The organism is Citrobacter portucalensis (assembly GCF_002042885.1).
GTDB classification, from domain to species: Bacteria; Pseudomonadota; Gammaproteobacteria; order Enterobacterales; family Enterobacteriaceae; genus Citrobacter; species Citrobacter portucalensis.
Genome location: NZ_MVFY01000015.1, coordinates 1 through 115,343 on the forward strand (window position 1 = coordinate 1; position 115,343 = coordinate 115,343).

108 protein-coding genes and 6 tRNA genes (1 of these 114 running past the window's edge) are annotated in these 115,343 nt (G+C 52.6%); 72 read left to right on the forward strand and 42 right to left on the reverse strand.

Annotated elements, in window-relative coordinates; translation table 11 throughout:
* Window positions 1–355 precede the first annotated feature (355 nt).
* On the reverse strand, window positions 356–559 hold the full coding sequence (locus BZK40_RS19255) for a YfgG family protein (protein WP_008785446.1): 204 nt from the start codon (window positions 557–559) through the stop codon (window positions 356–358).
* A gap of 351 nt (window positions 560–910) precedes the next feature.
* Here BZK40_RS19255 and BZK40_RS19260 point away from each other — a divergent pair, with 351 nt between their 5' ends.
* Complete coding sequence (locus tag BZK40_RS19260; protein ID WP_079935142.1) at window positions 911–3,181, forward strand: bifunctional diguanylate cyclase/phosphodiesterase; 2,271 nt, start codon at window positions 911–913, stop codon at window positions 3,179–3,181.
* Here BZK40_RS19260 and ppx read toward each other — a convergent pair.
* The 4 genes from ppx to purM all read right to left on the reverse strand — a co-directional run bounded on the left by ppx (window position 3,161) and on the right by purM (window position 8,664).
* Entirely contained in the window at window positions 3,161–4,702 is a 1,542-nt protein-coding gene (gene ppx / locus BZK40_RS19265) for an exopolyphosphatase (protein WP_032944195.1), read from the reverse strand. The two genes, BZK40_RS19260 and ppx, sit on opposite strands and share 21 nt — an antisense overlap.
* A 4-nt stretch (window positions 4,703–4,706) precedes the next feature.
* The gene (ppk1, locus tag BZK40_RS19270) at window positions 4,707–6,773 is read right to left on the reverse strand and encodes a polyphosphate kinase 1 (protein ID WP_032944192.1); all 2,067 of its coding nucleotides are present in this window, start codon (window positions 6,771–6,773) and stop codon (window positions 4,707–4,709) included.
* Between the two features lie 215 nt (window positions 6,774–6,988).
* Window positions 6,989–7,630, reverse strand: a complete 642-nt coding sequence (purN, locus tag BZK40_RS19275) for a phosphoribosylglycinamide formyltransferase (RefSeq protein ID WP_079935143.1) — start codon at window positions 7,628–7,630, stop codon at window positions 6,989–6,991.
* Complete coding sequence (gene purM / locus BZK40_RS19280) at window positions 7,627–8,664, reverse strand: phosphoribosylformylglycinamidine cyclo-ligase (protein WP_020996702.1); 1,038 nt, start codon at window positions 8,662–8,664, stop codon at window positions 7,627–7,629. Before purM ends, purN begins: the two co-directional genes overlap by 4 nt.
* A gap of 295 nt (window positions 8,665–8,959) precedes the next feature.
* On the opposite strand from purM, the gene BZK40_RS19285 reads away from it, so the two are divergent.
* The 4 genes from BZK40_RS19285 to BZK40_RS19300 all read left to right on the forward strand — a co-directional run bounded on the left by BZK40_RS19285 (window position 8,960) and on the right by BZK40_RS19300 (window position 13,383).
* Window positions 8,960–10,390 carry a 6-phospho-beta-glucosidase gene (locus tag BZK40_RS19285; protein ID WP_079935144.1) on the forward strand — a complete coding sequence of 477 codons (1,431 nt, stop codon included), beginning with the start codon at window positions 8,960–8,962 and terminating at the stop codon, window positions 10,388–10,390.
* 183 nt (window positions 10,391–10,573) lie between these two features.
* Window positions 10,574–11,200, forward strand: coding sequence for a uracil phosphoribosyltransferase (gene upp / locus BZK40_RS19290; protein ID WP_003835110.1), 627 nt, complete (start codon window positions 10,574–10,576; stop codon window positions 11,198–11,200).
* A 96-nt stretch (window positions 11,201–11,296) separates the two neighbouring features.
* The gene (uraA, locus tag BZK40_RS19295) at window positions 11,297–12,586 is read left to right on the forward strand and encodes a uracil permease (protein WP_003835107.1); all 1,290 of its coding nucleotides are present in this window, start codon (window positions 11,297–11,299) and stop codon (window positions 12,584–12,586) included.
* Between the two features lie 95 nt (window positions 12,587–12,681).
* Entirely contained in the window at window positions 12,682–13,383 is a 702-nt protein-coding gene (locus BZK40_RS19300; protein ID WP_211924219.1) for a DnaA inactivator Hda, read from the forward strand.
* A gap of 35 nt (window positions 13,384–13,418) precedes the next feature.
* On the opposite strand, the gene arsC is transcribed toward BZK40_RS19300, so the two are convergent.
* Window positions 13,419–13,778: an arsenate reductase (glutaredoxin) gene (arsC, locus tag BZK40_RS19305; protein ID WP_003037937.1), complete on the reverse strand. Its 360-nt coding sequence runs from the start codon at window positions 13,776–13,778 to the stop codon at window positions 13,419–13,421.
* Between the two features lie 123 nt (window positions 13,779–13,901).
* Complete coding sequence (bepA, locus tag BZK40_RS19310) at window positions 13,902–15,365, reverse strand: beta-barrel assembly-enhancing protease (RefSeq protein WP_008785438.1); 1,464 nt, start codon at window positions 15,363–15,365, stop codon at window positions 13,902–13,904.
* 226 nt (window positions 15,366–15,591) lie between these two features.
* Between bepA and BZK40_RS19315 the strand changes: the two genes are divergently transcribed.
* The 4 genes from BZK40_RS19315 (at window position 15,592) to iadA (ending at window position 19,120) form a co-directional block, all read left to right on the forward strand.
* Window positions 15,592–16,656 (forward strand): AI-2E family transporter, encoded by a 1,065-nt coding sequence (locus BZK40_RS19315; RefSeq protein ID WP_003037941.1) that lies wholly within the window; start codon window positions 15,592–15,594, stop codon window positions 16,654–16,656.
* Between the two features lie 166 nt (window positions 16,657–16,822).
* A complete protein-coding gene (locus BZK40_RS19320; protein WP_079935145.1) occupies window positions 16,823–17,482 on the forward strand; it encodes a nucleoside recognition domain-containing protein in 660 nt (219 codons plus the stop codon).
* A 1-nt stretch (window position 17,483) separates the two neighbouring features.
* Window positions 17,484–17,945, forward strand: coding sequence for a YjiG family protein (locus tag BZK40_RS19325; RefSeq protein WP_003835099.1), 462 nt, complete (start codon window positions 17,484–17,486; stop codon window positions 17,943–17,945).
* A gap of 11 nt (window positions 17,946–17,956) precedes the next feature.
* Window positions 17,957–19,120 (forward strand): beta-aspartyl-peptidase, encoded by a 1,164-nt coding sequence (gene iadA, locus BZK40_RS19330; RefSeq protein ID WP_079935146.1) that lies wholly within the window; start codon window positions 17,957–17,959, stop codon window positions 19,118–19,120.
* Window positions 19,121–19,174: 54 nt separating this feature from the next.
* Here the strand turns inward: iadA and bcp are convergent, their stop codons facing one another.
* Window positions 19,175–19,645, reverse strand: a complete 471-nt coding sequence (bcp, locus tag BZK40_RS19335; RefSeq protein WP_003835095.1) for a thioredoxin-dependent thiol peroxidase — start codon at window positions 19,643–19,645, stop codon at window positions 19,175–19,177.
* Window positions 19,645–20,217, reverse strand: coding sequence for a glycine cleavage system transcriptional repressor (locus tag BZK40_RS19340; RefSeq protein WP_003037954.1), 573 nt, complete (start codon window positions 20,215–20,217; stop codon window positions 19,645–19,647). Before BZK40_RS19340 ends, bcp begins: the two co-directional genes overlap by 1 nt.
* Window positions 20,218–20,362: 145 nt before the next feature.
* Between BZK40_RS19340 and dapA the strand changes: the two genes are divergently transcribed.
* From dapA to ypfH, 6 genes are all read left to right on the forward strand, one after another.
* Window positions 20,363–21,241 (forward strand): 4-hydroxy-tetrahydrodipicolinate synthase, encoded by an 879-nt coding sequence (gene dapA, locus BZK40_RS19345; protein ID WP_003037957.1) that lies wholly within the window; start codon window positions 20,363–20,365, stop codon window positions 21,239–21,241.
* 16 nt (window positions 21,242–21,257) lie between these two features.
* Window positions 21,258–22,292, forward strand: a complete 1,035-nt coding sequence (bamC, locus tag BZK40_RS19350) for an outer membrane protein assembly factor BamC (protein WP_003835088.1) — start codon at window positions 21,258–21,260, stop codon at window positions 22,290–22,292.
* 111 nt (window positions 22,293–22,403) lie between these two features.
* Window positions 22,404–23,117 (forward strand): phosphoribosylaminoimidazolesuccinocarboxamide synthase, encoded by a 714-nt coding sequence (purC, locus tag BZK40_RS19355; protein WP_003835086.1) that lies wholly within the window; start codon window positions 22,404–22,406, stop codon window positions 23,115–23,117.
* A gap of 128 nt (window positions 23,118–23,245) precedes the next feature.
* Complete coding sequence (gene ypfJ / locus BZK40_RS19360) at window positions 23,246–24,109, forward strand: KPN_02809 family neutral zinc metallopeptidase (RefSeq protein ID WP_032944186.1); 864 nt, start codon at window positions 23,246–23,248, stop codon at window positions 24,107–24,109.
* Window positions 24,110–24,124: 15 nt separating this feature from the next.
* Entirely contained in the window at window positions 24,125–26,140 is a 2,016-nt protein-coding gene (locus BZK40_RS19365) for a tRNA(Met) cytidine acetyltransferase TmcA (protein ID WP_079935147.1), read from the forward strand.
* A 73-nt stretch (window positions 26,141–26,213) separates the two neighbouring features.
* A complete protein-coding gene (gene ypfH / locus BZK40_RS19370) occupies window positions 26,214–26,912 on the forward strand; it encodes an esterase (protein ID WP_079935148.1) in 699 nt (232 codons plus the stop codon).
* Between the two features lie 103 nt (window positions 26,913–27,015).
* Here ypfH and BZK40_RS19375 read toward each other — a convergent pair whose 3' ends face one another.
* Genes BZK40_RS19375 through BZK40_RS19385 form a run of 3 tightly spaced genes read right to left on the reverse strand, consistent with a single transcriptional unit; the run spans window position 27,016 to window position 28,731 of the window.
* The gene (locus BZK40_RS19375) at window positions 27,016–27,216 is read right to left on the reverse strand and encodes a YpfN family protein (protein ID WP_003835080.1); all 201 of its coding nucleotides are present in this window, start codon (window positions 27,214–27,216) and stop codon (window positions 27,016–27,018) included.
* Between the two features lie 27 nt (window positions 27,217–27,243).
* Complete coding sequence (gene dapE, locus BZK40_RS19380; protein ID WP_003037976.1) at window positions 27,244–28,371, reverse strand: succinyl-diaminopimelate desuccinylase; 1,128 nt, start codon at window positions 28,369–28,371, stop codon at window positions 27,244–27,246.
* Window positions 28,372–28,374: 3 nt separating this feature from the next.
* Window positions 28,375–28,731 (reverse strand): ArsC family reductase, encoded by a 357-nt coding sequence (locus BZK40_RS19385; protein WP_079935149.1) that lies wholly within the window; start codon window positions 28,729–28,731, stop codon window positions 28,375–28,377.
* Window positions 28,732–29,120: 389 nt separating this feature from the next.
* On the opposite strand from BZK40_RS19385, the gene ypfM reads away from it, so the two are divergent.
* Window positions 29,121–29,180: a protein YpfM gene (ypfM, locus tag BZK40_RS24490; protein ID WP_001386977.1), complete on the forward strand. Its 60-nt coding sequence runs from the start codon at window positions 29,121–29,123 to the stop codon at window positions 29,178–29,180.
* Window positions 29,181–29,255: 75 nt separating this feature from the next.
* On the opposite strand, the gene acrD is transcribed toward ypfM, so the two are convergent.
* Both acrD and narQ read right to left on the reverse strand, forming a co-directional pair.
* The gene (acrD, locus tag BZK40_RS19390; protein ID WP_079935150.1) at window positions 29,256–32,369 is read right to left on the reverse strand and encodes a multidrug efflux RND transporter permease AcrD; all 3,114 of its coding nucleotides are present in this window, start codon (window positions 32,367–32,369) and stop codon (window positions 29,256–29,258) included.
* Between the two features lie 184 nt (window positions 32,370–32,553).
* Window positions 32,554–34,251, reverse strand: coding sequence for a nitrate/nitrite two-component system sensor histidine kinase NarQ (gene narQ, locus BZK40_RS19395; protein ID WP_020996701.1), 1,698 nt, complete (start codon window positions 34,249–34,251; stop codon window positions 32,554–32,556).
* 260 nt (window positions 34,252–34,511) lie between these two features.
* Here narQ and aegA point away from each other — a divergent pair, with 260 nt between their 5' ends.
* From aegA to BZK40_RS19410, 3 genes are all read left to right on the forward strand, one after another.
* A complete protein-coding gene (aegA, locus tag BZK40_RS19400) occupies window positions 34,512–36,491 on the forward strand; it encodes a formate-dependent uric acid utilization protein AegA (protein ID WP_079935151.1) in 1,980 nt (659 codons plus the stop codon).
* A 156-nt stretch (window positions 36,492–36,647) separates the two neighbouring features.
* The gene (gene nudK / locus BZK40_RS19405; RefSeq protein ID WP_008785426.1) at window positions 36,648–37,223 is read left to right on the forward strand and encodes a GDP-mannose pyrophosphatase NudK; all 576 of its coding nucleotides are present in this window, start codon (window positions 36,648–36,650) and stop codon (window positions 37,221–37,223) included.
* Between the two features lie 123 nt (window positions 37,224–37,346).
* A complete protein-coding gene (locus BZK40_RS19410; RefSeq protein WP_079935173.1) occupies window positions 37,347–38,390 on the forward strand; it encodes a DUF1176 domain-containing protein in 1,044 nt (347 codons plus the stop codon).
* Here the strand turns inward: BZK40_RS19410 and tkt are convergent.
* A complete protein-coding gene (gene tkt / locus BZK40_RS19415; protein WP_079935152.1) occupies window positions 38,380–40,374 on the reverse strand; it encodes a transketolase in 1,995 nt (664 codons plus the stop codon). The two genes, BZK40_RS19410 and tkt, sit on opposite strands and share 11 nt — an antisense overlap.
* A 280-nt stretch (window positions 40,375–40,654) precedes the next feature.
* Here tkt and maeB point away from each other — a divergent pair, with 280 nt between their 5' ends.
* The 18 genes from maeB to eutR all read left to right on the forward strand — a co-directional run bounded on the left by maeB (window position 40,655) and on the right by eutR (window position 57,954).
* A complete protein-coding gene (maeB, locus tag BZK40_RS19425) occupies window positions 40,655–42,934 on the forward strand; it encodes an NADP-dependent oxaloacetate-decarboxylating malate dehydrogenase (RefSeq protein ID WP_071446824.1) in 2,280 nt (759 codons plus the stop codon).
* Window positions 42,935–43,094: 160 nt separating this feature from the next.
* A complete protein-coding gene (gene eutS, locus BZK40_RS19430; protein WP_003037995.1) occupies window positions 43,095–43,430 on the forward strand; it encodes an ethanolamine utilization microcompartment protein EutS in 336 nt (111 codons plus the stop codon).
* Window positions 43,431–43,442: 12 nt separating this feature from the next.
* A complete protein-coding gene (eutP, locus tag BZK40_RS19435; RefSeq protein ID WP_003037998.1) occupies window positions 43,443–43,922 on the forward strand; it encodes an ethanolamine utilization acetate kinase EutP in 480 nt (159 codons plus the stop codon).
* Window positions 43,900–44,598 carry an ethanolamine utilization acetate kinase EutQ gene (gene eutQ / locus BZK40_RS19440; protein WP_079935153.1) on the forward strand — a complete coding sequence of 233 codons (699 nt, stop codon included), beginning with the start codon at window positions 43,900–43,902 and terminating at the stop codon, window positions 44,596–44,598. Before eutP ends, eutQ begins: the two co-directional genes overlap by 23 nt.
* A 9-nt stretch (window positions 44,599–44,607) precedes the next feature.
* Complete coding sequence (eutT, locus tag BZK40_RS19445; RefSeq protein WP_003835057.1) at window positions 44,608–45,411, forward strand: ethanolamine utilization cob(I)yrinic acid a,c-diamide adenosyltransferase EutT; 804 nt, start codon at window positions 44,608–44,610, stop codon at window positions 45,409–45,411.
* Window positions 45,408–46,424: a phosphate acetyltransferase gene (gene pta / locus BZK40_RS19450; protein WP_079935154.1), complete on the forward strand. Its 1,017-nt coding sequence runs from the start codon at window positions 45,408–45,410 to the stop codon at window positions 46,422–46,424. Before eutT ends, pta begins: the two co-directional genes overlap by 4 nt.
* 36 nt (window positions 46,425–46,460) lie before the next feature.
* Window positions 46,461–46,754, forward strand: a complete 294-nt coding sequence (gene eutM, locus BZK40_RS19455) for an ethanolamine utilization microcompartment protein EutM (RefSeq protein WP_003835054.1) — start codon at window positions 46,461–46,463, stop codon at window positions 46,752–46,754.
* A 114-nt stretch (window positions 46,755–46,868) separates the two neighbouring features.
* A complete protein-coding gene (eutN, locus tag BZK40_RS19460) occupies window positions 46,869–47,156 on the forward strand; it encodes an ethanolamine utilization microcompartment protein EutN (RefSeq protein WP_003038011.1) in 288 nt (95 codons plus the stop codon).
* A gap of 11 nt (window positions 47,157–47,167) precedes the next feature.
* Window positions 47,168–48,571, forward strand: a complete 1,404-nt coding sequence (locus tag BZK40_RS19465) for an aldehyde dehydrogenase family protein (protein WP_003835050.1) — start codon at window positions 47,168–47,170, stop codon at window positions 48,569–48,571.
* A 12-nt stretch (window positions 48,572–48,583) separates the two neighbouring features.
* Window positions 48,584–49,423 (forward strand): ethanolamine utilization protein EutJ, encoded by an 840-nt coding sequence (gene eutJ, locus BZK40_RS19470; RefSeq protein ID WP_079935155.1) that lies wholly within the window; start codon window positions 48,584–48,586, stop codon window positions 49,421–49,423.
* Complete coding sequence (gene eutG / locus BZK40_RS19475) at window positions 49,413–50,600, forward strand: ethanolamine utilization ethanol dehydrogenase EutG (RefSeq protein WP_008785420.1); 1,188 nt, start codon at window positions 49,413–49,415, stop codon at window positions 50,598–50,600. Before eutJ ends, eutG begins: the two co-directional genes overlap by 11 nt.
* A 119-nt stretch (window positions 50,601–50,719) precedes the next feature.
* Window positions 50,720–51,952, forward strand: coding sequence for an ethanolamine utilization protein EutH (gene eutH, locus BZK40_RS19480; protein WP_003835043.1), 1,233 nt, complete (start codon window positions 50,720–50,722; stop codon window positions 51,950–51,952).
* Window positions 51,949–53,352, forward strand: coding sequence for an ethanolamine ammonia-lyase reactivating factor EutA (gene eutA / locus BZK40_RS19485; RefSeq protein WP_079935156.1), 1,404 nt, complete (start codon window positions 51,949–51,951; stop codon window positions 53,350–53,352). The genes eutH and eutA overlap by 4 nt, the downstream gene beginning before the upstream one ends.
* A gap of 11 nt (window positions 53,353–53,363) precedes the next feature.
* The gene (gene eutB / locus BZK40_RS19490) at window positions 53,364–54,725 is read left to right on the forward strand and encodes an ethanolamine ammonia-lyase subunit alpha (RefSeq protein WP_003038029.1); all 1,362 of its coding nucleotides are present in this window, start codon (window positions 53,364–53,366) and stop codon (window positions 54,723–54,725) included.
* A gap of 20 nt (window positions 54,726–54,745) precedes the next feature.
* Window positions 54,746–55,642, forward strand: coding sequence for an ethanolamine ammonia-lyase subunit EutC (gene eutC, locus BZK40_RS19495; RefSeq protein WP_008785418.1), 897 nt, complete (start codon window positions 54,746–54,748; stop codon window positions 55,640–55,642).
* Window positions 55,643–55,651: 9 nt separating this feature from the next.
* The gene (gene eutL / locus BZK40_RS19500) at window positions 55,652–56,311 is read left to right on the forward strand and encodes an ethanolamine utilization microcompartment protein EutL (RefSeq protein ID WP_003838537.1); all 660 of its coding nucleotides are present in this window, start codon (window positions 55,652–55,654) and stop codon (window positions 56,309–56,311) included.
* A gap of 11 nt (window positions 56,312–56,322) precedes the next feature.
* Complete coding sequence (eutK, locus tag BZK40_RS19505) at window positions 56,323–56,853, forward strand: ethanolamine utilization microcompartment protein EutK (RefSeq protein ID WP_003835033.1); 531 nt, start codon at window positions 56,323–56,325, stop codon at window positions 56,851–56,853.
* Between the two features lie 48 nt (window positions 56,854–56,901).
* Window positions 56,902–57,954, forward strand: a complete 1,053-nt coding sequence (eutR, locus tag BZK40_RS19510) for an HTH-type transcriptional regulator EutR (RefSeq protein WP_003835032.1) — start codon at window positions 56,902–56,904, stop codon at window positions 57,952–57,954.
* Window positions 57,955–58,049: 95 nt separating this feature from the next.
* Here the strand turns inward: eutR and hemF are convergent, their stop codons facing one another.
* Together hemF and amiA are read right to left on the reverse strand one after the other, a co-directional pair.
* A complete protein-coding gene (hemF, locus tag BZK40_RS19515) occupies window positions 58,050–58,949 on the reverse strand; it encodes an oxygen-dependent coproporphyrinogen oxidase (RefSeq protein WP_079935157.1) in 900 nt (299 codons plus the stop codon).
* Between the two features lie 2 nt (window positions 58,950–58,951).
* Window positions 58,952–59,821 (reverse strand): N-acetylmuramoyl-L-alanine amidase AmiA, encoded by an 870-nt coding sequence (amiA, locus tag BZK40_RS19520; protein WP_003038046.1) that lies wholly within the window; start codon window positions 59,819–59,821, stop codon window positions 58,952–58,954.
* 212 nt (window positions 59,822–60,033) lie between these two features.
* Between amiA and BZK40_RS19525 the strand changes: the two genes are divergently transcribed.
* The 10 genes from BZK40_RS19525 (at window position 60,034) to cysM (ending at window position 68,488) form a co-directional block, all read left to right on the forward strand.
* The gene (locus tag BZK40_RS19525; protein WP_003038048.1) at window positions 60,034–60,459 is read left to right on the forward strand and encodes a GNAT family acetyltransferase; all 426 of its coding nucleotides are present in this window, start codon (window positions 60,034–60,036) and stop codon (window positions 60,457–60,459) included.
* Entirely contained in the window at window positions 60,446–60,895 is a 450-nt protein-coding gene (locus tag BZK40_RS19530; protein ID WP_071446819.1) for a DUF2919 domain-containing protein, read from the forward strand. The genes BZK40_RS19525 and BZK40_RS19530 overlap by 14 nt, the downstream gene beginning before the upstream one ends.
* Window positions 60,896–60,954: 59 nt before the next feature.
* Window positions 60,955–61,530 carry an RpoE-regulated lipoprotein gene (locus BZK40_RS19535; protein WP_079935158.1) on the forward strand — a complete coding sequence of 192 codons (576 nt, stop codon included), beginning with the start codon at window positions 60,955–60,957 and terminating at the stop codon, window positions 61,528–61,530.
* 93 nt (window positions 61,531–61,623) lie between these two features.
* Window positions 61,624–62,523 carry a porphyrinogen peroxidase gene (gene yfeX / locus BZK40_RS19540; protein WP_003835022.1) on the forward strand — a complete coding sequence of 300 codons (900 nt, stop codon included), beginning with the start codon at window positions 61,624–61,626 and terminating at the stop codon, window positions 62,521–62,523.
* Between the two features lie 172 nt (window positions 62,524–62,695).
* Window positions 62,696–63,487, forward strand: coding sequence for an SDR family oxidoreductase UcpA (ucpA, locus tag BZK40_RS19545; protein ID WP_003835020.1), 792 nt, complete (start codon window positions 62,696–62,698; stop codon window positions 63,485–63,487).
* Between the two features lie 157 nt (window positions 63,488–63,644).
* The gene (gene cysP / locus BZK40_RS19550) at window positions 63,645–64,661 is read left to right on the forward strand and encodes a thiosulfate/sulfate ABC transporter substrate-binding protein CysP (RefSeq protein WP_003835019.1); all 1,017 of its coding nucleotides are present in this window, start codon (window positions 63,645–63,647) and stop codon (window positions 64,659–64,661) included.
* Complete coding sequence (cysT, locus tag BZK40_RS19555) at window positions 64,662–65,495, forward strand: sulfate/thiosulfate ABC transporter permease CysT (protein WP_003038061.1); 834 nt, start codon at window positions 64,662–64,664, stop codon at window positions 65,493–65,495.
* A complete protein-coding gene (cysW, locus tag BZK40_RS19560; protein ID WP_003038064.1) occupies window positions 65,495–66,370 on the forward strand; it encodes a sulfate/thiosulfate ABC transporter permease CysW in 876 nt (291 codons plus the stop codon). Before cysT ends, cysW begins: the two co-directional genes overlap by 1 nt.
* Window positions 66,360–67,457, forward strand: a complete 1,098-nt coding sequence (cysA, locus tag BZK40_RS19565) for a sulfate/thiosulfate ABC transporter ATP-binding protein CysA (RefSeq protein ID WP_060683459.1) — start codon at window positions 66,360–66,362, stop codon at window positions 67,455–67,457. The genes cysW and cysA overlap by 11 nt, the downstream gene beginning before the upstream one ends.
* Before the next feature lie 119 nt (window positions 67,458–67,576).
* Window positions 67,577–68,488: a cysteine synthase CysM gene (gene cysM, locus BZK40_RS19570; RefSeq protein WP_003835014.1), complete on the forward strand. Its 912-nt coding sequence runs from the start codon at window positions 67,577–67,579 to the stop codon at window positions 68,486–68,488.
* 91 nt (window positions 68,489–68,579) lie between these two features.
* Here the strand turns inward: cysM and BZK40_RS19575 are convergent, their stop codons facing one another.
* Window positions 68,580–69,296, reverse strand: coding sequence for a type 1 glutamine amidotransferase (locus tag BZK40_RS19575; protein WP_079935159.1), 717 nt, complete (start codon window positions 69,294–69,296; stop codon window positions 68,580–68,582).
* A gap of 13 nt (window positions 69,297–69,309) precedes the next feature.
* Window positions 69,310–70,602 (reverse strand): MocR-like B6 salvage transcription factor PtsJ, encoded by a 1,293-nt coding sequence (ptsJ, locus tag BZK40_RS19580; RefSeq protein ID WP_079935160.1) that lies wholly within the window; start codon window positions 70,600–70,602, stop codon window positions 69,310–69,312.
* An 82-nt stretch (window positions 70,603–70,684) separates the two neighbouring features.
* Between ptsJ and pdxK the strand changes: the two genes are divergently transcribed.
* Entirely contained in the window at window positions 70,685–71,551 is an 867-nt protein-coding gene (gene pdxK / locus BZK40_RS19585) for a pyridoxine/pyridoxal/pyridoxamine kinase (RefSeq protein ID WP_057066918.1), read from the forward strand.
* The gene (locus BZK40_RS19590; RefSeq protein ID WP_008785406.1) at window positions 71,548–71,787 is read left to right on the forward strand and encodes a hypothetical protein; all 240 of its coding nucleotides are present in this window, start codon (window positions 71,548–71,550) and stop codon (window positions 71,785–71,787) included. The genes pdxK and BZK40_RS19590 overlap by 4 nt, the downstream gene beginning before the upstream one ends.
* A 148-nt stretch (window positions 71,788–71,935) precedes the next feature.
* Here the strand turns inward: BZK40_RS19590 and crr are convergent, their stop codons facing one another.
* The 5 genes from crr to cysZ all read right to left on the reverse strand — a co-directional run bounded on the left by crr (window position 71,936) and on the right by cysZ (window position 76,796).
* Window positions 71,936–72,445, reverse strand: coding sequence for a PTS glucose transporter subunit IIA (gene crr / locus BZK40_RS19595; protein ID WP_000522253.1), 510 nt, complete (start codon window positions 72,443–72,445; stop codon window positions 71,936–71,938).
* 40 nt (window positions 72,446–72,485) lie between these two features.
* Window positions 72,486–74,213 (reverse strand): phosphoenolpyruvate-protein phosphotransferase PtsI, encoded by a 1,728-nt coding sequence (ptsI, locus tag BZK40_RS19600; protein ID WP_008785405.1) that lies wholly within the window; start codon window positions 74,211–74,213, stop codon window positions 72,486–72,488.
* 45 nt (window positions 74,214–74,258) lie between these two features.
* On the reverse strand, window positions 74,259–74,516 hold the full coding sequence (ptsH, locus tag BZK40_RS19605; protein ID WP_002913505.1) for a phosphocarrier protein Hpr: 258 nt from the start codon (window positions 74,514–74,516) through the stop codon (window positions 74,259–74,261).
* Window positions 74,517–74,899: 383 nt separating this feature from the next.
* Window positions 74,900–75,871, reverse strand: coding sequence for a cysteine synthase A (gene cysK, locus BZK40_RS19610; RefSeq protein WP_079935161.1), 972 nt, complete (start codon window positions 75,869–75,871; stop codon window positions 74,900–74,902).
* A gap of 163 nt (window positions 75,872–76,034) precedes the next feature.
* Complete coding sequence (cysZ, locus tag BZK40_RS19615) at window positions 76,035–76,796, reverse strand: sulfate transporter CysZ (RefSeq protein ID WP_095533163.1); 762 nt, start codon at window positions 76,794–76,796, stop codon at window positions 76,035–76,037.
* A gap of 230 nt (window positions 76,797–77,026) precedes the next feature.
* Between cysZ and zipA the strand changes: the two genes are divergently transcribed.
* From zipA to BZK40_RS19630, 3 genes are all read left to right on the forward strand, one after another.
* Window positions 77,027–78,079 carry a cell division protein ZipA gene (zipA, locus tag BZK40_RS19620; RefSeq protein WP_079935163.1) on the forward strand — a complete coding sequence of 351 codons (1,053 nt, stop codon included), beginning with the start codon at window positions 77,027–77,029 and terminating at the stop codon, window positions 78,077–78,079.
* Between the two features lie 71 nt (window positions 78,080–78,150).
* Window positions 78,151–80,166 (forward strand): NAD-dependent DNA ligase LigA, encoded by a 2,016-nt coding sequence (gene ligA / locus BZK40_RS19625; protein WP_079935164.1) that lies wholly within the window; start codon window positions 78,151–78,153, stop codon window positions 80,164–80,166.
* A gap of 1 nt (window position 80,167) precedes the next feature.
* Window positions 80,168–80,386 carry a DUF3820 family protein gene (locus tag BZK40_RS19630; RefSeq protein WP_048224939.1) on the forward strand — a complete coding sequence of 73 codons (219 nt, stop codon included), beginning with the start codon at window positions 80,168–80,170 and terminating at the stop codon, window positions 80,384–80,386.
* Here the strand turns inward: BZK40_RS19630 and BZK40_RS19635 are convergent.
* Entirely contained in the window at window positions 80,383–81,381 is a 999-nt protein-coding gene (locus tag BZK40_RS19635) for a bile acid:sodium symporter family protein (protein WP_079935165.1), read from the reverse strand. The genes BZK40_RS19630 and BZK40_RS19635 overlap by 4 nt on opposite strands.
* 89 nt (window positions 81,382–81,470) lie before the next feature.
* On the opposite strand from BZK40_RS19635, the gene BZK40_RS19640 reads away from it, so the two are divergent.
* The 7 genes from BZK40_RS19640 to BZK40_RS19670 all read left to right on the forward strand — a co-directional run bounded on the left by BZK40_RS19640 (window position 81,471) and on the right by BZK40_RS19670 (window position 88,344).
* Entirely contained in the window at window positions 81,471–82,397 is a 927-nt protein-coding gene (locus BZK40_RS19640) for a LysR family transcriptional regulator (protein WP_032944140.1), read from the forward strand.
* A 427-nt stretch (window positions 82,398–82,824) separates the two neighbouring features.
* Entirely contained in the window at window positions 82,825–83,916 is a 1,092-nt protein-coding gene (locus tag BZK40_RS19645) for a YVTN family beta-propeller repeat protein (protein ID WP_079935166.1), read from the forward strand.
* A gap of 77 nt (window positions 83,917–83,993) precedes the next feature.
* On the forward strand, window positions 83,994–84,389 hold the full coding sequence (locus BZK40_RS19650) for a DUF302 domain-containing protein (protein ID WP_008785397.1): 396 nt from the start codon (window positions 83,994–83,996) through the stop codon (window positions 84,387–84,389).
* A 230-nt stretch (window positions 84,390–84,619) separates the two neighbouring features.
* A complete protein-coding gene (locus BZK40_RS19655; protein WP_008785396.1) occupies window positions 84,620–84,889 on the forward strand; it encodes a YdgH/BhsA/McbA-like domain containing protein in 270 nt (89 codons plus the stop codon).
* A gap of 325 nt (window positions 84,890–85,214) precedes the next feature.
* Window positions 85,215–86,048: a xanthosine phosphorylase gene (xapA, locus tag BZK40_RS19660; RefSeq protein WP_079935167.1), complete on the forward strand. Its 834-nt coding sequence runs from the start codon at window positions 85,215–85,217 to the stop codon at window positions 86,046–86,048.
* Window positions 86,049–86,104: 56 nt separating this feature from the next.
* A complete protein-coding gene (locus BZK40_RS19665) occupies window positions 86,105–87,361 on the forward strand; it encodes a nucleoside permease (protein WP_079935168.1) in 1,257 nt (418 codons plus the stop codon).
* A gap of 98 nt (window positions 87,362–87,459) precedes the next feature.
* Window positions 87,460–88,344: a LysR family transcriptional regulator gene (locus tag BZK40_RS19670; RefSeq protein WP_048234780.1), complete on the forward strand. Its 885-nt coding sequence runs from the start codon at window positions 87,460–87,462 to the stop codon at window positions 88,342–88,344.
* A gap of 456 nt (window positions 88,345–88,800) precedes the next feature.
* On the opposite strand, the gene BZK40_RS19675 is transcribed toward BZK40_RS19670, so the two are convergent.
* From BZK40_RS19675 to BZK40_RS19690, 4 genes are all read right to left on the reverse strand, one after another.
* Window positions 88,801–88,876, reverse strand: a tRNA-Lys gene (locus tag BZK40_RS19675).
* Window positions 88,877–88,880: 4 nt separating this feature from the next.
* A tRNA-Val gene (locus BZK40_RS19680) sits at window positions 88,881–88,956 on the reverse strand.
* 47 nt (window positions 88,957–89,003) lie between these two features.
* Window positions 89,004–89,079, reverse strand: a tRNA-Val gene (locus BZK40_RS19685).
* A gap of 46 nt (window positions 89,080–89,125) precedes the next feature.
* A tRNA-Val gene (locus BZK40_RS19690) sits at window positions 89,126–89,201 on the reverse strand.
* A 258-nt stretch (window positions 89,202–89,459) separates the two neighbouring features.
* On the opposite strand from BZK40_RS19690, the gene gltX reads away from it, so the two are divergent.
* Window positions 89,460–90,875: a glutamate--tRNA ligase gene (gene gltX, locus BZK40_RS19695; RefSeq protein WP_008785393.1), complete on the forward strand. Its 1,416-nt coding sequence runs from the start codon at window positions 89,460–89,462 to the stop codon at window positions 90,873–90,875.
* Window positions 90,876–90,931: 56 nt separating this feature from the next.
* On the opposite strand, the gene BZK40_RS19700 is transcribed toward gltX, so the two are convergent.
* Window positions 90,932–91,324 carry a MerR family transcriptional regulator gene (locus BZK40_RS19700; RefSeq protein ID WP_003834896.1) on the reverse strand — a complete coding sequence of 131 codons (393 nt, stop codon included), beginning with the start codon at window positions 91,322–91,324 and terminating at the stop codon, window positions 90,932–90,934.
* Window position 91,325: 1 nt separating this feature from the next.
* Window positions 91,326–91,688 carry a YfeC-like transcriptional regulator gene (locus tag BZK40_RS19705; protein ID WP_003028277.1) on the reverse strand — a complete coding sequence of 121 codons (363 nt, stop codon included), beginning with the start codon at window positions 91,686–91,688 and terminating at the stop codon, window positions 91,326–91,328.
* 221 nt (window positions 91,689–91,909) lie between these two features.
* Here BZK40_RS19705 and BZK40_RS19715 point away from each other — a divergent pair.
* Both BZK40_RS19715 and BZK40_RS19720 read left to right on the forward strand, forming a co-directional pair.
* Window positions 91,910–91,985: transfer RNA gene (locus BZK40_RS19715), tRNA-Ala, on the forward strand.
* A gap of 42 nt (window positions 91,986–92,027) precedes the next feature.
* Window positions 92,028–92,103 (forward strand) — tRNA-Ala (locus BZK40_RS19720).
* Window positions 92,104–92,253: 150 nt separating this feature from the next.
* Here the strand turns inward: BZK40_RS19720 and nupC are convergent.
* Complete coding sequence (gene nupC / locus BZK40_RS19725) at window positions 92,254–93,456, reverse strand: nucleoside permease NupC (protein ID WP_003834893.1); 1,203 nt, start codon at window positions 93,454–93,456, stop codon at window positions 92,254–92,256.
* Between the two features lie 273 nt (window positions 93,457–93,729).
* Here nupC and BZK40_RS25035 point away from each other — a divergent pair, with 273 nt between their 5' ends.
* Both BZK40_RS25035 and BZK40_RS19730 read left to right on the forward strand, forming a co-directional pair.
* Window positions 93,730–93,804 (forward strand): hypothetical protein, encoded by a 75-nt coding sequence (locus tag BZK40_RS25035; protein WP_418219455.1) that lies wholly within the window; start codon window positions 93,730–93,732, stop codon window positions 93,802–93,804.
* A complete protein-coding gene (locus tag BZK40_RS19730; RefSeq protein ID WP_079935169.1) occupies window positions 93,801–95,039 on the forward strand; it encodes an Nramp family divalent metal transporter in 1,239 nt (412 codons plus the stop codon). The genes BZK40_RS25035 and BZK40_RS19730 overlap by 4 nt, the downstream gene beginning before the upstream one ends.
* Before the next feature lie 32 nt (window positions 95,040–95,071).
* Here the strand turns inward: BZK40_RS19730 and ypeC are convergent, their stop codons facing one another.
* Both ypeC and mgrA read right to left on the reverse strand, forming a co-directional pair.
* Window positions 95,072–95,398, reverse strand: a complete 327-nt coding sequence (gene ypeC / locus BZK40_RS19735) for a DUF2502 domain-containing protein YpeC (RefSeq protein WP_003834889.1) — start codon at window positions 95,396–95,398, stop codon at window positions 95,072–95,074.
* A gap of 137 nt (window positions 95,399–95,535) precedes the next feature.
* Window positions 95,536–96,525 (reverse strand): L-glyceraldehyde 3-phosphate reductase, encoded by a 990-nt coding sequence (gene mgrA / locus BZK40_RS19740; RefSeq protein ID WP_048234784.1) that lies wholly within the window; start codon window positions 96,523–96,525, stop codon window positions 95,536–95,538.
* Window positions 96,526–96,706: 181 nt separating this feature from the next.
* Here mgrA and BZK40_RS19745 point away from each other — a divergent pair, with 181 nt between their 5' ends.
* Window positions 96,707–98,359: an alpha-keto acid decarboxylase family protein gene (locus BZK40_RS19745; RefSeq protein WP_079935170.1), complete on the forward strand. Its 1,653-nt coding sequence runs from the start codon at window positions 96,707–96,709 to the stop codon at window positions 98,357–98,359.
* Here the strand turns inward: BZK40_RS19745 and BZK40_RS19750 are convergent, their stop codons facing one another.
* Window positions 98,360–99,595, reverse strand: coding sequence for an ion channel protein (locus tag BZK40_RS19750; protein WP_008785389.1), 1,236 nt, complete (start codon window positions 99,593–99,595; stop codon window positions 98,360–98,362).
* A 204-nt stretch (window positions 99,596–99,799) separates the two neighbouring features.
* On the opposite strand from BZK40_RS19750, the gene glk reads away from it, so the two are divergent.
* Complete coding sequence (gene glk, locus BZK40_RS19755; RefSeq protein WP_003028256.1) at window positions 99,800–100,765, forward strand: glucokinase; 966 nt, start codon at window positions 99,800–99,802, stop codon at window positions 100,763–100,765.
* Here glk and BZK40_RS19760 read toward each other — a convergent pair.
* From BZK40_RS19760 to BZK40_RS19770, 3 genes are all read right to left on the reverse strand, one after another.
* A complete protein-coding gene (locus tag BZK40_RS19760) occupies window positions 100,741–101,814 on the reverse strand; it encodes a hypothetical protein (protein ID WP_079935171.1) in 1,074 nt (357 codons plus the stop codon). The two genes, glk and BZK40_RS19760, sit on opposite strands and share 25 nt — an antisense overlap.
* A 123-nt stretch (window positions 101,815–101,937) precedes the next feature.
* Window positions 101,938–102,672, reverse strand: coding sequence for a LytR/AlgR family response regulator transcription factor (locus BZK40_RS19765; RefSeq protein WP_003834866.1), 735 nt, complete (start codon window positions 102,670–102,672; stop codon window positions 101,938–101,940).
* A 14-nt stretch (window positions 102,673–102,686) separates the two neighbouring features.
* Entirely contained in the window at window positions 102,687–104,384 is a 1,698-nt protein-coding gene (locus BZK40_RS19770; protein ID WP_008785387.1) for a sensor histidine kinase, read from the reverse strand.
* 387 nt (window positions 104,385–104,771) lie between these two features.
* Here BZK40_RS19770 and alaC point away from each other — a divergent pair, with 387 nt between their 5' ends.
* Complete coding sequence (gene alaC / locus BZK40_RS19775) at window positions 104,772–106,010, forward strand: alanine transaminase (protein ID WP_008785386.1); 1,239 nt, start codon at window positions 104,772–104,774, stop codon at window positions 106,008–106,010.
* Window positions 106,011–106,077: 67 nt separating this feature from the next.
* Here the strand turns inward: alaC and ypdK are convergent, their stop codons facing one another.
* Window positions 106,078–106,149, reverse strand: a complete 72-nt coding sequence (gene ypdK, locus BZK40_RS24500) for a membrane protein YpdK (protein WP_010723117.1) — start codon at window positions 106,147–106,149, stop codon at window positions 106,078–106,080.
* A 343-nt stretch (window positions 106,150–106,492) separates the two neighbouring features.
* On the opposite strand from ypdK, the gene BZK40_RS19780 reads away from it, so the two are divergent.
* Entirely contained in the window at window positions 106,493–107,107 is a 615-nt protein-coding gene (locus BZK40_RS19780; RefSeq protein WP_079935172.1) for a lysozyme inhibitor LprI family protein, read from the forward strand.
* Window positions 107,108–107,148: 41 nt separating this feature from the next.
* Here BZK40_RS19780 and lpxP read toward each other — a convergent pair whose 3' ends face one another.
* Window positions 107,149–108,069 carry a kdo(2)-lipid IV(A) palmitoleoyltransferase gene (lpxP, locus tag BZK40_RS19785; RefSeq protein WP_020996694.1) on the reverse strand — a complete coding sequence of 307 codons (921 nt, stop codon included), beginning with the start codon at window positions 108,067–108,069 and terminating at the stop codon, window positions 107,149–107,151.
* 440 nt (window positions 108,070–108,509) lie between these two features.
* On the opposite strand from lpxP, the gene BZK40_RS19790 reads away from it, so the two are divergent.
* Window positions 108,510–108,752, forward strand: coding sequence for a DUF2545 family protein (locus BZK40_RS19790; protein WP_008785383.1), 243 nt, complete (start codon window positions 108,510–108,512; stop codon window positions 108,750–108,752).
* Window positions 108,753–108,861: 109 nt separating this feature from the next.
* Here the strand turns inward: BZK40_RS19790 and pgtP are convergent, their stop codons facing one another.
* Window positions 108,862–110,253 (reverse strand): phosphoglycerate transporter PgtP, encoded by a 1,392-nt coding sequence (pgtP, locus tag BZK40_RS19795; protein ID WP_003834854.1) that lies wholly within the window; start codon window positions 110,251–110,253, stop codon window positions 108,862–108,864.
* Between the two features lie 415 nt (window positions 110,254–110,668).
* On the opposite strand from pgtP, the gene pgtC reads away from it, so the two are divergent.
* From pgtC to pgtA, 3 genes are read left to right on the forward strand one after another with little or no spacing between them, the layout of a single operon-like run.
* Window positions 110,669–111,868: a phosphoglycerate transport regulator PgtC gene (pgtC, locus tag BZK40_RS19805; protein ID WP_122984195.1), complete on the forward strand. Its 1,200-nt coding sequence runs from the start codon at window positions 110,669–110,671 to the stop codon at window positions 111,866–111,868.
* Window positions 111,869–111,879: 11 nt separating this feature from the next.
* Window positions 111,880–113,874 carry a two-component system sensor histidine kinase PgtB gene (gene pgtB / locus BZK40_RS19810; RefSeq protein WP_172111188.1) on the forward strand — a complete coding sequence of 665 codons (1,995 nt, stop codon included), beginning with the start codon at window positions 111,880–111,882 and terminating at the stop codon, window positions 113,872–113,874.
* On the forward strand, window positions 113,864–115,111 hold the full coding sequence (pgtA, locus tag BZK40_RS19815) for a two-component system response regulator PgtA (protein WP_032944112.1): 1,248 nt from the start codon (window positions 113,864–113,866) through the stop codon (window positions 115,109–115,111). Before pgtB ends, pgtA begins: the two co-directional genes overlap by 11 nt.
* A 105-nt stretch (window positions 115,112–115,216) precedes the next feature.
* Here pgtA and BZK40_RS19820 read toward each other — a convergent pair whose 3' ends face one another.
* On the reverse strand, window positions 115,217–115,343 hold the final stretch of the coding sequence (locus BZK40_RS19820; RefSeq protein WP_020996692.1) for a DUF2058 domain-containing protein. Its footprint extends 413 nt past the window's final position; 127 of the gene's 540 nt are visible here — the last part of the coding sequence; the start codon falls outside the window, past its right edge — the gene reads right to left on this strand; its stop codon occupies window positions 115,217–115,219.

A 115,343-nucleotide genomic window follows, 5' to 3' on the forward strand; every position in this document is an offset into this window, starting at 1 on the left:
CTGTAGTATTTAAAAATGATAACAATTCAAATAACTATTTAATTTTCATGCGAAATATAAATGCTTGCATCAGTGATATTTGCTGGTGATATTAATTAGCGTTTATTTGAGCACTGTTTGTCTTTTTATGTCCGCTAAACCGGAACTTAAAAATCAGCGCGAATGGTGCGGTGAAGTGGGATGAAAAGATTGTGCATTTGTGCGAAAAATACGGCCGATTATCTGATAATTAAGCGGGAGAGGGGGGATATGTGTAAAGTTTCGTCACTCAAATCCCTTACCGGATGGTTAAATGTCAGGCGATTAGCCATCCGGTAAGGAATCTTAATGCTGGGGGTATCACAGGCGCGAGCGATCAATGTTCGTCGGTTTGTGCAGGAGCTGTCTGTTGCGGCTGAGTGGTCTGCTGAGATTCTTTTTTGTCCTGGTGGTGATGCCACGCACCAATGGCGGAGTAGACGAAGCGTCCGAAGAAGAAGAGAAAGCTGATAAGCAGTACGATCCGGATCATGCGACTGTTAAATCGGTGTCGTTTGCGTAGGCTGGTAACCTGGCTCACAAAAGGTTCCTTGTAGTGTACCCAACTGAGGGGCGATACTCACATTAAGGCACACTGAGAGGGAATGGTCAATTCTTCCTTATGTAAAATTGCTTCAGTTGTTTTATCTTCTTATGTTATGGAAATTAATATTATTATTTGCATGAATAATGTATTAACGATAAAAAATAATGAAAAGAGTAATAATTGATGAATGAGGGGGATGTTTTTTGATATGTATCAAGCATCACAATTTGCTGACAACTAAAATCGATGAATCATTGTGATGTATTTTACTTTATCGTTTTAAAGTCAGGTGGGATGCCTGTCTGAATACCCCCTACAGGATGTGTGGGATTCTACTGAGCATCTATGAAACTCAATAAAAATTATATTGGTATTAGAGATAGATGGTGGGCATTACCTCTCATCTTACCTTCTTTGTTGTTGCCTATATTGAGCACTGCCACCACCTATGCCCATATTAGTACGGGGACCGTAATTCTTTTCTACCTGCCGTTAGCGCTGATGATTAGCCTGATGCTTTTTTTTGGCTGGACGGCATTGCCAGGTATTATCATTTCCATTATCTGGTACAAATATCCGCAGGTCGGGTTATTTGAAACACTTTCAATAATTTCGCACTTTATAGTTACAATCGTGCTTAGCTGGGGAGGATATAAAGTATTTTCTCCCCGACGAAACAACGTTTCCCACGGGGATTCTCACCTGATGTTTCAGCGTATGTTCTGGCAGGTCTTCTGCCCGGCAACGCTGTTTCTGATACTCTTCCAGTTTGCTGCATTTGTGGGTGTTTATGAAAGCAAATCCGGCATGGTGGGCGTTATGCCCTTCAATACAGGCACATTGATCAACTATCAGTCCATACTCGCGGGGAATCTTGTAGGTGTGCCGCTGTGTTATTTCATCATTCGAACAATTCGCAACCCCTTGCATCTGAGAGGCTATTTTTCTCAGTTAAAGCAGCAGTTTGATACCAAAGTGACTAAAACAGAGTTTGCGGTCTGGTTGATTATATTGACTATGCTAATGGCAATGTTGTGTATGCCGCTCAATGAACAAAGCTCAATATTTAGCACGAATTATACCTTGTCACTGTTACTTCCCGTCATGCTTTGGGGGGCAATGCGTTACGGTTATAGATTTATTTCGTTGATATGGGCGGTCGTACTTATTACCGCAATTCATTATTATCAGCGCTATATGCCATGGTATTCGGGTTACGATACGCAGCTTGCCATTACCTCATCAAGTTATCTGGTTTTTTCCTTCATCGTGAATTTCATTGCTGTCCTGGCAACGCGTCAACGTTTTGTTACCCGGCGCAACCATCGCCTGGCCTTCTTTGACCCTATGGTGCATATTCCGAATTTGCGCGCTTTGAACCGGGATTTGAAAAACGCGCCATGGTCAGTGCTTTGCTTTTTGGGTGTTCCGGGCATGGAGCTGCTGGTGAAAAATTACGGCATTATGCTGCGTATCCAGTACAAGCAAAAACTGGCTCAGTGGATAACACCGTTGCTTGAACAGGATGAGCATGTCTATCAATTGTCAGGTAATGATTTAATCCTGCGTTTTAACACTGAGCTACACCAGGAACGCATTGAAGCACTGGACAGGCATATCAAGCAGTTTCGTTTTGTTTGGGACGGAATGCCTTTGCAACCGCAGGTTGGGATCAGCTTTTGCTATGTCCGTTCTCCTGTTAACCATATCTATTTGTTGCTGGGAGAGTTAAGTACCATTGCCGAATTATCGCTGGCAACCAATTCACCAGAGAATTTGCAGCGGCGTGGTGTGATGCACCTGCAACGCGACCTGAAAGATAAAGTTGCGATGATGAACCGTATTCAGCAGGCGCTGGAGAACAATCGCTTTTTCCTCAAGGCGCAGCCGATTTTTGGCGTGCGTGGCGACGTTTATCACGAAATCCTCCTGCGGCTTGAGGGGGATGACGGTGAAACTATTGCCCCTGATAACTTCTTGCCGGTAGCCCATGAGTTTGGTTTGTCATCCCGTATCGATCTGTGGGTGATTGAAAATACGTTGAAATTTATGGCGCAGAATCGGGAAAAAATGCCCGCCCACCGGTTTGCTATCAACTTATCACCCACCTCAGTATGTCGCGCGCGACTTCCTAATGACATCAATCAGTTACTGAATAAGTACAAGGTTGAAGCATGGCAACTTATCTTTGAAGTGACGGAAAGCAATGCCTTGACCAATGCGGAACAGGCACAGGCAACGTTGCTGCAGCTGCAATCACTGGGCTGTCAGATTGCGATTGATGATTTTGGTACTGGGTATGCCAGCTATGCGCGGCTGAAAAATGTGAATGCCGATATCCTGAAAATTGACGGTAGCTTTATTCGCAATATTGTTTCGAACAGCCTCGACTACCAAATCGTGGCCTCTATTTGCCATCTGGCGCGGATGAAAAGAATGCTGGTGGTTGCGGAGTACGTCGAAAGCGAAGAAATACGCAGTGCGGTGATTTCACTGGGGATTGATTACATGCAGGGGTATCTGATTGGTGAGCCACTGCCGTTGAGTGAAACTCTGGAAAAGCAGGTGCCAGATGAACTGACACCTGCTGAGATCTTATGCGGCGATATCGGGTGAGCTCTCTTCTTCAATTTTGAGTCGCCAGCCTGTTACGGCTTCCCAGTATTGCTGCTCTTTCTCCAGATCGAGCAGCACCAGCGCATTTTGGCTAAACCAGTCATGCGGGAAGCGTAAGGTCCAGTGGCTGTCGTCGGTTATCAGGGTCAAAGTCGGCGGTGTGGTGGTCGCCTGACGCTGATTATTCAACAGCACGCCCAGGCGCAGCAGCTGAATTAACGGCAGAAACTGTTTCTTCTTAAACAGCGTAAAGCGGGGCAAGTCGTCGAGCTTAATCGCTTTGCGATGATAACGAACTAATGTTGCCATCATCAGCTGTTGTTCCTGATTGAAACCAGGTAGATCGCTGTTTTGTAAGATATACGCAGAGTGGCGATGCAAACCGCTGTGGTTGATGTTCAGCCCAACCTCATGCAGCATTGCTGCCCAACGCAGTAACGCTTCCAGTTGGGGATTGGCCAGCTTTGGCTGCTGCGTATGCCACTGGTCGTACATTTGCATCGTCGTTTCCAGCACGCGCCGGGCCTGTTCGCTGTCAATGTTGTACTGGTTCGCCAGGCTGCTGGCGGTACGGCTACGAACGTCCTGGTGGCGAAAACGGCCTTCCATCTCGTACAGCACGCCTTCACGTAACGCACCATCAGAAAGGCGAAGTTCGCGAATAGCTAACGCGTCAAAAACGCCGCACAGAATCGCGAGTCCGGGTACAAACACTGCTTTTCTTTCTTCTGACAACCCCGGCAAGCTGAGCGCATCAAATGACGCGTGCTTCAACACTTCAGATGTCAGCTTGTCCAGACGTTCGGGGGTGATAAAACCGTCTTTTTCACCCATCTCCAGCAGCACTTCATGGGCTGCTTTAATGGTGCCCGATGCGCCCAGCGCAACGTTCCAGCCCTGAATGCGAAACTGCCAGGTTAAGGTTTCGAGCTTTTGCGCAGCCGCCATGCGGGCACGCTGGAAGTTTTCGCGGTTAATTACACCGCGCGGGAAATACATCTGGGCAAAGCTGACGCAACCCATACGGCGGCTTTCGACCAGTTTAGGCTCGAAATCTTCTCCGATCACCAGTTCTGTTGAGCCGCCGCCGATATCGATAACCAGCTTGCGACCTTTTTCCGGCTGCGTATGTTCAACGCCCATAAAGATCAATCGGGCTTCTTCGTTGCCGGAAATAATCTCAATTGGGTAGGGGATGACTTTTTCCGCTCGCTTGAGAAAATCAGTCGCATTCAGTGCCTGACGCAAAGTATGGGTTCCCACGATACATACGCTTGATGGAGGAAACCCCTGCAAACGTTCGGCGAACAGTGATAAACAGCTTAGCCCGCGCTCCATGGCCTCTTCGCTCAGCTTGTTATCTTCGCCGAGGCCATCCGCCAGATGTACGCGTTGTTTCAGTCGCCCAATAATTTGCATTGCGCCATCAACCACGCGGGCAATGACCATATGGAAACTGTTTGAACCAAGGTCGACCGCAGCAAATTCCTGCGGTCGTGGAGTCTTGTCGTGTATTGGCATATCTTTAGTCAGGTTGCTCGAGTGATTTGATGTAATCGTAAATCGCCAATTGTGACTGAACCTTACGGCGGTTTCCGCGCGGTACGTAGCGATTACTCAGTTCTTTATCAATAAAGCGGGCTTTCACCGTGTCGCTGAACAGGATATCGATAATATCCAGCACGCGTTGCTTAAGGCGCGGGTCAAGAAGCGGTGTGGCAACTTCGATACGATAGTCGATGTTTCTTGTCATCCAGTCAGCGGAAGAGAGATACACCTGCTTGTCACCTCCGTTCTCGAAGATATAGACCCGGTCATGTTCAAGATAGCGATCAACGATGCTGATAACGCGAATATTGTCGCTGATACCTTCCAGATTCGGAATCAAAGAACACATACCACGAATCAACAAATTGACCGGCACACCAGAGCTTGAGGCCGCATAGAGGCGGTCAACCAGACCTTTATCGACCAGGTTATTCAGTTTTAGCGTAATGCCGGAAGGCAGTCCTTGCTGCGCGTTGGCGATTTCTTTGTCGATCATCGCGTACAGCAGACGGCGTGAATTCTGCGGGGAAACCAGCAGATAATCGAACGTCACCGGGCGATACGGGTTCTCGATGAAGTTAAACACCCGACGCACTTCGTTGGTAATGCGCGAATCGGCAGTTAGCAACGAGTAGTCGGTATACAGGCGTGCCGTTTTTTCGTTGAAGTTCCCCGTCCCGATATGCGCATAGCGCACGACTTCATCACCTTCTTTACGCGAGATAAGGAACAGTTTGGCGTGAATTTTCAGGCCTGGCGCGGAGAAGATGACGTGAACGCCTGCTTCGGTAAGACGCTTGGCCCAATGGATGTTGGCTTCTTCATCGAAGCGGGCCTGCAATTCCACCACCACGGTGACTTTCTTACCGTTGTGCGCGGCATGGATCATTGAATCTATGATGCGTGAATCTTTTGCCACACGGTAGATGTTGATCTTTATAGCCAGCACGCTCGGGTCGAAAGAGGCCTGGCGCAGCAGTTCAAGAACGTGCTCAAAGGTGTGATAGGGGTAATACAGCAGCACGTCGCGTTCACGAACGGCGTCAAAGCCGTTACGAAACTTCTCGTTGTCGAACCAGATATGGCGCAGACGCGGCAGCGGTTTGTTCACCAGGTTAGCTTTGCCAACGTTAGGGAAGTTAATAAAGTCTTTGAAGTTATGGTAACGCCCGCCGGGAACAATCGAGTCGTAGCGAGAAATCGTCAGTTTTTCACGCAGTACTTCGACCAGTGCATTGGGCATGTCACGCTGATAGACAAAACGTACAGGTTCTGCGGTCAGACGCTGTTTCAGGCTGGATGACATCAGCTCCATCAGGCTCGATTCCATCTCGTGCACCAAATCGTATTCGGCGTCACGGGTCATTTTCATCGAATAGGCGTTCAGTGCGTCGTAGTCAAAGAACCCTTTGAAAATGTCGTCAAGGCAGTAACGTAAGATGTTGTCCAGCAGGATCATCGGTTTGCGACGGCGCGGGGTTTCCGGCGGCAGATTCACAAAACGGGGAACCTTGTCGGAAGGGATTTCCAGCAGCGCGTAGCGGATCGTATCACCACGGATAATTTCTACCGCCAGATAGGTGTAGTCATCTTTCAAAAACTGGACTAAATCCGTCTCGCGGTTAATCAGGATCGGCGTGATGTGCTGGCGAAGATATTGCTTGAAGTAATGACGCAACCAGCTTTGCTGATTGACCGACAACTGGCGTTCGTTGATTAAGAAAATCTGATTGCGCGCCATTTCCAACAGCAACTCGTTGTACAGGCCGTCAAATTCCTGATCGGCTTTTAATACGCGGGCCTGGATTTTGCCTAACAAATGGCGGGAGTGAGAGTTTGAACCCTGTTCTTCGCTAATAATGATTCGGCGCTTCAGTTCGGCAAAACGAACCTTATAAAACTCGTCGAGATTATTGGAATAGATGCCTAAGAAACGCATCCGTTCGATCAACGGGTTTGACTTATCAGCAGCTTCCTGGAGTACACGTTCGTTGAACGCTAACCAACTGAGTTCTTTCTCGATGTATAGCTTTTCCTGACCCATTACCACTTTTACTCCGTTTCATTCACGGGACACTACCGATTTATTATGGCGAGCATTGCTCTCAGATGTCCAACTGTGCCAGAAAAATATGACAATAAACCGTCTGATAGCAAAGAGAAAGGGGGAGCGTAGATGAATACCGGTGGTATTAACCGGAAAAGGTAGTTATGCCTGTAAGCCGGATGGTGACATTCGGCTTACAGGTTGTTTTTTTATTATTCGTCGGCGGCGTAGCCTTGTGGAGACAAACGAACGCCATCCAGCCATGCAGCGTTATCACGCATCTTCAGGCGACCATCGATAAACCAGCTTACCACCAGCGGGTAAATGGTATGTTCCTGAGCCTGAACCCGTGCCGTGACATCATCTTCGCTGTCGCCTTCAAATACTGGAACTTTGGCCTGGAGAATGACCGGTCCGCCGTCCAACTCATCCGTCACGAAATGGACTGAGGTACCATGTTCTTCATCGCCGTTTTCCAGTACCTGGCGATGCGTATGCAGGCCGGGATACTTCGGCAATAAAGACGGGTGGATATTCAGCAATCGTTCAGCATAGTGAGCGACAAACGCCGGGCTGAGGATACGCATATAACCGGCCAGCACCACGACATCGGGTGCATAGGCGTCAATCTCTTGTATCAGTTGGCGGTCGAATGCTTCGCGACTGGCAAACTGGGCGGCTTCCAGCGAGTGTGCCGGAATATTCGCTTCGCGTGCGCGCTCAAGGCCGAACGCATCGGCCTTGTTACTGAATACTGCACGTATGGTGCCATTGATTTTTTTCTGTTCGCAGGCGTCGATTATCGCCTGCAAATTGCTTCCGTTGCCGGAAATGAGCACCACAATGTTTTTCATTCAATGACCACACGCTGTTCGGAATCAGAAGCTTTGATGATACCGATTTTCCATGCGTTTTCACCTTTCTCATTGAGCAAAGCAAGGGCTTTGTCCACTTCCGGAGCTGGCAGGGCGATAACCATACCTACACCGCAGTTAAAGGTGCGATACATCTCATGCTGGCTGACGTTACCCGCCGTTTGCAGCCAGTTGAAGACGGCTGGCCACTGCCATGAAGATTCGTCGATCACTGCCTGCGTGTTGTCTGGCAGAACGCGTGGAATATTTTCCCAGAAGCCGCCGCCGGTCAGGTGGGCAATGGCGTGCACATCAACCTTCTCGATCAGTTCCAGAATGGATTTCACGTAAATGCGGGTAGGGGCCAGTAAGTGATCGGCCAGCGGCTTGCCTTCAAGCTCGGTGGTTTCTGGGTCACAACCGCTGACTTCTACAATTTTACGCACCAGAGAGTAGCCGTTGGAGTGCGGGCCGCTTGAGCCGAGCGCAATCAGTACATCACCGTCGGCAACTTTTGAGCCGTCGATAATTTCTGATTTTTCGACGACGCCAACGCAGAAACCTGCCACGTCGTAATCTTCGCCGTGATACATCCCCGGCATTTCAGCTGTTTCCCCACCGACCAGCGCACAGCCAGACTGCAGGCAGCCTTCGGCAATCCCGTTAATGACGCTGGCTGCGGTGTCCACATCCAGTTTGCCAGTCGCATAGTAGTCGAGGAAGAACAGCGGCTCAGCGCCCTGAACCACGAGGTCGTTGACGCACATTGCGACGAGATCAATGCCGATAGTGTCGTGGCGTTTCAGATCCATCGCCAGACGCAGTTTTGTACCAACGCCATCAGTGCCGGAAACCAGTACCGGTTCACGATATTTTTGCGGCAATGCGCACAGCGCACCGAAGCCACCCAGACCACCCATAACTTCCGGACGACGAGTTTTCTTTACTACGCCTTTGATTCGATCAACCAGAGCATTACCTGCATCAATATCAACACCGGCATCTTTGTAGCTAAGAGAGGTTTTATCGGTCACTGCCTGCTTCCCCACATGTTTACTTGCAGTAAAAGTTAAATTCGGCGCAATTCTAACAGGGAAAGCAAACGTTTGCGAGCCTGCTCTGCATCAAGTTTTATCTGCTGGTTTTTTCAGCATTTTACAATCATTTATCTATTTGTTTGAGCTGCGCCACGAAAATGAAACCGGGTACAGTCTTGTGCTTGAATCCTGTTAGGCGATTGCACAGTATCTTACTGAAACCGGTTTCTTTTTTCTGTTGCGGACCTCATCAACAGCGTTTTGCGCAGAGTCATCACGATAGGGGAAGGGTATGTCAGGATTTAAAGCAGATTTCATGTGGGGTGGTGCTGTCGCGGCTCATCAACTGGAAGGTGGCTGGCAGGAGGGCGGAAAAGGCGTCAGCGTTGCTGATGTCATGACCGCGGGAGCGCATGGGGTGGCGCGTGAAATTACCGACGGTGTGATTGCCGGTAAAAATTACCCTAACCATGAGGCCATCGATTTTTATCATCACTATAAAGACGACATAAAGCTGTTTGCCGAAATGGGGTTTAAATGTTTTCGCACCTCTATTGCCTGGACACGTATTTTCCCCTTCGGCGATGAAGAACAACCCAATGAGTCTGGCCTACAGTTCTATGATGACCTGTTTGACGAATGCCTGAAATATGGCATTGAGCCGGTGATTACGCTGTCCCATTTTGAGATGCCTTACCATCTGGTGACGGAGTACGGCGGCTGGCGCAACCGCAAGCTTATCGATTTCTTTGTCCGTTTTGCCAGGGTGGTATTCACTCGTTACCAGCACAAAGTGAAGTACTGGATGACGTTTAATGAGATTAACAACCAGGCAAATTATCACGAAGATTTCGCGCCCTTTACTAACTCAGGTCTGAAATACCAGCCAGGCGAAGACCGCGAGCCGGTCATGTACCAGGCGGCGCACTATGAGCTGGTGGCAAGCGCGCTGGCGGTAAAGGTCGCGCGTGAGATTAACCCGGAATTACAGATAGGGTGCATGATTGCCATGTGTCCAATCTATCCGCTGACCTGCGCGCCAGACGATATGATGATGGCGATGAATGCCATGCACCGGCGTTACTGGTTTACTGACGTCCATGTGCGCGGCAAATACCCGCGGCATCTTCTCAACTACTTTGCCCGTCGTGGCTTTGAACTGGATATCACCGAGGAAGACCGTCAGGCGCTGGCCAAGGGCTGCGTTGATTACATCGGCTTTAGCTATTATATGTCTTTCGCGACCCAGGCAACGGCGGACAACCCACAGCTGGATTACGACGAGTCGAAAAGCCTGGTTTCCAACCCGTACGTGCAGAAATCGGACTGGGGCTGGCAGATTGATCCGGTTGGCCTGCGTTATTCACTGAACTGGTTCTGGGATCATTATCAACTGCCACTATTTATTGTGGAGAATGGATTTGGCGCCATTGATGTGCGCGAGGACGATGGTACAGTTAACGACCAGTACCGTATCGACTACCTTGCCGCCCACATACGTGAGATGAAAAAAGCGGTGGTGGAAGATGGCGTGGATCTGATGGGATATACCCCGTGGGGCTGCATTGATTTAGTCTCTGCCGGGACAGGGGAGATGAAAAAACGCTACGGGTTTATCTATGTCGATAAAAATAATGACGGTAGCGGGACATTAACGCGCTCACCTAAAAAATCTTTTTCGTGGTATCAAAAAGTCATCCAGACCAATGCTGAATATCTTTAAAATTCATAGCATTGACAGCGAGCCCCGCCATCAGTGCGGGGCTTGTTTTATACTCATCATTCAGACGCAAATGACTTTGGTTGATCCATATCAAGCGTATGCAGTGTTGCGCCAGAGAGGAAAAGCGGTATAATCCGGCGATTTTTTTTGTGGTTGCCATTCGTCTGAGGAAAGGAGAAGAGTATGAAGATCGTGGAAGTCAAACACCCACTCGTCAAACACAAGCTGGGACTGATGCGTGAAAACGACATCAGCACTAAACGCTTTCGTGAACTCGCCTCGGAAGTTGGCAGTCTGCTGACTTATGAAGCAACCGCTGGTCTGGAAACCGAAAAGGTGACCATTGAAGGCTGGAACGGTCCAGTTGAAGTTGACCAAATCAAAGGCAAAAAAATCACCGTTGTGCCTATCCTGCGTGCGGGTCTGGGCATGATGGAAGGCGTTCTGGAAAACGTTCCGAGCGCGCGTATCAGCGTTGTTGGTATGTACCGTAACGAAGAGACGCTGGAGCCAGTTCCGTATTTCCAGAAGCTGGTTTCTAACATCGATGAGCGTATGGCGCTGATCGTTGACCCAATGCTGGCAACCGGCGGCTCTGTTATCGCCACTATCGATCTGCTGAAAAATGCAGGCTGCACCAGCATTAAAGTGCTGGTCCTGGTTGCGGCGCCGGAAGGTATCGCGGCACTGGAAAAAGCGCACCCGGATGTGGAGCTGTACACCGCCTCCATCGATCAGGGACTGAACGAGCACGGATACATTATTCCGGGGCTCGGCGATGCCGGCGATAAGATTTTTGGTACTAAGTAAACGAATAAGTGAAAAGAAGCCGACTTTAAGAGTCGGCTTTTTTTTGAATAAAACAACCCAATGGCTAATAACAAACAACACTCAGAGGAAAACACTATGACGCGCCGTGCTATCGGGGTGAGTGAAAGACCGCCGCTTTTACAGACAATCCCGCTTAGTTTGCAGCACCTGTTCGCCATGTTTGGCGCAACGGTACTGGTGCCAGTCCTGTTCCACATCAACCCGGCTACCGTTCTGCTGTTTAACGGCATTGGTACGTTGCTGTATCTCTTTATTTGTAAGGGTAAAATTCCCGCATATCTGGGTTCCAGCTTTGCCTTTATTTCCCCGGTGCTGCTGCTGCTGCCGTTAGGGTATGAAGTGGCGCTGGGCGGTTTCATTATGTGTGGCGTCCTGTTCTGCCTGGTTTCTTTCATTGTTAAGAAGGCAGGAACCGGCTGGCTGGATGTCATGTTCCCGCCTGCGGCGATGGGCGCAATCGTTGCCGTCATCGGCCTGGAGCTGGCTGGCGTTGCTGCGGGTATGGCGGGGTTACTGCCTGCTGAAGGGCAATTACCGGATTCAAAAACCATCATCATTTCTATGGTGACGCTGGCGGTAACGGTCTTTGGTTCCGTATTGTTCCGCGGTTTTATGGCGATTATCCCGATTCTGATCGGGGTGCTGGCCGGTTATGCGCTCTCCTTCGTGATGGGCGTTGTGGACACTACGCCGATTGCGCAGGCCCACTGGTTCGCGCTGCCGACGTTCTACACGCCGCGTTTTGAATGGGTTGCCATTCTGACCATCCTGCCAGCGGCGCTGGTGGTCATCGCTGAACACGTCGGGCACCTGGTGGTAACGGCGAATATCGTGAAAAAAGATTTGATTCGCGATCCTGGCCTGCATCGTTCTATGTTTGCCAACGGTCTGTCTACGGTAATCTCTGGTTTCTTCGGCTCTACGCCGAACACCACGTACGGCGAAAATATCGGCGTAATGGCGATCACCCGCGTTTACAGTACCTGGGTTATCGGCGGTGCGGCAATTTTCGCCATTCTGCTCTCCTGCGTGGGTAAACTGGCTGCAGCGATCCAAATCATTCCACTGCCGGTTATGGGCGGCGTATCACTGCTGCTGTACGGTGTGATTGGCGCTTCTGGTATTCGCGTACTGATCGAGTCGAAGGTTGACTATAACAAGGCGCAGAACCTGATCCTGACTTCGGTTATTTTGATCATCGGCGTAAGTGGCGCGAAAGTTCACATCGGTGCCGCAGAGCTGAAAGGCATGGCGCTGGCGACCATCGTTGGTGTCTGTCTGAGCCTGATTTTCAAAGTTATCAGCCTGCTGCGTCCGGAAGAAGTTGTGCTTGACGCGAAAGATGCAGACAGTCCGCAACAGTAAATCTCTGACCGGGCGGCAGCGCTGCCCGGTTCTATCGCGACGTATTTCTGTGTTAAACTCAACACGATTTTATGAAATCCTGGGTTGAGGTATCTCTGAACACACCGGCACAGCTCTCTTTGCCACTTTATCTTCCTGACGACGAAACTTTCGCAAGTTTCTGGCCGGGGGATAACTCCTCTTTACTGGCTGCACTGCAAAACGTGCTGCGTCAGGAACATAGCGGGTATATTTATCTCTGGTCGCGTGAAGGCGCTGGCCGTAGTCATTTGCTGCATGCAGCCTGTGCGGAACTGTCCGCGCGCGGCGATGCGGTAGGCTACGTGCCGCTCGACAAACGCACCTGGTTCGTCCCCGAGGTGCTCGACGGGATGGAGCATTTATCGCTGGTATGCATCGATAACATCGAATGTGTGGCCGGTGATTCGCTGTGGGAAATGGCGATCTTTGATCTCTACAACCGTATCCTGGAGTCGGGGAAAACGCGCTTGCTGATCACCGGCGATCGTCCGCCAAGACAGCTGAATCTGGGGTTGCCGGATCTCGCCTCACGCCTGGACTGGGGGCAAATCTACAAGCTACAACCGCTTTCCGATGAAGATAAGCTGCAGGCGTTGCAATTACGCGCCAGACTTCGTGGATTTGAACTGCCGGAAGATGTGGGACGTTTTCTGCTAAAGCGTCTGGATCGTGAAATGCGAACGCTGTTTATGACGTTGGATCAGTTAGATCATGCGTCGATCACCGCCCAGCGTAAGCTGACCATTCCGTTCGTAAAAGAAATTCTGAAGCTGTAAGCGCCGCAGCCGAGAAGACTGCGGCAGGTTGCAGGTTAACCGACGATTTCCAGTACCTGCTCAGGCGGGCGTCCAATTCGAGCCTGACCTTTGGCAACCACAATCGGGCGCTCCATCAGTTTCGGGTTTTCCACCATTGCCTGAATTAGCGCGTCTTCACTCAGATTTTTGTCCGCCAGGTTAAGCGATTTATAGAGATCCTCTTTCTGGCGCATCAGTTCACGCGCGCTGGACATGCCGAGCATCTGCAACAGTTCACGCAGGGTTGCTGCGTCAGCCGGCGTTTCCAGATACAACACCACTTCCGGGTCCACGCCGTTGGACTTCAGTAATTCCAGCGTTTCACGGCTCTTGGAGCAGCGTGGGTTATGGTAGATTTTAATCGCGTCTGACATGACTTCTCCTTGCATAACAATACTGCCGGATGGCGGCCAAAAGACCTTATCCGGCCTACATATTGTGTCTGACGTAGGCCGGATAAGACGCTACAGCGTCGCCATCCGGCAAGGGTTCGATAATTACATCTTCGTGTACGGTTTAAAGCGTTCTTGCAGCTGGCGTAGCTGGTCAATACGGGCATCGTATCTGGCCTGCTGCTGGCTACCCAGTTTCACCTGAGAGCTTGCGCTGCTGAGCATCGAAATAGCCTGATCCAGACGCCCCGCGAGGGCATACCCCTCCGCGCGCGCCGCCAGCTCCTGATCGCGGTTGCTCAGGTTGGCTTCTGTTTGCGCTAACAGATCCCAGCCGTTAGGGTCATCTTTATGGTTAAACGTATAGCGATTCAGGATGGTCGCCGCCTCTTTGGCTTGTCCACCCTGTAAATAGGCATTCGCCAGGTTGAGCTGCAGAACCGGGTTAGTGCGCAGGTCGCGGGCGTTTTTCAGGCGGTTAATGGCATCACTGGTTTTCTTCTGGCCGAGATCGATATCCGTTGCCAGGTCGAGATACCAGGCATTGTTAGGATCCGCCGCCAGCAGCGGTTGCAGCGCTTTACGCGCCTCGTCGTATTTACTGGCTTCCATCGCCTGCAATGCCCGGCCATACTGGGCCGCACGTTGCTCACGTACGTTGCCTTTCGACCAGCTACTCAGCAGGTCATCGGTCAACTGGTTACGACCAGAGTTGTACATGCCTAAGGTTCGTGCCTTAGCCAGATAAAAATCTTCTGACGACTGGACGACCACCGGGCGCATCTGATTGGCGCGGTTACGGGCATCAGACAGACGGCTTTCCGGCAGGGGGTGAGTCAGCAAAATTTCCGGCGGACGCGAAGAGTAACGAGCCTGGTCGAGCAGTTTTTCCAGGAACGTTGGCATGGCCTGGGGATCGAATCCCGAGCGTTGCAGTACCTGAATACCAATGCGATCTGCTTCCTGTTCGTTTTGCTGCGTAAAGCTGATCATTCCCTGACGTGTCCCCGCCAGCGTACCGGTCAGCGCCGCCATACCCGCCTGCGGGCTGGCCATTGCTAATAAAATTGAACCTAATGCGCCAACCCACGTTAGCGGTGCGCTACGTTTCTGGTCTTCCATGGCACGCGCCAGGTGGCGTTGCGTGACGTGGGAAATTTCGTGCGCCATAACCGATGCCAGCTGGCTTTCGTTGTCGGAATAGCGGAATAGTGCGGAGTGCAGGACAACGTTGCCGCCAAAGAAAGCAAAGGCGTTGATTTCATCGTTGTTAATCAAAAAGAAGGTGAAGGGCGTTTTTACCGAGTCGGCGTGCGAGACCAGACGCATCCCCAGTGCATTAATGTATTGGGTGAGCAATGGATCGTTAATTAATGGCGCACTACCGCGCAGTTGGCGTACGTAATAATCGCCCATCTGCATTTCCTGTCCTATGGAAAGCGTACTGCCTGCCGACGTTCCCATATCAGGCAGGGTGTCCGCAGTATCAGCAAATGCGGGCGCAACCTGACCGATAGTCAGTGCGGCAATGAGGGTAGCAACCAGGTTTTTTTTCAACTGCCTGAACATAACCTCTGTCCTGTATTCTTTTTTGAGATAGCCATTTGACCGATGCTGTGAAGTATCGTTCACACTCCGCAAGCTTACGGAGTGTAACTGCGAAACCTGACGATGAACACCCAGGAAAAATGTCTTTTCACTTTGCGTAATCAGCCATAAAAAGCGAAGTCTTTTTTGTGACATTTCGATACAATTCGGGATCGCAATCCCGCTATTGGGTTCATGGAAGGGTTTTATGCTCGAAATGTTGATGCAATGGTATCGTCGCCGCTTTAGCGACCCCGAAGCCATCGCCCTGCTGATTATTCTTGTTGCCGGTTTTGGCATCCTGTTTTTCTTTAGCGGTCTTTTGGCGCCGCTGCTGGTCGCCATTGTGCTGGCGTACCTGCTTGAATGGCCGACAGTGCGGCTGGAACATATTGGGTGTTCACGGCGTTGGGCGACATCGATTGTGCTGGTGGTGTTTGTCGGTATTTTACTGCTGATGGCCTTTGTGGTGATGCCCGTTGCGTGGCAGCAGGGAATTTACCTGATCCGCGACATGCCAGGCATGCTCAATAAATTGTCTGATTTTGCCGCCACCTTACCACGACGTTACCCGGCGCTGATGGATGCGGGCATCATTGATGCGATGGCGGAAAATATGCGCTCGCGAATGCTCACCATGGGCGATTCGGTGGTGAAATATTCGCTGGCCTCACTGGTCGGTTTGCTGACGCTGGCGGTCTACCTGGTTCTCGTCCCATTGATGGTGTTCTTCCTGATCAAAGATAAAGGACAGATGCTGAACGCCGTGCGCCGGGTGCTGCCGCGTAACCGCGGGCTGGCGGGGCAGGTATGGAAAGAGATGAATCAGCAAATCACCAACTATATCCGCGGGAAGGTGCTGGAAATGGTGGTGGTCGGCGTAGCGACCTGGCTCGGCTTCCTGCTGTTTGGTCTCAACTATTCGCTGTTGCTGGCGGTGCTGGTCGGGTTCTCTGTGCTGATCCCGTATATCGGCGCTTTTGTGGTGACGATTCCGGTGGTTGGCGTGGCGCTGTTCCAGTTCGGGCTTGGCACCGAGTTCTGGAGCTGTTTTGCCGTGTACCTGATAATCCAGGCACTGGACGGCAATTTGCTGGTTCCCGTGCTGTTCTCCGAGGCGGTCAATCTGCATCCACTGGTGATTATTCTCTCCGTGGTGATTTTCGGCGGTTTGTGGGGATTCTGGGGCGTATTCTTTGCGATTCCTCTGGCGACGTTAATCAAAGCGGTAATGCATGCCTGGCCGGATGGTCAGGTCGTTGACGAACCCTAATCTGCAAGATCCGGCGATATCATATCGCCGGATCTGAACTTGTCTGACCTCTATCCACACTTTCTGAATAATCTCTTCTGCTGTCGTTTTTCTCCGCGTTTGTCTTTAACTTGACCATCGTGATGTCTTTTAGACACACAAGGATTAAGGCCAACAGGAGAACAAAATGGGTCACAGCACACACACGCAGCAAAAGGTGGGATGGAGTGGTTATCTCGCTTTTTTTATTACGATTATTCTTTTTTCCGGCATGTTTGCGAAAAGTACCGAATGGTGGCGGGTCTTTGACTTCACTATCCTCAACGGTGCGTTTGGGCAGATTAATGCTGCGGGCGACACGGCAGTCTCTTTTCGTGGCACTGGGGGGATGGGGGCAAAAGACGGCTTCTTATTCGCGCTTGAACTGGCGCCTTCCGTCATTCTTTCGCTCGGGATTATTTCCGTCACCGAAGGGTTGGGTGGGTTGCGCGCGGCACAACAGCTGATGACGCCGGTCCTGCGTCCGTTACTGGGCATTCCGGGTATTTGTTCGCTGGCGTTGATTGCGAATTTGCAAAATACCGATGCCGCGGCAGGGATGACCAAAGAAATGGCGGAAGAGGGCATTATCACAGAGCAGGAACGCGCTATTTTTGCCTGCTGGCAAACCAGCGGCAGCGCGTGCATTACCAACTATTTTTCTTCTGGCGCAGCGCTGTTTACGATGGTGACTGTTCCGGTGATTACGCCGCTGGCTGTGATCCTTGTCTTCAAATTTGTGGGCGCGAACCTGTTGCGTGTATGGATCGCGCAGCTGGAAAATCGCCGTATGCAGCAGGAGGCGTGAGATGACAACACAGGTACGTAAAAACGTCATGGATATGTTTATCGATGGCGCACGGCGCGGGTTTACCATTGCAACAACCAGTCTGTTGCCTAACGTGGTGATGGCGTTTGTGATTATTCAGGCGCTGAAGGTGACAGGGCTGCTCGAGGTTGTAGGGCGGGTATGCGAGCCGGTAATGGCGCTGTGGGGGCTACCGGGGGAATCTGCCACTGTGCTGCTGGCAGCGGTGATGAGTATGGGAGGCGGTGTCGGCGTGTGCGCCAGCCTGGTTGTCGCCGGTACGCTTTCGGGACATGATGCCACGGTGTTGTTACCGGCTATCTACCTGATGGGAAATCCGGTGCAAAATGTGGGCCGTTGTCTGGGGACCGCGGGGGTTCATCCTCGTTATTATCCGCTAATTATTGCGGTATGCGTCATTAATGCGCTGCTCTCTATTTGGGTTATGCAGGTTATTGCCTGACAAGGAAGGTTATGAACTGTTCAATTCTTGATTTGACGTTGTTCCAGCAGGGACACGTGTATGCGCCGGAAGATTTAGGGCGACAGGATATACTGGTCTCCGGCAGCAAAATTGTTGCCATCGCCCCGTCAATTTCTCCTGAAGACTTTCCCGGTTGCGAGTGTATCAATCTTGACGGCGCGATTGTATGCCCAGGATTTATCGATCAACACGTCCATCTTATTGGCGGCGGCGGGGAGGCGGGGCCGCATACCCGCACGCCGGAAGTGCGCTTGTCACGGCTGGTTGAAGCTGGTGTCACGTCGGTGGTGGGTTTGCTGGGTACCGATGGCATTACCCGTCACCCGGAATCACTGCTGGCAAAAACCCGCGCGCTGGAGTTTGAAGGTATCAGCGCCTGGATGCTGACCGGGGCGTACTCTCTGCCTTCCCCGACTATCACCGGCAGTATCGATCGCGATGTGGCGCTGATTGATAAAGTTATTGGTGTGAAATGTGCGGTTTCGGACCATCGTTCTTCAGCCCCGGATACCTCGGCGCTGGCAAATATGGCGGCGCAGTCGCGCGTCGGCGGGTTGTTGGGGCGCAAACCAGGGATCAGCGTTTTCCATATGGGCGACAGCCCGCGCATGCTGGAACCGTTGTACCAGATCCTCGACTGCTGCGATGTGCCGATTACTAAACTGTTGCCGACACACGTTAACCGTGCGGAACCGTTGTTCCAGGCGGCGCTGGAGTATGCCCGTAAAGGCGGTTATATCGACATTACCAGCAGCATTGATGAGCCCGTCGACCCGGCCACGGCTATCGCCACGGCGCTGCGCCAGAACGTGCCGCTGTCGCGCATTACCCTTAGTTCGGATGGCAACGGCAGCCAGCCGGAATTTGATGAGCTTGGCAATCTCACCGGCATCGGTGTCGCGGGGTTTGAATCACTGGCTGAGACGGTGCGCCAGTTGGTGAAGATTCATGCCATACCGCTGGAACAGGCGCTGTGTCCGCTGACGCGTACGGTCGCAGAATTTTTGGCACTGGAGCATAAAGGGCGTCTGGCGGTGGGATGCGATGCGGACATTCTGGTGCTCAACGACGCGCTGGAAGTTCATCACCTGTGGGCGAAGGGAAAAGCCGTAGTCAGGGAGCAGAAAGCGTGCGTGAAAGGGACGTTTGAGTAACCGGGCAGTCATCTGCCGGATAAGGCGTTCACGCCTCCATCCGGCATTTCACGGTCAGGCGTTCTCTTTCAGCCAATTCATTACCACGTCGTGGTGGTTGCTGGTTTTGAAGTCATCAAACACATGCTCAATTTTCCCTTCGGCATCAATCAGGAAGCTGATGCGGTGGATGCCATCGTAGGTTTTGCCCATAAATGACTTCTCACCCCAGACGCCGAACTGCTCGCAAACCTGATGATCTTCATCGGACAGGAGCGTGAAATTCAGGACTTCTTTCTCCGCGAATCGGGAAAGCTTCTCTGGTTTGTCAGTGCTGATCCCCAGCACTTCAACACCCGCTTTTTTTAACTCATCCATGTTATCGCGCAGGCCGCAGGCCTGTACGGTACAGCCGGGTGTCATGGCTTTCGGGTAAAAATAAACCAGAACACGCTGTCCCTGGAAGTCGGTTAAATTTACTTGTTCTCCGTCTTGATCCGGCAAGCTAAATTTCGGTGCGATATCACCGGCTTTCAGTGGGTTCATTACTTAACTCCATCCTGTTCATCATGCTGTGAGTAATTGACGACGTTAATACTGCCTTGCGCATTGAGTTCTGTACAGAGTGCTTTAAACGCATCTTCAATATTTGCCGAATCATGTGACGCAGGACTATGTGCGGTAATTTGAATAAACAACTGCGCCGCCTTTCCATTCTCAGCCGGTTGCGTGCGTGAAACCAGTTCCGCAATATTCATTTGGTGGCTGTCAAACAGAGCGGTGAAGCGTTCAATCAAATGGGGAGAATCAGGGACATCGACCTGTACCCATACCGTAGCAGGCATTGCCGGACGGGGGCGCGCGGTCGTGCGCTTCATCACAATGAGTAAATCCAGCTCTGCGCCTTTTAAGGGCAGGGTTGATTCAATCAGGGTGATGGCATTCCAGGTTCCCGACAGCAACATGATAAACGTGAACTCATCACCCAGCATGGCCAGTCGGCTGTCTTCGATATTACAGCCGCAACTGCTGACATGACGCGTGATGGTGTTCACAATTCCTGGGCGATCGGCACCCAGCGCAGTAATGACCAGATAGTGTTGCGATGACGATGTCAAACCTGTTCTTCCTTTGAGCGGTGAGGTAATCATAAGGAAAGCATAAAAAAAACATGCATACAACAATCAGAACGGCTCTGGTCGCTTGCTTTTATTGTCGTACCAAACGTACCATTGAGACACTTGTTTGCACAGAGGATGGCCCATGTTCACGGGAAGTATTGTCGCGCTTGTTACGCCGATGGATGAGAAAGGTAAAGTCTGCCGGTCGAGCCTGAAAAAACTGATTGATTATCATGTCGCCAGCGGCACCTCGGCGATCGTTTCTGTTGGCACCACCGGTGAGTCCGCCACCCTGAGTCATGATGAACATGGCGATGTGGTGATGATGACGCTGGAACTGGCTGACGGGCGTATTCCGGTGATTGCCGGAACCGGCGCCAATGCGACCGCGGAAGCCATTAGTCTGACGCAGCGTTTCAACGACAGCGGTGTTGTCGGCTGCCTGACGGTGACGCCTTACTACAACCGCCCAACCCAGGAAGGTTTGTTCCAGCATTTCAAAGCCATCGCTGAGCATACTGACCTGCCGCAAATTCTGTATAATGTGCCGTCCCGTACTGGCTGCGATATGCTGCCGGAAACCGTTGGTCGTCTGGCGAAAGTTAAAAATATTATCGCTATTAAAGAGGCCACGGGGAACTTAAGTCGCGTTCACCAGATCAAAGAGCTGGTTTCGGACGACTTTATTCTGCTCAGCGGTGATGACGCGACCGGACTGGATTTTATGCAGCTCGGTGGTCATGGCGTGATTTCCGTAACGTCTAACGTTGCGGCACGTGATATGGCTGAAATGTGCAAACTGGCGGCAGCCGGGCAATTTGCCGAGGCGCGGGTGATTAACCAGCGTCTGATGCCGTTACACAACAAACTATTTGTCGAACCCAATCCTATCCCCGTGAAATGGGCGTGTAAGGAGTTGGGACTTGTGGCGACCGATACGCTACGTCTGCCGATGACGCCAATCACGGACAATGCTCGTGAAATCGTCAAAGCGGCGCTTAAGCATGCCGGTTTGCTGTAAAGTTTAGGGAGATTTGATGGCTTACTCAGTACAAAAGTCGCGCCTGGCCAAGGTTGCGGGTGTTTCGCTTGTTATGTTGCTCGCGGCCTGTAGCTCTGACTCGCGCTATAAGCGCCAGGTGAGCGGTGATGAATCCTATCTGGAGGCCGCACCGCTTGCTGAGCTTCATGCTCCAGCTGGGATGATTTTGCCGGTTATGTCGGGCGACTATAATATCCCGGTAACCAACGGCAGTGGTGCCGTGGGTAAAGCGCTGGATATTCGTCCACCGGCTCAGCCGTTAGCATTAGTCACCGGTGCTCGCACACAGATCGCGGGTGATACGTCGACATTACTGGTGGAAAACGGTCGTGGCAACACACTGTGGCCGCAGGTCGTTAGCGTCATTCAGTCTAAAAACTACACGATCACCAAACGTGATGATGCCAGCCAGACGTTGACCACCGACTGGGTTGACTGGAACCGTCTGGATGAAGACGAGCAGTACCGTGGACGTTATCAAATCTCGGTTAAACCGCAGGGCTATCAGCAAGCGGTAACGGTGAAACTGGTTAACCTCGAGCAGGCGGGTAAACCCGTAGCCGATGCGGCATCAATGCAGCGCTACAGCGCTGAGATGATGAACGTTATCTCTGCTGGTCTGGATAAAAACGCCACCGACGCCGCGAATGCCGCGCAGAACCGCTCTGCAGCCACCATGGATGTTCAGAGCGCCGCCGATGACACAGGTTTACCAATGCTGGTGGTACGTGGGCCGTTCAACGTGGTGTGGCAGCGTCTGCCGGCAGCGCTTGAGAAAGTGGGGATGAAGGTAACCGACAGCACCCGTTCTCAGGGCAGCATCGCGGTGACCTACAAACCACTGTCCGATAGCAACTGGCAGGAGTTGGGCGCAAGCGATCCGGGTCTGGTATCCGGCGACTATAAACTGCAGGTCGGTGATTTAGACAACCGCAGCAGCTTGCAGTTTATCGATCCGAAGGGGCATACCCTGACGCAAAGCCAGAACGACGCGCTGGTCGCCGTCTTCCAGGCAGCGTTCAGTAAGTAAAAATAAAGGGCTGGATAACTCCAGCCCTTTTTTTCTGATATGATACGCAAACGTGTGCGTCGGCAGAAAAACGCAATATTTATCGTTAATTCACACCCAGGAGTAATAAAGATGCAAAAGCAAGCTGAGTTGTATCGTGGTAAAGCGAAGACCGTATACAGCACGGAAAACCCGGACCTGTTGGTGCTCGAATTCCGCAATGATACGTCAGCAGGGGATGGCGCGCGCATTGAACAGTTTGACCGTAAAGGCATGGTGAACAACAAATTCAACCATTTCATTATGACTAAACTGCAAGAAGCGGGTATTCCTACCCAGATGGAGCGACTGCTTTCTGATACCGAATGTCTGGTGAAAAAACTGGAGATGGTACCGGTTGAATGTGTGGTACGTAACCGCGCGGCAGGCTCTCTGGTTAAGCGTTTAGGCGTTGAGGAAGGTATTGAGCTGAATCCGCCGCTGTTTGATCTGTTCCTGAAAAACGATGCTATGCACGATCCAATGATTAACGATTCCTATTGCGAAACTTTTGGTTGGGTGAGCAAAGAGAATCTGGCACGTATGAAAGAGCTGACCTACAAAGCTAACGACGTGCTGAAAAAGATGTTTGATGATGCTGGTCTGATTCTGGTCGACTTCAAACTTGAGTTTGGTTTGTATAAAGGTGAAGTGGTTCTGGGTGATGAATTCTCACCGGACGGTAGCCGCCTGTGGGACAAAGAAACGCTGGATAAAATGGACAAAGATCGCTTCCGCCAGAGTCTGGGCGGCCTGATCGAAGCCTATGAAGCCGTCGCGCATCGCCTGGGTGTGAAGTTAGACTAATCTTCCCCTGAGCCGGCGATCGCTCTCCGGCTCATTAACCCCACCTGATTTGATTACTATTTCTTATGGTAATCCTGTTCCGAACCGCCTACGATCATCATCATAATGAATAAAAAGTTGAGGTGATTATGCGCTGGCAAGGGCGTCGTGAAAGTGACAACGTGGAAGACAGACGAAACAGCTCTGGCGGCCCCTCTATGGGTGGGCCTGGTTTTCGTCTGCCCAGTGGTAAAGGAGGCATCATCCTGCTGATTGTGGTGCTGGTGGCGGGTTACTATGGCGTGGATCTCACCGGGCTAATGACTGGCCAGCCGGTCTCCCAACAGCAATCATCACGCTCCATCAGCCCAAACGATGATGAAGCGGCAAAATTTACCTCGGTGATTCTGGCTACAACAGAAGATACCTGGGGACAGCAGTTTGAAAAAATGGGCCGCACCTACCAACAGCCGAAGCTGGTGATGTACCGGGGCGCGACGCGTACCGGCTGCGGCGCGGGTCAGTCCGTGATGGGACCGTTTTATTGCCCGGCAGATGGTACGGTTTACATCGACCTTTCATTCTATGACGACATGAAAAACAAGCTGGGCGCCGATGGTGATTTTGCTCAGGGCTATGTTATCGCCCATGAAGTGGGTCACCACGTGCAGAAACTGCTGGGCATTGAACCTAAAGTTCGTCAGATGCAGCAGAATGCCTCACAGGCAGAAGTGAACCGTCTTTCCGTTCGAATGGAACTGCAGGCAGACTGCTTTGCCGGTGTCTGGGGCCACAGCATGCAGCAGCAGGGCGTACTGGAGTCTGGTGACCTGGAAGAGGCACTGAACGCCGCACAGGCCATTGGTGACGATCGTCTGCAACAGCAGGGACAAGGACGCGTCGTGCCGGACAGCTTTACTCACGGAACCTCTGAACAGCGTTTTACCTGGTTCAAACGCGGTTTTGACAGCGGCGATCCGGGGCAATGTAATACTTTTGGTAAAGGTATTTAAGATACTGAGGCAGGGATGTCCGATAACACGGCGCTGAGCGCGTTAACCGAACAAATGACCCGCGAAGGGATCCGTCGTCTGCTGATTATCAGCGGCGAGGATAACTGGTGTCAGGAACAGGCATTAGCGCTACGTAGCACGTTACCCGGCGACTGGCTGTGGGTAGGGGAGCAAGCCCCTACCGAGCCTTGCTGTACGCCGCAGGCGCTAAAAACATTATTAGGGCGCGAGTTTCGTCATGCGGTTTTTGACGCCAGGCAAGGTTTTGACGCTGCGGCGTTTGCCGCCTTAAGCGGCACACTGCTTGCTGGCAGTTGGCTGGTATTGCTGACCCCACCCTGGCATTCCTGGCACACACATCCGGACGCGGATTCACTACGCTGGAGCGATTGTGCTGAACCTATCCCTACACCGCACTTTATTGAACACGTCAAACGGGTGATTTCCCGCGATAGACAGGCTCTGCACTGGCTGCAGCATCAGCCGGTTTCCTGTCCGCATTTTCCTGCTCGCGCAGCCTGGCACGCGGCAACCGGCGAACCCCAGCCAGAACAGGCGATGATATTAAATCATTTGCTGGCTATACCTCCCGGTGTGGTTGCGGTGACGGCCGCACGGGGTCGGGGCAAGTCCGCTCTGGCAGGGCAACTCATAGCGCGGATTAACGGCACTGCGATTGTGACAGCGCCTGCCAAAGCGGCAACCGATGTGCTGGCGCAATTTGCCGGAGAGCGTTACCGTTTTATGGCCCCGGATGCGCTGTTAAGCAGTTCTGCAATCGCAGACTGGCTAATTGTGGATGAAGCCGCCGCGATCCCCGCGCCGCTGCTGCACCAACTGGTGGCGCGTTTTCCTCGTACGATGTTAACCACTACAGTACAAGGCTACGAGGGAACGGGGAGAGGCTTCTTGCTGAAATTCTGTGCCCGCTTCCCCAATCTTCAACACTATGAGTTGCAACAACCGGTACGCTGGGCGCAGGGATGTCCGCTGGAGCAAATCGTCAGCGATGTGCTGGTGTTTGATGATGAAACGTTCACGCATGCCCCATTGGGGGAGCTTCACTTCTCGGCATTTGAGCAACAGTCCTGGCATGCTAATCCGGCGCTGCCGTTAGCGGTATACCAGCTGCTTTCCGGAGCGCATTATCGCACCTCGCCATTGGACCTGCGGCGGATGATGGACGCGCCTGGTCAGCATTTTCTTCAGGCATCAACCGCTGACTCAGTGGCGGGGGCTGTCTGGTTGGTCGATGAAGGGGGACTATCCGCGGAATTAAGCCAGTCCGTCTGGGCCGGATATCGTCGACCGAGAGGGAATCTGGTTGCGCAGTCGCTGGCGGCGCACGGTGGTGACCCGTTGGCGGCGACGCTCGTCGGGAGACGGGTCAGTCGAATTGCGGTTCATCCTGCGCGCCAGCGAGAAGGTATCGGACAGCAGTTGATTATGCAGGCCCTGCGTTATTCCATGCAGTGTGATTATCTGTCCGTCAGCTTTGGTTATACGGCTGAACTATGGCGTTTCTGGCAACGCTGCGGTTTTGTGCTGGTGCGAATGGGAAATCATCGGGAAGCCAGCAGCGGCTGTTATACCGCCATGGCGTTACTTCCCATTAGCGAAGCGGGGAAACGCCTTGCCGAGCGGGAGCACCAGCATTTGCGCCGTGATGCGGAAATCCTTGCGCGATGGAACGGTGAGAGCATTCCGCTGGTCCCGCTGAAAGAGACTACGCTTAATGAGGATGACTGGGCTGAGCTGGCTGGGTTTGCCTTCGCGCATCGGCCATTATTGACGTCGCTAGGCTGTCTGAGTCGTCTGCTTGAGCACAGTGAGTTACCTCTTCCGGCCTTGCGCGGACGCATCCAGGCAAAACGTAGCGACGCCGAATTGTGCCAACAGCTCAAGATTTCTGGTCGTAAAGCGTTGCTGATCATTCAGCGCGCCGAAGCGGCGCAGGCATTAAATCAGTTAGATGCAGAGCGTGAACAACGGCTACATAATCGCATTATGCAATGGCAATTTTTTCACTAACTTCTTCAATTTCCTGGCATGGTCATTGCGGTTAAGCGGCGTAGAATGATTCTCATCAGTTAAGGAGATCGCCATGAAACATGACCATTTTGTTGTTCAAAGTCCCGATAAACCCGCTCAACAGCTACTGCTGCTGTTTCATGGCGTCGGCGATAACCCGGTTGCTATGGGCGAAATTGGCACCTGGTTTGCGCCGCTGTTTCCGGATGCGCTAATCGTTAGCATTGGTGGAGCAGAGCCTTACGGGACGACGTCCGGACGTCAGTGGTTTTCGGTGCAGGGCGTAACAGAAGAGAATCGTCAGGCACGCGTTGACGCCATAATGCCGGTGTTTATCGAAACCGTGCGCTACTGGCAGAAGCAAAGCGGCGTTTCGCCGCAGGCAACCGCGCTGATTGGTTTTTCTCAAGGTTCAATTATGTCACTTGAGAGCATCAAAGCTGAGCCGGGGCTGGCGTCGCGGGTTATCGCCTTCAATGGCCGCTATGCCACCTTGCCAGAGGCTGCAACCACCGCGACGACGGTGCATTTGATTCACGGTGGTGAAGACCGGGTAATTGAGTTATCTCATGCCGTTGCCGCGCAGGAAGCGTTAATTCGCGCCGGTGGGGATGTGACGCTGGATATCGTTGAAAATCTGGGGCACGCCATTGATGAACGCAGCATGCAGTTTGCGCTCGATCATCTGCGTTTTACCGTACCGAAGCACTACTTTGATGAAGCGCTGAGCGGCAGTAAGCCTCACGATGATGATGTGATTGCCATGATCTGATTGATCACCGTAGGCCGGATAAAACGCGAAGCGTTGCCATCCGGCACGTAATGCCCGGTGGCGCTAACGCTTACCGGGCCTACGGGACTTATCGGCCTACTAATTATTTCTTCGGTTGGTCCTTATTCGGCCAATCGTCGTCGTCATCCCATTTATCGTTAAAGTCACGATGTGGGGGAAGCTCCGGCTTGTTGGCAAGAAATTTCTTGTGATCGACGCGCTTGAGATCTTTAATCACGTTTAGCAGCACGCCTACCAGAAACACCAACACCAGAATCCACCAATATTTTGCCAGCCAGTCCATGCTCATTTCCTCTTACAGGAACACTCATCAGGCGACGAGTTGCTCCATGATACGTTGATACATACGGGCAAGCAGCTGCAGGTCGGCGGCATTAACACATTCATTAATTTTATGAATAGTGGCGTTGACCGGCCCAAGTTCTACTACCTGCGCCCCCATGCGGGCAATAAAACGCCCGTCGGACGTCCCGCCTGTAGTCAGTAACTGCGGTTTAATCTCATTATAGTGCTCAATGGCGTTCACCACTGCATCCACCAGTTTACCGCGTTCGGTCAGGAATGGCTGACCGGAAAGCCACCAGTCGACGGTATAACGCAGCTGATGTTTCTCCAGCAGCGCGTGAACCCGTGCTTTAATCATCTCATCGGTCAGCTCAGTGCTGAAACGGAAGTTGAACTGGATAAACAGTTCTCCAGGGATAACGTTGTTGCTTCCGGTTCCAGCCTGGATATTGGCAATCTGCATGCTGGTCGCCGGGAAGAATTCGTTACCCTGATCCCACTCGATCGCCACCAGTTCGTTGAGCATGGGGGCTGCGCGGTGTACCGGGTTATCGGCCAGATGCGGATAGGCTACGTGGCCCTGCACGCCGTGAATGGTCAGGTTGCAGGTCAGTGAACCACGACGTCCATTTTTCACCACGTCGCCAACGATTTCCGTGCTGGATGGCTCACCCACCAGGCAATAATCCAGTCGTTCATTACGCGCCATCAGCGCTTCAACCACCTTCACGGTGCCGTTTTTGGCGCTGGCTTCTTCGTCAGACGTTATCAAAAAGGCCAGACGACCCTGATGGTTTGGATGCTGGGCGACAAAACGTTCTGCGGCTACGACCATCGCCGCCAGTGAACCCTTCATATCGGCAGCGCCACGCCCGAACAACATGCCATCGCGAATGGTCGGTTCGAACGGTGGATTGATCCAGCGATCGACATCGCCGGCAGGCACTACGTCGGTGTGACCGGCAAATGCCAGGGTCTCACCTTTACCGCGCCATGCCCAAAAATTCTGTGTGTCACCAAAGTCCATTCGCTCAACGGTAAAACCTACCGCACGCAGGCGTTCAATCATTAACGCCTGGCACCCGGCATCATCCGGGCTCAGGGAAGGACGGCGAATAAGCTGCTGTGTCAGCTCAATGACCGGGCACGACATAGACTACACCTCATTAAAAAACAGAGTATAACTGGATTCACTGAAACCAAGCAGCATAGGCTTACCCGGCGCGCAGAGCAATGGGCGTTTGATAATTGCTGGCATTTCAATCATCAACGCGGCGGCGGAAGCCGCATCGGTGATTTGACTGCGCGTAGATTCATCGAGTTTACGCCAGGTGGTTCCACGCGTATTGAGCAGCGCCTCCCAACCTAATTCGCTGATAAAGGACTGTAAGAGCGTGTTGTCCAGACCGTCGACGCGATAATCATGAAAGCGGTAGTCAATACCTTGAGCCTCCAACCAGCGCCTGGATTTTTTAATCGTGTCGCAATTCTTAATGCCGTAAAGGGTGATCATTTGAATCCTTATTGACGTAACTTGAATATTTATTCTTTTATTCTGTGGCAATGAATAATACATATTGTCATTCAATCGTTATAGAAAAATATAACATTGTTGAACAACAGTGAATAATGATTCCTGAAAGCTCCAAAAAATACCGTATAACTAGAAATCAGAATCTGCCTGTTTGCATCAGCCTGTTTTTCCATCAGAATTGCAAAAGTAGTAGATGATGTATGAATATTTCAAAATATTGCAGTAAGTCACATAAAATTTATGGGTATAGCGCATAGTGATCACATAAACCCCAAACACTGGAGGAATCAATCGCAACCATCGGTTAAATTGCCTTCTTTTAATGATGATGATTTCGTAGAATGCCCATAATAATAAGAGAGGTTGTTATGATTGAACGTGAACTGGGGAACTGGAAAGACTTTATCGAAGTGATGCTTCGTAAATAATTTTCTGGAAGAAATTCATATCCTGTAAAGGATAAAAAAAGGCGACTCAACGTAAGTCGCCTTTTTTGTGTCCGATTATTCTGGGCGTGGCTTCAATGGGAAGCGTCTGCGCACCAGCACAAAGAACAGGGGAACGAAGTAAATCGCCAGGATAGTGGCTGAAATCATCCCGCCCATTACGCCAGTCCCCACCGCATGTTGACCGCCGGAGCCAGCGCCACTGCTGATGGTCATCGGCAGCACCCCGAAGATAAACGCCAGTGACGTCATCAGAATTGGGCGTAAACGTTGGCGACAAGCATGGAGCGTGGCGTCGAGCAGATCGTGTCCTTTCTCGTTCATCTCATTGGCGAATTCAACAATCAATATTGCGTTCTTCGCCGATAGCCCGATCACGGTAAGTAACCCGACCTGGAAATAAACATCGTTTTCCAGGCCGCGCATCCAGGTCGCCAATAGCGCGCCAATAACCCCCAACGGCACGACCAGCATGACGGAGAAGGGTACCGACCAGCTTTCGTACAGTGCCGCCAGACACAGGAACACGACCAGCAGAGAAATGGCGTACAGGGCAGGGGCCTGAGAGCCCGATAGCCGTTCCTGATAGGACATCGCAGTCCATTCGAGGCCAAACCCTGTCGGCAACTGGCGCACCAGCGATTCCATCACGTCCATTGCCGTACCGGTACTGACGCCGGGCGCAGCTTCGCCGACAATCTCGACTGCGGAGTAGCCGTTATAGCGTTCCAGACGTGGAGAACCCGTTTCCCAGCGTGAAGTCGCAAAGGCCGAGAAAGGCACCATGCCACCGTTGTTATTGCGGACGTACCACAAGTTAATGTCGTCCGGGAGCATGCGATATTTTGCTGCCGCCTGCACGTAAACCTTCTTCACGCGGCCCCGGTCCATAAAGTCATTGACGTAGCTGGAACCCCAGGCCGTTTGCAATGTGTCGTTGATGTCGTCGATGGAAACGCCCAGCGCCTGGGCTTTGCGCTGATCGATATCAATTTGCAACTGCGGGCTGTCGTCCAGACCGTTATGACGAACGCGGGTCAGGGACGTGTCTTTCCCGGCCAGCTCAATGAGTTTGTCGCGCGCGGCCATTAACGCATCATGGCCCGCACCGGCGTGATCCTGCAGCTCCATATCGAAACCGGCAGAGCTTCCGAGGCCGCTGATAGCCGGAGGGCTGCTGGCGAAGACGCGGGCTTCTTTAATCTTATTAAAGGCTTTGGTCGCACGTTCGATGATGGCGAAAGAGGTTCCGGTAGTGGTGTCGCGCTCATCCCAGTCTTTTAAGCGGACAAACATACGCGCCACGTTTTGACCGTTCCCGCCAGGGCCAGAACCGACCGTGGAAAAGACTGACATAATGTTGTCTTTCTCATGGGTGAAGTAATACTTCTCCACTTCCTCAACCACTTTCAATGTTTGCTGCTGTGTGGAGCCGCTGGGCAGCTGTACCGAGGTGGTAAACATGCCGCGGTCTTCCAGCGGCAGGAAGGAGGTTGGCAGGCGCAGGAACAGGAAAACCATTCCACCGAGCAGCAGGCCGTAGATCAGTATCCAGCGCAGGCTGCGGTGCAGAATTCTGGCAACGCCTTTTTCGTAGCGCTCGGCGTTGCGATTAAACATCCGGTTAAACCAGCCGAAGAAACCGGTTTGTCCGTGATGCTCGCCCTTATGCAGCGGTTTGAGCAGGGTGGCGCACAGAGCGGGGGTCAGGATCATCGCCACCAGAACAGACAGCACCATGGCGGAGACGATAGTAATCGAGAACTGGCGGTAAATGGCCCCGGTAGTGCCGCCGAAGAAGGCCATCGGGATAAACACCGCTGACAGCACCATGGCGATACCGACCAGCGCACCCTGGATTTGCCCCATCGATTTCCGTGTCGCTTCCCGCGGTGAGAGTCCTTCCTCACTCATAATACGCTCAACGTTTTCCACCACCACAATGGCGTCATCGACCAGCAGACCGATCGCCAGCACCATCGCAAACATCGTCAAGGTGTTTACGCTATAGCCAAAGGCGTAAAGCACGGAGAAGGTACCCATCAGGACGACGGGAACGGCGATGGTGGGAATCAGCGTGGCGCGGAAGTTTTGCAGGAACAGGTACATCACGAGGAATACCAGTGCAATAGCTTCCAGCAGAGTTTTTACCACGTCGATGATTGAGGCTTTGACAAAGGAGGTGGTTTCATAAGCCACCTTATATTCCAGTCCGTGCGGAAAATATTGTGACAGCTCGTTCAGACGGTTAATGACCAGTGTTGCTGTCGCCATTTCATTGGCGCCTGAAGCCAGCTTCACGCCCAGGCCGGAGGCAGGATTTCCATTAAAGCGGCTGAGGTAATCATACTTTTCAGCACCCATTTCGACCGTCGCCACATCGCCCAGTTTAACTTCTGAACCATCCTGGTTGACGCGTAGCGTAATGGCGCGGAATTCATCCGGAGTCTGCAGTAGCGACTGGGCGTTGATCGTCGCGTTCAGCGCCTGCTTGTCCACCGAAGGCGTACCGCCAAGTTGTCCGACGGCAATCTGCGCATTCTGTGACTCGATAGCGTCGGTCACATCTTTAGCGGTCATCTGGAAACTGTTCAGTTTGGCCGGGTCAAGCCAGATACGCATGGAGTACTGTGAGCCGTAAGCGTCAATATCTCCCACGCCGTTAATACGGCTGAGTGGATCCTGAATGTTACTGGCGACGTAGTCGGCGATGTCCTGCTTATCCATTGAGCCATCGGTGGAGACAAAGGCGATAGTCAGAATATTGGTGTCCCCGGTCTTACGCACCGTGACCCCCTGATCCTGTACCGCCTGCGGCAGTTTACGCATTGCCGATTGCAGCTGGTTTTGCACCTGCTGGACGGCCTCGTCAGGATCGGTTCCGGCAACGAAGCTCAACGTAACCGTAGCCTGACCTGTCCCGCTGCTCTGCGATGACATGTACATCAGGTTATCGAGACCGGTCATGTTCTGCTCGATAACCTGGGTGACGGTGTTTTCCAGAGTCTGAGCCGAAGCGCCAGGATAGTTGGCGGTGACCCGCACGTTTGGCGGTGCCAGATCGGGATATTGCTCAACGGGCAGTGAAAAAATAGCCAGGGCTCCTGTCAGGCACAACAGGATAGCTAACACCCAGGCAAAAATGGGGCGATCGATGAAAAAATTCGCCATTAAAAGAGGACCTCGTGTTTCTGCGTATCGTTATGGGTATGGCTTGCTTCACTTTAGCGGCAAGGTACGGGTCAAACGTGGAGAAAAAAAGAAGATAATGTAAATTATCATGCCCGTTTACAGCATACCTTTCGTGCCAACGCCGTCAGGCCTGGATCCAGACCCGACGGCGCTTTGCGGTTCTTTACGTTAGCTCACTGTCTGATTCAGCCGAGCGGAAACTGATGCTCACTAACGTTCCCCCTCCGGAAGGTTGAGAGAAGGTCAACGTGCCGCTTAGTCTTTCCGCTCGTTCGCGCATAATATTTAAACCGTAGTGCCCCGTAGGCTCGTGTGGTTCGCCAATGCCGATGCCGTTATCGCGGATATAAACCGTGTGGTTGCCGTCCGGAGCCGTTACGCAGCTGACGGCAATTTCGCTCGCACTGGCATGCTTAATGGCGTTCAGCACCGCTTCGCGGATGATCTGCAACAGGTGCACCTGCATTTGCGCATCCAATGCCAGCGTGGGTAACCGACAGTCGAGTGTGAGTTTAGCTGAGGTTTGATTTTGCAGCGTTTCCAGCATTTCATGCAGGGCGGAGGGTAAGTCTGCCTGCTGTAAGGTCAGACGGAAGGTGGTGAGCAGTTCGCGTAGCTGACGGTAGGCATCGTTCAGCGCCTGGGAGAAATCCGCCATAATGCTTTGCGCCGGGGCGTTATCCTCCGGGATTGAACGTTTAAGCAACGTGAGCTGAATGCGTAAATAAGAGAGCACCTGCGCCAGCGAGTCGTGCAGCTCGCGTGCAATCGTCGCTCGCTCCTCCATTAACAACAGCTGCTGAAAATGTTTTTGCGCCTGGTTGAAGTACAACCCGCGTCCCAGCATCGAGGAGACGCTGTTGAGCAGCGGAGTAGAAGCATTGACGTTTGGACTTTGCCAGTGCAGTTCGCCGTAGACGGTTTCCTGCATGGTGACAGGCAGGATCTGCATCGGTAGCTCGAGGCTTTTAGTCCCTTCGCTAATCCGCCAGTTATCACCGACGGTGAGTTCAAGGAAATACGCGGCGTCATGTTCGCGGACGATCTGTAAAATATGGCGGAAGCAGTGCACGTCAATCTGGCTGGTATTTAACGCCTGCGAGCACTGATACAACACCTCCAGACGGCGATTGGCTTCGTGGAGATCGTGAGTTTTCTCGGCCACAGACGCTTCCAGCGAGCGATACAGTTTGTGTAATTCACTCGACATCTGGCTAAATGTTTTGCCCAGCAACCCCAGTTCATTAGGCAAACCGGTATCCAGCGGTGGGATATCAAATTGACCGTGTTCAATTTGCTGACTGGCCATCACCAGTTTATTCAGCGGACGCACCACCTGCTGGCGAATGCGCCGCAGGGTAAAGAAGACGAGGGTGAATATGCCGATCCCGCCCGCCAGCGAGATGCCAAATACCAGCATTACTTTACGCTCGGCATAATGCTGCAACGCCAGCACGAAGAGATCGATCTGATCGACGTAGTTGTTGATGTTGGCCTGGTACCATTTTAAATCGCCGTCGATCAGGCGGGCGTTCATTTCCAGCCAGTTAGCATGCAGACGTCCATAGCGGCTTTTTACCGCTTGTGGCACATACCACGCGTTCAGATTCTGTAATGCTGGCGAGTTTAGCGCCTGCTGGAAAAGCTGGCGGTGGGCGTTAAGCTGCGGGCTCTGGCTTTGTAGATCGTAACCCAGACGGTAGCTTTGCATGCGCAATGAGCCAGCAACGTTGATGGCTTCGGCATCTCGCAAGCTGCTGGTCAGCGTGAGCAGCGCAATACCCGTTGAGAGAATCGACAGCATCACTATGTAGAAAAAAGCTTTAGCCAGACTGGCCGAGACCGGACGCTTTACCGTCACTTGTGCATCCTCACACAATACACGTCGCGCCTGAAAACAGCGTGAACGATGCGGTGTATTTGATAAATGTTAATAAAACGCCATGAAACTGGATGGTAACTGAAACACAATTTCATATGCGATGAAATAAATTGATCTGCCACAGGTTCTGGATAAATAGTTGTGCTTCCTGGGCAAATGAACATTGCCGCTTCCTTCCGTGTCGGTTAATAACACTCTTATAAAGAATAAGGTTTTTGCAACCAAAAAAGAAGGAAGCCATGAATCGTTTTATTATGGTCAATAGCCAGCAGTGCCTGGGATGCCATGCCTGTGAGGTCGCCTGCGTCATGGCTCACAATGGCGAACAGCATGTCCTGAGCCAACGGCATTTTCAGCCCCGAATTACCGTCATTAAGCATCAGCAGCAGCGCAGCGCGGTGACCTGCCACCACTGCGAAGATGCACCCTGCGCCAGAAGCTGCCCAAACGGGGCAATTAGCCATGATAACGACAGCGTTCAGGTGAACCCGCAAAAGTGTATTGGCTGTAAATCGTGCGTTGTAGCCTGTCCTTTCGGCACGATGCAGATCGTACTCACTCCCGTCGCCAAAGGGAAGGTGAAAGCTACCGCGCACAAATGCGATCTGTGCCAGGGGCGTGAACAGGGACCCGCCTGCGTAGAGAACTGTCCGGCGCAGGCGTTACAGCTGGTGACGGAAAATTCGCTTACCGGTCTGTCAAAAGCGCGCAGGCTGCGTACCGCAAGTTTGGAAAGCCAGCCATGGCATGCCAGCACTACCGATTTTGTTCCACATGTCATCACTAAACGTGAGCAAATGCAGGCGACGCCTGCGCGCGGGGAGCCGGATAAACTGGCGATTGAGGCCCGGAAAACCAGCTTTGAAGAGATCTATCTGCCGTTTCGTACGGCGCAGGCGGAGCGCGAAGCCTCTCGCTGCCTGAAATGCGGCGACCACAGTATTTGCGAATGGACCTGTCCACTGCATAACCACATTCCGCAGTGGATTGAACTGGTCAAAGCCGGGAATATCGACGCGGCGGTTGAGCTTTCTCACCAGACCAACTGCCTGCCGGAGGTGACCGGACGCGTATGCCCGCAGGATCGACTCTGCGAAGGGGCATGTACGGTGCGTAGCGAGCATGGCGCAGTTACCATCGGTAATATTGAGCGTTACATCTCCGATCGGGCGCTGAGTAAAGGATGGCGACCGGACTTAAGCCATGTGCAGAAAGTGGACAAGCGTGTTGCCATCATCGGTGCGGGTCCGGCGGGTCTGGCCTGTGCGGATGTGCTGGCGCGCAGCGGCGTCAGCGCCACCGTTTACGATCGCCATCCTGAAATAGGCGGTTTGCTGACGTTCGGTATTCCGGCCTTCAAGCTGGACAAATCGCTGCTGGCGCGTCGTCGTGAAATCTTCAGCGCCATGGGCATTCATTTTGAACTTAACTGTGAAGTGGGTAAGGATGTCGCGCTTGAAAAGCTGCTGGAGGATTACGATGCCGTGTTCGTGGGCGTAGGAACCTATCGTTCCATGAAGGCGGACCTGCCAAATGAAGATGCGCCTGGCGTGTATGATGCGCTACCGTTCCTGATTGCCAACACCAAGCAGGTGATGGGGCTGGAGGAACTGCCTGACGAGCCGTTTATCGACACCGCCGGACTAAACGTGGTTGTGCTGGGCGGAGGCGATACGGCAATGGACTGTGTGCGAACCGCCCTGCGTCATGGCGCAAGCCAGGTGACCTGCGCCTATCGTCGTGATGAAGCCAACATGCCCGGCTCGAAAAAAGAGGTGAAGAACGCCCGGGAAGAGGGGGCAAATTTCGAGTTTAATGTTCAGCCGGTTGAGCTGGTGTTGCATGCCGATGGGCGAGTCAGCGGTGTGCGTTTCTTACGTACTCAACTTGGCGAACCTGATGCGCAGGGCCGTCGCCGCCCGGTTCCCATTGCCGGGAGTGAGTTTGTGATGCCCGCAGATGCGGTGATTATGGCGTTTGGTTTTCACCCACACGGCATGCCGTGGCTGGAGTCGCATGGCGTTAAGGTCGATAACTGGGGGCGCATTGCCGCCGATGTTGAAAGTGCATACCGTTATCAAACCAGTAACCCGAAAATCTTTGCCGGTGGTGACGCGGTACGCGGTGCAGACCTGGTGGTGACGGCTATGGCGGAAGGGCGGCACGCCGCCCAGGGGATCGTCGACTGGCTGGGCGTAAAATCAGTCAAATCTCATTAATCGGCGAGTAGGCCGGATAAAACGCGTTAGCGTTGCCATCCGGCAATGTGCCGCATGAATGCCTGATGGCGCTTTGCTTATCAGGCCTACATTGTTCCAAGACAAACCCGGTTTCACGGCGTAGTATTATTTCTCACTTCTTGCTGTGGAGCCGGTATGTCGCAAAAAATTACCCTCATCAAAGATAAAGTCCTTTCCGATAACTACTTCGTCCTGCGCAATATCACTTATGACCTGACCCGTAAGAATGGAGAGGTGATCCGTCACAAACGTGAGGTTTACGATCGTGGCAACGGCGCCACAATCCTGCTGTATAACCCGGAGAAGAAAACGGTGGTGCTCATCCGCCAGTTTCGCGTTGCGACATGGGTCAACGGTAACGAAGACGGTCAACTGATTGAAACCTGCGCCGGGCTGCTGGATAACGACGAACCGGAAGCATGTATTCGAAAAGAGGCGATTGAAGAGACCGGCTTTGAAGTGGGTGAAGTACGTAAACTGTTTGAGCTATACATGTCGCCGGGCGGTGTGACGGAAATAATCCACTTCTTCATCGCGCAATACCGTGACAGTCAGCGGACAAACGCGGGTGGCGGCGTGGAAGATGAAGATATTGAAGTTCTGGAACTGCCGTTCACACAGGCGCTGGAAATGATCAAAACGGGTGAGATCCGTGACGGTAAAACGGTGCTATTGCTGAACTATTTGCAGTCATCGCATCTCATGGACTAATGCGCGGGATTTATATTTCTTTACAAATTTACGGCCAATCCGACGATTCTTATTGAGCCACATCAGTCGCGCAAGGAAGATACCGCTTAGGCTGTGTGTTTTGACTTCGGGGTTGTACCGTCCATGCGCTATCGCGTTATTCTCCTTTTCCTGCTCGGGTTGCTACCTGCCCGATTGCTGTGGGCTGCGCCCGCGCAACAGGCGTTTTCTGACTGGCAGGTAACGTGTAATAACCAAAATTTTTGCGTGGCGCGAAATACCGGAGAGCACCACGGCCTGGTCATGACCTTGAGCCGCAGCGCCGGGGCACATACCGACGCCGTGTTGCGTATTGAGCTGGGCGGGCTGGAATCGTCCAGCGTCAAAGAGAGCGATATTGCGCCGCGTCTGCTGTTGGATGGTGCGCCACTCTCGCTGAGCGGCGAGCACTGGCGCATAACTCCCTGGCAGCTGACGACCGATGATCCCGCCACCATCAGCGCATTTTTACAAACCGTACAGGACGCGAAGGCGATTACCCTGCAAAAAGGTGCGCAAAACCTTTCGCTGGTCGGGCTAAAAGCCGCATTGTTGTTTATCGACGCCCAGCAAAAACGGGTGGGGAGCGAAACCGCATGGATTGAAAAAGGTGACGAGCCTCCGCTCAGCGTACCTCCGGCCCCCGCGCTGAAAGGTGTAGCGGTCATTAATCCAACGCCAACGCCTCTCTCACAGCAGGAGCGCGGTGAACTGCTGGACTATGGTAACTGGCGGATCAACGGTATTCGTTGCTCTATCGATCCGCTGCGTCGCGAGATGCGCGTCACGGCCCTAACAGATGATAAAGCGCTGCTGATGATTGGCTGTGAGGCCGGGGCGTATAACACCATCGATCTGGCGTGGGTGGTTTCACGTACGACTCCGTTGACTTCACGCGCGGTACGGTTAAGCCTGCCGTTTAAAACGGATGCAGAAAGTCGCGATATGGAGCTGACCAACGCTACGTTTGACGAGAAGTCGCGGGAGCTGGTCACCCTCGCTAAAGGACGAGGGTTGGCAGATTGCGGTATCCAGACCCGCTGGCGCTACGACGGTCAACGTTTTCGCCTGGTGCGCTATGCCCAGGAGCCAAGCTGCGATAACTGGCATGGGCCAGATGCCTGGCCCACACTGTGGATCACGCGTTAAGCACCTTGTGCGCTTTGTCGACGATGTTATCTACCGTAAAGCCGAAGAACGGGAACAGTTTGTCCGCTGGAGCCGACTCTCCATAACCCGTCATCCCAACAATTGCCCCTTTCAGCCCGACATATTTGTACCAGTAGTCAGCAATTCCTGCTTCTACCGCCACGCGAGCGCTGACGTTTGCCGGCAAGACCGACTCCCGGTACGTCTCATCCTGGGCGTCAAAGATATCGGTTGAGGGCAGAGAAACCACTCGCACGTTACGACCTTCGCCGGTCAGTTTTTCCGCTGCCAGCAGCGTGATTTCCATTTCTGAACCGGTAGCAATCAAAATAACATCCGGCTTACCGCCGCCATCCTTGAGCACATAGCCGCCGCGGGCAATTTGCTGCACCTGCTCTGGTGTGCGCTCAACCTGTGCCAGATTCTGCCGCGAGAGGATCAGCGCCGTTGGCCCGTCATGACGTTCGACTGCCAGCTTCCAGCCTACTGCCGCTTCAACCTGATCGCACGGTCGCCAGGTACTGAAATTAGGCGTCAGGCGCAGGCTAGCGAGCTGTTCAACGGCCTGGTGCGTAGGACCATCTTCCCCCAGGCCAATCGAGTCGTGGGTATAAACCATGATTTGTCGGGCCTTCATCAGCGCCGCCATACGCGCGGCATTTCGGGCATATTCGACAAACATCAGGAACGTGGCGGTGTACGGTACGAAGCCCCCGTGATGGGCGATACCGTTGGCAATCGCCGTCATACCAAATTCACGCACGCCGTAGTGGATGTAGTTTCCTGCATGATCCTCTTTAAGAGAGGAGGAGCCTTTCCAGATGGTCAGGTTGCTGGGGGCCAAATCCGCCGATCCGCCAAGCAGCTCTGGCAGTATAGGCCCGTAGGCGTTAAGGGTATTTTGCGAGGCCTTACGGGTGGCGATTTTGGCCGGATTGGCCTGCAGCTCGGTAATATATTTCTGGGTTGTTGCCTCCCACTCTTTCGGCAGCCCACCGCTCATCCGGCGAGAAAACTCTGCCGCCAGTTCCGGGTAGGCTTGTTGGTAAGCTGCGAATTTCTCCTTCCAGCCCTGTTGCGCTTTTTCGCCTTTCTCGCGTGCGTCCCACGCCCGGTAAATCTCTTTGGGGATCTCAAAAGCAGGATGATGCCACCCCAGCTTCTGCCGGGTCAGTGCCACCTCTTCTTCGCCCAGCGCAGCGCCATGCGCTTCCTCTTTCCCTGCTTTATTTGGTGAGCCAAAACCAATCACCGTGCGGCAGATAATCAGCGATGGTTTATCGGTAACAGCCTGCGCTTCCTGAATGGCTTTTTTCACCGCCTCTGGGTCATGACCGTCAATGTCGTGTACCACATGCCAGTGATAAGCCTCAAAGCGTTTTGCAGTATCGTCGGTAAACCAGCCGTCGGTTTCACCATCAATCGAGATGCCGTTGTGATCGTAGAAGCCAATGAGTTTGCCAAGCCCCAGCGTGCCCGCCAGCGAACAAGCCTCGTGTGAAATACCCTCCATCAGACAGCCGTCGCCCATAAAGACCCAGGTAAAGTGGTTAACAATCTCATGGTCCGGCTGGTTAAACTGCGCTGCCAGCGTACGCTCGGCAATGGCCATGCCGACGGCGTTGGCTAAACCCTGACCCAGCGGTCCTGTCGTGGTTTCCACGCCCGGCGTGTAGCCAATTTCCGGGTGCCCTGGCGTCTTCGAATGGAGCTGACGGAAGTTCTTTAATTCTTCGATTGGCAGGTCGTAACCGGAAAGATGCAACAGGCTGTAAAGCAGCATTGAGGCGTGGCCGTTGGACAGAATAAACCGGTCACGATCGTACCAGGTGGGATCGGTCGGGTTATGGCGTAGAAAATCGTTCCACAGAACTTCGGCGATATCGGCCATCCCCATTGGTGCTCCAGGGTGGCCGGAGTTAGCTTTTTGGACGGCATCCATACTTAGCGCACGAATGGCATTGGCAAGCTCTTTACGGGTCATAGGAAATACTCCTTGAAAAGTAAAGTGTTAGATGCGTGTTGTGATTCACACTTTTGGGAAAATTGCGGGCGTTGTCAGCAAAAAGCATAGCAGACAGGCATGGTATTGCTGGATTAAGCAGGTAACATGGTTGTTATAAATTGATAACAAATTCTTTCTTTGAATGGTGAGAGTTTGGGGACCTTCAAAGTTTGTACCGTTGACTGAGGTGATAATGTGCGGCTCAGTAGAATGGTTACCCGCGCCACTTTTTTGATAGATACGTGAAAGGAACAACAAGATGGATGACCAGTTAAAACAAAGCGCCCTCGATTTCCACGAATTTCCGGTACCCGGTAAAATCCAGGTTTCTCCGACCAAGCCTCTGGCAACGCAGCGCGACCTGGCGCTGGCCTACTCGCCGGGCGTGGCTGCACCGTGTCTTGAAATTGAAAAGGACCCGCTGGCAGCCTACAAATACACCGCGCGCGGCAACCTGGTTGCGGTTATTTCCAACGGCACAGCGGTGCTGGGTCTCGGCAACATTGGCGCGTTGGCCGGCAAACCGGTGATGGAAGGTAAAGGCGTTCTGTTTAAGAAATTCGCCGGGATCGACGTGTTCGACATTGAAGTCGATGAACTCGATCCGGATAAGTTTATCAATGTGGTTGCGGCCCTGGAGCCCACGTTTGGCGGTATCAACCTCGAAGATATTAAAGCGCCGGAGTGCTTCTACATTGAGCAAAAACTGCGCGAGCGCATGAATATTCCGGTCTTCCACGATGATCAGCACGGTACGGCAATCATCAGTACAGCCGCTATTCTGAACGGTCTGCGGGTGGTTGAGAAAAATATCTCTGACGTGCGCATGGTGGTGTCTGGTGCAGGTGCGGCGGCGATTGCCTGTATGAACCTGCTGGTAGCGCTGGGTATGCAGAAACACAATATTGTGGTCTGTGACTCCAAAGGTGTGATTTACAAAGACCGTGAACCGAACATGGCGGAAACCAAAGCGGCTTACGCGGTGGTGGATGACGGTAAGCGTACGCTGGATGATGTCATTGACGGCGCAGATATTTTCCTCGGCTGCTCGGGCCCGAAAGTGCTGACGCAGGAAATGGTTAAGAAGATGGCGCGTGCGCCAATGATTCTGGCACTCGCCAACCCGGAGCCGGAAATCCTGCCGCCGCTGGCAAAAGAGGTGCGTTCCGACGCCATCATCTGTACCGGTCGTTCAGACTACCCGAACCAGGTTAACAACGTCCTGTGCTTCCCGTTCATCTTCCGCGGTGCGCTGGACGTTGGTGCGACGGCCATCAACGAACAGATGAAACTGGCGGCGGTGCACGCGATTGCTGAGCTGGCGCATGCTGAGCAGAGTGAAGTGGTGGCCTCTGCTTATGGCGATCAGGACCTGAGCTTCGGCCCGGAATACATCATTCCGAAACCGTTCGACCCGCGTCTGATCGTCAAAATCGCCCCCGCGGTGGCGAAAGCGGCGATGGACTCCGGCGTGGCAACGCGTCCGATTGCCGACTTTGACGCTTACATCGATAAGCTGACTGAATTCGTCTACAAAACCAACCTGTTCATGAAGCCGATTTTCTCCCTGGCACGCAAAGCGCCGAAGCGCGTGGTGCTGACCGAAGGGGAAGAAGCGCGCGTACTGCACGCTACCCAGGAGCTGATCACGTTAGGGCTGGCGAAGCCGATCCTGATCGGTCGTCCAAGCGTTATTGAAATGCGTATCCAGAAACTGGGTCTGCAGATCAAAGCGGGCGTCGATTTTGAAATCGTCAACAATGAGTCCGATCCGCGCTTTAAAGAGTACTGGAGTGAGTACTACCAGATTATGAAGCGTCGTGGGATTACCCAGGAGCAGGCGCAGCGTGCGGTGATTGCCAACACTACGGTGATCGGCGCGATCATGGTGCAGCGCGGTGAAGCGGATGCGATGATCTGCGGTACGATTGGCGACTACCATGAGCACTTCAGCGTGGTGAAAGAGGTATTTGGTCATCGCGACGGCGTGCATACTGCCGGGGCGATGAACGCCTTGCTGCTGCCAAGCGGTAACACCTTTATCGCCGATACCTACGTCAACGACGATCCTACGCCTGAGCAACTGGCGGAAATCGCCGTGATGGCGGCAGAGACCGTGCGTCGCTTTGGTATCGAACCGAAGGTGGCGTTGCTGTCGCACTCCAACTTTGGTTCCTCTAACTGTCCGTCGGCCAGCAAAATGCGCGACGCGCTGGAGCTGATTAAGGCGCGCGCGCCAGAGTTGATGATTGACGGCGAAATGCACGGCGACGCCGCGCTGGTGGAAAGCATCCGTAATGACCGCATGCCGGACAGTCCGTTGAAAGGCTCAGCGAATATTCTGGTGATGCCGAATATGGAAGCTGCCCGTATTAGTTACAACTTACTACGCGTTTCCAGTTCTGAAGGCGTAACGGTTGGCCCGGTGCTTATGGGGGTTGCGAAACCGGTTCACGTATTAACGCCGATCGCCTCTGTTCGTCGTATCGTTAATATGGTGGCGCTGGCGGTTGTAGAAGCCCAAACGCAGCCACTGTAATTTCACTTTAATTTATTTCCGGCGCGGGTTTCTCCCGCGCCTTTTTATTTTCTCTTTCTTAGTGATCTACTTCACCTTTTAAACCTGGTTGCCGAATTTTGTTATTTACTCTGACAAAAAATTGCCACGATGAGGGCAGTTTTAGCGGAGGCGGTGAGCAATGGAAAAAGAACGCATTATTCAGGAATTTGTGCCGGGGAAACAGGTCACGCTGGCGCATCTCATTGCGCACCCCGGCGAGGAATTAGCGAAAAAGATCGGCGTACCCGAAGCGGGCGCTATCGGCATCATGACGCTGACGCCAGGCGAAACCGCGATGATTGCCGGTGACTTAGCCATGAAGGCGGCGGATGTACATATCGGTTTTCTCGATAGATTCAGCGGCGCACTGGTGATCTACGGTTCGGTAGGCGCAGTAGAAGAAGCGTTATTACAGACGGTAAGTGGTCTGGGTCGATTATTAAATTTCACTTTGTGCAACCTGACAAAAAGTTAATCAGAGGCGGCGATGAAACGTATTGCATTTGTCGGTACGGTGGGGGCGGGGAAAACAACGCTCTTTAATGCGCTACAGGGGAATTATTCCCTCGCCAGAAAAACACAGGCCGTGGAGTTTAATGAAAATGGCGATATCGATACGCCAGGGGAATATTTTAGCCATCCGCGCTGGTATCACGCCTTAATTACCACGCTGCAGGATGTCGATACGTTGATTTATATACACGCGGCAAATGATAAAGAAAGTCGCTTACCTGCCGGGCTGTTGGATATCGGCGCCAGTAAACGACAAATCGCCGTTATCAGTAAAACGGACATGCCGGATGCCGACGTCGCCGCAACGCGACAACTACTTCGCGGGATGGGGTTTCAGGAGCCGATTTTTGAGCTCAATAGCCATGACCCGCGCAGCGTGCAGCACCTGGTGGATTATCTGACTGAGCTCAGCCAAAAGGAGGAAAGGGCAGGTGAAAAAACTCATCACAGCTAACGATATTCGTGCGGCCCACGCACGCGGCGAACAGGAAATGTCGGTTGTTCTGCGCGCCAGCATCATTACCCCGGAGGCGCGCGAAGTTGCGGAGCTGCTGGGCGTTACCATCAGTGAATGCGATGAATCCGCGCCAACTGCTGCTGTACCGGCGGCGGTTGATGATGGCAAAACGGAAAGCCAGCGCATTCGCGAAACCATCATTGCGCAGTTACCGGAAGGGCAGTTTACCGAAAGCCTGGTCGCCCAGCTGATGGACAAAGTTATGAAGGAGAAGCGGTCGCTGGAGCAGGGCGGAATGCAGCCGAGCTTTAACTCGGTAACCGGCAAAGGCGGCGTCAAAGTCATCGACGGTAGCAGCGTGAAGTTTGGTCGTTTTGACGGCGCGCAGCCGCACTGCGTGGGCTTAACCGATCTGGTGACCGACCAGGACGGTAGCAGCATGGCCGCCGGGTTCATGCAGTGGGATAACGCTTTTTTCCCATGGACGCTGAACTACGACGAAATCGACATGATTCTGGAAGGCGAGCTGCACGTTCGCCACGAAGGCGAAACCATGATTGCAAAAGCCGGGGACGTCATGTTTATCCCGAAAGGTTCCAGCATCGAATTTGGTACGCCATCGACGGTGAAGTTTCTGTATGTGGCCTGGCCTGCGAACTGGCAGTCCTGCTAAGGCGGATGTATGAAGGATTTCATTACCGAAGCATGGCTCAGAGCGAATCATACGCTCAGCGAAGGGGCTGAAATTCATCTCCCCGCTGACGCTCGCCTGACGCCGTCTGCCCGGGAATTACTGGAAAGCCGACATCTGCGTATTAAGTTTATCGACGAGCAGGGCAGCCTGTTTATTGATGACGAAGAACAGCAGCCGCAGCCGGTGCATGGATTAACCAGCAGCGATACGCATCCACAGGCCAGCTGCGAACTGTGCCATCAACCGGTGGCGAAGAAACCGGACACCCTGACGCATCTGACGGCGGACAAGATGGTCGCCAAAAGTGACCCTCGGCTGGGATTTCGCGCCGCGCTGGACAGCACCATCGCCCTGGCTGTGTGGTTGCAGATTGAGATGGCAGAACCGTGGCAGCCGTGGCTGGCGGATATCCGCTCGCGCCTGGGCAATATTATGCGCGCTGACGCCATGGATGAGCCGCTGGCAGCACAAGCTGTCGTGGGTTTAAGTGACGAAGATTTACACCGTCTTTCTCATCAACCGCTGCGCTATCTGGACCACGACCACCTGGTGCCTGAAGCCAGCCACGGACGTGATTGCGCGCTGCTTAATCTGCTGCGTACCAAAGTCCGTGAAACGGAGACGGTGGCGGCCCAGGTGTTCATCACTCGCAGTTTTGAGGTTATGCGACCGGACATTATGCAGGCGCTCAACCGCCTTTCCAGTACGGTCTACGTGATGATGATTCTGAGCGTTGCGAAGCATCCGCTGACGGTTAACCAAATTCAACAGCGACTGGGGGAGAAGCAATGATCATTGAACGTGCTCGTCAACTCGCCCAACGCTCACCGGCACGGGTGGTGTTCCCGGATGCGCTGGATGTCCGGGTGCTGAAGGCGGCGAATTACCTGCATCAGCACGGTCTGGCACATCCCATTCTCGTCGCCAGTCCGTTTGCGCTGCGCCAGTTTGCCCTCAGCCACCGGGTGGCAATGGATGGCATTCAGGTTATCGATCCGCAAAGCAATCAGCCAATGCGCGAAGAGTTTGCGCTGCGCTGGCTGGCTCGCGCGGGAGATAAAACGCCTGCGGATGCGCTAGAAAAACTCAACGATCCGCTGATGTTCGCCGCTGCAATGGTCAGCGCGGGTAAAGCTGACGTCTGTATTGCGGGCAATCTCTCATCAACAGCGAACGTGCTGCGTGCCGGATTACGCATTATCGGGCTACAGCCTGGCTGTAAAACGCTGTCGTCAATTTTCCTGATGCTGCCGCAGTACCTTGGTCCGTCATTAGGTTTTGCCGATTGCAGCGTCGTGCCGCAGCCCACCGCCGCACAGTTGGCGGATATTGCGATTGCCAGCGCGCAGACATGGCAGGCGATCACTGGTGAAGAGCCGCGCGTGGCTATGCTGTCGTTTTCAAGTAATGGCAGTGCTCGCCATCCTAACGTCGCTAACGTGCAGCAGGCGACCGAGATCGTTCGTGAGCGTGCCCCGCAGCTTACCGTGGACGGAGAACTGCAATTTGATGCCGCCTTTGTTCCGGATGTCGCAGCGCAAAAAGCGCCCGCCAGTCCGTTAAAGGGCAATGCCAATGTGATGGTCTTCCCATCGCTCGAGGCAGGCAATATTGGCTACAAAATCGCTCAGCGTCTGGGAGGGTATCGTGCAGTAGGTCCGTTGATTCAAGGGCTTGCCGCACCGCTTCATGATCTCTCTCGTGGCTGTAGCGTACAGGAAATTATCGAACTGGCGTTGGTGGCAGCAGTGCCGCGCCAGACTGACGTGAGTCGTGAATACGCCTCACAAACACTGGTTGTTTAGGTCCCGTTCTGGACCCCTTAATGAGAGGAAAACACAATGGAAGCATTAGGAATGATTGAAACCCGGGGCCTGGTTGCACTGATTGAGGCTTCTGACGCAATGGTTAAAGCGGCACGGGTGAAACTGGTTGGCGTGAAGCAGATCGGTGGCGGTCTGGTCACTGCCATGGTCCGTGGCGACGTAGCGGCATGTAAAGCTGCAACGGACGCAGGTGCTGCGGCAGCACAGCGTATTGGCGAGCTGGTTTCAGTACACGTGATCCCACGTCCGCACGGCGATCTGGAAGAAGTGTTCCCGATCAGCTTTAAAGGCGACAGCAACGACATGTAAGTCGTCCATGTGACGCCACAGACTTCATTGCTGGCGTCACCCTCTCTCCTTTTCACATTACCTTCTGCGGAGGGTAGGGGGAGGTTTTACCTGAAATATGCCACGGAGGCGCGTATGAAACTGGCAATCGTTACAGGACAAATTGTTTGTACCGTACGCCATCAGGGGCTCGCGCACGACAAGTTGCTGATGGTGGAAATGATTGACGCCCAGGGAAATCCCGACGGGCAATGTGCTGTTGCTATCGACAGCATCGGGGCGGGAACCGGAGAGTGGGTGCTGCTGGTCAGCGGAAGCTCCGCCCGTCAGGCGCACCGGAATGAATCATCGCCTGTCGATCTGTGCGTGATTGGCATTGTCGATGAAGTGGTGGCAGGTGGTCAGGTGATCTTCCATAAATAAGGCAGAAAATCATGAATCAACAGGATATTGAACAGGTCGTGAAAGCGGTACTGCTGAAAATGAAAGACAGCAGCCAACCCGTCAGTGCCGTTCAAGAAATGGGCGTTTTTGCCTCCCTGGATGACGCAGTGGCGGCAGCAAAACTGGCCCAACAGGGGTTGAAAAGCGTCGCCATGCGCCAACTGGCTATCACGGCCCTACGTGAGGCGGGCGAAAAGCACGCCAGAGAATTAGCGGAACTTGCCGTCACTGAAACCGGCATGGGACGCGTCGAAGATAAATTTGCCAAAAACGTGGCGCAGGCGCGCGGCACGCCGGGTGTGGAATGCCTGTCTCCACAGGTTCTGACCGGCGATAACGGTCTGACGCTGATTGAAAACGCACCGTGGGGCGTGGTGGCCTCGGTAACCCCATCCACCAACCCGGCCGCGACCGTCATTAACAACGCTATCAGCCTGATTGCCGCTGGTAACAGCGTGGTCTTCGCACCGCATCCGGCGGCGAAAAAAGTCTCTCAGCGCGCTATCACTCTGCTTAACCAGGCGGTAGTTGCCGCAGGCGGTCCGGCAAACCTGTTGGTGACGGTTGCCAACCCGGATATCGAGACTGCGCAGCGTCTGTTCAAGTACCCAGGTATCGGCCTGCTGGTGGTGACCGGTGGTGAAGCCGTGGTGGACGCCGCGCGTAAGCACACCAACAAACGTCTGATTGCCGCTGGTGCGGGTAATCCGCCAGTGGTGGTTGATGAAACGGCTGACCTGGCACGCGCGGCGCAGTCGATAGTCAAAGGTGCATCGTTTGATAACAACATCATCTGCGCCGACGAAAAAGTGCTGATCGTGGTCGATAGCGTCGCTGATGAACTGATGCGTCTGATGGAAAGCCAGCATGCGGTGAAACTGACCGCGGCTCAGGCCGAACAGCTGCAGCCGGTGCTGCTGAAAAATATCGATGAGCGCGGTAAAGGCACAGTCAGTCGTGACTGGGTCGGGCGCGATGCCGGAAAAATCGCTGCGGCGATTGGTCTGAACGTACCGGAGCAAACCCGTCTGTTATTCGTCGAAACCTCCGCGACGCATCCGTTTGCCGTTACCGAACTGATGATGCCGGTGCTGCCGGTCGTGCGAGTTGCCAACGTCGATGAAGCCATTGAACTGGCGGTCAAGCTGGAAGGCGGCTGCCACCATACGGCGGCGATGCACTCACGCAATATCGAAAATATGAACCGTATGGCAAACGCCATTGATACCAGCATCTTCGTTAAGAACGGACCGTGCATTGCCGGTCTTGGACTGGGCGGTGAAGGCTGGACCACGATGACTATTACCACACCAACCGGGGAAGGGGTGACCAGTGCGCGTACGTTTGTGCGTCTGCGTCGCTGTGTGTTGGTAGACGCCTTCAGAATTGTATAAGGAGTAAATGAGATGGCGCACGACGAACAACGTTGGTTGACACCCAGACTGCTAAAAGCGGCAACGCTATGTAACCAGACGCCCGCAAAGAGCGATTCACCGCTGTGGTTGGGCATTGATTTGGGTACGTGTGATGTGGTGTCGATGGTTGTGGACAGTGACGGACAGCCGGTCGCGGTTTGCCTGGACTGGGCCGATGTCGTGCGCGATGGCATCGTCTGGGATTTCTTTGGTGCGGTGACCATCGTTCGTCGCCATCTCGATACGCTCGAACAACAACTGGGTTGCCGTTTTACCCATGCGGCAACCTCGTTTCCACCGGGAACTGACCCACGCATCTCTATTAACGTGCTGGAGTCTGCCGGGCTTGAAGTGAGCCATGTCCTCGACGAACCAACCGCGGTGGCGGATCTGTTGCAGCTTGATAACGCCGGCGTGGTGGATATTGGTGGTGGCACTACCGGGATTGCGATTGTTAAACAGGGCAAAGTGACTTACTCCGCTGATGAAGCGACCGGCGGGCACCATATCTCTCTGACGCTGGCCGGGAACCGTCGTATCCAGTTGGAAGAAGCCGAGCAGTACAAGCGCAGCAATGGCAAAGAAATCTGGCCGGTGGTGAAGCCTGTCTACGAAAAGATGGCGGAAATCGTGGCGCACCATATTGCCGGACAGGGTGTCGCTGATTTGTGGCTGGCGGGTGGCTCCTGTATGCAGCCAGGCGTTGATGAACTGTTCCGTAAGCGTTTCCCGGAACTGCAGGTGCATTTACCCCAGCACAGCCTGTTTATGACTCCGCTGGCGATTGCAAACAGCGGAAAAGAAAAAGCGGAAGGAATCTATGCAAGCTGAATTGCAGACCGCGCTCTTTCAGGCATTCGATACCCTGAATCTGCAACGCGTAAAAACGTTTAGCGTTCCCCCGGTTACGTTATGTGGACTGGGAGCGCTCAGTACCTGCGGACAGGAAGCACAAACGCGCGGACTGACGCATATGTTCGTCATGGTTGACAGCTTTCTGCATCAGGCTGGGATGACCGCGGCACTGGAGCGCAGCCTGGCGATGAAAGGTGTGGCAATGACGCTGTGGCCATGTCCGGTAGGTGAACCGTGCATTACGGACGTCTGCGCGGCAGTCGCGCAACTGCGTGAATCAAAGTGCGACGGTGTCGTGGCTTTCGGCGGCGGTTCCGTGCTGGATGCCGCCAAGGCAGTGGCGTTGCTGGTGACCAATCCTACCCAGACGCTGGCTGACATGGACGAGCGTAGCGTGTTACGCCCGCGTCTGCCGCTGATTGCCGTACCGACTACCGCCGGAACGGGCTCAGAAACCACGAACGTCACGGTGATTATCGACGCCGCGACCGGACTCAAAAAAGTGCTGGCCCACGCAACCCTGATGCCGGATGTGGCGATCCTTGACGCCGCATTGACGGAAGGCGTGCCTGCGCACGTAACGGCGATGACCGGGATTGATGCACTGACGCACGCCGTTGAAGCGTATAGCGCACTGAACGCGACGCCGTTTACCGACAGCCTGGCGATTGGTGCGATAGCGATGATCGGTAAATCGCTGCCGAAGGCCGTCGGCTACGGTCAGGATCTGGCGGCGCGCGAAAGCATGCTGCTGGCTTCCTGTATGGCCGGGATGGCGTTTTCCAGCGCTGGGCTTGGCCTGTGCCATGCGATGGCGCACCAGCCGGGGGCGACGTTGCACATTCCACACGGACAGGCTAACGCCATGCTGCTTCCCACGGTAATGGGGTTCAACCGCATGGTGTGTCGTGAGCGCTTTAGCCATATCGGACGCGCGTTAACCAACAAGAAATCGGACGATCGTGATGCTATCAACGCGGTCAGCGAGTTGATTAGCGAAGTGGGCCAGACCAAACGACTCTCTGACGTTGGGGCAAAGCCCGAGCAGTACAGCGCATGGGCTCACGCCGCGCTGGAGGATATTTGTATTCGCAGTAACCCACGCACCGCCACGCAGGCACAGATCATCGACCTGTACGCGGCTGCCGGGTAATGCCTGTAGGCCGGATAAGGTGCTCGCACCACCATCCGGTAATAACACGGCGTTAATGCCGGAGGCGACGTAAACGTCTTATCCGGCCTACAAATCACAAATGACAGGGAGTAGGGGCTATGGGAATTAACGAAATCATCATGTACATCATGATGTTCTTTATGCTGATTGCCGCCGTGGACAGGATCCTGTCGCAGTTCGGCGGTTCGGCACGCTTCCTCGGTAAGTTCGGTAAGAGTATTGAGGGATCGGGCGGCCAGTTTGAAGAAGGTTTTATGGCGATGGGCGCGCTGGGTCTGGCGATGGTCGGTATGACCGCGCTGGCACCGGTTCTGGCGCATGTGCTCGGGCCAGTAATTATTCCGCTGTATGAAATGCTGGGCGCGAACCCGTCGATGTTTGCCGGAACGCTGCTGGCGTGCGATATGGGCGGCTTCTTCCTGGCGAAAGAACTGGCGGGCGGCGACGTTGCGGCGTGGCTGTACTCTGGCCTGATCCTCGGGGCGATGATGGGGCCGACGCTGGTCTTCTCCATTCCGGTTGCGCTGGGGATTATTGAACCGTCTGACCGTCGTTATCTGGCGCTGGGCGTGCTGGCGGGTATTGTCACCATTCCGATTGGTTGTATTGCGGGCGGTTTGATTGCGATGTACTCCGGCGTCGAAATCAACGGACAGCCGGTGGAGTTCACCTTCGCGCTGATCCTGATGAATATGATCCCGGTGCTGATCGTGGCTGTGCTGGTGGCGCTGGGACTGAAATTCATCCCGGAAAAAATGATCAACGGCTTCCAGATCTTCGCGAAATTCCTGGTAGCGCTGATCACCATCGGCCTGGCAGCAGCGGTGGTCAAATTCCTGCTCGGCTGGGAGCTGATCCCAGGTCTTGATCCTATCTTCATGGCTCCGGGTGACAAGCCGGGTGAAGTGATGCGCGCCATCGAAGTTATCGGTTCTATTTCCTGCGTACTGCTCGGTGCGTACCCAATGGTACTGCTGCTGACCCGCTGGTTTGAAAAACCGCTGATGAGCGTCGGTAACCTGTTAAAAATCAATAATATTGCGGCTGCCGGTATGGTTGCGACGCTGGCGAACAACATCCCAATGTTCGGCATGATGAAGAATATGGATACCCGCGGCAAAGTGATCAACTGCGCCTTTGCGGTCTCCGCGGCCTTTGCACTGGGTGACCACTTAGGCTTCGCCGCTGCCAACATGAACGCGATGATCTTCCCGATGATTGTCGGCAAGTTGATTGGCGGCGTGACGGCGATTGGTGTGGCTATGCTGTTGGTACCGAAAGATGAAGATGTGCCAGCAGAAGTAGAAACCAACCCGGAGGCGCAATCGTGAATACTCGCCAGCTACTGAGCGTCGGTATCGATATCGGCACCACTACCACTCAGGTGATTTTCTCGCGCCTTGAGTTAGTCAACCGTGCGGCAGTGTCGCAGGTGCCGCGCTACGAATTCATCAAACGCGAAATTAGCTGGCAAAGCCCGGTGTTCTTTACCCCCGTTGATAAGCAGGGCGGGTTGAAAGAGGCCGAACTTAAGGCGCTGATCCTCGCCCAGTATCAGGCGGCGGGTATTGCGCCTGAGACTGTCGATTCCGGCGCGATCATCATCACCGGAGAAAGTGCCAAAACCCGTAATGCGCGTCCGGCGGTGATGACGCTCTCTCAGTCGCTGGGGGATTTTGTTGTGGCCAGCGCCGGTCCGCATCTGGAATCGGTGATTGCCGGTCACGGTGCGGGGGCACAAACCCTGTCCGAGCAGAAGTTGTGCCGCGTACTGAACATCGATATCGGTGGCGGTACGTCGAACTACGTTCTGTTTGATGCTGGAAAGGTCAGCGGTTCGGCTTGCCTCAACGTCGGCGGGCGACTGCTGGAAACGAACGGCCAGGGACGAGTAGTACATGCGCATCAGCCGGGGCAGATGATTGTTGATGACGTATTTGGTCCGGGCACCGACGCCCGAACCCTCAATGCGGCGCAGCTTGTTCAGGTAGCCCGACGGATGGCGGCGCTGATTGTGGAGGTGATTGACGGTACGTTATCACCTCTGGCGCAGGCGCTGATGCAAACCGGCCTGTTACCGGCGGGCGTGAAACCGGAAGTGATTACGTTGTCCGGCGGGGTGGGCGAGTGCTACCGCAACCAACCAGCCGATCCGTTCTGTTTTTCCGACATTGGCCCGCTGTTAGCAACGGCGCTGCATGAACATCCGCGCCTGCGTGAGATGAACGTGCAGTTCCCGGCGCAAACCGTGCGCGCCACGGTGATTGGCGCCGGTGCGCATACGCTGTCGCTTTCGGGCAGCACCATCTGGCTGGAAGGCGTGGCGCTTCCGCTGCGCAATCTGCCGGTGGCGATTCCGGTTGATGAGGCTGATTTGGTGGCCGCCTGGCAACAGGCGCTAATGCAGCTCGATCTGGACCCGCAAACGGACGCCTACGTGCTGGCGCTGCCCGGTTCGCTGCCGGTGCGCTATGCCGCGCTGTTAACGGTGATTGATGCGCTGCTGGCCTTTGTCGCGCGCTATCCGAATCCGCATCCCCTGCTGGTGGTAGCCGAGCAGGATTTTGGTAAGGCCCTGGGCATGCTGTTACGCCCACAGTTACAGCAACACCCGCTGGCAGTCATCGATGAGGTGGTTGTCCGGGCGGGGGACTATATCGACATTGGTACGCCTCTTTTTGGCGGATCGGTTGTGCCGGTGACGGTGAAATCACTCGCATTTCCTTCCTGAGGGAACGACTTATGAAACTAAAGACCACATTGTTCGGCAATGTTTATCAGTTTAAGGATGTTAAAGAGGTGCTGGCAAAAGCCAACGAACTGCGTTCGGGGGATGTGCTGGCAGGAGTGGCTGCAACCAGTTCGCAGGAGCGCGTGGCGGCCAAGCAGGTACTGTCGGAAATGACGGTGGCGGATATCCGCAATAACCCGGTGATTTCCTATGAAGAGGACTGTGTTACTCGTCTGATTCAGGATGACGTCAACGAGACGGCCTATAACCGTATCAAAAACTGGAGTATCAGCGAGCTGCGCGAGTACGTGCTGAGCGATGAAACCTCCGTTGATGACATTGCGTTTACGCGAAAAGGGTTAACGTCGGAAGTGGTCGCTGCGGTAGCAAAAATCTGCTCTAACGCGGACCTGATCTACGGCGGTAAGAAAATGCCGGTGATCAAAAAGGCCAATACCACCATCGGTCTGCCGGGCACCTTCAGCTGCCGTTTGCAGCCGAACGACACCCGTGATGACGTGCAGAGTATTGCCGCACAAATCTACGAAGGGCTGTCCTTCGGGGCGGGCGATGCGGTGATCGGCGTAAACCCGGTAACGGATGACGTGGAAAACTTAAGCCGCGTACTGGATACCGTGTACGGCGTTATCGACAAATTCAACATCCCGACCCAGGGCTGCGTACTGGCACACGTGACTACCCAGATCGAAGCGATTCGTCGCGGAGCGCCGGGCGGGCTGATTTTCCAGAGTATCTGCGGTAGCGAAAAAGGCTTAAAAGAGTTTGGCGTTGAGCTGGCCATGCTGGATGAAGCGCGCGCAGTGGGCGCTGAGTTCAACCGTATCGCCGGGGAAAACTGCCTGTACTTCGAAACCGGGCAAGGGTCTGCACTTTCCGCGGGCGCGAACTTCGGCGCCGATCAGGTGACGATGGAAGCGCGTAACTACGGGCTGGCACGCCACTATGATCCGTTCCTGGTGAACACCGTGGTGGGCTTTATCGGGCCGGAGTATCTCTACAACGACCGTCAGATTATTCGCGCGGGTCTGGAAGATCACTTTATGGGCAAGCTGAGCGGCATCTCAATGGGCTGCGACTGCTGCTACACCAACCATGCTGATGCTGACCAGAACCTTAACGAAAATCTGATGATTCTGCTCGCCACCGCTGGCTGCAACTACATCATGGGCATGCCGCTCGGTGACGACATCATGCTCAACTATCAGACCACCGCCTTCCATGACACCGCGACCGTGCGTCAGCTGCTGAACCTGCGTCCGTCGCCGGAGTTTGAACGCTGGCTGGAAACCATGGGCATTATGGCAAACGGTCGCCTGACCAAACGGGCGGGCGATCCGTCACTGTTCTTCTGATGACGCGGGGATGACACACGATGGATCAAAAACAGATTGAAGAAATTGTACGCAGCGTAATGGCGTCAATGGGTGAGTCTCAACCGCAGGCTCAAGAACCGTCAGCACCAGCAAAATGCAGCACCACGCAGTGCGCCGCGCCGACCGGTGAAAGCTGCGCGATGGACTTAGGCTCAGCCGAAGCCAAAGCGTGGATTGGCGTTGAGAATCCGCACCGTGCAGAGGTGTTGACTGAACTTCGCCGTAGCACCGCTGCGCGTGTATGTACCGGTCGTGCCGGTCCTCGTCCGCGTACCCAGGCGCTGCTGCGTTTCCTGGCTGACCACTCGCGTTCGAAAGATACGGTATTGAAAGAAGTGCCGGAAGAGTGGGTAAAAGCCCAGGGGCTGCTGGAAGTGCGCTCGGAAATCAGCGACAAAAACCTGTATCTGACGCGTCCGGATATGGGGCGTCGTCTGAGTGCGGAAGCCATTGAAGCACTGAAATCACAGTGTGTAATGAATCCGGATGTGCAGGTGATTATTTCTGATGGCCTGTCTACCGACGCGATTACCGCTAACTATGAAGAGATCCTGCCGCCGCTGTTGTCGGGCTTAAAACAGGCCGGATTGAAGGTCGGGACGCCGTTCTTTGTTCGCTATGGGCGCGTGAAAATCGAAGATCAGATCGGCGAACTGCTGGGTGCAAAAGCGGTGATCCTGCTGGTTGGTGAACGTCCGGGCCTCGGCCAGTCGGAAAGTCTTTCTTGCTATGCCGTCTATTCGCCGCGTGTGGCGACCACCGTTGAGGCTGATCGTACCTGTATCTCGAACATTCACCAGGGCGGTACGCCACCGGTTGAAGCGGCGGCGGTGATTGTGGATTTGGCCAAGCGCATGCTGGAGCAAAAAGCATCCGGCATCAATATGACCCGTTAAGGAGGCATCATGCCAGCATTAGATTTAATTAGACCTTCAGTCACCGCAATGCGTGTGATTGCCTCGGTAAATGACGGTTTTGCCCGCGAACTTAAATTACCGCCACATATACGTAGCCTCGGACTCATCACAGCAGATTCTGATGACGTGGCGTATATTGCCGCAGACGAAGCGACAAAACAGGCAATGGTCGAAGTGGTTTATGGCCGCTCGCTGTATGCCGGTGCGGCGCACAGTCCCTCTCCAACATCGGGCGAAGTGCTGATTATGCTCGGTGGACCAAACCCGGCCGAAGTTCGCGCGGGTCTGGACGCGATGGTGGCCAATATTGAAAGCGGGGCGGCATTCCAGTGGGCGAATGACGCAGAAGATACCGCCTTCCTGGCGCATGTGGTTTCGCGTACCGGTTCGTATCTCTCCGCAACCGCGGGATGCCGACTGGGCGATCCGATGGCGTATCTGGTAGCACCGCCGCTGGAAGCGACATTTGGTATTGATGCCGCGCTGAAATCTGCCGATGTACAACTGGTGACCTATGTACCTCCGCCGTCAGAAACTAACTATTCAGCCGCGTTTTTGACCGGTAGCCAGGCCGCTTGTAAAGCCGCATGTAACGCCTTTGCCGATGCCGTTCTGGATATTGCCCGTAATCCAATCCAGCGCGCGTAAGAGAGGTAGTGATGATCAATGCACTGGGATTACTGGAAGTGGATGGCATGGTGGCTGCCGTGGACGCGGCCGATGCCATGCTGAAAGCCGCGAACGTGCGTCTGCTTAGCCACGAAGTGCTCGATCCTGGTCGGCTGACGCTGGTGGTGGAAGGCGATCTGGCGGCATGCCGCGCAGCGCTGGATGCTGGCAGTGCAGCCGCAGCGCGTACGGGCCGTGTTATCAGCCGTAAGGAAATAGGCCGGCCGGACGATGACACCCAGTGGCTGATCGGCGGTTTTAAACGCCAGCCGAAGAAACCTGAACAGAAGCCAGAAGCGAAAACAGAAGTGAAACCAGAGAAGACACAGGACGCCCCAGTGACGTCTGAATCCTCTGCCCAACTTCTGACGCTGTTAGCATCGGTCCGTCAAGGAATGACGGCAGGGGAAGTGGCGGCCCACTTTGGCTGGTCACTTGATGAAGCCAGAAATGCGCTGGAACAGCTCTTTTCTGATGGAGCGTTGCGTAAACGCAGTAGTCGCTACCGCTTAAAAAATTAACCTGTCGGAGGGCCGGGGGCTTCGTTGAAGCTTCCGGCTTAAAAGATCATGAAAAAGAACCGTACTGCAAACTTGCACCATCTTTATCATGAAGTATTACCCGAAGACGTTAAACTGACGCCGAAAGTGGAAGTGGACAACGTTCACCAACGGCGAACAACGGATGTGTATGAGCACGCGCTGACGATTACCGCCTGGCAGCAGATCTACGACCAGCTGCATCCGGGAAAATTTCATGGCGAGTTCACGGAAATCCTGCTCGATGATATTCAGGTGTTCCGTGAATACACCGGACTGGCGCTGCGTCAGTCGTGCCTTGTCTGGCCAAACTCATTTTGGTTTGGCATTCCGGCCACGCGCGGCGAGCAGGGATTTATTGGTACCCAGTGTTTGGGTAGCGCTGAAATTGCCACCCGCCCAGGCGGGACGGAGTTTGAACTGAGTACGCCGGATGATTACACCATTTTGGGTGTCGTCATTTCGGAAGAGGCCATAGCTCGTCAGGCCAACTTCCTGCATAACCCGGAAAGGGTGTTGCATATGCTGCGCAATCAGTCGGCGCTGGAAGTTAAAGAACAACACAAAGCCGCGCTATGGGGCTTTGTGCAGCAGGCGCTGGCGACGTTTAGTGAGAATCCTGAAAACCTTCACCAACCCGCGGTGCGTAAAGTGTTGGGGGATAACCTGCTGCTGGCGATGGGCACCATGCTGGAAGAAGCGCAGCCGATTATGACTGCGGAGAGCATCAGCCATCAGAGCTATCGTCGCTTGCTGTCACGTGCGCGCGAATATGTGCTGGAAAATATGTCAGAGCCGCTGACCGTGCTCGACTTATGCAATCAGCTGCACGTTAGCCGCCGGACGTTGCAAAACGCCTTTCACGCGATCCTCGGTATTGGCCCGAATGCCTGGTTGAAACGTATTCGCCTGAACGCCGTGCGCCGTGAGTTGATAAGCCCATGGTCGCAGAGTGCGACGGTGAAAGACGCCGCCATGCAGTGGGGATTCTGGCATTTAGGGCAGTTTGCCACCGACTACCAGCAGCTGTTTGCGGAGAAACCGTCGTTGACGCTGCATCAGCGTATGCGCCAGTGGGCATGATGAGATTATTGTGCCGGATGCGACGCTAACGCGTCTTATCCGGCCTACGGGTTTGCTGTTGTTGCAGGCCTGATAAGCGTAGCGCCATCAGGCAATTACACCCAGTCGCGGACCTGAATAAACTCGCTAAGGGCAGCTTCCGGGCTGTTCGCTTCTGGCTGCCAGTCATACTCCCAGCGTACCAGCGGCGGCATCGACATCAGAATCGATTCCGTGCGCCCGCCGGTTTGCAAACCGAACAACGTGCCGCGATCCCACACCAGATTAAATTCCACATAGCGACCACGACGATACAGCTGGAAATTACGTTCGCGCTCGCCCCAGCTCATCATTTTGCGGCGTTCGACGATGGGCAGATACGCCTCGGTGTATCCTTGACCTACCGCCTGCATAAAAGCGAAGCAGTGGTCGAAATCAGGGGTATTCAAATCATCGAAAAACAGCCCGCCAATGCCGCGCTGCTCGTTGCGGTGCTTGAGGAAGAAGTAGTCATCGCACCACTTTTTGTAACGTGGATAAACGTCATCGCCAAACGGCTGGCACAGGTCCCGCGCCGTGCGATGCCAGTGAACCGCATCCTCATCAAAGCCGTAGTAGGGCGTTAAGTCAAAGCCGCCGCCAAACCACCACACGGGATCGGCCCCCGGTTTTTCCGCGATAAAAAACCGTACGTTGGCATGACTGGTTGGAATGTAGGGATTCTGCGGGTGCACCACCAACGAGACGCCCATGGCTTCAAAACTGCGCCCGGCAAGCTCCGGGCGATGCGCGGTAGCCGAGGCCGGCATTGCATCGCCGTGGACGTGGGAGTAGTTAACGCCTGCTTGCTCGAAAATACCGCCGTTACGCAACACCCGACTGCGCCCGCCGCCGCCCGCTTCGCGTTGCCAGTTATCCTCAACAAATTCGCTGCCGTCTACGGTGGATAACTGCTGACAAATTTCATCCTGCAGGCTGAGCAGGAACTGTTTTACGCGCTGTGCATCGGGCTTCATGGTTAACGTTTCTTCGAGTGTGCTTTCTGGTTATCAAACCAGTGGAAATAGCTGATGATGCCATTGGCGATAGCGGTGGCGATTTTCTGACGAAACGCCGCCGTACCCAGCAATCGTTCTTCTTCCGGGTTGGTGATGAACGAGGTTTCGACCAGGACCGACGGAATCGAAGGTGATTTTAGCACCACGAAGGCGGCCTGTTCCGTGCTGCGACTGTGCAGACGGTGTACCGGCTTGATCTTCTTAAGAATATGCGAGCCTAACGTCAGGCTGTTTTTTATGGTGTCAGTTTGCACCAGATCGAACAGCACCTGCTGCAACAAATGATCTTTGTCAGTGGCCTTCTTTCCGGCGACTTCATCGGCCCGGTTTTCACGATCGGACAGATATTTCGCCATGGCGCTACTGGCGCCGCGATTGGATAAGGCAAAGACCGAAGCACCCGCAGCGCTCGGATTGGTAAAACCGTCGGCGTGGATCGACATGAACAGATCGGCACCATGTTTGTGGGCGATCTCGACGCGATCGTAGAGCGGAATAAACGTATCGCCGGAGCGGGTCAGGCGTGCATCAATCCCCTGGTTACGTAGGATCGAGCGCACGTTTTTGGCAATCGCCAGTACCACGTGCTTTTCTTTCGACCCGTTGCGACCAATTGCGCCGGTATCAATCCCTCCGTGCCCCGGATCAAGGACAACAACGCGCTTAGCACCGGATTTTTTCGCTTTCGGTTTGCTGTGTCCATTGCTGGTCTTTAGCGCTTCTTCTTTAGCGATGGCTTGTGACATGCCTGACAGCGTCAGGGCGGCCAGCCCGGCTTTCAGCACCTGGCGGCGCGATGTGAGTGTTTTTAGTGGTTTAAAAGTGCTCATACGGCCTGAGTTGTAAAAAAAAGGTTCTAAACGTTATATCGTATCGCGTAGTCCGTTGCGACGGATCGAGATAAGAATTGTTTTACTTTTCATTTCAATACGTGACAATTCCGTATTATGCCATTTTTTCCGCCGCTTCGCGTCAGATATTGGCTAAATCAGCCGTTCGCGCCATAATCGCTTTTTAACGTCCTGAAAAGGTACCCAATACCATGGAAATACGCGTTTTTCGCCAGGAAGATTTCGAAGAGGTGATCACCCTCTGGGAGCGTTGTGATTTGCTGCGTCCATGGAACGACCCTGAAATGGACATCGAACGTAAAGTCAATCATGACGTCAGCTTGTTCCTCGTTGCTGAAGTGAACGGCGAGGTGGTCGGTACGGTGATGGGCGGATACGACGGGCATCGCGGTTCCGCCTATTACTTGGGCGTGCATCCTGAGTTTCGCGGTCGCGGCATCGCCAATGCGCTGCTCAACCGGCTGGAGAAAAAGCTCATTGCCCGCGGTTGTCCGAAGATTCAAATCATGGTGCGTGACGATAACGACGTCGTACAGGGCATGTATGAACGTTTGGGCTATGAACACGCGGATGTACTCAATCTGGGCAAGCGTTTGATCGAAGATGAAGAGTACTGAGTTTCATCCGGCCGACTATGACGGTCATGGGCGTCTGCGCCTGCCTTTTCTCTTCTGGTGCGTACTGCTGCTGCAGGCACGCACCTGGGTTTTGTTCGTGATTGCCGGTTCTTCCCGTGAGCAGGGCAACACCTTGCTGAATCTGTTTTATCCCGATCATGACGCATTCTGGCTGGGGTTGCTTCCCGGCGTTCCCGCCGTGTTGGCGTTTTTACTCAGCGGGCGACGCTTTGCGTTTCCGGTGCTCTGGCGCTGGCTGCGCGGATTATTGATTTTCGCTCAACTGGTGCTGCTGTGCTGGCAGCCGGTGATGTGGCTGGCAGGCGATCCGCTCAATGGCGTCGGGCTGGCGCTGCTGGTGGCGGATATTGTCGCGCTGATCTGGCTGTTAACCAATCAACGTCTGCGCGCCTGTTTTTCCCTTGAGAAAGAATAACGGCACTTTTTGGGGAAACCGGACTCCAAGCACCGTTGATAAATAAGGAAGGAAGTGAAATGAAATCACTGCGTTTGACTTTATGCACGATGCCGCTGCTACTGGCCGGGTGTTCAACGTTGTCCTCGGTGAACTGGTCTGCCGCCAATCCGTGGAACTGGTTTGGTTCTTCAACGCAGGTCACAGAGCAGGGCGTAGGAGCGTTAACGGGCGCTACGCCGCTGGATGAAAAAGCCATTGCTGATGCGCTGGACGGTGATTACCGCCTGCGTAGCGGAATGAAGACCGATAACGGTAATGTGGTGCGCTTCTATGAAGCGATGAAAGACGACAAGCTGGCGATAGTCATCAACGGCAGCCAGGGAACCATCAGTCGTATTGATGTATTAGATCACGATATTTCGTCAGCCGCGGGTGTCGAAATCGGTACACCGTTTAGCGACCTTTACACTAAAGCTTTCGGTAATTGCCAAAAAGCAACCGGCGATGACAGCGCGGGCGTTGAGTGTAAAGCTGAAGGAAGTCAACATATTAGCTATATTTTTTCCGGTGAATGGAGCGGGCCTGAGGATATAATGCCGTCTGACGACACGCTGAAAGCGTGGAAAGTAAGCAAAATTATCTGGCGGCGTTAATTTGCGTCTGAACAAATCGGCTTGTTAAAAAAACAGGTAGAATAGCGCCCATCAATGCCACGATGTCGTGGCATCTTTTTTTCAGGAGGAACAATGTCTCAGGTTCAGAGTGGCATTTTGCCAGAACATTGCCGTGCGGCGATTTGGATTGAAGCCAATGTTAAAGGCGACGTTGATGCCCTGCGTGCGGCCAGCAAAACCTTCGCCGATAAGCTGGCGACCTTTGAAGCTAAGTTCCCGGATGCGCATCTGGGCGCGGTTGTCGCTTTTGGCAACAACACCTGGCGTGCATTGAGCGGCGGCGTCGGTGCTGAAGAGTTAAAAGACTTTATCCCTTACGGTAAAGGTCTGGCACCAGCAACCCAATATGACGTGTTGATCCATATTCTCTCTTTGCGTCATGACGTGAATTTCTCCGTTGCACAGGCGGCAATGGAAGCATTTGGCGACTGTATTGAAGTTAAAGAAGAAATTCACGGTTTCCGTTGGGTCGAAGAGCGCGATCTCAGCGGCTTTGTTGACGGTACGGAAAACCCGGCAGGCGAAGAAACGCGCCGTGAAGTTGCCGTTATCAAAGATGGTGTGGATGCCGGTGGCAGCTATGTGTTTGTGCAGCGTTGGGAACATAACCTGAAGCAGCTTAATCGCATGAGCATCCATGACCAGGAAATGATGATTGGTCGCACCAAGGAAGCCAACGAAGAGATCGACGGTGATGACCGTCCGGTCACCTCTCACCTGAGCCGTGTTGACCTCAAAGAAGACGGTAAAGGGCTGAAAATTGTGCGCCAGAGCCTGCCATACGGTACTGCCAGCGGCACGCATGGTCTCTATTTCTGCGCCTACTGCGCTCGTCTGCACAACATTGAACAACAATTGCTGAGCATGTTTGGTGACACCGACGGTAAGCGTGATGCGATGCTGCGCTTCACCAAACCGGTAACCGGCGGCTATTACTTTGCACCGTCGCTGGACCGTTTAATGGCGCTGTAATGGTGAGCTGAGCCTGTTATCGGCCACGAAATAGACATCCCCGCATCGTCGGGGATTTTTTTTACCTGAGATTAACCTGATTTAGTGAGCTATTCCTCAGCACTAATTTGTTATTGCTGTATCTTCTGCGTGAATGAAGCGAAGGCTTCATATTCAAAAGGAGAATATTGAAATGGGAAAACTCACGGGCAAAACAGCATTGATTACGGGCGCATCTCAGGGTATTGGCGAGGGTATCGCCAGAACGTTTGCCCGCCATGGTGCGAACTTAATCCTGCTGGATATCTCCGATGAGATTGAAAAACTGGCGGATGAGTTGGCTGGGCGAGGGCACCGTTGCACAGCTGTTCACGCTGACGTCAGAGATTTTGCGTCGGTCAAGGAAGCGGTGACGCGCGCGAAGCAGATTGAAGGCAAAATCGATATTCTGGTGAACAATGCCGGCGTATGCCGCCTCGGTAACTTCCTTGATATGAGCGATGAAGATCGCGATTTCCACATTGATATCAACATTAAAGGCGTCTGGAACGTGACGAAAGCCGTTCTGCCGGAGATGATTGCGCGCAAAGATGGGCGCATCGTGATGATGTCATCGGTGACCGGCGATATGGTTGCTGACCCGGGCGAAACGGCCTACGCGCTGTCGAAAGCCGCGATCATCGGTTTGACCAAATCCCTGGCGGTAGAATATGCGCAGTCCGGCATTCGCGTGAACGCCATTTGCCCTGGCTACGTTCGTACGCCGATGGCGGAAAGCATTGCGCGTCAGTCTAACCCGGAAGATCCTGAATCCGTTTTAGTCGAAATGGCGAAAGCGATCCCGATGCGTCGTCTGGCCTGCCCGCTTGAGGTCGGTGAACTGGCGGCGTTCCTGGCATCGGATGAGTCCAGTTATTTAACTGGCACGCAAAACGTGATTGATGGCGGCAGCACTTTGCCTGAAAGCGTAAGCGTCGGCGTCTGATTGATGCCGGTCTCCTCCCCATGTGCTGGGGAGGAGGTACCCCTTATTCTCTTTTCAACTTTCAAATCATCAAACGGTATATAAAACCGTTACTCCTTTAGCACTGGTTATAAATATGATGACCATAAGAAAGTCATTTAATTTATAAGGGTGCGCAATGGCCGTTAACTTACTGAAAAAAAGAACACTGACGCTGGCAGCCATGCTGTTGCTGGTGGGGCAGGCGCAGGCAACGGAACTGCTGAACAGTTCATACGATGTTTCCCGCGAGCTGTTTGCCGCCCTTAATCCGCCGTTTGAACAGCAATGGGCGAAGGATAACGGCGGCGACAAACTGACGATTAAACAATCTCATGCCGGGTCATCAAAACAGGCGTTGGCGATTTTGCAGGGGCTGAAAGCTGACGTCGTGACCTATAACCAGGTGACCGACGTGCAGATCCTGCATGACAAAGGCAAGCTGATCCCTGCCGACTGGCAAAGCCGCCTGCCGAATAACAGTTCGCCATTCTATTCCACCATGGCGTTTTTGGTGCGTAAGGGCAACCCGAAGAATATCCACGAATGGAACGATCTGGTTCGCCCGGACGTGAAGCTGATTTTCCCGAACCCGAAAACCTCCGGTAACGCACGCTATACCTATCTGGCAGCGTGGGGCGCGGCAGATAAAGCGGACGGTGGGGATAAAGCCAAAACCGAACAGTTCATGACCCAGTTTCTGAAAAACGTGGAAGTATTTGATACCGGCGGTCGTGGTGCAACTACCACCTTCGTGGAGCGTGGTCTGGGCGACGTACTGATTACCTTTGAATCGGAAGTGAACAATATCCGTAAACAGTACGAAGACCAGGGCTTCGAAGTGGTGGTGCCGAAGGTCAACATTCTGGCGGAGTTCCCGGTGGCCTGGGTAGATAAAAATGTGCAGGCCAACGGTACTGAAAAAGCGGCGAAAGCTTACCTGAACTGGCTGTACAGCCCGCAGGCGCAAACCATCATTACCGATTTCTACTACCGCGTGAATAACCCGCAGGTAATGGACAAGCTGAAAGATAAATTCCCGCAGACCGAATTGTTCCGTGTGGAAGATAAGTTTGGCTCGTGGCCTGAAGTGATGAAAACGCACTTTGTCAGCGGCGGTGAGCTGGACAAACTGCTGGCGGCGGGGCGTAAGTAAATGTTTGCTGTTTCTTCCCGACGTGTGCTGCCCGGCTTCACTTTGAGCCTGGGCACCAGCTTACTGTTTGTCTGCCTGATATTGCTGCTGCCGCTGAGCGCGCTGGTGATGCAACTGGCGCAAATGAGCTGGGCGCAATACTGGGATGTGATTACCAATCCGCAGGTGGTGGCGGCTTATAAAGTGACGCTGCTGTCAGCGTTTGTGGCGTCGATTTTTAACGGCGTGTTCGGTTTGCTGATGGCGTGGATCTTAACACGCTATCGCTTTCCGGGCCGTACGCTGCTGGATGCGCTGATGGACCTGCCGTTCGCACTGCCTACGGCGGTGGCAGGTCTGACGCTGGCGTCACTGTTTTCGGTTAATGGCTTCTACGGCGAGTGGCTGGCGAAGCTGGATATCAAGGTGACCTACACCTGGCTCGGTATCGCGGTAGCGATGGCCTTTACCAGCATTCCGTTTGTGGTGCGTACCGTGCAACCGGTACTGGAAGAGTTAGGCCCGGAATATGAAGAAGCAGCTGAAACGCTCGGTGCTACGCGCTGGCAAAGTTTCCGTAAAGTAGTGCTGCCGGAGCTGTCTCCTGCGCTGGTGGCGGGCGTTGCGCTGTCGTTTACCCGCAGCCTCGGTGAGTTTGGCGCGGTTATTTTTATTGCCGGAAACATCGCATGGAAGACGGAAGTGACCTCGCTGATGATTTTTGTTCGCTTGCAGGAGTTTGACTACCCGGCCGCCAGCGCGATTGCTTCTGTGATCCTCGGGGCTTCGTTGTTGCTGCTGTTTTCAATTAACACTCTGCAAAGTCGCTTTGGTCGACGTGTGGTAGGTCACTGATGGCAGACATTACCCAATTGAAACGCTATGGCGCACCCCGCATCAACTGGGGGAAATGGTTTCTGATCGGCACGGGCATGCTGGTCTCCGCGTTTATTTTGCTGGTGCCGATGATTTACATCTTCGTGCAGGCGTTCAGCAAGGGATTAATGCCGGTATTACAGAACCTGGCGGATCCGGACATGCTGCATGCCATCTGGCTGACAGTGCTGATTGCGCTGATTGCGGTCCCGGTGAACCTGGTGTTTGGTGTGTTGCTGGCCTGGCTGGTGACCCGTTTTAACTTCCCAGGACGCCAACTACTACTAACGTTACTGGATATTCCATTTGCTGTCTCGCCGGTGGTCGCCGGTCTGGTCTATCTGCTGTTTTACGGCTCTAACGGCCCGCTTGGTGGGTGGCTGGATGAGCATAACCTGCAAATTATGTTTGCCTGGCCGGGGATGGTGCTGGTGACAGTGTTCGTGACCTGTCCGTTTGTGGTGCGTGAGCTGGTGCCGGTGATGTTAAGCCAGGGCAGCAATGAAGATGAAGCCGCGGTTCTGTTGGGCGCGTCCGGCTGGCAGATGTTCCGCCGCGTTACGCTGCCGAATATCCGTTGGGCATTGCTGTACGGTGTGGTGTTGACCAACGCCCGTGCGATTGGTGAGTTTGGCGCGGTGTCAGTGGTTTCCGGCTCGATTCGCGGCGAAACCTTATCGCTGCCGCTACAGATTGAATTACTGGAGCAGGACTACAACACGGTCGGCTCCTTTACCGCCGCGGCGCTATTAACGCTGATGGCGATTATTACCCTGTTTTTGAAGAGCATGTTGCAATGGCGTCTGGAGAACCAGGAAAAACGCGCGCAGCAGGAGGAAAATCATGAGCATTGAGATTGCCAATATTAAGAAGTCTTTTGGTCGCACCCAGGTGCTGAACGATATCTCGCTGGATATTCCTTCAGGTCAGATGGTCGCGCTGCTGGGGCCATCCGGCTCGGGCAAAACCACGCTGCTGCGCATTATTGCCGGGCTGGAGCATCAGTCCAGCGGGCATATCCGTTTTCACGGTACCGACGTCAGCCGATTGCACGCCCGCGACCGTAAGGTGGGGTTCGTGTTCCAGCACTATGCGCTGTTTCGTCATATGACCGTTTTCGACAATATCGCGTTTGGTCTGACGGTCCTGCCACGGCGTGAGCGCCCGAATGCGGCGGCCATCAAAGCAAAAGTGACCAAACTGCTGGAAATGGTTCAACTGGCTCATCTGGCGGACCGTTTCCCGGCACAGCTCTCCGGCGGCCAAAAACAGCGCGTGGCGTTGGCGCGTGCGCTGGCGGTAGAGCCGCAGATCCTGCTGCTCGACGAACCGTTTGGCGCGCTTGATGCGCAGGTGCGCAAAGAGCTGCGTCGATGGCTGCGCCAGCTGCATGAAGAGCTGAAATTTACCAGCGTGTTTGTTACCCACGATCAGGAAGAAGCAACGGAAGTCGCAGACCGCGTGGTGGTGATGAGTCAGGGTCATATCGAACAGGCTGATGCGCCGGATCAGGTATGGCGCGAACCGGCTACTCGTTTCGTCCTGGAATTTATGGGTGAGGTTAACCGCCTGCAGGGGACGATTCGTGGCGGCCAATTCCATGTGGGCGCACACCGCTGGCCGCTGGGTTATACGCCTGGCTATCAGGGACCGGTGGATCTGTTCCTGCGCCCGTGGGAAGTGGACGTGAGCCGTCGTACCAGCCTGGATTCGCCGTTGCCGGTACAAGTGCTGGAAGCCAGCCCGAAAGGACACTACACCCAATTAGTTGTGCAACCCCTGGGGTGGTATAACGAACCGTTGACGGTAGTCATGCAGGGCGATGATTCCCCTAGCCGCGGCGAACGTCTGTTTGTCGGGCTGCAAAATGCGCGCCTGTATAACGGCGACCAGCGTATTGAAACGCGGGAAGAGGAACTTGCCCTGGCGCAAAGCGCCTGATAGGTTAATTCGTATAGTTATCATCCGGTGGCGCTGCGCTTACCGGGCTTACCAGGTGCAGCATGACCTGTAGGCCGGGTAAGTACAGCGCCACCCGGCATTTTTATTGAGTTGAAAACGTGAACACATTAGAACAAACAATTGGCAATACGCCTCTGGTGAAATTACAACGTCTAGCGCCGGATAACGGTAGTGAAATTTGGGTCAAGCTGGAAGGCAATAATCCCGCAGGTTCGGTGAAAGACCGCGCCGCGTTGTCGATGATCGTCGAAGCGGAAAAACGCGGAGAAATTAAGCCAGGCGACGTGCTGATTGAGGCGACCAGCGGTAATACCGGAATTGCGCTGGCAATGATCGCCGCGCTGAAGGGCTATCGCATGAAGCTGCTGATGCCAGACAACATGAGCCAGGAGCGCCGTGCAGCGATGCGCGCCTATGGTGCCGAACTGATTCTGGTCACCAAAGAGCAGGGGATGGAAGGCGCGCGCGATTTAGCCCTTGAGATGGCGCAGCGTGGAGAAGGCAAGCTGCTGGATCAGTTTAATAATCCGGATAACCCGTACGCGCATTACACTACCACCGGACCGGAAATCTGGCAGCAGACGTCAGGTCGTATTACCCACTTTGTCTCCAGTATGGGAACGACAGGCACCATTACCGGTGTGTCGCGTTTTCTGCGTGAGCAAGAAAAAGCGGTCACTATCGTTGGCCTGCAGCCGGAAGAGGGCAGTAGTATTCCGGGAATTCGCCGCTGGCCTGCGGAATATATGCCAGGCATTTTTAACGCCTCGCTGGTGGATGAGGTGCTGGATATTCATCAGAACGATGCGGAAAACACCATGCGTGAACTGGCCGTTCGCGAAGGGATTTTCTGTGGTGTCAGTTCTGGTGGCGCGGTAGCGGGGGCGTTACGTGTGGCGCGCGCGACACCGGGAGCGGTGGTGGTGGCGATTATCTGCGATCGCGGCGATCGCTACCTTTCAACCGGCGTGTTTGGTGAAGAGCACTTTAACCAGGGATTAGGGATTTAGTTTTCAGGCCTGATAATCATAGCACTATCAGGCAAACGTACGGCACGAGCGCCGGATGACGACGTAAAGCGTCTTATCCGGCCTGCCATAATCAATCGTTACGTTTTTCCACAAGCTTATCAAGGAATTGCCACAGTTTCTCATTCATCTGCTGATAATCCCATGCTCGCATCTCTTCAATGGAACGGATGAAACGCTTGCCTTTAGCTTCCGCCAGTTCTTGTTCGGAGTGTTGAATAAGCCCTTCTATAGCATCAGCCGTAAACTCCATATGGCACTGAAAACCATAAACAAAATTACCGTATTGCACGATTTGTCGTGGGCAGCCCTCGCTGGCAGCAAGAATGGTCGCCTGGTCGGTTAATCCTGGCATGTCGTTGTGCCAGTGACCGACGGTAAGCGGTGAGCCGAAATAGCTGAACAGCGGGTGCTGTTGACCGGCTTCGGTCAGAACGATGGGGTAGTGACCAATCTCTTTTTCCGGACTCTGGCACACCTTCGCACCCAGCGCTTCGCCGATTAACTGTGAACCCAGGCAGATCCCCACCACAATTTTACGTGCCGCAATCGCCTGGTTGATCAGATGCTGCTCGGCCTGAGAATCAAAGTACGGGCACTCTGCCAGCGTGGTTCGTGGTGACTGCGGACCGCCAAACACCACCAACATATCGAAATCATCGGCGTTCGCAGGGACCGCTTCTCCGGCATAAACGCGCGACCAACTGACGCTATAGCCGCGTGATTCGGCCCACGGCAGATACGCGCCAGCAGATTCGAAAGACTCATGAATAACAAAATGAACTCGCACTTTTTCTCTCCTGTTAGCGTTTTAGCGCCTGATGAATATCAGCCGCCAGCTTATCAATGTCGCTGTCAGTTAAGGTTGACAGCGTAATACGCAGGCCGTGGGCGGGCGTATTGACGCCAAACACTTCGCCTTCCCGCACCAGCCAGCCGGACTTTGCCAGCGCAAAAGCGATCGCCTGGCTGTTATCTTCCAGCGGTAGCCACATATTCAGACCGTCACCAACGGGCAACTCAATGCCATGTCGCCGCAGTGCTGCCGCCAACGTTTGCTGCTGGGCGGCGTAAAACTGCTGAGTTTGCGCCAGCGTGTGTTGATAAGTCTCGTCACTCAGGCACGCGCAGGCCAAATCCTGCAGCAGGTGGCTGACCCACTGACTGCCGGAGTTGAGCCGTAAACGTAGCTTCCCTGAAGTGAGCGGATCGCTGGCCACAATGGCCAGGCGTAAATCCGGACCTAACGTTTTTGACATCGAACGGACAATCGCCCAGTGCGTGGTTTCCTTCGCAATCACCGGATACCAGTGGCAAGCAGATAGCAGCGCAAAGTGGTCGTCGACGATCACCAGCGTCTGCGGATAGCGAGCCAGGATTTCCTGCAATTGCGCCGCGCGTGAAGCGCTCAGGCTGCATCCTGTCGGGTTATGCGCGCGCGGTGTCAGAATCACTGCCCGCGCACCTTTCTGTAGCGCGAGTTCCAGTTGGTCCGGCAGCATGCCTTCGTGGTCAACATTGGCCGGACTGGCGGAGAAACCAGCATAACGCAGCATGTTGATGCTGCTCAAAAAGCATGGATCTTCTACGACAACGCTATCACCAGGCAGCAAATGGGCGCACAGTAGCCGTTCGATAGCATCAATGGCGCCGCTGGTGATATCAATTTCCCCCTTGCCGGGCATTGCATTTTGCATCCATTGTGATGCCCATACCTTAAGCCCTGGTGACACAGCGGCATCGCCGTACAAACGCGGATTCTTATTTATCTTCGCGAAATAACTACTCAGGTCAGGAAGACGCGAGGGCGCTGGATTACCGCCGGAAAGATCGATAAGCGGGGTATCCGGATTACCACCTTCCAGCGCAACGGGGGCAGTAATCCCCTTAATCACCGTGCCGTTGCGTCCCAGGCTCTGCGCCAACCCGGAGGTGACCAGGCGTTTGTAAGCCGCCGCGACAGTATTGCGGTTCACGTTTAATGCCGTTGCCAGTTCCCGCACTGGCGGCAACGTTTCGCCTGCTGCCAGCGTGCCTGTAGTGACATGTTGACGGATACTGTCAAAAATTTCGTTAGCGGTTTTTCCGTCGATCATTATTGACCTATGACAAAATGAATTTTAGCATATGACGATAATAGTGAGGCGTAGGCCCGCTGTCCAGCGAGAGGAGAAATTTATGGAGCAGGAGAGTGATATCCAGTCAGTGCTCTTTGACGACACGAATCGGGCGTTACAGACCGATATCGTCGCCGTCCAGTCACAGGTGGTGTATGGCAGCGTAGGTAACAGCATCGCCGTCCCGGCCATTAAAGCGCAGGGGTTACGCGTGACGGCAGTACCCACGGTGCTGTTCAGTAATACCCCGCATTATGAAACCTTTTACGGCGGCGTTATTCCGTCTGACTGGTTTAGCGGCTATCTCCGCGCCTTAAGCGAGCGTGATGCCTTGCGTGAGCTAAAGGCGGTGACAACAGGATACATGGGCAGCGCGGAGCAAATCGCCTTGCTGGCACAGTGGCTGGAAACCGTTCGGGCCACGCATCCGGACCTATGCATTTTGGTCGACCCCGTGATTGGCGATACGGATAGCGGCATGTATGTGAAAGCCGAAATCCCGGAAGCTTATCGTCAGCACCTGCTGCCGTTGGCACAGGGGCTGACGCCGAACGTGTTCGAGCTGCAAATGCTAAGCGGAAAGCCGTGTCGTACGCTTGATGAAGCCATTACGGCGGCACAATCACTGCTCACTGACACCCTGAAATGGGTGGTAATAACCAGCGCGCCGGGGGATACCGAAGAGATTATTAACGTTGCGGTGGTGACGGCTGAAACGGTTGAGGTGTTAGCCCATCCGCGAGTGAAAACGGATCTGAAGGGGACTGGCGATCTGTTTTGTGCAGAGCTGGTGAGCGGCCTTGTACTGGGGAAAGCGCTGACGACCGCGACGCACGACGCCGCGCAGCGGGTGCTGGACGTGATGACGTGGACGCACCTGTGCGGTTGTGATGAATTAATTCTGCCACCGGCAGGGGAGGCGCGATGAAGAGTTACCGGCTGGTAGTTCGCCAGAATGGGCGTATGGTTGGACATTTTGACACCAACGGGGCAGCAGCGCTGGAAGATATCTGTGTAGCGCGGGCCATGTTTGGTATTGCGGGTGGCTACGATTGTGAATTGTTAGTGGCAGACTCGGAGCGAAGGATGCTGGAAAGCGGGCCGGAAGGGATGAAGATTCTGATGCGCGAGGCGTGTTACCGACCGGTCACCTCACAGATTTAATGCCGGATGGCGACGAGAACGTCTTATCCGGCCTACGTTACGGAGTTTGCTGTAGGCCGGATAAGCGTAGCGCCATCCGGCAGGGTTTTGATATCCATCAGATAAAAAAAATGGCGCCTGATGGCGCCATTTATCTCTGCAAAAAGAATTACTTCTTGATGCGGATAACCGGAGTCTCACCCACTGTCACGCTACCGGACAGTTTGATCAGCTCTTTGATTTCGTCCATGTTGGAGATAACAACCGGAGTCAGGGTAGACTTGGCTTTTTCTTCCAGCAGCGGCAGATCGAATTCAATAACCGGGTCGCCCACTTTCACGCGCTGACCTTCTTCAGCGATGCGTTTGAAGCCTTCGCCTTTCAGTTCAACGGTATCAATACCGAAGTGAACAAACAGCTCAATGCCGCTGTCGGATTCGATAGAGAAAGCGTGGTTGGTTTCAAAGATTTTGCCGATGGTGCCATCAACAGGAGCAACCATTTTGTTACCGGTTGGTTTGATAGCAATGCCATCACCAACGATTTTTTCAGCAAAAACTACATCCGGCACGTCTTCGATGTTGACGATCTCGCCAGAGAGCGGAGCAACGATCTCAATAGTTCCGGTGTCTTTCTTATCATCAGAAACCAGAGATTTCAGTTTATCGAACAAACCCATGATCTTCTCCTAAGCAGTAAATTGGGCCGCATCTCGTGGATTAGCAGATTGTTTTTTCTTCAATGAACTTGTTAACCAGCGTCATTAACTCGTCCGTTGTCGGTTGAGCAAGAGCCTGCTCTGCTAACACCTTCGCATCTTCGAAGTTCGTGTTACGGATAATCTTCTTAATGCGCGGGATAGAAATGGCGCTCATAGAGAATTCGTCCAGACCCATCCCCAGCAACAGAAGTGTAGCACGTTCGTCGCCTGCAAGCTCACCACACATGCCAGTCCATTTGCCTTCAGCATGAGAAGCATCAATAACTTGCTTGATCAGCGTCAGCACAGATGGCGACATCGGTTGGTAAAGGTGTGAAATCATATCATTACCACGGTCAACTGCCAGGGTGTACTGCGTTAAATCATTGGTGCCGATACTAAAGAAATCAACTTCTTTGGCTAAATGACGCGCAATTGTTGCCGCAGCTGGTGTTTCCACCATCACGCCAATCTCAATGCTCTCGTCAAATGCTTTACCTTCGTCGCGCAGTTCCTGTTTGTAGATTTCGATCTCTTTGCGCAGTGCACGCACTTCTTCAACAGAGATGATCATTGGGAACATGATACGCAGTTTGCCGAAAGCAGAGGCGCGCAGGATAGCGCGAACCTGGTCACGCAGGATCTCTTTACGATCCATGGCGATACGCACGGCACGCCAGCCCAGGAACGGGTTCTCTTCTTTCGGGAAGTTCATGTACGGCAGTTCTTTATCGCCGCCGATGTCCATGGTACGGACGATGACCGCCTGAGAGCCACAGGCTTCAGCAACGGCTTTATACGCAGCAAACTGTTCTTCTTCAGTTGGCAGCGATTCACGGTCCATGAACAGGAATTCGGTGCGGTACAGACCCACACCTTCAGCGCCGTTACGCTCGGCGCCTTCAACGTCACGAACGGTACCGATGTTGGCGCAAACTTCAACCTGGTGACCGTCCAGCGTGATAGCCGGCAGATCTTTCAGCTTAGCGAGTTCCGCTTTCTCGGTTGCAACCTGCTCCTGAACGGCACGCAGTTGCTCAATAACGTCGTTGGTCGGATTGACGTAAACCTGATTGTTTACGGCATCCAGAATCAGATAGTCGTCGTTTTTCACCTGAGAGGTGACGCTACCCGTACCTACGATGGCAGGCAGTTCCAGAGAACGCGCCATGATAGAGGTATGAGAGGTACGTCCGCCCGCATCAGTGATGAAACCCAGCACCTTGTTCAGGTTCAGCTGTGCGGTTTCTGACGGGGTCAGGTCTGCGGCAACCAGGATAACTTCGTCCTGGATAGCGCTCAGATCAATAATTGCCAGACCCAGAATGTTACGCAGCAGGCGTTTACCGATGTCACGTACGTCAGCCGCACGTTCTTTCAGGTATTCATCATCCAGCTCTTCCAGGGCTGTGGCCTGACCTTCGATAACTTCATGCGCAGCTGCATCAGCCGTCATGTGCTTATCTTTAATCAGGGCTATGATTTCCTGCTCCAGCTCCTCATCTTCGAGCAGCATGATATGCCCTTCAAAGATGGCTTCTTTTTCTTCACCGAACGTTTCACCAGCTTTGGTTTTGATCGCTTCCAGTTGCGCAGATGCCTTGGCACGACCGCTCAGAAAACGTTCAACTTCCTGATCAACCTTGTCGGCAGAAATTTTTTTCCGGTCAATGACGATCTCGTCTTCTTTCAGCAGCAATGCTTTACCGAAAGCGATACCCGGGGATGCTAAAATGCCTGAAATCATAACCCTACCTTACTTGTGACTGATATTTAAAAGAACTCGTTGAACTTACTCGAGTTCAGCCATCAGTTTAACCAGATGCTCAACTGCTTTCTGCTCGTCTTCACCTTCTGCGGACAGGGTGACAACGGTACCCTGAGTCAGGCCCAGAGTCTGCAGTTTAAACAGGCTTTTGGCGCTAGCGCTTTTGCCGTTGGAAGTCACAGTAATTTCAGAAGTAAAGCCTTTTGCTTCTTTAACAAACTGAGCAGCAGGGCGAGTATGCAGACCGTTCGGAGCGGTAATGGTAACTTCTTGCTGGAACATTATATTTCCCCAACTTATAGGTTTAGTGTTGTGGAACTAAAGTCTAGCCTGGCGGCTCAACTTTAGCCTGTATTGTTAGCATCGGCGTAAACTGGACGCGACACAAAAGGAGTTCGGTGCAATCCGTTGCTGGCAACTTCTTGCCGCTGACGTTTCGTTCGTCATTAAACATTATGCCGCGAAAGGAAGAGTTGAACCAAATCATAAAATCGATTCAGCTAGCGCTTTTCCTGTAACGATTAATTTCGCGCATCAAAATAATTAGTTTGGTTAAATACCAGTTCCGGCGGGCTGAATCAATGCCAGGCGAGTTGAAACTTTGAAGCAGGCCACAAAAAAGCACCCAAAAGGGTGCTTTTTTACGCGTTTTTAACATGCTGGCACTACTGTTGCAGTTCTTTCTCTGTAAAGAGATCGGCAAACAGTGCAGTGCTCAGATAACGCTCACCCGATGACGGTAGAATAACCACTATATTCTTATTGGTAAAGGTTTCATCTTCCTGGAGCTTAAGCGCGGCAGCAACCGCAGCACCGGAAGAGATCCCAGCCAGAATACCTTCTTCTTCCATCAGACGACGCGCAGTAGAAATAGCTTCATCATTAGTGATGGCAACGACTTTATCGATAAGCTTCAGATCAAGGTTACCCGGAATGAAGCCTGCGCCAATACCCTGAATTTTATGCGGGCCTGGTTTGAGTTCTTCACCTGCCAGCGCCTGGGCGATAACAGGGGAGTCGGTAGGTTCAACCGCGACGGTGATCAGATCGGTTTTGCCTTTAGTGCCTTTAATGTAACGGGTCACACCAGTCAACGTACCGCCAGTACCGACGCCGGAAATAAAGACATCAACCTGGCCATCGGTATCTTCCCAGATTTCCGGGCCGGTAGTTTTTTCGTGGATTTCCGGGTTTGCCGGGTTGCTGAACTGCTGCAGCAGCAGGAATTTTTCCGGATCGCTGGCCACAATTTCTTCCGCTTTCTGAATCGCGCCCTTCATACCTTTTGCGCCTTCGGTCAGCACCAGGTTCGCGCCCAGCGCTTTTAAGAGCTTGCGGCGCTCAATGCTCATGGTTTCAGGCATGGTCAGAGTCAGTTTGTAACCGCGAGCTGCGGCAACGTAGGCCAGCGCAATCCCTGTGTTGCCGCTGGTTGGTTCGACCAGCTCTACACCCCGTTTCAGTACACCACGTTTTTCGGCATCCCAAATCATGTTGGCACCGATACGGCATTTGACGCTAAAGCTTGGGTTGCGTGATTCCACCTTCGCCAGAATGCGTCCGTTACCGATACGGTTCAGTCGAACCAGCGGCGTATGACCGATAGTCAGCGAGTTGTCTTCAAAAATCTTACTCATGGCCTGTCCTTAACTGTATGAAATTGGGATACCGCTTCAGCATACCTGTTGAGAAAGTATGGGGAAGTAAGGAATTCGTATATCTATATGCCACCAGGAAATAATGCGTTGCAGTATGGAATAAGAGCGGGCATAAGCCAGCCCGCTTTTACACATTTTTGCATTACTTCCATAACGCGTGCTTAGCACGATAGCAGTCTACCCACATCGCCGTGGCACCACAAACCGCGACCGGCATGATGAACAGATTGAGCACCGGAATCATGGTGAACAGGCTGGTCAATGCGCCAAATTGCATATTGGTGACCTTGCGTGTGCGCAGCGCGACGCGCATCTCCTTAAAAGGCACCTTATGGTTATCAAACGGATAATCGCAGTACTGAATGGCCAGCATCCACGCGCTGAACAGGAACCACAGCACCGGGGCGACGGTCTGCCCAATACCCGGAATGAAATAGAGGATCAGCAACACGACGGCGCGCGGGAGATACCACGCCAGCTTTTGCCATTCACGTTTCATAATACGGGGAACATCTTTCATGATGCCGAGAACGCCGGTGTCAGGCGGTGTTGCGCCCGTTAAGCGTGCTTCCAGTTGTTCTGCCAGCAGACCGTTAAACGGCGCGGCAATCCAGTTGGCTATGGTGGAAAACAGGTAGCCGAACACCAGTAGTACGGAGATAGTGACAATCGGCCACAGCAAGTAGCTGAGCCACTGAAGCCAGTCAGGGACGTGACTCATCAGCGCGGGGATCCAGTTATCGAGTTGTGTGAATAGCCACCAGAATGCGCCGCCCATCAGCAGGATATTCACCAGCAAAGGCAGGATGACAAAGCGACGAATGCCCGGTTGGGTGATGAGCTTCCATCCCTGTGAAAAGTAATAAAGGCCGCTGCGAGGTACGACTGCAGATGATGAAACCATGGTCAGGACATACTCCTTGTTATATAAGCTCTGGTAAACTTTGCGTATCTTACCGGGTTGTTGAGCGTTAAGCTGTTCAGAAATGTTCGAAAAAACAGCAAAAAGCACAATTTTGTTCATCTTTATGCCGTGAAAGCCAAGAGTGCACTTGCACTTGGCGTAATCGACAAATACTCTTAGTGAGTAAATGTTTGCCGTGGTGGCAAGGTGTTAGAACAACAGAGAATATAATGATGCAGGATTTGCGTCTGATATTAATCATTGTTGGCGCGATCGCCATAATCGCTTTACTGGTACATGGTTTTTGGACTAGCCGTAAAGAGCGGTCTTCTATATTCCGCGATCGCCCACTGAAACGCATGAAGTCTAAACGTGAAGACGAGGATTCGTTCGACGACAACGTCGAGGAAGACGAAGGCGTGGGCGAAGTTCGCGTTCATCGTGTGAATCATGCTCCCGGTAACGCGCAGGAACATGGTGTTCCTCCTCAGTCGCCGCAACACCAGTACCAGCCGCCTTATGCGTCTGCTCAGCCGCGTCAACCCGCGCCGCAGCCTGCACAAGCGCCGGTACCGCCGCCGCATGCTCAGCAGCAGCCGCAGCCTGTACAACCGCAGCAGCCGGTGCAGCATCAGCCTGTTCAGCAACAACCTGTGCAGCAGCCGATGCAGCATCAGCCCGTTGCTCCGCAGGTTCAGCAGCCGATGCAGCATCAGCCCGTTGCTCCGCAGGTTCAGCAGCCCGTGCAGCAAGCACCGCAACCTGCACCGCAGGCTTTCCAGCCCGCAGAGCCTGCCGTTGAACATCAACCGCAGCCTGAGCCAGTAGTTGAAGAAGCGCCTGTTGCTGAAAAACCGCAGCGTAAAGAAGCGGTCATTATTATGAACGTTGCGGCGCATCACGGTAGTGAGCTCAACGGTGAAGTGCTGCTCAACAGCATTCAGCAAGCCGGTTTTAAATTTGGCGATATGAATATTTTCCATCGTCATTTGAGCCCGGATGGCAGCGGTCCTTCGCTGTTCAGCCTTGCCAATATGGTTAACCCAGGAACGTTTGACCCCGAAATGACGGGTGATTTCAGCACCCCTGGCGTGACTATTTTTATGCAGGTTCCGTCCTACGGTGACGAGCTGCAAAACTTTAAGCTGATGCTGCAGTCCGCACAGCACATTGCCGATGAAGTGGGTGGTGTGGTGCTCGACGATCAACGTCGCATGATGACGCCGCAGAAACTGCGCGAGTATCAGGACCGCATCCGCGAAGTTAAAGAATCTCACGCCTGATTCTCCTCTGGCGTGACATCTCCTTGCTAAACCCCCGCCTGTCGGGGGTTTTTTATCATTGATGGTGCGATATGGAATTAATCGAACAACAACTGACAGAACTGCGAACCACGCTTCGCCATCATGAGTATCTTTACCATGTGATGGATGCGCCGGAAATTCCCGATGCGGAATACGATCGCCTGATGCGTGAACTGCGCGAGCTGGAAGCGCAGCATCCGGAACTTATCACCCCCGACTCGCCAACCCAGCGTGTTGGCGCCGCCCCGTTAGCAGCGTTCAGCCAGATTCGCCATGAAGTGCCAATGCTGTCACTGGATAACGTGTTTGATGAAGAGAGTTTTCTCGCCTTCAACAAGCGCGTGCAGGACAGACTGAAGAGTACGGACAAACTAACCTGGTGCTGCGAACTGAAGCTGGACGGGCTGGCGGTCAGTATCCTGTATGAAAACGGTGTGCTGGTCAGTGCCGCAACGCGTGGTGATGGTACTACGGGTGAGGATATTACCTCGAACGTGCGCACCATCCGTGCGATCCCGTTAAAACTGCGAGGCGATAACATTCCGACGCGTCTGGAAGTGCGCGGTGAAGTGTTCCTGCCGCAGGCCGGATTTGAAAAAATTAACGAAGAGGCCCGCCGCACTGGCAACAAAGTGTTTGCTAACCCGCGTAACGCAGCGGCCGGGTCATTGCGCCAGCTCGATCCGCGTATCACAGCGAAGCGACCGCTTACTTTCTTCTGCTATGGCGTTGGTGTGCTGGAAGGTGGTGTGCTGCCTGATACCCACCTGGGCCGTCTGCTGCAATTTAAAGAGTGGGGATTGCCGGTGAGCGACAGAGTTACGCTTTGCGACTCTCCGGAGGAAGTACTTGCTTACTATCACAAGGTTGAAGAAGACCGACCGACGCTGGGATTCGATATCGACGGTGTGGTGATCAAAGTCAACTCTATGGTGTTGCAGGAACAACTGGGTTTTGTTGCCCGCGCGCCGCGCTGGGCGGTGGCCTTTAAGTTCCCGGCGCAAGAGCAGATGACCTTCGTACGTGATGTTGAGTTTCAGGTTGGACGTACCGGGGCGATTACACCTGTCGCCCGCCTTGAGCCAGTTCAGGTTGCCGGGGTGTTGGTCAGTAACGCCACCTTGCACAATGCGGATGAAATTGAGCGTCTTGGTTTGCGTATTGGCGATAAAGTCGTCATTCGCCGTGCGGGCGATGTCATCCCGCAGGTAGTGAATGTCGTGCTTTCCGAGCGCCCGGACGATACGCGTGAAATTGAGTTTCCCACCCACTGTCCGGTATGCAACTCTGACGTTGAGCGTGTGGAAGGCGAAGCGGTCACTCGCTGTACCGGTGGTTTAATCTGCGGGGCGCAGCGTAAGGAATCGCTGAAACACTTCGTTTCCCGCCGCGCGCTGGACGTTGACGGCATGGGCGATAAAATTATCGATCAACTGGTCGAGAAAGAGTATGTCCACACGCCAGCGGATCTCTTCACACTGACCGCAGGTAAGCTGACCGGTCTTGATCGTATGGGACCGAAATCGGCGCAAAACGTGGTGAATGCGCTGGAAAAAGCGAAAGAAACGACGTTTGCCCGTTTCCTCTACGCGCTGGGCATTCGTGAAGTCGGCGAGGCCACAGCCGCAGGTCTGGCGGCGTATTTCGGCACGCTTGAAGCGCTGGAAGCGGCCTCTATTGACGAGCTGCAAAAAGTGCCGGATGTCGGCATTGTGGTAGCGACCCACGTGTTTAATTTCTTTGCTGAAGAGAGCAACCGCGAGGTGATCGTCCAACTGCTGGCGCAGGGGATCCATTGGCCAGCGCCGGTGGTCATCAACGCTGAAGAAATCGACAGCCCCTTCTCGGGTAAAACGGTAGTGCTGACCGGGAGCCTGAGCCTGATGTCACGCGACGACGCCAAAGCGCGACTGACTGAGTTGGGTGCAAAAGTGGCCGGCAGCGTATCGAAGAAAACCGACCTGGTGATTGCCGGTGAAGCGGCGGGATCGAAGCTGGCAAAAGCGCAGGAACTGGGTATTGCCGTGATCGATGAAGCTGAAATGATCCGCTTACTGGGTGCCTGAAATGGAAAAAGAGCAGCTGGTTGAAATCGCCAATTCCGTGATGCCCTTTGGCAAATATAAAGGGCGTCGGCTGATTGATGTCCCGGAAGAGTATCTGCTGTGGTTTGCCCGTAAAGATGAATTCCCGCCGGGAAAGCTGGGCGAGCTGATGCAAATCACGCTGCTGATTAAAACTGAAGGGCTGACGCAACTGGTGCAGCCCCTGAAACGCCCTCTCTAAGCCTTTGCGGCGCGGCTTTTCTGCTGCGCCTGCAATGCGTCTGTTTGTTGCTTGTAGCGACGTGCCAGCACGGCACACACCATCAGCTGAATTTGATGGAAGATCATCAACGGCAGCACCATCATTCCTATCACTGACGTCGGGAACAGAATATTTGCCATTGGGATCCCATTCGCCAGGCTCTTTTTCGATCCGCAAAAGACAATGGTGATCTCATCGGCTTTGTTGAAGCCGCATTTCCGCGCAACAAAGACGTTGATGCCAATCACGATTGCCAGCAATACGATGCTGACCACCATGATAAACAACAGCGAACCAATCCCCACTTTGTGCCAGATCCCGTTAACCACGGCTTCACTGAAGGCGGAGTACACCACCAGCAAGATGGAGGATTGGTCCGTTTTGGCGATCCATTTTTTATGTCGGGACACCCAGTTACCAATCCACGGACGTGAAAGATGTCCCAGTACGAACGGCAGCAGCAGCTGCAGCATGATTTTCCCCACCTGCTCCAGACTGCCTTCTGCGCCATGCATATTCATTACCAGGCCAACCAGTAACGGCGAGAGAAAAATACCCAGCAGGCTGGAGGCCGAAGCGGAACACACGGCGGCAGCAACGTTACCCCCCGCCAGCGACGTAAAAGCGATTGCCGACTGCACCGTGGCCGGCAAAATACACAGGTACAGGAAACCGGTGTACAGCATCGGGTCAACATTTACCGGTGCCCACCAGGCGAACAGAACGCCCAGCACCGGGAAAACAACAAACGTGCTGCACATCACCCACAGATGTAAACGCCAGTGACTACCGCCGGCAATAATGGCTTCACGCGAAAGCTTCGCCCCGTGCATAAAAAACAGTAGGGCAATGGCAGCGGTGGTTAAGCCTTCAAAGAAAGGTACAAAGCCACCTTCGGCCGGGAAAAAGGACGCCAGTAAAACGACCGTAATCAACGTTATCGTGAACGGATCAAGGATACGAAAAAGTTTCATAAAAGCTCCTGAAATTCGGTAGGAACATTTTGCGTTTTTCTGTTTGAGAAATAAAATTGATTTATTGCATCCATATATGAATCGAATAGATGAATTACTCTCTGCGTCAGCTCCGTATCTTTGTTACCGTCGCTCAGGCCAAAAGCTTTAGCCGGGCGGGGGATATCATTGGCTTAAGCCAGTCTGCGGTCAGCCACAGCGTTAAAGAGCTGGAAGGGCAGACGGGTGTGCGGTTGTTAGATAGAACAACGCGGGAAGTGGTGCTGACGGAAGCAGGGCACCAGTTGGCGGCGCGGCTGGAACGTATTCTGGATGAACTGCACAGCACGCTGCGTGAAGCAGGCCAGGTGGGAACGCAGTTAACCGGAACGGTGCGCGTTGCCGCCAGCCAGACAATATCTGCTCACCTTATTCCACAGTGTATTGCCCAGAGTAATCAGCTTTATCCAGCAATCGATTTTGTGCTGCACGATCGTCCGCAACAGTGGGTGCTGGAGAGTATTCGTCAGGGCGAGGTAGATTTTGGCATTGTGATAGATCCAGGTGCTGTGACCGATCTGCAGTGTGAAGCGGTGTTATCCGAACCGTTCCTGCTGTTGTGTCGAGGGGATCATCCGCTAGCCCAACGCGAATGGGTAAATTGGCAGGATTTATATCATGAGCGCCTGGTATTACAGGATTACGCTTCCGGCAGTCGACCGTTGATCGATGCGGCACTGGCTCACTTTTCCATTGAGGCCAATATCGTTCAGGAGATAGGTCACCCTGCCACGCTTTTCCCGATGGTTGAGGCGGGGATTGGTATCAGCGTGCTGCCTGCGCTGGCGCTTCCTCTGCCACAGGGCAGCCATTTGCAGGTTAAACGCCTGACGCCGGTTGTGGAACGACAATTGATGCTGGCACGACGTAAAAATCGTTCTTTATCGACTGCGGCCCAGGCGCTGTGGGACGTAGTACGGATGCAGGCCAGTGAATTAACCGCCGGTCGGGCACGGGATCCTTTGTACCAGCTTTAACGATATGGCTGGTGTTTGTCATGTCGTTAAGTTTGGCTTTCAGTATCGATGAACTGATCGTTAACTTTTATATTTTTACCCGGCACCGGACTACCTCTTTATATTTATAAATTCTCCTGCGATATTCTTAGGCAATTGCTTAGTTTGCGGATTTGTAAGGCTATTTTAAATTATTACTTTTTTTCTTGACCTTCCACTTGCTGGAAGGTTGATACTCTTTATACGCAAGTACGGATAGCAGTATCTAATACAATGATGTATAGCGATTGATTAATGAAATGACTAAGCAATTTATACAGTAACTCGTTATAGGTAGAATTAACACGATCCCGATGGAGTAATATTAGTGACATGTTAAATAATCCTACAATAGCTGGTTGCTGAAACTAATCCGGTAAATATATTTAACTAATGGGTATTGGCGGCGATGATAAGCAAAAATAAAATTTTAATTGCAATGCAAATTAGTATGCTGGCATGGTCTGGTTATACGTTTGCAGCAGACAGAGTGTATGTAGCAAATGAAGGTGCAGATTCAGTTAATGTACTTGATGCTGCGTCTTTAAAGACTGTAGATAAAGTACATGTTGGTAAAATGCCGCATAACGTTCAGGTGTCACCAGACAATAAAACAGTTTGGGTAACCAACCTTGGTGCTAACGGGACACATTCATCAGGCTCTGAACATATGGATATGAGTAAAGATGCCCATTCTGAGAAAATGGATATGGGCAAAGATTCTCATGCAGGCAAAAAGGAACATGGCGAAGTTTGGGTTATTAATGCCGAAAATGATACGGTTATTGCAAAACTTCCGGTTGGCGCACACCCTGCGCATGTTGTCGTCACCCCTGATGGGAAAATGGCGTATATCTCAAATAGTGCAGATAACACTATCAGCGTGATTGATGCAGAACATTTGAAAAATTTAACGACAATTAATGTAGGTAAATTCCCTCATGGCCTCAGAGTGAGTCCTGACGGTAAAGAAGTTTATATCGCGAATATGAAAGGGGGCACGGTATCCGTTGTCGATACAGCCAGTAATAAAGAGGTCGCGCAGATCCCATTAGGTAAAATGCCAGCCCAGGTAGGTTTCTCACCGGACGGAAAACTGGTGTTTGTTTCCCTGTCTGGTGAAGACGCTGTAGCGGTGATTGATACAGCAACGCGTAAAGTTGTGAAGAAAATTAATGTAGGTACCGTACCAATCCAGCTGTTTGGTACTCCGGATGGTAAAAGCATGCTGGTAACCAATCAGGGCTCGAAGAGCAAGCCGGGTAACACAATAAACATGATTGATATCGCAAGCCTTACGGTAGCGAAAACCATCACCACTGGCGATGGGGCCCATGGCGTGGTTGTCGATAAAAATGGCAAGTATGCTTACGTAACTAACTCATTTGCAAACTCTGTTTCGATGATTGACATTAATGAGCGTAAGGTAGTGAACACGCTCCCGGTAGACAACAACCCAAATGGTATCAGCTGGGGCTCTGTCGAAGTGACGCCTAAATAACTGTGCTAGCATTTATCAATACCCGTCATTCGCTGGCGGGTATTTTCATGAATATTCTATAAATAAAGGAACGACAGATGAGAAAGCCGGAGCGGACAAAAACGCTGCCTAGTAAGTTCAATTTTGATGATACTGTAAACAGACTCGTCAGCGTATTGAATGCTAAAAATATTCGTATTTTTGTGCAGGTTGATCAACAGCAAGCGGCAACGGATGTAGGTCTTGCTCTGCGACCGACGATGTTATTTCTGTTTGGTAACCCAAAGGGGGGTACTCCTGCCATGCAAGCAAATCCTCATGCGGCAATAGAGTTACCCCTACGGGTGGTTATTTGGCAGGATGACAATGGTGATACCCATATAGATTATCAGGATGCAAGTACTGTTCTGGAGTTTGACTATGGTGTTGCACATAATATTGTTGCTCCAGTTAGCATCCTGACAACCCTTCTTAACGAAGTGGCCGGTAATTAATTGCAAATAACACTAAATGCCTCGTGGATATTTAGTGTTATTTTTCTGCGTTTATCATGCAAATATTTAACCCGCTATAATAAACCTATTGAATAATACATATGATGTTCATTACTCTTCAATGTTTGTCGATTCGTCTATTTTATAAATAGAAGGGTTTTTGTTTGCAATATTATGTGAAGAGTATATCTTGACGCTCAAATATTAATATGTAAGTTATGAGGATAGTTATGAAAAAGACATTAGTCACATCATTGGCCGCTTCTTTGTGTTTTCTCAGTCTGTCTGCCTTTGCTGCTACAGAAATCTCGCAACAAGAAGCCAATAGTTTAAAACATGTCAAGTCAATCACCGTAACGGAAAATACGGTGAATCAATGTATGCACAAAATTTCGAAAATGGCAGATAAAGAAGGTGCTGATTTCTTTGTTATTAAGAACTTCTCTTCTATAGGCAATGGTTCTCAGGCTGTAGTGACCAGCGAACTCTATAAGAAGTAAACAGCTGTTTCCCCCGTTTTAATTATTGATTAGCGAAAGTGCGTTGTTGTACCTGCTTTCGCTTATTAATAATCAACAAATGTTTGTCAGTCATTTGCAAGGCGGGCTTTGTCAGCCCACTCGTCTGACTAATTCCTGATGTGTTGGTACTCCTTGCCATTTCTGGCAGAAAAAAAATGTGAGTTCAGGCCGATTTAGCACATGCCATCTATACCGATTTACTATCGGTTATCGGGATAAACGGTATTGGTAATCGATTGCGTAGTCTCGCTATAACAATGCGGTACGCTACGTTATTTCGATTACTCAGTATTAAGGACATCTCATGAGCCACTCTCTTTTCTCGCAAAATCCCTGGTATAGCGCTGATATCATTCGTGGTTACAAACTGGATTTTACGCCGCGCGTAGCCTTTATCCTCGGCTCAGGCCTGGGGGCGTTGGCGGATCAAATTGAGGATGCGGTTGCCATCTCTTACGAGAAACTACCAGGGTTCCCGGTGAGTACCGTACACGGTCATGCTGGTGAACTGGTGTTGGGAAATCTGGCGGGAATTCCGGTGGCCTGTATGAAAGGACGTGGACATTTCTATGAAGGTCGCGGTATGACGGTGATGACGGATGCCATTCGTACGCTGAAGCTGCTGGGCTGTGAGCTGCTGTTTTGCACCAATGCTGCAGGCTCTTTGCGTCCCGAAGTCGGACCGGGTAGCCTCGTTGCGCTTAGCGATCACATCAATACGATGCCGGGTACGCCGATGGTAGGGCCAAACGATGAGCGTTTTGGGGAGCGATTCTTTTCACTGGCGAATGCCTATGATGCTGACTACCGTGCGATCCTGCAAACTGTTGCCGCTGAGGAAGGATTCCCGCTGAGTGAAGGGGTTTTTGTCTCTTATCCGGGGCCGAACTTTGAAACCGCGGCAGAAATCCGCATGATGCAAATTATCGGTGGTGACGTGGTGGGGATGTCGGTGGTGCCTGAAGTTATCTCTGCGCGCCACTGCGGTTTGAAAGTGGTTGCGGTGGCGGCCATCACCAACCTGGCGGAAGGTCTGGGTGATGTTAAATTATCTCACGCGCAGACGCTGGCAGCGGCGGAACTCTCCCGGCAGAATTTCATCAATTTGATCTGCGGATTCTTGCGCAAACTGGCCTGAATAACTAAAAAATGACCCCGCTTGCGGGGTCTTACTTTATGGCAAGGAACGGAAAAATGGGTATCGCATCTCGCTTAAAGCTCATGTCGTTTTTGCAATATTTCATCTGGGGAAGCTGGTTGGTAACCCTGGGTTCCTATATGATTAATACCCTGGATTTTACCGGCGCGAACGTCGGTATGATTTACAGTTCGAAAGGGCTGGCGGCGATTATCATGCCGGGCATTATGGGCATCATTGCCGATAAATGGCTACGCGCCGAGCGCGCCTATATGCTTTGTCATCTGGTGTGTGCGGGCGTGTTGCTATATGCCACAACCGTTACCGATCCGCAGACCATGTTTTGGGTGATGCTGGTTAACGCAATGGCGTATATGCCGACGATTGCGTTATCGAATAGCGTCTCATACTCGTGCCTGGCGCAATCAGGTCAGGATCCGGTCACCGCGTTCCCGCCAATTCGTGTGTTTGGCACCATTGGGTTTATTGTGGCGATGTGGACAGTCAGCTTGATGGGACTGGAACTGAGCAGCGCGCAGTTGTATATCGCTTCAGGCGCATCGCTGCTGCTGGCTCTGTATGCGCTTACGTTGCCGAAAATCCCGGTTGCTGAGAAGAAAGCAAACACCACGCTTGCCAGCAAGCTCGGTCTGGACGCTTTTGTCCTGTTTAAAAAACCGCAGATGGCAATCTTCTTTTTGTTTGCGATGATGCTGGGGGCGGTGTTGCAAATCACCAACGTCTTTGGCAATCCGTTCCTGCATGATTTTGCCCGTAGCCCGGAATTTGCCGACAGCTTTGTGGTGAAGTACCCCTCCATATTGCTTTCCGTTTCACAGATGGCGGAGGTGGGCTTTATTCTCACTATTCCGTACTTCCTTAAACGCTTTGGCATTAAAACGGTGATGCTGATGAGCATGCTGGCATGGACGCTGCGCTTTGGCTTCTTTGCCTTTGGCGATCCGTCGCCGTTTGGTTTTGTGCTGCTGCTGATGTCGATGATCGTCTACGGCTGTGCGTTTGATTTCTTCAATATCTCGGGATCGGTATTTGTCGAGCAGGAGGTTAGCTCTAACATTCGCGCCAGCGCGCAGGGGCTGTTTATGACGATGGTAAACGGCGTTGGCGCGTGGGTGGGATCAATTCTGAGTGGTATGGCGGTGGACTATTTTTCTGTCGATGGCGTCAAGGATTGGCAAACTATCTGGCTGGTGTTTGCCGCGTATGCGCTGGCTCTGGCGGTTATCTTTGCATTGTTCTTTAAGTACAAGCATGAGCCTGAACGACTGGCACAGAAATCACCGGCACATTAACACTCCATTGGCGGCGGGTTCTGATACCCGCCGTTTCATTTTCTGCGAGGCAATGTGGTAACTTTGCGCATTATCCTTATTTCAGGAGCGCATTATCCATGGAACGCACGCACCGCATCGATCTGAAGTTACTGCGTTATTTTCTTGCTGTCGCAGAAGAACTGCATTTTGGACGTGCTGCTGCTCGCCTGAATATGTCGCAACCGCCGCTCAGTACCCATATTAAAGAGCTGGAGCAACAGCTCGGCACTTTGCTATTTATCCGTCATTCCCGCAGCGTGGCGTTAACTCACGCGGGAAAGATATTGATGGAAGAGTCGCGCCGACTGTTATCCAGTGCTAATCAGGCGCTGGCGAGAGTGGAGCAAATTGGTCGTGGTGAGGCAGGGCGAATTGAGCTTGGCGTTATCGGTACAGCGATGTGGGGAAAAATGCGTCCGGTGATGCGGCGTTTTATGAAGGATAATCCCAATGTTGAGGTGCTGTTTCGCGAGAACATGCCCGCGATGCAGATGACGATGCTGGAACGGCGTGAACTGGATGCGGGAATTTGGCGGATGGCTACGGAGCTTTCTCCCGGGTTTACCAGTTTGCGTTTGCATGAGTCCTCTTTTCTGGTTGCCATGCCGGAAGAACATCCTCTTACTGCCTGTGAGTCCATACCGCTGGAGGCGTTGAGAAATGAATATTTTGTCACAATGCCTTCCATTCATACTGACTGGGCATTTTTGCAGCGAGTTTGCCTGAGTGCTGGATTTTCCCCGATGATTATTCGTGAGGTGAGGGAGCCGCAAACGGTGCTGGCGATGATCAGCATGGGGATTGGTATTACGTTAATTGCTGACAGCTATGCGCAGATGAATTGGCCTGGCGTGGTATTTCGACCGTTAGAGGAACGTATTCCGGCGGATTTGTATATTGTGTATGACCAACTGCAGGCGACACCCGCGCTGGAGAAACTGGTAGCGGCATTGACGATGTGATGTCTGTGCCGGATGGCGACTGACGTCTTATCCGGCCTACGCGTGTTGTGTTGTCTGTGCCGGATGGCGACTGACGTCTTATCCGGCCTACGTGTGTAGTGTTGTCTGTGCCGGATGGCGACTGACGTCTTATCCGGCCTACGCGTGCGGTATTGTCTGCGTCGGATGGCGACTGACGTCTTATCCGGCCTGCGCGTGTAGTGTTGTCTGTGCCGGATGGCGACTGACGTCTTATCCGGCCTACGCGTGTTGTGTTGTCTGCGCCGGATGGCGACTGACGTCTTATCCGGCCTACGTGTGTAGTGTTGTCTGTGCCGGATGGTGGCTGACGTCTTATCCGGCCTACGTGTGCGGTATTGTCTGTAGGCCTGATAAGCGTAGCGCATCAGGCGATGCAGGTTCGAATCTTATAAATCGCAGATAGCAAAAAGGCGCCTTTAGGGCGCCTTTTTACATTGGTGGGTCGTGCAGGATTCGAACCTGCGACCAATTGATTAAAAGTCAACTGCTCTACCAACTGAGCTAACGACCCGAAGTGGTGGGTGATGACGGGATCGAACCGCCGACCCCCTCCTTGTAAGGGAGGTGCTCTCCCAGCTGAGCTAATCACCCACTTCGGTACTTCAATTTTATTGTAAGAAATCCAGCTGGCGAGAAAGTGGTGGGTGATGACGGGATCGAACCGCCGACCCCCTCCTTGTAAGGGAGGTGCTCTCCCAGCTGAGCTAATCACCCACTTCTCAATTTCTTACTCTACACGGCGGAGACTACATAAAGTAGTTGGTGGGTGATGACGGGTTCGAACCGCCGACCCCCTCCTTGTAAGGGAGGTGCTCTCCCAGCTGAGCTAATCACCCCCGCTGTGTGGAGTCGCATTATAGGGAGAGTTGAAAATGAGTCAACGCATTTTCTAAAGAATTTGTTCGTTCGTCGTAAATTTAAACAAAACGATCGCAAATCAATCCATGCAGCATGATTTGTATACGAAAATGGCAAAGCGTGATGTTCCAACCTGAACAACATTGAGGAATCAGACCACAGTGATAGAATACGAGCCTGATAATCTTTCCAGGATTTGCCGGTTGTCGGCATCTTTATAAACGTAAGGCCATTTCATGAAAATCAAAACTCGCTTCGCGCCAAGCCCGACAGGTTACCTGCATGTCGGTGGTGCGCGTACTGCTCTATATTCCTGGCTTTTTGCACGTAACCATGACGGTGAGTTTGTGCTGCGTATTGAAGACACCGATCTTGAACGCTCCACTCCGGAAGCTATTGAAGCCATTATGGATGGCATGAACTGGCTGAATCTGGAATGGGATGAAGGCCCGTATTTCCAGACCAAACGTTTTGATCGCTACAACGCCGTGATTGATGAGATGCTGGAAGCCGGTACCGCGTATAAATGCTACTGCTCCAAAGAGCGTCTGGACGCACTGCGCGAAGAGCAGATGGCAAACGGTGAGAAGCCACGTTACGACGGTCGCTGCCGCCACGGCCATGAACATCATGCTGCTGATGAACCATGCGTGGTGCGTTTTGCCAACCCGCAGGATGGATCCGTTATTTTTGACGACCAGATCCGTGGGCCGATCGAATTCAGCAACCAGGAGCTGGACGATCTGATCATCCGCCGTACTGACGGTTCTCCGACCTACAACTTCTGTGTTGTGGTCGACGACTGGGATATGGAAATCACTCACGTTATTCGTGGTGAAGACCATATCAACAACACTCCGCGTCAGATTAACATCCTGAAAGCGCTGAATGCGCCGGTGCCGGTTTATGCACACGTGTCGATGATCAACGGCGACGACGGTAAAAAACTCTCTAAACGTCACGGTGCGGTCAGCGTTATGCAGTATCGCGACGACGGTTACCTGCCGGAAGCGCTGCTGAACTATCTGGTGCGTCTGGGCTGGTCCAGCGGCGATCAGGAAATCTTCACCCGTGAAGAGATGATCAAACTGTTCTCCCTTGGTGCGGTGAGCAAGTCTGCCAGTGCGTTCAACACCGAAAAACTGCAGTGGCTGAACCATCACTACATTAATTCGCTGGCACCTGAATATGTGGCAACGCATCTGCAATGGCACATTGAGCAGGAAAATATCGATACTCGCGTCGGCCCGCAGCTGTCTGAGCTGGTTAAACTGCTGGGTGAGCGCTGCAAAACGCTGAAAGAGATGGCGCAGAGCTGCCGCTACTTCTACGAAGACTTTGCTGAGTTCGACGCGGATGCAGCTAAGAAACACCTGCGTCCGGTAGCGCGTCAGCCGCTGGAAGTGGTTCGCGATAAGCTGGCTGCTATCAGCGAGTGGACGGCAGAAAACGTGCACCACGCGATTCAGGCAACCGCTGATGAGCTGGAAGTGGGTATGGGTAAAGTTGGGATGCCGCTGCGCGTAGCCGTAACCGGCGCGGGTCAGTCTCCGGCGTTAGACGTAACGGTGCATGCGATTGGTAAATCACGCAGCATTGAGCGTATTAATAAAGCGCTGGCGTTTATTGCTGAGCGTGAAAGCCAGCAGTAAGACCGGTTGAGCGATGAAACAACGGCAGGAGCGCATCCTGCCGTTTTTTTTGCCTGTTATTCAGACTCATCAATACCCAGACGGGTAAGGAAAGTGCGAATACCTTCGCGCGAAATATACATTGCCAGCTTTTCTTGTTCCGTTGGGGACATGTTGTCCAGTGCGCTAATTATCTGGCGACAGGCGTGGCTACGCACCACGTGGGTGTATTCTGCCAGCGGTTCCTCAGCCTGATAAATTTCAGGGACTTTGCGAAAAGCCGGAATATTGAGCAGAAACGTACGGACGCTGGAGTCGATATGGATCAGTCTTGCACGACCCCCTTTAACGCCGGGAAACTTTTCGGTGGTCCAGTTTTGTTCTCTGATCCAACGATTGACGGTTTGTTTGGCAACCCCGAGACATTCCGCCAGTTCTTCGGTCGTCATTTTGCTGCGTAATTTTTTCATATTATTTGTTGTCGCGGATCCCTAAGCGTTGTAACAAACCCGTAATGCCTTCACGCAGGATCAGTGACGTAAACATTTTTTGTTCTGACGGAGTCATCTCTTTGGCGAGCCTAATCAGTAGAGCTTCGATAGAGGTATCGCCGGATAACGATAAATTATCTGATAAACCTTCGGCTGAACGCTCAGCACTGCGAATGTATTCACGAACTTGTTCGGTGACGTGAACCAGACGCGCTTTACCGCCCTGTACGCCTGGTTTTGGTGATGTAGCCCAACCCTCCTTGCGCACCCATTTATTGATGGTCTGTCGGCTGTATCCGGTCAGATTAGCAAGTTCTTCTGGCGTCATCCGTTCCTTGAACATAACGATTCCCTGAATAGTCGTGGGGTTAATTAGTGGCTCATTTTATAGCACCATTTTAGTAGAAACCGTGACGCGTTTAACTACTGAATGCGAGTTGTTACGCAATGTTCTTCATTTGACTGCTTTTTCAGCGATTGAATTCTATGAGTTAATTTTGCCGTTGACACACGCGAAGGGAATTCATATGATGCCGCCCGTCAACTCGACAAGCTTTACGTAATGGGGCTATAGCTCAGCTGGGAGAGCGCTTGCATGGCATGCAAGAGGTCAGCGGTTCGATCCCGCTTAGCTCCACCAAATTTAATCCCAATAAATTTGGTACGTATGTAATAGCATCGTGGGGCTATAGCTCAGCTGGGAGAGCGCTTGCATGGCATGCAAGAGGTCAGCGGTTCGATCCCGCTTAGCTCCACCAAAATTTAAACCCTCGCTGAAAAGCGGGGGTTTTTTGTTTCTGTATCCTACCTGTTCTTACCCTGTATCTCTTCGGTTTGCTGAATAGCAGGCATAAAAAAACCGGGGAGAAGAATTTCCCCGGTCTTATCAATACGACGTTGTCTTACGCTTACAGCACCAGTGCGGCGATAGATGCAGACAGTACGCTCACCAGCGTAGAGCCGTACACCAGCTTCAGACCAAAGCGGGAAACCACGTTACCTTGCTCTTCGTTCAGACCTTTAATCGCACCGGCGATAATACCGATGGAAGAGAAGTTAGCGAAGGAGACCAGGAACACGGACAGGATACCTTCTGCACGCGGAGAGAGCGTGGCGGCAATTTTCTGCAGATCCATCATCGCAACGAATTCGTTGGAAACCAGTTTGGTTGCCATGATACTGCCCACCTGCAGCGCTTCGCTGGACGGCACACCCATTACCCATGCAACCGGGTAGAAGATGTAGCCCAGGATGCCCTGGAAGGAGATGCTGTAGCCAAACCAGCCGGTCACGGTGGCGAACAGGGCGTTCAGGGCTGCGATCAGCGCGATGAAACCAATCAGCATCGCCGCAACGATAATTGCCACTTTGAAACCTGCCAGGATGTATTCACCCAGCATTTCGAAGAAGCTCTGGCCTTCGTGCAGGTTAGACATCTGGATGTTTTCTTCGCTGGCATCAACGGTGTACGGGTTGATCAGCGACAGCACGATAAAGGTGCTGAACATGTTCAGAACCAGCGCTGCAACCACGTACTTCGGCTCCAGCATGGTCATGTACGCGCCGACGATAGACATGGAAACGGTCGACATCGCCGTTGCAGCCATGGTGTACATACGGTTGCGAGACATTTTGCCGAGAATATCTTTATAGGCGATAAAGTTCTCGGACTGACCCAGGATCAGGGAGCTGACGGCGTTGAAGGATTCCAGCTTGCCCATACCGTTCACTTTGGATAACAGGAAACCAATAGCGCGGATGATAACCGGCAGAACGCGGATATGCTGCAAAATACCGATCAGGGCGGAAATGAAGACGATTGGGCACAGCACTTTCAGGAAGAAGAATGCCAGGCCTTTGTCGTTCATGCTGCCGAAGACAAAGTTTGTCCCTTCATTAGCGAATCCGAGGAGTTTTTCAAACATCTCGGAGAAGCCTCTCACGAAGCCCAGACCGACATCAGAGTTCAGGAAGAACCATGCCAGTAACACTTCAATAACAAGCAATTGAATAACATAACGAATGCGGATTTTTTTACGGTCACTGCTTACCAGCAGTGCGAGTACCGCAACCACGGCAAGGGCCAGGACGAAATGAAGAACGCGGTCCATATTTGCTCCAAATATGAGGCAGGTTTAGTTTTCGTGCACATTCTATGTAACAACCATAAAGAAAACGAGATCAAACACACACTATAATAAGGACCTGTGACGAGATTCAAAATTAGTGATCGGTGATACACTTCTGTTATGTTTAGTATGGAAGTGAAAAGTTATGTCATTGTGCTAATCTCATAACAATAATTAAACATCTCACCGGTATTTCCAGAATCCTTATCGATCCATAGACAAACGCTATCAGAGAAATCAACTTCACCCATTAAAATGAATTTGATAATCATTCTCAATAGGCGTAGCTTGAAACATAGCAAAGGCTATGTTTCTGAGGCACTAAAATGACTAACGATCGCGTTGAGAGTAGCAGTGGACGGGCAGCGCGCAAGTTGAAGCTCGCATTAATGGGACCTGCGTTCATCGCGGCGATCGGCTACATCGATCCGGGCAACTTCGCCACCAACATCCAGGCAGGGGCCAGCTTTGGCTATAAACTGTTGTGGGTGGTGGTCTGGGCAAATCTGATGGCGATGCTGATTCAGGTGCTGTCGGCAAAGCTGGGTATTGCCACGGGTAAAAATCTGGCGGAGCAAATTCGCGATCACTATCCTCGTCCGGTGGTGTGGTTCTACTGGGTGCAGGCCGAAATTATCGCCATGGCGACAGACCTTGCTGAATTCATTGGTGCCGCGATTGGTTTCAAATTGATCCTCGGCGTGTCGTTATTGCAGGGGGCCGTGCTCACCGGTATCGCGACTTTTTTGATTCTGATGTTGCAGCGCCGTGGGCAAAAACCGCTGGAAAAAGTGATTGGCGGCTTGCTGCTGTTTGTGGCTGCGGCTTACATTGTGGAACTGATCTTTTCCCAGCCGAACTTCGCGCAACTTAGCAAGGGAATGGTTATCCCGAGCCTGCCTAATTCTGAAGCGGTGTTCCTGGCGGCTGGCGTGCTCGGCGCGACTATCATGCCACACGTCATTTATCTGCACTCTTCCTTAACTCAGCATCTGCACGGCGGAACACGTCAACAGCGCTATGCGGCCACGAAATGGGATGTGGCAATCGCCATGACGATTGCTGGATTTGTCAATCTGGCGATGATGGCGACGGCTGCCGCTGCATTTCACTTTAGCGGGCATACCGGTATTGCCGATCTCGATCAAGCGTATCTGACACTTGAACCGCTGTTGAGTCACGCTGCGGCGACGGTATTCGGTTTAAGCCTGGTGGCTGCGGGACTTTCTTCTACCGTGGTCGGTACGTTGGCCGGGCAGGTGGTGATGCAAGGGTTTATCCGCTTTCACATTCCGCTTTGGGTACGCCGTACCGTCACTATGATGCCATCATTTATTGTGATTCTGATGGGACTGGATCCGACGCGTATTCTGGTGATGAGCCAGGTATTGCTCAGTTTTGGTATTGCACTGGCGCTGGTGCCGCTGTTGATCTTCACTAGCAACAGTCAGTTGATGGGCGATTTGGTGAATACCCGTTGGGTAAAACAGGTAGGTTGGGTGATTGTTGTGCTGGTGATGGCGCTCAATATCTGGCTGTTGGTAGGAACCGCACTCGGTTTGTAAAAACAAAAGGGCCCGTTGGCCCTTTTGTTACATTAATGATGATGTTTGTGGCCGCGCCCGCGACCGCGGTGGTCGTCACGATCGTTCCAGCCTTCACGATAACCACGCTCATAAGCTTTGCGTTTGTCCCAGCCACGATGGTAGCCATTGTCATGACGCCACCAGCGATTTTTGCGCCACTCATAGTTATGGTGCCAGTAATCCCGGTCGCGCCAGCGGCCGCCATCCCAGTAGTTACCGTAGTTATCGCGATCGCCAATTTGTAATTTTATTGATGGCAGCAGGGTGATTTCGCCAGCGTTTGCGGCCAGCGGTGTAAAAGCCAATAAGACTGCCGCCAGAATCAGTGACCTGAACATGTTTTCTCTCCTTCACGATCGAGCCGTAGCCGGCCTGTTAACGTAATATTACGGGGCAGTAAAGCCCCGTTTCATCGCCTTAACTCTTAAATCGCAAGTGAGAGCACTTTTTGTTAATAAATGTGTCTTTATTTCAATCAACTCAGGATAGCATCAATCTCCGCGCACTCTTCAGACGTAAAGTGACGGTTTGCCAGCATACCGACAGCGTCTTCAATCTGCGCCGTTTTACTCGCGCCAATCAGCACGGACGTGACTTTGTCATCCCGTAACACCCATGCTAGCGCCATTTGGGAAAGCTTTTGCCCGCGTCGTTCTGCCAACACATTCAGCGCCCGCACTTTTTCCAGTTTTTGTGGAGTGATCTGGTCCGGATTCAGAAAGCGACTGGTGCTTGCCGCACGAGAATCCGCAGGAATGCCGTTCAGATAGCGGTCGGTTAACTGTCCGCCAGCCAGCGGTGAGAAGGCGATACTGCCGACACCTTTTTCCTGTAATAGTGACAGCAAGCCACCTTCGACCCAACGTTCAAACATGGAATATTTGGGCTGGTGAATAAGGCATGGCGTACCTAAATCGTCGAGTATTTCAATCGCCTGCCTGGCAAGATCTGCCGGATAGTTAGACAACCCGACGTACAGCGCTTTGCCCTGACGGACGATGTGATCCAGCGCGCGCATGGTTTCTCTGAGCGGTGTTTCAGGGTCGGGGCGATGGTGGTAGAAGATATCGACATACTCCAGCCCCAGACGCTTCAGGCTTTGATCGAGACTGGCAATCAGATATTTGCGTGAACCCCAGTCACCGTAGGGGCCTTCCCACATGGTGTAGCCCGCTTTTGTGGAGATAATAAGCTCATCTCGCCACGGTAAAAAATCTTCCTGCAGGATCCGACCAAAATTCCGTTCTGCCGAACCCGGTGGTGGACCATAGTTATTTGCCAGATCAAAATGGTTGATTCCCAGATCGAATGCGCGCTGTAACAATGCGCGACTGTTCTCGACCTGTGTGGTATCGCCAAAATTGTGCCACAAACCCAGAGAGACAATCGGGAGCTTAAGGCCGCTCTGACCGCAGCGGCGGTACTCCATTGTCTGATAACGATTTTCATCTGCGTGATAAACCATGTCACCCCCTTCCACAATGCGTGTGCCTTTCAGTGTATACGGTTACACCGTCGATTCTTCAATGAATTTTTACCGCCAAAACTGTAAATCCTGCTTTCCACCCCTTCACAGCGACTTTCCTGGACAGTCATCACAGTTCTTCGATACTCAACATGAGGTTACCGTCAGAAGGATAGCTGTCATGCAAACCCCGTATTCCGTTGCTGATTATCTGCTGGACAGGCTGGCAGGCTGTGGCGTCGGCCATCTCTTTGGTGTGCCGGGCGATTATAATTTGCAGTTTCTTGACCACGTGATTGAACATCCCAACGTATGTTGGGTCGGGTGTGCGAATGAATTGAATGCGGCTTATGCGGCAGATGGCTATGCCCGGGTATCCGGGGTTGGGGCGCTGCTCACCACGTTTGGTGTGGGGGAGTTAAGCGCAATTAACGGTATCGCGGGTAGCTTCGCGGAATATGTTCCTGTTTTGCATATTGTCGGCGCACCCTGTCGCGGCGCGCAGCGTCGCGGAGAGTTGATGCATCACACTTTGGGTGACGGTGACTTTCAGCATTTTTACCGCATGCAGCAGGCGGTAACGACGGCCAGCGCGATACTGGATGAACAAAATGCCTGCTATGAGATTGACCGTGTGTTGCGAATGATGCTCAGCGAGCGCAGGCCGGGCTATCTGATGCTACCTGCTGATGTGGCTAAACAGCCTGCTACGCCACCGAATGATATTATGATTGTTCCTCTGAGCGAGCCGGAAAGCAGCGTGATAGAGGCGTTTCGCTACCATGCCCGTGAACGATTGCTGGACAGCCCACGCGTAGCGTTGCTGGCCGACTTCCTCGCGCTGCGTTTTGGTCTGCAGCCGGTTTTACAGCGCTGGATGGCAGAAACGCCGATGGCTCATGCCACGTTGTTGATGGGCAAAGGACTGTTTGATGAGCGTCACCCGGCGTTTGTTGGCACGTACAGCGCTGGAGCCAGCAGCGATTATGTACGTCAGGCGATAGAAGATGCCGATACGATAATGTGTGTCGGCACACAATTTGTCGACACCCTGACAGCTGGGTTTACACAACAGCTACCGCTGGATCGCACCATTGACGTTCAGCCCCATGCGTCACGAATTGGATCCCACTGGTTTAACATCCCGATGGAGCAGGCGGTCACCACATTACGTGAGCTGTGCCTGGAAATGTCGTTTTCTCTACCGCCAGAACGTCCGCCAATTAGGCGTGTTCAGGTTGAGAAGGGCCCACTGACGCAGGAAAACTTCTGGCACACGGTACAGCAGTTTCTGAAGCCTGATGACATTATCCTCGTCGATCAGGGAACCGCCGCCTTTGGCGCGGCTGCGCTCTCACTACCTTGCGGGGCGGAAGTACTGGTTCAACCGTTGTGGGGATCTATCGGCTACGCGCTCCCGGCTGCATTCGGCGCGCAAACGGCCTGTCCGGACCGTCGGGTGATCCTGATTATTGGCGATGGCGCGGCGCAGCTCACCATTCAGGAGCTGGGCTCCATGCTCAGAGACGGGCAATCGCCGGTTATTTTACTGCTCAACAATGACGGTTATACCGTGGAGCGGGCCATACACGGGGCAAATCAGTGCTATAACGACATCGCCGCCTGGAGCTGGACGTCGGTGCCGCAGGCGTTTAGTCGTGAATGTCAGGCCGAATGTTGGCGGGTGAAGCAGGCGGTACAGCTGGAAGAGGTGCTAGCCCGGTTGTCCCATCCGCAACGACTGTCGTTAATTGAGGTGGTGCTACCGAAAGCCGATCTTCCTGAATTATTGCGCACGGTGACCCGTGCGCTGGAATCTCGCAACGGCGGATAGCTATTTATCAGGGCGCTCAGCGACCATCATCGGTTTGCCCGCCAGCAACAGCCAGGCGGGCAGCATGACGATGCACAGCAGCGGCAGCAGGGTGGAATCTGGCACCACCACTGCTGCCATAAACAGGCTCAGCCAGGCGTCACGGGTGACGACCAGCACCAGCCCGAGAATAGAGCAAGAAACCGTGATGGCAGCCGGCACCGCTTCAACATGGGCGTGCAGCATCAGGCCAAGCGCGACGCCAACGAATACCGCCGGGAAGATTCGTCCGCCGCGAAAACCACTCGCCGCTGCAACCACTAATGCCGTTAGTTTGATCACGGCGAGCATGAAATAATCTGATGTCCCCAGCGTTTGGCTAAACGCCATTTGCTGCATTTCGTCCAGTCCCTTAAACAAGGTAAGCGGCCCGCCGATAACACCCAAAATGCCAAGGATAAAACCGCCTGCCCCGAGGATCAGCACCGGGTGTTTTAATCGATGCATTAAATGGTGCAAACGCGGCAGACACCAGACGGCAACCATCCCAGCGGCAATGGCGATGGCAGCAACAACCGCGCCGCTGAGGATATCGATCAAGTGCATCTGCGTGTAGTGCGCGATGGGTAGTGAAAAATGGGGGTGAAAAAACAGGCTGGTGGTTAGCGAACCTGCGGCGGCGGCCATTAACGGTGCAAACAGGCGATCCCACAAGGGCACATCGTTTGAGCTATTCAGCGTTTGCGAAAATATCAGCGCGGCGGCAACGGGGGTACCAAATAGTGCGCCGATGGTGCCGGCAGAGGCGAGAATGGTCCAGTCCAGCTTCGCAATGCGCGGAAACATGCGGCTACCAAGTGCCACTGCCAGTGCGATATTCACGGTCATGATAGGGTGTTCCGGACCCAGACTGACGCCACCCGCGAGGCCGAGGATTAGTGCTGCCAGCAGGCCCGGTATTGCTGACGTTGGCACCGGCATACCAATTAACGGTTCACAGGCCGGATCCGGGCCTGCGTGGCCATGGCTGTAACGGATTACTAACCCGACCATGATCCCCGTGAGTGTCAGCATACCGATAATCCAGACCGGAGAGTCCTGGGCTATACCGATGCTAACAGGCAGACGTTCCCACAAAAACTGCTGTAAAACGGAAGCCACTTTCATCACAACGATCAACACCAGGCTGGACGCTATGCCAATGATTAGCGCTGGGGTTGATAGCAAGAGCATCGTTCTGGCTCGCGGATGGAGCATTTTCTATTCCTTAAAACAGAGTCATAGACATAGTTTGCACAGCCTGCCTGACGACATCGCTGCAAATGGTGCTGAAACGATAAAGTAATTGTGTGATCTGGATCGATTTTCCACGGGCATCAGCCTTCAGACCGTTGTTGTTATGTCCCCATGAATTTACAGTGTGGCAAAGATTTATTCTGACTTTAGCGGAGCAGTGGAAGAATGACAAAGTATGCTTTAGTAGGGGATGTTGGCGGCACCAACGCGCGTCTTGCTCTGTGCGATATTGCCAGTGGCGAGATTTCGCAGGCAAAAACCTATTCCGGGTTGGATTATCCAAGTCTGGAGGCGGTGGTGCGCGTGTACCTGGATGAGCATAGCGTTAGCGTTGAAGATGGTTGTATTGCCATTGCCTGTCCGATCACCGGCGACTGGGTGGCAATGACCAACCATACCTGGGCGTTCTCTATTGCTGAGATGAAAAAAAACCTGGGCTTCAGCCATCTGGAAATCATCAATGATTTCACCGCTGTGTCGATGGCGATCCCGATGCTGAAAAAAGAGCATTTAATCCAGTTTGGTGGCGCGGAACCTGTTGAAGGTAAACCTATTGCGGTTTATGGCGCAGGAACCGGGCTTGGCGTGGCGCATCTGGTCCACGTGGATAAACGCTGGGTAAGTCTCCCTGGTGAAGGCGGCCACGTGGATTTTGCGCCTAACAGCGAGGAAGAGGGAATTATCCTTGAGGTTCTGCGCGCGGAAATAGGTCACGTGTCCGCAGAACGCGTGCTGTCTGGTCCGGGACTGGTGAATCTGTATCGCGCGATCGTCAAATCTGACGGACGCCTGCCGGAAAATCTGCAGCCGAAGGATATCACCGCACGGGCGCTGGAAGATTCCTGCATTGACTGTCGTCGTGCGCTGTCGCTGTTCTGCGTCATCATGGGACGTTTTGGTGGCGATCTGGCGTTAACGCTGGGCACATTTGGCGGTGTGTACATCGCCGGCGGTATTGTGCCGCGCTTCCTCGACTTCTTTAAAGCGTCGGGCTTCCGCGGTGGTTTTGAAGATAAAGGCCGTTTTAAAGCCTACGTGCAGGATATTCCGGTGTATCTGATCGTGCACGATAATCCTGGACTACTTGGCGCTGGTGCGCATTTACGTCAGACGCTGGGCCATATTTTGTAAGGCCAGGGCCGGATGGCGCTCAGCGCTTCTCCGGCCTTGTCGTTCTGGCTGTTCATATTTTCTAAAATTATCTTGATCATCTGTTGTTCAAATAAATCGGCATGCAGGTATCTTGTGTTTTTATATTTTTTATCGGTATCCAGATAGGGTTGATGCAAACAACATTCTGGCGGCGTGCATGAGATCAGGGTGTTAATAAGGTCAATTGGTTTAGGGTATTCAACAAATAGCGGGCCATGGCGATAGTTATGTTTATTTTGCCATTCCGCCAGATCGTCCATGAAACACTCTGCGGTTGGTTTTGGCATCGCGCTGGCTTTATCTTTGCCCAACACAATATAAGCCAGGTTGTATAACCCGTGCGCGTATGGCCAGAACATTTTATGGAGCTTAGTGAGCCCAGGTTCTCTCAATGCAGACACGCTTTTACAATATAAATCGAGTTGCGTGCCTGCTTCTGTCACATCCTCATCCAGGAGCGCCATCAGATAGCTGAGGATGAACATATCGCTTACTGTTTGCTTCGTGGTCAGTACCTTTTGCGCTCTTTTTCTGGCATCCACTGCAAAGTCTGCACGTTTGTACCACAGCGCCATCATTAAATTCGTCATGGCCAGGTTAACAGGGTGACCGTTATCACTCATACCCAATTTTTCAGGCAATAAGAGTGGTACTCGGTCAAATAACCCCGCGGCAAGAATCTCTAGTGTCGTCCATACATTAATACTGTGATCGCAGCCTGAGTCCACACCCTGCGTCACATGTTTAATCATCGCAGACTGTCGCAGGGATAAGTGTAGAGATTCCATATCATTTGACTGTATCGCGGTTTTATATCCTAATAAATCCGGGCTGCGCTTCATGCGCAGCATAAAAAGCCATGAACTCAGCTGTTGTTGCAGTGAATAATCCAGATGGCATTGTTCATGAATATCCAGGCACTCAGCTAAATAATCGTCCGTACTTATCCATATCAGGGCGTTTTTTTCCGCTTCTTTTGCGTATTCGCGTAGATATGTACGTTGATATTTTTCGCTCAGCTTCGCCATGACATCACCTGTAAAAAATAGAGTGACGACCAATATACTACAAACTTAGTTCCGCTATCCCGTTCGTCGCGGAAACAACTGAAAGCGTGCGCTGTACTCTCCATTCGTCACGCTTTTTCAGCACTATAAATGCATTAATTGTCTGAATTCTTTCACTTTGCTCCGACTAACCGGGATTTCAAATTCCAGATCCTTTAAACGCAGAATATAAGTGTTGTTAAACCAGGGTTCGATCTCGCGGATTTTATTCAGATTTACGCAGAACGAGCGGTGGCAGCGGAAGAAATGCGAAGCCGGCAGTTTGCTGCAAAATTCGCTGATGTTCATCGGCATGACGTATGATTCTCGTCGCGTATAGACGAACGTCATTTTTTCATGCGCTTCAGCGTAGTAGATGTCGTTGATTGGGGTCACGATGATCCGCTCATCTTTGATCAGGTTGATCGTATCGTTTTCGCGGGCCACCGGACTTACAGGGGACGTTCCCGTTTGCTGTTGCTGCCAGGCGGCTTCCAGCTTTTGCAGCATACTGACAATGCGTGATTCCTGATACGGCTTCAGAATGTAGTCAAAAGCTTCCAGTTCGAAGGCTTCAACGGCATGCTCTTTCCACGCGGTAATAAACACAATAAAGGGTTTATGTGCGAACTGGCTGATATTTTGTGCCAGCAATACGCCGTCCAGCGAGGGAATATTAATATCCAGAAAAATGGCGTCAACGCGGTTGTGCTGGAGATATTTCAGCACGTCCAGACCATCGTCAAACGTGCCGACAATCTCCATCTGGCTGTGCTCTTTTATCAGCCAGCTCAGTTCCTGTTGGGCCAGGAATTCATCTTCAACAATGATGACTTTCACGACTTCACTCCTGGTTAAAGCAATAATGTAGTTGGCGCGGCTGCGGGCGAGTGCACATTAGGTACATAAAAGGCAATCTCTGTGCCTGGCTCCAGACGGCGGATATGTAATCCCTCACCGTAGAGCAGCTTAACGCGATGGTGCACATTCAACAGACCAATTTTATTGCCCGGCATTTCATTGGACTCGACCCGTTCAATCACTTTTGGGTCGATACCATGACCCGTGTCTCGTACGGCAATCCGTACCCGGTTGCCGCACTCCGCAACGCTGATAGTGACCACACCTTTCCCTTTGCAGGGCTGGATCCCATGGACGATAGCGTTCTCGACCAACGGCTGAATCAGCAGGCTGGGAATAAAACAGCTTACCTCTTCATCGATATCATAAATAACGGTCAGCTTGTCGCCAAAGCGGGCCTGTTCGATGGTGATGTAATCCTTGATTTGATACAGCTCTTTCTTGATGTCGATCTGCTCATCGTCTTTTAATTCAATATTATAGCGAAGATAGCGCGACAAATTAAAAATGAGCTGACGTGCTGTGTCCGGGTTAAGCCGCACCGACGATGAAATCGCGTTCAGGGCATTAAACAGAAAATGGGGATTTATTTTGCTTTGCAGCGCGCGTAGCTCTGCCTTATTTGCCATTTCTCGTAGTTGCTCTGCGCGGGAGACTTCAAGCTGGGTGGAGATGATTTGCGACAGACCGATCGCCATTTCCTGTAACGAGGAAGTGATTTGATGAGCGTGACAGTAGTAGATCTTCAGCGTGCCGGTCACGACGCCTTTCTCCCAAAGCGGGATCACCAGCATAGAGTGAATTTCCGGGGTGCGATGTGCTTCATCATTGTTTTTTATGATGATTTTACCGTGATTTATGGCTTCCTGCGTGGTGGGGCTGACGAAGTCATCGTTATCGCGGTAGTTAATCTCTCCAACGCCAACATAGGCCAGAACGTGCTGAGTATTGGTGATGGCAACCGCGTCTGCGTGGATATCGTGGCGAATAATTTCGCACACCTGACGTAACGACTCGCTGTTGACCTGGCGAAAGAGCGGCAGCGTTTTGTTGGCGATATCCAGCGCCAGCTTGGCCTGTTTTGCAGCGCTGGCTTCTTTCTCACCTTCAACGCTTTGTACCAGCATCACGATAAAACCAATACAGACGCTGCCTAGGATCATTGGAATACCGATTTTTGAGACAATATCCAGCCCCAGTTCGGTGGTGGGTGCCCAGGCGACGACCAGTATCATGGTCAGTGATTCGCACAGCATTCCGCCTAAAATACCCGCGCGCCAGTGCTGCGCTTTGGGGATCTTACGGTTGATCCACCCGGCAATGCAGCCAGCCAGAATGCTGGTAATAAAGCAGGGTAGGGCAGTTACGCCGCCAATATCGATCAGGTAACGGTGGGTGCCTGCGATCAGCCCCGTAATAATGCCAACCCATGGACCGAACAGGATCCCTCCTGACATGACCGCGATAATACGCACATTAACCAGAGAACCTTCAACCGGTACGCCTGACCAGGTACTGAACAGGGCAAACATGGAGAAAATCGCGGTAACGGCGAGCAGCTCTTTTGGGGAGTGGGCTGACTTGTGCAACAGTTCGCGAAACAGGCGGATACGAATCAGGAAAAACAGACAGAACAGCATCAGTGCTGCCCGGTCAAATACCGCCAGCAGCATATTGAATATTTCGTGCACGGGTGACTCTTGCGCAAGGGTTAAACCACTATGATAGGTAACCTGAGGCAGGATGACCAGCACCCCCGCAGTTCAGAGCTAATGGGGAAAAACCATAATATTAAAAGGGGATTGTTGCATGATTGTTGTATTTACAATACCTGTCCTGTGAGTGCTGCGTTCAAGGTAATGTATTTAACAACAAAATGTTAAATGATGGTAATTTTTGGCGGGTTGTGAAAATGGTTATTTCCTCATTTTACTCAGCTGTTCCTCTTTTTCGTCAGGAAAAAATATTTTGTTTTGCCTCTCGACAGAAGGAAATTATTCAGGCTATTTTCTAAACGTGCCACCATCGTGGCAGCGTCGCTCGGACGGTCCGGGCGCTAACGTTAATCTGAGGATATTATGGCTGACTCCCGCCCTGAACGTCGCTTTACGCGTATTGATCGCCTTCCCCCGTACGTTTTTAACATCACCGCTGAACTGAAGATGGCTGCGCGTCGGCGCGGCGAAGATATTATCGATTTCAGTATGGGGAACCCGGATGGGGCCACGCCTCCTCACATTGTCGAAAAACTGTGTACCGTGGCGCAGCGCCCGGATACTCACGGTTATTCCACCTCACGCGGCATTCCGCGTTTGCGTCGGGCGATTTCCCGCTGGTACCAGGAACGCTATGACGTTGAGATCGATCCTGAATCCGAAGCCATTGTGACCATCGGTTCCAAAGAGGGGCTGGCGCACCTGATGCTGGCAACACTCGATCACGGTGATACGGTCCTCGTGCCCAACCCAAGTTATCCCATCCATATCTATGGCGCGGTGATTGCCGGCGCGCAGGTGCGTTCAGTGCCGCTGGTTGAGGGGGTCGACTTCTTTAATGAGCTGGAACGCGCAATACGCGAAAGTTACCCGAAGCCGAAGATGATGATCTTAGGTTTCCCATCCAACCCGACCGCGCAGTGCGTCGAGCTGGAATTCTTTGAGAAAGTGGTGGCCCTGGCTAAACGCTATGACGTGCTGGTGGTTCACGACCTGGCCTACGCTGATATTGTTTATGACGGCTGGAAGGCACCATCGATTATGCAGGTACCCGGCGCTCGCGACGTCGCTGTTGAATTTTTCACCCTGTCGAAAAGCTACAACATGGCGGGATGGCGTATCGGGTTTATGGTGGGCAACAAAACGCTGGTGAACGCGCTGGCGCGAATCAAGAGCTATCACGATTACGGGACCTTTACGCCACTGCAGGTTGCGGCAATTGCCGCGCTGGAAGGCGATCAGCAATGTGTGCGGGATATCGCTGAGCAATATAAACGTCGTCGCGATGTGCTGGTCAAAGGACTGCATGAAGCAGGCTGGATGGTCGAGATGCCAAAGGCCTCAATGTACGTTTGGGCGAAAATTCCAGAGCAATACGCCGGGATGGGGTCACTTGAGTTTGCCAAGAAGCTGCTGAACGAAGCGAAGGTATGCGTTTCGCCAGGGATTGGGTTTGGTGATTATGGTGATACGCATGTGCGATTTGCGTTGATTGAAAACCGTGACCGTACCCGCCAGGCTATTCGCGGCATCAAGGCGATGTTTCGCGCAGATGGCCTGTTACCGACCAGTGCAAAATCGACTTCTGAAAGTACCGACTGACAGAATGTTCCCCCAAAATGCAAAACAGGAGCCTGATGGCTCCTGTTTTTTTGCTGCGTCTTTTAATTTAGATCATCAGGGCGAAAGTACCGGCCCAAACGATGACCATAAAAGAAATGCCCATAAAGAAATATTTCACTTTTCATCTCTCCGCGTACCTGAGGTACGTCTAAATGAACATATGCTTACCTGACAGAGAGCTGATGCACTCGCGAACGAAAGGGAGAATACCCCTCATTTGCTTGGCTGCATCACCTCAGAATTCTGAGCTTTAATGCTCCAGACGGCGCTAATGTACGCCTAAAAATGAGGAGAGACAAGAGGCATTTTTTTATTTAATTTTAATAACTTACAACTGTCGTGATTCGGCGACAGTTTAATTTCTGCCGGTAATAAATTGCTATTGAGCGACGGAATGGTTACTCGGAGAATTCTCATATCGCCATGATGTTAATGCGGTTAATTTTTCGCGGAATGAGATAATGAAAAGGTTAAAAATGACCAGATTAATGATGTTAGCACTCGTTTTTACGCCACTGACGTCGATGGCGGCCTCACCGTTGGCGTTTAATTTCAGCTGCGCAAGTATTGGTGGTGTGAATAGTGATGGCAAAGGCAATGTTTGGATTGATGGCTCGAAGGCGACGGTGAAGGCCTTCAATGAAAATTACTGGGAAGCCAAAAGCGGGAACAATACGGTTTCTATTTCTCGTAAAGATGACGGAAATCCGGACGTTTCCTGGAGTGGGCCGAATCGAAAGCACGGGGTATGCCTGCCTGAAGATAATATTGACTTTTCTGGGGCCAAAAAATCGACCAGCACTGGACCCTCTTTTTCCTGCGCTGCGGTTGCAAAGGGCAGTATCGAAGAGATTATCTGCCAGAGTCCTTCGCTCTCAGAAATGGATTTAGCGTTAAACGGGGCCTACAAGCAGGCGCTGGTTAAATCGAGCAATAACCCGACTCTGAAAGCAGAGCAGCGCGGTTGGGTGAAAGGGCGTAACGAGTGCTGGAAGGAACAGGATAAATCAGCCTGCATCGCCCGCAATTACAACGAGCGAATGACTGAGCTGCACAGCAAATGGGGCGTTAAGTAATTCAACCGTAGAAAAAAAGAAAGGCCTTACGGCCTTTCTTTTTAGATATACAACGAAGCTTCACCCATCGGGCGAGTTTTGAAGCGACGGTGGATCCAGAGATACTGCTCGGGTGCACGCATGATCTCTTTTTCGATAATTTTGTTCATATACGCCGCAGCCTGGCTTTCATCTGCCGGGTAACCTTCCATTTCTGGGGTGATGAACAGGCGGTAACCGGTGTTATCTGCTTTTCTCACCATGGTTACGGTCAGCATTGCTGCGCCCGATAATCGTGACAGCACGTAGGTACCGTTGGTGGTCGCCACGTCTTTGACTGCGAAGAAGGGGGCGAAAGAACTCCCTTTACGACCATAGTCCTGATCGGGGGCAAACCACACTGCCTCGCCTTTTTTCAGGGCGCCGACAATACCACGCAGATTATTTCTGCCGATCATCGCCTTGTTGGAGCGCATACGACCGCGGGTTTGGATCCACTCCATCAACTTATTATTGTGCGGGCGATAGGTTGCCATCATTGGCTGGCAAAGCCCCATTACGCGACCACCCAACTCGAGCGACATAAAGTGTACGCCAACGACCATCACGCCACGATTTTGCATCTGAGCGCGCTTCAGGTTGTCCAGCCCTTCTACATCAAACCATTTGCGCACCCGACGGTCAGGCCAGAACCAGGCCATACCCGTTTCAAGCAGCCCCATGCCGAGCGAACGGAAATTCTCATCGACCAGTTTGTCTCTTTCTTCCTGTGACAGATTTGGGAAACAGAGTTCGAGATTTTTACGTGCAATAGATTCACGGCGTTTTAAAAATGGACGAGCCAGCGTTCCTGTACGGGTACCAAGAAAACACAATACGGGATAGGGAAGCTGTACCAGTAACCAGAGCACACCAACACCAAACCATGTGAGCCAGTAGCGCGGATGCAAAAACGCGCGTGAAAATTTACATTGGGGGAACATAAGCACCTGTTGTTGATACGAAATAGATGTATCGCGAAGATTCTTTGCCTGTCGCTTTATACTCTGCACTGATCGTTAGGCCGCCATGAACGACATTGGTTCCTGTAAAGAGTGTAAAACTGAGTCAGGACAAAACCACGAGGGGGCATGAATGATCGGACGCACAATGTACACCCGAAAATTAATGTCAGCCAGAAATAATTACTCAAGATTCGTAAATGTTTTTAGGGCGATTAAGGGCAAAATTTCGCCTATATATAATTCGTTGTTTTTATGACGATTAAATAAACGACGGAGATACAGCGTAATAGTAAGCGGTCGAATGATTTTTGTGAATAAAATGTTGCTCAAATTGCAAGCGGATAGGAATTGTCTTAGAATATAAAGTTAAGGGAGTGTAAGGACTTACGTTAAGTTTACGGCAGACAGGAGGTATCGCTATGCTCTATTTCTGGACCTTTCTCATACTGAGCATTCTGTGCGTCAGTTGCTATATCTGGCAGGTTATAGGCGCTGCGGCGTCAATTAGCGCTTTTCTCGGCATGGCCATCCTTACGGCATTAATTTACGTTTTTACTATGCGGCTGACCAATGGTAACGAAATGGTAACTGGATTATTCCTGTTTCTTGCTCCGACATGTGGTTTGATCATTCGCTTTATGGTCGCGGATGGTAAGCAATAATTTGCAATGTTACGTTTAGCAATAAATTATCACTTTGAGTTATTTATTATTTATCTGAGTTTATTGAAGTGCCAGCATCGCTGGCACTTTTTTGTGAGACCGAAATGAATTACCGGGCATCCGCCAACTGGAGTGATGCTTCCTCTTGCTGAGCATTTTTTCGCTGTTGCTCAAGTTCCAGCGCACCGCGATGAGAGAGGTAGCAGAACAGGATGCAGCAAACAATACCCCCCATCAGCAGATAGAAGCCGCCGTGCCACCCCATTTTGTCGACCATTACGCCAAACAGACTGGTGCCCAGCGATGCGCCAAAAATGTAGCTCATAAATCCGCGCAGTCCTACTGCAGAACCTACTGCGAAGCTGGGAACGATTTCCATCGTCTGAACAGAAGCGAGGAACTGTGGAACATAGATCAGGCAACCCACAATGGCGGCAAAAATAGTGACCATCAGCAGGGATTCACTTTTCCAGTAGCCGATCAAACAGACGAAAATCAGCGCCATACAAATCATGGCCAGCGGCATGCGACGGCCTTTAAACAGTTTATCGGTAAGCCAGCCCGCCAGTAATGTGGAAGGGATTGCCGCCCATTCAAAAAACAGAAAAGCGATGCTCATTTGCTCTTTCGAGAAATGTTTTTCGGTTAACAGATAAATAGGCAACCAGCTAATCATGCCAAAACGCACCATATAGACGAAGACATCTACCAGTGAAACATACCAGGCATTCTTATTACGCAGCACATAGGTGCAGAAAATCTGGAAGGCACTCATATTTTCTGGTGCCTGGACAGCGTGTCGGGAATTTAATACTACTTTTTCTTCCGGCATCATTTGTTCCAGAGCCGGTAAGCCTTCCTGGCGCGGTGAACCTTTCCCCAGCATCAGCACAATAAAAGCAAACAGTACGGCAACACCGGCCGGGACAATATAGCTGGCGCTTTGCCAGTGCTCGCTCCCTAAAATGGCAAAGGCGGCACCAACAATCGGAGCGACAATACCACCGCCAACGTTGTGAGAAATATTCCAGAATGCGCCGACGCGTCCACGTTCTTTACGCGGAAACCAGTTGGCGATGGTAATAAATGAAGGACCAACGCCCATTCCCTGAAACAAACCGTTGAAAACGACCAGAGCGGCAAAAATCCAGAATCCGGTACTGAATCCTAAACCGACGTTTACGATGGCGCACAGAACCAGGCCGCATGCCATAAAGACCTTAGGGCTGGCCTTGTCTGCCAGACTACTCATAATGCCTTTACTGATCCCATAGGCAATAAGCATGCAGCTGCTGAGTAGACCAATTTGCGTGGCACTGAGATCCAGATGTTCTTTCAGGTACGGTGTTGATAGCGTGAAGTTATTACGCACAATATAGTACGCAAGATAGCCAAGAAATACGCTGAGTAATGCCTGAATGCGGTATCGGCCATAAGTTTCCTGGACTTTCTCCGCCGGGACTTTATTTGCTGAAGGCCCTGCCTTAAATATGGATAACATATCATCACCTAAATTTATATTGATGTGAATATCAGGATTTTTCGTAGTGAAGAGTGAAATAGGCGGGCGAGAAATTCAAATAGATGAAATGTGTCACTATTGACTCAATTTTTGGATGGTGTGGCTGATTTTGACTCTTTTTAAATAATGGCTTTTCAATTCTATTTTTTTACGAACGCTTTTATCATCGGCGTGTGCGGATATTAACAAATTCAGACTGCGTTTTCGGGTATTCTTTACCGATGTCGTCACTTTCCGTTTGGTTATTCTACGAATAACCTTATTCTTCCCCCAGTCGGTGATAAACGGGTAAGTTTTGTCTCAATATTATTTTTTGCATATGTTGGTATTTATGAACGGGATCACAAACAGACTTTTGGGCCGGGGGCGTTGTTGGGCGTTCTCGCTCTGTTTTATGTCGTTGTCGGTGAGTTGCCTGGCGCAGGGTAAAGAGCTGGTAATGGCGACAACCTTTTCCCCTGGGGCAACGGCCTGGATTATTCAGCGTTGGCAGACTGAACCGGGGTCGGTGATGATTCGCACGTTAAACCGGACCAGCAGTTCGTTGGAGCAACTGCTGGATACCGCGAATGCGGAAAATGTTGATCTGATTTTGACCTCATCCCCTATGCTGTTGCAGCATCTGCAGGAGCATCAGAAGTTGGCGCCTTTCGAAAATGCGTTGCCGGAAAGCCAGCGGCTGGTGCCAGACTCTATCCGTTCGACCTCCGTGGCAGTGGCGATATCTGGTTTTGGTCTGTTGATTAATCGTTCTGCGCTGGTGGCACGACATCTGTCGCCTCCTGCCGACTGGGGGGATTTAACGCTGCCTAAATATCAGAACGCGCTGTTGATGAGTAGCCCATCGCGTTCGGATACCAACCATCTGATGGTTGAGTCATTGCTACAGCAAAAAGGGTGGGATGCGGGGTGGGCGACGCTGCTGGCGAGTGCTGGAAATCTGGTGACGATTTCATCACGCAGTTTTGGCGTAGCCGACAAAATTAAGAGTGGCCTGGGCGTGGCGGGGCCGGTCATTGATAATTATGCCAACCTGTTGCTTAACGATCCTCACCTGGCTTTTACCTATTTTCCACGCTCGGCGGTATCGCCAACCTATGTTGCTGTTCTCAAGAACAGCCAGCACCCCAATGAAGCGCGTCGTTTTATCCGCTATTTGTTAAGCCCGGAGGGACAGCGGATCCTTGCTGATGCGAATACGGGGAAATATCCGGTAACGCAGCTCGCATCTGATAATCCCCGCGCTGCTCAGCAGGCTATTTTACTGAACCAGCCTCCGCTTAATTATCGGCTGATCCTTAAGCGACAACAGTTAGTGCAGCGGATGTTTGATACCGCCATCAGTTTTCGTCTTGCGCAACTGAAGGATGCATGGCGGGCACTATACAGTGCGGAAGCACGCCTGAAACGCCCGCTACCCGAAATCAGAGCCTTACTGACCAGCGTTCCGATAGATGCCAAAAGTAGTGAAGATGAAGCCTGGCTTGCGCAGTTTGATAATAAAAGCGTTGCTGAACAGCAGATGATGGAGTGGCAGCTCTGGTTTCTTAAAAACCAGCGTCAGGCGATATCAAAACTGGAAGAATTAAAATGAAAGGTGGATCGATACTGCAACGCCTTCGCCAACTCAGCATCAGCAGCAGCCTGCGGGGAGCCTTTCTAACGGGCGCATTACTGACGTTGAGCGTAAGCTGCGTCAGTTTATACTCCTGGCATGAGCAGAGCTCGCAGATACGCTATTCGCTTGATGATTACTTCCCGCGCGTGCATTCCGCTTTTTTGATTGAAGGGAATCTCAATCTGGTTGTGGACCAACTGAATGAATTCCTGCTGGCTCCCAATACAACAGTAAGGCTGCAACTGCGCAATCAGATAATCTCGCATCTGGATAAAATCGAAGTGCTGAGCAGGGGGTTGCAACCAGCAGAACAGCAGCAACTGGCGGTGATTTTGCAGGACAGCCGGGCGCTGATGGCGGAACTGGACCGGGTGCTCTACAACATGTTCCTTGTCCGCGAAAAAGTGAGCGAACTTTCCGCGCGCATTGATTGGCTACATGATGATTTTACTACTGAGCTGAATTCACTGGTGCAGGATTTTACCTGGCAGCAGGGGACGTTGCTGGATCAAATCGAGGCCAAAAATGGTGATGCGGCGCTGTATCTCAAACGTGCCCGAGAGGTGCAAAACGAGCAGCAGCAGGTCTACACCCTGGCAAGAATTGAAAACCAGATCGTTGATGATTTACGCGACAGGCTCAATGAACTGAAATCGGGTAGCGACGATGGCATGCTGGTGGAGAATCACATCCGCTACCTGGAAAATCTGAAGAAAACGGCGGATGAAAATATCCGCACCCTCGATGACTGGCCCAGCACTATCACACTGCGACAAACTATCGATGAGCTGCTGGAAATCGGGATGATGAAAAATAAAATGCCCGATACGATGCGCGATTATGTCGCAGCGCAAAAGGCGCTGGTTGATGCCAGTCATGCCAGAGAGGCTACGCTTGGGCGCTTTCGAACACTGCTGGAAGCGCAACTGGGGAGTAGCCATCAGCAAATGCAGACGTTTAACCAGCGGCTGGAACAAATTGTTCGCGTCAGCGGTGGACTTATCCTGCTGGCGACGCTGCTGGCGCTACTTCTCGCCTGGGGGCTTAACCACTACTTCATTCGCTCGCGTCTGGTTAAGCGTTTTACTGCGCTCAACCAGGCCGTGGTGCAAATTGGTCTTGGCAGAACGGATGCCTCTATCCCGGTATATGGACGCGATGAACTGGGGCGTATTGCAGGCTTGCTGCGTCATACCCTGGGCCAGTTGAGTGCGCAAAAAAATCAGCTGGAGCAGGAAGTGACCGAGCGCAAGGAGATTGAATCCGATCTTCGTGCAACGCAGGATGAGCTGATCCAGACGGCAAAACTGGCGGTGGTCGGCCAGACTATGACCACGCTGGCGCACGAGATTAATCAACCGCTGAATGCGCTGTCGATGTACCTGTTTACGGCAGGGAGGGCAATCGAACAGGGGCAACCCGCTCAGGCCAGAAGCACATTAACCAAAGCGGAAGGGCTGATTACTCGCATCGATGCCATTATCCGTTCACTGCGTCAGTTTGCTCGCCGGGCCGAACCTGGCACGCCTCTGCATCCGGTCGATCTCCGACAAACGTTCAACGCTGCCTGGGAACTGTTGGCCATGCGACACAAGCCACAGCAGGGTACGCTGACGCTCCCAGACCGGGGCGTGTGGGTGGCTGGTGATGAAGTGCGTATCCAGCAGGTGCTGGTAAACGTCCTGGCAAATGCGCTGGATGCCTGTCCGGTTGCGGCGAAAATAGAGGTTCACTGGCAGACCGAAGGCAGCCGGTTATGCGTATTTATCAGCGATAACGGCCCCGGTTGGCCTGGAGCATTATTACCATCACTGTTAAAACCGTTTACCACCAGTAAGGATGTTGGCCTCGGTATTGGCTTATCGATTTGTGTATCGTTAATGATGCAAATGAACGGCGAACTGCGCCTGGCGTCGACCCCGGGGCGCAATGCCTGCGTCGTTCTGCAATTTAATCTGACGGATGTAAACGATGTTGAGTGATGAATATTCTGTTCTGCTTATTGATGATGATGCCGATGTTCTTGACGCTTACACCTTGTTGCTTGAACAGGAGGGATATCATGTATTCGCATGCAGTAACCCTTTTGATGCCCGAAATTGGCTGCAGGCCGACTGGCCAGGGATTGTCCTGAGCGACGTGTGTATGCCTGGCTGTAATGGAATTGACCTGATGACGTTGTTTCATCAGGATGACAATCAGCTTCCGATCCTGTTGATCACCGGACATGGCGATGTCCCGATGGCGGTGGACGCGGTGAAGAAAGGTGCGTGGGATTTTCTGCAAAAACCGGTTGATCCAGGCAAACTGCTGGTGTTGGTAGAGGATGCGTTGCGTCAGAGAAAATCTGTGATTGCACGTCGTCACTATTGCCAGCAAAAGCTCCAGGTTGAACTGGTCGGCTACAGTGACTGGGTTAATCAGTACCGCCAGCGCTTACGGCAACTGGCTGAAACGGATATTGCCGTCTGGTTTTATGGCGAGCCGGGAACGGGGCGTATGACCGGAGCCCGTTATTTGCATCAGCTTGGGCGCAGCGCTGAAGGACCGTTTATCCGCGGGGAATTGACGTTAGAGAATGCGGGGCAACTCAATGACCTTATTGCCCAGGCGCAAGGGGGAACGCTGGTCCTGAGCCATATTGAGTGCCTGACGCGCGAACAGCAGCACCAACTGGTGCATTTGCAAAGCCAGGAGCGGCGTCCGTTTCGCTTAATTGGCATTGGCGCCACTTCGTTGGTGGAACTGGCGGCAACTAATCAGATTGTGGCCGAACTTTATTACTGTTTTGCGATGACGCAAATTGGTTGCCAGCCGTTGTCTCAGCGCCCGGATGATATTGAGCCGCTGTTTCGCCATTATCTGCAGAAAGCCTGTCTGCGCCTGAATCATCCCGTGCCCGAGGTTGACGGGGAATTACTAAAGGGAATGCGGCGTCGCGTGTGGTTAAGCAATGTTCGAGAGCTGGCCAATGCCGCCGAGCTTTTTGCCGTTGGGTTATTGCCACTGGCTGAAACCGCGAATCCACAGCTACATTTGCCCGAACCGACACCGCTCGATCGTCGGGTCGACGAGTACGAGCGACAGATCATTACCGAAGCGCTTAATATTCATCAGGGACGTATTAATGAAGTGGCGGAGTATTTACAAATTCCGCGTAAGAAACTGTATTTGCGCATGAGAAAATACGGACTGAGCAAGGAACACTATAAGTTTTAGCAGATGGCGTGTGGGGAAGAAGAGCGGTTGACGGTATTTCGGTGGCGGCGCTAGCGTTCACCGAAATACGCGACGGAACTCTGGGTGATTATCGGGGGGGTTTTCTTACCACATCAAATCGTCAGGAATGACAAAATCAGCATACGGATCGTCTTCGTCCTTCGCTTCCTGGCTCAGTTCGCAATTGAGAACAATATAGCTTGCATCGCGCTGGGCAATCTTGTCGGCGACA

Bases quoted from the DNA above. Each gene is read 5' to 3' on its own strand.
- BZK40_RS19635 (WP_079935165.1), bottom strand. From the start codon at position 81,381: ATGAAACTTTTTCGTATCCTTGATCCGTTCACGATAACGTTGATTACG.
- glk (WP_003028256.1), top strand. From the start codon at position 99,800: ATGACAAAGTATGCTTTAGTAGGGGATGTTGGCGGCACCAACGCGCGT.
- crr (WP_000522253.1), bottom strand. From the start codon at position 72,445: ATGGGTTTGTTCGATAAACTGAAATCTCTGGTTTCTGATGATAAGAAA.
- nupC (WP_003834893.1), bottom strand. From the start codon at position 93,456: ATGGACCGCGTTCTTCATTTCGTCCTGGCCCTTGCCGTGGTTGCGGTA.
- lpxP (WP_020996694.1), bottom strand. From the start codon at position 108,069: ATGTTCCCCCAATGTAAATTTTCACGCGCGTTTTTGCATCCGCGCTAC.
- pgtP (WP_003834854.1), bottom strand. From the start codon at position 110,253: ATGTTATCCATATTTAAGGCAGGGCCTTCAGCAAATAAAGTCCCGGCG.
- ypfJ (WP_032944186.1), top strand. From the start codon at position 23,246: ATGCGCTGGCAAGGGCGTCGTGAAAGTGACAACGTGGAAGACAGACGA.
- yfeX (WP_003835022.1), top strand. From the start codon at position 61,624: ATGTCTCAGGTTCAGAGTGGCATTTTGCCAGAACATTGCCGTGCGGCG.
- amiA (WP_003038046.1), bottom strand. From the start codon at position 59,821: ATGAGCACTTTTAAACCACTAAAAACACTCACATCGCGCCGCCAGGTG.
- eutM (WP_003835054.1), top strand. From the start codon at position 46,461: ATGGAAGCATTAGGAATGATTGAAACCCGGGGCCTGGTTGCACTGATT.
- BZK40_RS19365 (WP_079935147.1), top strand. From the start codon at position 24,125: ATGTCCGATAACACGGCGCTGAGCGCGTTAACCGAACAAATGACCCGC.
- tkt (WP_079935152.1), bottom strand. From the start codon at position 40,374: ATGACCCGTAAAGAGCTTGCCAATGCCATTCGTGCGCTAAGTATGGAT.
- aegA (WP_079935151.1), top strand. From the start codon at position 34,512: ATGAATCGTTTTATTATGGTCAATAGCCAGCAGTGCCTGGGATGCCAT.
- BZK40_RS19465 (WP_003835050.1), top strand. From the start codon at position 47,168: ATGAATCAACAGGATATTGAACAGGTCGTGAAAGCGGTACTGCTGAAA.
- mgrA (WP_048234784.1), bottom strand. From the start codon at position 96,525: ATGGTTTATCACGCAGATGAAAATCGTTATCAGACAATGGAGTACCGC.
- pta (WP_079935154.1), top strand. From the start codon at position 45,408: ATGATCATTGAACGTGCTCGTCAACTCGCCCAACGCTCACCGGCACGG.
- gltX (WP_008785393.1), top strand. From the start codon at position 89,460: ATGAAAATCAAAACTCGCTTCGCGCCAAGCCCGACAGGTTACCTGCAT.
- BZK40_RS19730 (WP_079935169.1), top strand. From the start codon at position 93,801: ATGACTAACGATCGCGTTGAGAGTAGCAGTGGACGGGCAGCGCGCAAG.
- uraA (WP_003835107.1), top strand. From the start codon at position 11,297: ATGACGCGCCGTGCTATCGGGGTGAGTGAAAGACCGCCGCTTTTACAG.
- dapA (WP_003037957.1), top strand. From the start codon at position 20,363: ATGTTCACGGGAAGTATTGTCGCGCTTGTTACGCCGATGGATGAGAAA.
- ptsJ (WP_079935160.1), bottom strand. From the start codon at position 70,602: ATGATCGACGGAAAAACCGCTAACGAAATTTTTGACAGTATCCGTCAA.
- BZK40_RS19535 (WP_079935158.1), top strand. From the start codon at position 60,955: ATGAAATCACTGCGTTTGACTTTATGCACGATGCCGCTGCTACTGGCC.
- BZK40_RS19530 (WP_071446819.1), top strand. From the start codon at position 60,446: ATGAAGAGTACTGAGTTTCATCCGGCCGACTATGACGGTCATGGGCGT.
- BZK40_RS19315 (WP_003037941.1), top strand. From the start codon at position 15,592: ATGCTCGAAATGTTGATGCAATGGTATCGTCGCCGCTTTAGCGACCCC.
- arsC (WP_003037937.1), bottom strand. From the start codon at position 13,778: ATGTCAGACGCGATTAAAATCTACCATAACCCACGCTGCTCCAAGAGC.
- bepA (WP_008785438.1), bottom strand. From the start codon at position 15,365: ATGTTCAGGCAGTTGAAAAAAAACCTGGTTGCTACCCTCATTGCCGCA.
- BZK40_RS19260 (WP_079935142.1), top strand. From the start codon at position 911: ATGAAACTCAATAAAAATTATATTGGTATTAGAGATAGATGGTGGGCA.
- BZK40_RS19285 (WP_079935144.1), top strand. From the start codon at position 8,960: ATGTCAGGATTTAAAGCAGATTTCATGTGGGGTGGTGCTGTCGCGGCT.
- ligA (WP_079935164.1), top strand. From the start codon at position 78,151: ATGGAATTAATCGAACAACAACTGACAGAACTGCGAACCACGCTTCGC.
- cysK (WP_079935161.1), bottom strand. From the start codon at position 75,871: ATGAGTAAGATTTTTGAAGACAACTCGCTGACTATCGGTCATACGCCG.
- pdxK (WP_057066918.1), top strand. From the start codon at position 70,685: ATGGAGCAGGAGAGTGATATCCAGTCAGTGCTCTTTGACGACACGAAT.
- iadA (WP_079935146.1), top strand. From the start codon at position 17,957: ATGAACTGTTCAATTCTTGATTTGACGTTGTTCCAGCAGGGACACGTG.
- acrD (WP_079935150.1), bottom strand. From the start codon at position 32,369: ATGGCGAATTTTTTCATCGATCGCCCCATTTTTGCCTGGGTGTTAGCT.
- alaC (WP_008785386.1), top strand. From the start codon at position 104,772: ATGGCTGACTCCCGCCCTGAACGTCGCTTTACGCGTATTGATCGCCTT.
- cysP (WP_003835019.1), top strand. From the start codon at position 63,645: ATGGCCGTTAACTTACTGAAAAAAAGAACACTGACGCTGGCAGCCATG.
- purN (WP_079935143.1), bottom strand. From the start codon at position 7,630: ATGAAAAACATTGTGGTGCTCATTTCCGGCAACGGAAGCAATTTGCAG.
- BZK40_RS19645 (WP_079935166.1), top strand. From the start codon at position 82,825: ATGATAAGCAAAAATAAAATTTTAATTGCAATGCAAATTAGTATGCTG.
- hemF (WP_079935157.1), bottom strand. From the start codon at position 58,949: ATGAAGCCCGATGCACAGCGCGTAAAACAGTTCCTGCTCAGCCTGCAG.
- eutR (WP_003835032.1), top strand. From the start codon at position 56,902: ATGAAAAAGAACCGTACTGCAAACTTGCACCATCTTTATCATGAAGTA.
- BZK40_RS19745 (WP_079935170.1), top strand. From the start codon at position 96,707: ATGCAAACCCCGTATTCCGTTGCTGATTATCTGCTGGACAGGCTGGCA.
- pgtA (WP_032944112.1), top strand. From the start codon at position 113,864: ATGTTGAGTGATGAATATTCTGTTCTGCTTATTGATGATGATGCCGAT.
- purC (WP_003835086.1), top strand. From the start codon at position 22,404: ATGCAAAAGCAAGCTGAGTTGTATCGTGGTAAAGCGAAGACCGTATAC.
- upp (WP_003835110.1), top strand. From the start codon at position 10,574: ATGAAGATCGTGGAAGTCAAACACCCACTCGTCAAACACAAGCTGGGA.
- eutH (WP_003835043.1), top strand. From the start codon at position 50,720: ATGGGAATTAACGAAATCATCATGTACATCATGATGTTCTTTATGCTG.
- BZK40_RS19655 (WP_008785396.1), top strand. From the start codon at position 84,620: ATGAAAAAGACATTAGTCACATCATTGGCCGCTTCTTTGTGTTTTCTC.
- BZK40_RS19590 (WP_008785406.1), top strand. From the start codon at position 71,548: ATGAAGAGTTACCGGCTGGTAGTTCGCCAGAATGGGCGTATGGTTGGA.
- ptsH (WP_002913505.1), bottom strand. From the start codon at position 74,516: ATGTTCCAGCAAGAAGTTACCATTACCGCTCCGAACGGTCTGCATACT.
- bcp (WP_003835095.1), bottom strand. From the start codon at position 19,645: ATGAACCCACTGAAAGCCGGTGATATCGCACCGAAATTTAGCTTGCCG.
- ucpA (WP_003835020.1), top strand. From the start codon at position 62,696: ATGGGAAAACTCACGGGCAAAACAGCATTGATTACGGGCGCATCTCAG.
- maeB (WP_071446824.1), top strand. From the start codon at position 40,655: ATGGATGACCAGTTAAAACAAAGCGCCCTCGATTTCCACGAATTTCCG.
- cysZ (WP_095533163.1), bottom strand. From the start codon at position 76,796: ATGGTTTCATCATCTGCAGTCGTACCTCGCAGCGGCCTTTATTACTTT.
- nudK (WP_008785426.1), top strand. From the start codon at position 36,648: ATGTCGCAAAAAATTACCCTCATCAAAGATAAAGTCCTTTCCGATAAC.
- BZK40_RS19640 (WP_032944140.1), top strand. From the start codon at position 81,471: ATGAATTACTCTCTGCGTCAGCTCCGTATCTTTGTTACCGTCGCTCAG.
- BZK40_RS19705 (WP_003028277.1), bottom strand. From the start codon at position 91,688: ATGTTCAAGGAACGGATGACGCCAGAAGAACTTGCTAATCTGACCGGA.
- eutN (WP_003038011.1), top strand. From the start codon at position 46,869: ATGAAACTGGCAATCGTTACAGGACAAATTGTTTGTACCGTACGCCAT.
- cysW (WP_003038064.1), top strand. From the start codon at position 65,495: ATGGCAGACATTACCCAATTGAAACGCTATGGCGCACCCCGCATCAAC.
- eutT (WP_003835057.1), top strand. From the start codon at position 44,608: ATGAAGGATTTCATTACCGAAGCATGGCTCAGAGCGAATCATACGCTC.
- BZK40_RS19700 (WP_003834896.1), bottom strand. From the start codon at position 91,324: ATGAAAAAATTACGCAGCAAAATGACGACCGAAGAACTGGCGGAATGT.
- ppk1 (WP_032944192.1), bottom strand. From the start codon at position 6,773: ATGGGTCAGGAAAAGCTATACATCGAGAAAGAACTCAGTTGGTTAGCG.
- BZK40_RS19320 (WP_079935145.1), top strand. From the start codon at position 16,823: ATGGGTCACAGCACACACACGCAGCAAAAGGTGGGATGGAGTGGTTAT.
- BZK40_RS19410 (WP_079935173.1), top strand. From the start codon at position 37,347: ATGCGCTATCGCGTTATTCTCCTTTTCCTGCTCGGGTTGCTACCTGCC.
- eutP (WP_003037998.1), top strand. From the start codon at position 43,443: ATGAAACGTATTGCATTTGTCGGTACGGTGGGGGCGGGGAAAACAACG.
- BZK40_RS19325 (WP_003835099.1), top strand. From the start codon at position 17,484: ATGACAACACAGGTACGTAAAAACGTCATGGATATGTTTATCGATGGC.
- xapA (WP_079935167.1), top strand. From the start codon at position 85,215: ATGAGCCACTCTCTTTTCTCGCAAAATCCCTGGTATAGCGCTGATATC.
- cysA (WP_060683459.1), top strand. From the start codon at position 66,360: ATGAGCATTGAGATTGCCAATATTAAGAAGTCTTTTGGTCGCACCCAG.
- BZK40_RS19780 (WP_079935172.1), top strand. From the start codon at position 106,493: ATGAAAAGGTTAAAAATGACCAGATTAATGATGTTAGCACTCGTTTTT.
- BZK40_RS19665 (WP_079935168.1), top strand. From the start codon at position 86,105: ATGGGTATCGCATCTCGCTTAAAGCTCATGTCGTTTTTGCAATATTTC.
- BZK40_RS19525 (WP_003038048.1), top strand. From the start codon at position 60,034: ATGGAAATACGCGTTTTTCGCCAGGAAGATTTCGAAGAGGTGATCACC.
- eutK (WP_003835033.1), top strand. From the start codon at position 56,323: ATGATCAATGCACTGGGATTACTGGAAGTGGATGGCATGGTGGCTGCC.
- eutL (WP_003838537.1), top strand. From the start codon at position 55,652: ATGCCAGCATTAGATTTAATTAGACCTTCAGTCACCGCAATGCGTGTG.
- eutJ (WP_079935155.1), top strand. From the start codon at position 48,584: ATGGCGCACGACGAACAACGTTGGTTGACACCCAGACTGCTAAAAGCG.
- cysT (WP_003038061.1), top strand. From the start codon at position 64,662: ATGTTTGCTGTTTCTTCCCGACGTGTGCTGCCCGGCTTCACTTTGAGC.
- BZK40_RS19760 (WP_079935171.1), bottom strand. From the start codon at position 101,814: ATGGCGAAGCTGAGCGAAAAATATCAACGTACATATCTACGCGAATAC.
- BZK40_RS19630 (WP_048224939.1), top strand. From the start codon at position 80,168: ATGGAAAAAGAGCAGCTGGTTGAAATCGCCAATTCCGTGATGCCCTTT.
- zipA (WP_079935163.1), top strand. From the start codon at position 77,027: ATGATGCAGGATTTGCGTCTGATATTAATCATTGTTGGCGCGATCGCC.
- eutC (WP_008785418.1), top strand. From the start codon at position 54,746: ATGGATCAAAAACAGATTGAAGAAATTGTACGCAGCGTAATGGCGTCA.
- ypeC (WP_003834889.1), bottom strand. From the start codon at position 95,398: ATGTTCAGGTCACTGATTCTGGCGGCAGTCTTATTGGCTTTTACACCG.
- BZK40_RS19385 (WP_079935149.1), bottom strand. From the start codon at position 28,731: ATGATCACCCTTTACGGCATTAAGAATTGCGACACGATTAAAAAATCC.
- BZK40_RS19670 (WP_048234780.1), top strand. From the start codon at position 87,460: ATGGAACGCACGCACCGCATCGATCTGAAGTTACTGCGTTATTTTCTT.
- ypfH (WP_079935148.1), top strand. From the start codon at position 26,214: ATGAAACATGACCATTTTGTTGTTCAAAGTCCCGATAAACCCGCTCAA.
- ptsI (WP_008785405.1), bottom strand. From the start codon at position 74,213: ATGATTTCAGGCATTTTAGCATCCCCGGGTATCGCTTTCGGTAAAGCA.
- bamC (WP_003835088.1), top strand. From the start codon at position 21,258: ATGGCTTACTCAGTACAAAAGTCGCGCCTGGCCAAGGTTGCGGGTGTT.
- eutB (WP_003038029.1), top strand. From the start codon at position 53,364: ATGAAACTAAAGACCACATTGTTCGGCAATGTTTATCAGTTTAAGGAT.
- dapE (WP_003037976.1), bottom strand. From the start codon at position 28,371: ATGTCGTGCCCGGTCATTGAGCTGACACAGCAGCTTATTCGCCGTCCT.
- ppx (WP_032944195.1), bottom strand. From the start codon at position 4,702: ATGCCAATACACGACAAGACTCCACGACCGCAGGAATTTGCTGCGGTC.
- pgtC (WP_122984195.1), top strand. From the start codon at position 110,669: ATGTCGTTGTCGGTGAGTTGCCTGGCGCAGGGTAAAGAGCTGGTAATG.
- BZK40_RS19650 (WP_008785397.1), top strand. From the start codon at position 83,994: ATGAGAAAGCCGGAGCGGACAAAAACGCTGCCTAGTAAGTTCAATTTT.
- BZK40_RS19375 (WP_003835080.1), bottom strand. From the start codon at position 27,216: ATGGACTGGCTGGCAAAATATTGGTGGATTCTGGTGTTGGTGTTTCTG.
- eutG (WP_008785420.1), top strand. From the start codon at position 49,413: ATGCAAGCTGAATTGCAGACCGCGCTCTTTCAGGCATTCGATACCCTG.
- eutS (WP_003037995.1), top strand. From the start codon at position 43,095: ATGGAAAAAGAACGCATTATTCAGGAATTTGTGCCGGGGAAACAGGTC.
- BZK40_RS19790 (WP_008785383.1), top strand. From the start codon at position 108,510: ATGCTCTATTTCTGGACCTTTCTCATACTGAGCATTCTGTGCGTCAGT.
- BZK40_RS19750 (WP_008785389.1), bottom strand. From the start codon at position 99,595: ATGCTCCATCCGCGAGCCAGAACGATGCTCTTGCTATCAACCCCAGCG.